This is a genomic window from Mycobacterium hainanense, from assembly GCF_041890355.1.
Taxonomy (GTDB): domain Bacteria; phylum Actinomycetota; class Actinomycetes; order Mycobacteriales; family Mycobacteriaceae; genus Mycobacterium; species Mycobacterium hainanense.
On sequence record NZ_CP169059.1, the window covers coordinates 1,135,449 to 1,250,133 of the forward strand.

A 114,685-nucleotide genomic window follows, 5' to 3' on the forward strand; every position below is an offset into this window, starting at 1 on the left:
ACCTCGGTGAGTACGCGGCGTGGCTGGATGCGGAGCGGGCCGTCGTCAACGTCTATCAGCGGTATCGCGAACTGGACCCCCAGACGCCGCGGCTCGAGGCCATGGCCCTCCTGGTGATGCAGGCCGAGTGGCTGGCCAAAAGATCTCGCGGTTAAACCCGCACGGCCGCGACGGTTTTCGGGCCGGCTAGACCCGCACGGCCCGAACGAATTTGATTGTGGTGGCCGGAACATGTTGCGCAGCCTCCCCCAGCTCCGGCAGGCCGGCCGCGGAGAACAGGTCGGTGAGCCGGGATACCGTGGTTTCCCAACCGTTCTCGTGCAGCAGCGCGGCGACGTCGGTGTGCTCGCCTGGGTACGTCAAGCCGGTGAGATCCATCTCGAGTCCCCACCGTCGCCAGCCCTCGGCCGTCAGTCGGGCTTGCTCCCGGTCCTGCGGCGAACTTCCCGTCACGGTCCCGAAGTCGGCGGCGAACCGGCTGCCCTCGGCGGATAGCGGGATGATCGAATCCAGCAGCCGAACCTCGGCCTCCGGTGGAAGCCATCCGATAAGGACACCTTCGGCGAGCCATGCCGTGGGATGGGTCGGATCGAAGCCCGCTTCCTGCAGTGCCGCAGGCCAGTCCTCCCGGAGATCGATGCCCACGGTCCGGAGCTGGGCAGCGGGGGCCGCCCCGATCTCCGCCATCGTCGCCATCTTGAACGCGATCACCTCGGGCTGATCGATCTCGTACACCGTCGTGCCGATCGGCCAGCGTAGCCGGTAGGCGCGGGAATCCAGCCCCGACGCCACGATCACCACCTGCAGCAGGCCGGCCTGGCCGGCCGCGGCCAAATAGTCGTCGAAATAGCGGGCGCGGGCGGCGAACGTGTCGACCATCCGGAGAAACCCGACGTCCCGTTCGAGGTCGCCGGGATCCAGTTCACCGTTGGCCAGCTTGGTGAACACGTCCAGCCCCACGGCACGCACCAGCGGTTCGGCGAATTCGTCCGTGACCACCGGCTGCGGATGCCTGCTCGCGGCGGCCCGGGCGGCGGCGACCATGGTGGCCGTCGCTCCCACGCTGTTGGCGAGGTCCCAGCTGTCACCCTCGGTTCGTGCCATGCTTTCTCCTTCGATGTGGCGGCCAAACCACCGTATGCCCCGCCGGTGAACACCGGCGTCGCCTACGGTTCCCCCTATGCCCGCAGTGGAATTCGAAACCCTCGAAGACGACATTGCCAGGATCACACTGAACCGCCCCGAGCGCCTCAACGCCATCGACGGATCGCTGATCGACGGTGTGCACCGCGCCCTGGACCGGCTCGGTGGCGGCGAGTTCAGGGCCGCCGTCCTGACCGGCGCCGGACGCGGATTCTGTGCCGGGGCCGACCTGAGCGGAACCGGTGAACCGTGGACCAAACCCAAGCCGACGACCCCGTCGTTCAAGGTCAACTACGACTCCCAGGTTCGCCTGGCAGACCTGTTCACCCGCATCTACGAGCTGCCCATCCCGGTGATCGCGGCCGTCAACGGCGTGGCCGTCGGGGGAGGACTGGCGTTCACCCTGGTGTCCGACGTCCGGGTCGCGTCCGAGCACGCCCGGTTCGGATCTGTGTTCATCAAGGCCGGCTTCTCGTCGATGGACATGGGCACCAGCTACTTGCTACCGAAAATCGTCGGTGCCGGCGTGGCGCGTGAACTGATGCTTTCCGGCCGCATCATCGACGCGGCCGAGGCATACCGCATTCACCTGGTGCACGAGGTGGTGGCCCCCGACGACCTGATGCCGGCCGCGCTGCGGGTGGCCCGCTCGATCACCGAGAACAACGCCTACGGCGTGTGGCAAACCAAGATCGGGCTCAACGCGGCGCTGGACGCGCCCAGCCTGCGGCACGCCATCGAGATCGAGAACCGCACCCAGATCCTCAGCGGCTTCACCAACAACCCGGTCGAGGCGGCCACCGCCCACATGGAGAAGCGGGCTCCGAAGTGGGATCCGCTGTGACCGCTGCCTGATGGTGGCGGCCGCCGCTGGCTGGTGGCGGCGGCCCGCGGCGCCCGGCTTCGCCGCGCTTGCGACCGCCGCTAGACCTTCGCGATGACGTTCTCCGCGAACATCTCGAGGTTGCGAATCTTGTTCTCCAGCGGCTCGGTGTCGTTGCCCTTGACGTAGGGGATGCGGAAGCCGACGATGGCGTCGGTGACGCCCTTGTCCTCTAGGCGTTTGATCCCGTCGACGGTGTAGGCGTCGGCCGAGATGACGTGAATCTGAAACGGCCCTGTCTTGCCCGCCTCTTCGCGGTACCGCTTGAGCTTGGCGATCAGCCCGTCGAGTTCCTCCGGGTCGCCGCCCCCGTGCATCCAGCCGTCCAGGCGGGCCGCGCGGCGCAGCGCCGCGTCGGCATGCCCGCCGATCAGGATCGGGATCGGCTGGGTGGGAGCGGGCGTCATTTTCGTCTTCGGGATGTCATAGAACTCGCCGTGGAACTCGAAGTAGTCGCCGGTGGTGAGGCCCTGGATGATCTCGATGCATTCGTCCATGCGCTTGCCGCGCTTGGCGAAGGGGACGCCCAGCAGTTCGTAGTCCTCCGGCCACGGGCTGGTGCCGACACCGAAGCCCACCCGATTGTTGGTCAGCGCGGCCAGCGAACCGATCTGCTTGGCCACCAGCGCCGGCGGCCGGATGGGCAGCTTGAGCACGAAGAAGTTGAAGTGCAGTTTCGTCGTCACCGCGCCCAAAGCGGCTGTCAGCACGAAGGTTTCGATGAACTCCTTGCCGTCCAGGAACTCGCGATCGCCGTCGGGGGTGTACGGGTACTTCGAGTCGGACTCGAAGGGGTAGGCAATGCTGTCGGCGATCGTCATCGCGTGGTATCCGGCCGCCTCGGCTGCCTGGGCCAGCGGGATGTAGTACCTGTGGTCGGTCATCGCCTCCGCGTAGGTGAACCGCACGTCATCTGCCTTCCTGAGAACCGGTCGTCACACGAGATTAGAACGTGTTCTAGTTCTACCCGTGCCCGGTTCCCGGCACAATAAGGCGTCAGAGCTGGTTTTCGGGGCCGATGACCGCCCAGACCGTCTTGCCGCTTGCCGTGGGCGTGCTGCCCCACGTGCGTGACAGCGCGTCGACGATCGCCAGGCCCGAGACGTCGATGCCGGTCGTTGGTGACGGCAACCGCACGGCCGGCGCGTAGCTGGTGTCGGACACCGCGATGGTCGCCGTCGCGCCGTGGCTCTCGAGCCGCATGACGGGAACACTCGGGGTGTGCTCGAGGACGTTCTCGACGAACACGTTGACCACCACGAGGGCGACGGGGATCAGCGTGGATTGCGACCAGGCGGTGAGCCACTCGCGGACCAGGCGGCGCGACTCGCGCAGGCTGGTCAGGTCGGCGGGCAGCTGAGCGTCGGCGCGGCGCACGGCACGCCGGCTCTGCTGGCTGAGCGCCTTGAGCGCCGCCTTCTCGGTCGAATAGACCGGCATGAAGTAGGCGACGCCGCTGCGGGATATGGCCTCGCGCGTCCCGCGGTGCGCGCAGACCAACACGATCGGAACGTTCGGATTGCCGCGGACCTGCCAGTGCGCGCCGATGAAAGTGGACCACGCCAATTCGGCGAGCACCTTGAGCGCGGAGATGTTGACGATGACGGCGGCCGGCTCGTCCAGCGTGGCGTGCAGGATGTGGTCGCGCAGCCTCGCGGAGTTGGTGGCGTCGAGAACACCGTCCACGGTCAGGACGGTCGCGGACTCTTCCGTCCGCGTCGCGACGGCCAGCGAGCTGGAGGACTCAGCTACCGAGCTCACCACAGCAACCCCTTTCCCTGCGGCGGCCTCCGGTGTCGAAGCACCAGGACGCCCGGCTGCCTCCGCCGTCCGGTTCCATCCGTGCTCCTCGAATCACACCCGGGCCAACTGCTTGAGTATCCGCCCTCGGGGGCAAAAGTCGAATTTGGGGAGAGCCGCCTGGACGCCACCGAAATGTCCAATCCACGGGCGTGACATCGAGAGCGCGCAACAGGCAGCGCGGTGCGAGTGAGGCGCGTGCCCGTCCCCACCCGTGCGAGGCCCCCGCCTCTACCGCGCCGAACACATTGTTCGTCTCCGCCGCGCAGCACGCGCATCCCCCGGGACTACCACCTTCAGCGCGGCCCCAAACGCCCCGACGGCGCCGGAAAACCGCGGATCCAGCAGGGAAGCGGGCGGGTCAGCTCGACGCGTACGGCGGGGCGCCCACCCCGGCGACCGAGTGTGTGCCCCACGGCGTCCTTTCCACGATGCGGGCGGGCGCGCTGCGGCGGCCCACGGTCAACGTCGCGGTCCGAGCTTGCCCGAGCGCCTCGTCGGCCAGCGGCTGCGACGGCGAAGCGAACACCGTCCCCTGCCAGTGGTAGCGGCCGTCGATCGGGTCGAGGTGTCCGGTGAGCCGGACCCGCACCGGGTGGCGGGCGCCGGCGATCTCCAGCGTCGCGGCCCCGTCATAGGTGTCGTCGCGTTCGGGTGCGCTGGCCGACAGGTCGAAGGCGGAGGACACCGGCGGGGCCTGGTCGGGAGACAGCTGCGCGCGCTCGTTGAAAACCCGCTGGCTACTGGCGCGCACTTCGATGCGGCTGCTGGCCGTGCGCTCCATCATTCGGAGGCACTCAGCGATGTAGCGCGCCCGCGCGCCGGTGTCTGGCCCGGTGATGAAGAAGTAGTTGGGAAAGCCGCGAGCCGCCACACCGTAGAACGGCTCCATGCCGTCGTGCCAGGACTGCCGAATGGTCAGCCCGGCGGCGCCGACGAGCGTTTCATCGGCCAGCTCCTCGCGGACCGAGAATCCGGTGCCGTAGATGATGGCGTCGACGCGGTGGTCGGCACCGTCGTGGGTGCGGATGCCCGACGCCGTCACCGCCGCTATCGGCGACCCGGCGACCGAGGGGCGATGCGCGTCGGCCGGTCGGAAGGGGTGCCGCAGCCGGCGTTTGGCGCGGGTGGACCACAGCGGCACCTCGGTGACCACGCGGCGCGGCGAGTGGGCGAAGACGGTGACCGACGCCGCGATCCCGATCAGCCGGCCGATGTGGTGGCCGGCGCTGGAGTCCGTGCCGACGACCGCGATGTGCTTGCCGGACGGATCGAACCCGGGTGCCCAGGCGGCCGCGTGAAACGACGGGCCCGGGAAGTCGTCGCGGCCCGCGATGTCCGGCAGCCAGGGGACGAACGGCGGCTCGGCGGTGATGACGGCGCGCGCTCGGACAACCTCCCCGCCGCTCGTCGTCAACAGCCAGGTGTCTGTCGCGTCGTCGAACGCCGACTGGACCCGCCCGCCGGGCTCCACAAAGTCGGTGACTCCGGCCGCCACCAACGCCGAGCGAGCGCCCGCACGCGCGCCGAGGACGGCTACGGGGTGGCGGGAGTCAGCGAGGCCGCTCGGCCGCGTCACAGAAACCTGCTGCGCTTCCAGCTCCGGCGCGCGATCGGGCCCAAGAGACCCACCTCGGTCAGGAAGGCCGCCAGCGGTGCGAAGCCGGCGACCTGCACCTCGCGGCGGTGCGGGCTGGTGCGCGCGACGTGTCGCGCCCGCTTCGGGTCCAGACCCGTGCGCGCGTATGGGATCGGATTGCTGAACAGGTAGTTGAAGAAGTAACCGCCTAGCCCGTTGATGTTGGCCATGAACCAGCGGTTGACCCGGGGCATTTCGGCCACGCGTTTACGGGCGCCGTCGCGGGCGAATTGGATGTGGCGCGCCTCCTCGGTGACGTGAATCCGCATGAGGCGCTGGATGATTGGCTGCAACTCCGGGTCGTCCATCATCTGCCGCTGCAGCGAATCGAAGATCTCTTCGCCGATCAGTGCGGCCACCCACAACATCGAGCCCCGCTGAAACGCCAGCGGCAGCGCGTTGATGATCATCCGGTGAAACAGTCGGGGACGCACCGGTTTTGCGCCGATGCGCTCGATGGCCTTGCCGAACATGACCATGTGCCGTGTTTCGTCGCCCAGCTCGGTCAGTTTGTAGTGGGTCGACTTGCTCGTGGGGTCCTCGTGCAGGATCGTGCGCAGCAACGATTGATTGAGCATGTTCTCGAACCAGATCCCGGCCGAGAGCGTGTTGACCAGTTCCTGGCGCGAGAGCTCGATCTGTTGCTCGCGGGTCATCTCGTCCCACATCGGGGTGCCGTACAGCGACACCAGGCGCGGCGGCAGGAAGAACTTGTCCGGATCCAGCGGGGCGTCCCAGTCGATGTCGACCACCGGTTCATAGGACTTCTTGACCGAGCCCCTGAGCAGGCGCTCTGAGAACTCTTCACGACTCGGCCCGCCTGGCTTCACCGCAGTTGTCATGCGCTGGCGTCCCTTCATTGGGTGCTTCAGACGGTACCCATGGTACTGGGTACTTTGGGGCCCGACTAGGCCCTTCGGATTTCGATTCGGCAATCTGATGCAAGCGACGAGGAGGGTTTCTTTGGGCCGGCATATCCACGTCATCGGCATCGGCGCCGGCGACCCCGACTACGTGACGGTTCAGGCGATCGAGGCGCTCAACCACACCCAGGTGTTCTTCGCGATGGACAAGGGCGAGGCGAAAAGCGACCTGGTGACGCTGCGGCGGGAGGTCTGCTCCCGGTTCATCCGCGAGCCCGGCTACCGCTTCGTCGAGCTGCCCGACCCCAAGCGGTCCGGCTCCGACTATCGCGAGGCCGTCTCGGACTGGCACGCCGCACGGGCGCGGATCTGGGCGGATGCGATCGCCGCCGAGCTGGGGCCCGATGGCGTCGGCGCTTTCCTGGCTTGGGGTGACCCGTCGCTGTACGACAGCACCCTGCGGATCCTGGAGGCCGTCAAGGCCGAGCTCGCGTTCACCTTCGACGTGATTCCGGGCATCACCGCGGTGCAGGCGCTGACCGCCCGGCACCGCATCCCGCTCAACGAGATCGGGGAACCGGTGCTGATCACGACCGGGCGACAGCTACGCCGCCAGGGCTTGTCCGGGTCCGCCGTCGTGATGCTCGACGCCGAATGCTCCTTCCGGACGTGCCCGCCCGACACCCGCATCTGGTGGGGCGCCTACCTGGGCACCGCCGACGAGCTGCTGGTGGCCGGCACCGTCGGGGAGGTCGGGAGCCGCATCGCGGCGCTGCGGGCGGAGGCCCGTGCGCGGCACGGCTGGATCATGGACACCTATTTGCTCAGGGCCGGTGAACGCTCGCCCTAGCCAATCCGCCCGAGCGCGCGGAAGGCCCGCCACACCTTGGCGATGCCGAACTCGGCGAGCAGCAGAAGCACGGCGCGGACTTGCGCCATCCCGGCGCCGTGGTCCAGCGCCAGGTCGACATGCAGACGGAATGACTCGTCGAGGGTGCCGTTGAGGACGTCCGTGGCAATCGTGCACAGGGCTCGCTCGCGAACCGTCAGGTCCGGACGCCCCCAACGCTGAACGAACTGGTCATGGAGAAACCGTGCGAAGTCTTCGTCGAGCCCCGAGATGCGCCGAAGGGGGGCGGCATCAACGTCGGAACTCGCAGCGCGTCGACTGTCGGGCGGCTGCTCCGATGCATCATCGAGCTCAGCGAGTCGCATCAGCGCTTCAGCGGCGGTCGGATACCCCACATACGGCGCAAGGTGGCGCACTGCCTCCCTGATCGAGTCCAGCGAAACGCCTTGCGACATACCCATTTTGACGTGCGTCATGAGCGGAAACCCGAGCCCGTGTGTGGACAGGTCGGCGGCGACGAACACGAACGCCTTCTCCCGCATCGTCAGGTCGGGAATTCCCCAGGCATGCTGGCCGACCAGGATCGCCATCTCCGAGAAGTCGGCATCGAGGGCAGCTACCGTCTCCTGATTTGTCAGCTTCATCGCAGTGCTCCCACCATGGGGCTGCCTGCGGCGACCGCGCTGCCGAACCTTTCCGGGAGGCCAAAGAGCCTGATGCGGATGCGGTCGAAGAGCCGGTCGGGAACCCACCGGGCCAAGAACGCCAGAAGGCGTCCATGTTTGCCGACGATGTACCGCGTTCGGGGCCGTCCGGCGGTCAGTGCCCGTAACACCGTTCGAGCGACCACGTCCGGGTGGCTCCCACCGCTTTCCCTGGCCAGTGCGCGTTCGGTCATCGACTGGTATGCGGCGGCATAGCGCCGCCGATCCTCCTGCTTCATCTCGCCCAGCACACGCTTGGCGTCGGCCTCGACCTTGTCGACGGCGTCGGTGTGGATGGACGCCGGTTCGATCAAGACGACGTGAATCCCCCACGGTCGCAACTCCATCCGCAGCGACTCGGTGATCGACGCGAATGCCCACTTCGACGACACGAGCGGTGCGCCGAACGGCAGGCTGAGCCGGTCGCCGATCGAACCGATGTTGATGACCCGACCTGCACCGCTGCGCAGCAGCGGAAGGAAGGCCTGAATAACTGCGACCTGGCCGAAGACATTCACCTCAAAAATGCGCCGCAACTCCGCTAGGGGAATGGCTTCAACAGGCCACGTCATGCCGATGCCGGCGTTGTTGACCAATCCGGCCAGTCCGCCGCCGCCGACGGCGTCCGACACCGCCGTCACCGCTCGGGCGATCGATGCCGCGTCCGTGACATCAATGCTCACCGGGACTATCCGGCCTGGACATTGCCGAGCGCTGTTCACCAGCGCCTCGCCATCTGTGCGGCGGCGCACTCCGGCGAACACCTGAAAGCCCTCGGCCGCCAAGGCCAAGGCGGTAGCCCGTCCGATGCCGCTCGAAGTGCCGGTCACCAAAACACTCGAAGTATTCATGCCAACGACTGTAGGCCAACAGTTGTTGGCAATCAAGCAGCGATTTGGTCTGGTGTGCCAACGGTGTTGGCCTACGCTGGTTGGCGTGGCGTTCACCGAGCGATCCGAGGCGACTAGGACGGCAATCCTGAAGGCGGCCCGTAACCTGCTGGCCAGCAGGGGCTACGAGGCGACCACCATCCGTGCCGTGGCGGGCGAGGCCGGTATCGATCCCTCGATGGTGATGCGGTACTACGGCAGCAAGGAAGGATTGTTCGCCGCGGCCGTCGACGTGGACCTGCATCTGCCGCAACCGTCGGAGTTGCCAACGGATCGCATTGGAGAAGTGCTTGCCGGTCACCTGATTTCGCGCTGGGAAGGGGACCTCTCCGACGAATTCATCAGGTTGCTGATGCGCTCGGCGGGTACGAACAGAGGTGCCGCAGAACAGTTTCGGGAAATATTCGAACGTCAGCTGCTGAAGTTTGTCTGCGAATTGACCGGTTTCGCGTCGGACGCTCGGCGGCGGGCCGCGATGGTCAGTACCCAGGTACTGGGCCTGGCGTACTGCCGTTACATCGTCGAACTGCCCGCCGTCGTGGAGATCGATGCTCAAACCCTGACAAAAATCCTCGCTCCGGTGCTGCAGCACTACCTCACCGGTGATTTGAGCGCCCCCGTAGCGCCGGGCCATTGATCTGCCAACACATGTTGGCCTACATTCGTTGGCATGAGGTTCGGAGTCGAGCTGCCAACGTGTACCGCGGGAATGATGCATCCAGTGCCGTTTGCCACGGCGGGTGAGATCGTCGACACCGCGGTCGAAGCCGAGCAACTCGGGTACTACGACGTCGGTGGAAACGACCACCTCAGCACTATGGATTTCGTCCGAAAGGCATGGCCTAGACCACCGGACTATTTCGAGCCGCTGATCACCCTGGCTACCGTCGCGGCGCGGACCTCGGTGCTGCGGCTGACGACGGGGATCATGGTTTTGCCGATGCGGGATCCCGTGTTGTTGGCCAAGCAGATCGCCACACTGGACCAGTTGAGTAATGGCCGGGTTACGTTGGGAACAGCGGTCGGTGGGTACCGTGACGAGTTCGAGGCGGTGAAACCGGATAAGTCCCGCGACAACCGCGCCGAAATCACTCGTGAAACGATCGAGGCTATCCGGGCAATCTGGGATCAACGGCGCGCGAGCTACTCCGGACGACATGTGCATTTCGAGGACGTCGAGAGCTATCCCAAGCCGGTCCAGCATCCGCTGCCCATTTACTCGGGGGGCAACGCCGACGGATCGCTGCGCAGAGCCGCCGAGTTTTGCCAAGGCTGGTTGCCGGCCAAGATAGGCCCCGAGGCTATCGCCGAGGGCCGAAAGAAGATCGCGGCCTACGCCGAGTCGTTCGGCCGGAGCCCACGCGACATTGTCATCGCGTTGCAGTCCGTGGTCTGCCTTGGCAAGTCAGCGGAAGACGCGCGCGAAATCTTTCTCAACTCGTCTTTCGACTTGTTCCGTAAATCGCTGCAGCACAGCATGACCAAGGGCATCGACCTGGACACATATCTGGCGACGAATCTCGTCGGTTCACCGGATGAGGTGTGCGAGAAGGTGGCGGCCTACCAACGGGCCGGGCTTGATCACATGGCGGCCCTGCTGTTCGTCGGTAACACCGTCGACGAAATGCGAGAACAAATACGGCGGTTCGCTTGCGAAGTGTTACCCAACTTTCCTGACAATGCGGCGAATTGACATCTGGCCGTGAGGCGGCGAGGGCGACGACGGCGGACCCTTAGCGGGCAACGGCAGCAGGCAATGCCGGCTGTGCACGGTGATCGGAAACGGCGGACACGGCAGATCAGGCATCCCTGCTCGGTCCCGCTCGGTCCAGGTTTCGGAAGGATGGACACTTGGCTGAGGCGGTCGGATACCCCACATGCGGCGCGAGGTGGCGCACTGCTTACCGATTCCAACGAAACGTCCTGCGGCATACCTATTTTGGCGTGCTTCATGAGCGCAAACCCGAGCCATGAAGTTTCGCAGTCATCAATCCTTGCACTGGCTCTCGGCCAGCTGAGCGAGTGCCTTGGCCCTGTACTCGCTGGGAGACAAGCCCCACGTGGACTTAAATAGCCGCGAGAAATAGGCCGCATCTAACAAACCCCAATCAGCCGCGATCGAAGTGACTGGCGTCTCGGCGAGAGCGGGGTTCGACAAGTCCTTGCGGCAGTGCTCTAGTCGGCGGCTACGAATCCATCCAGTTACCGTTTGGTCCTGCTTTGCGAACAGCTTCTGCAGCCAACGAACCGATACATGATGAGCGGCAGCAATGCTGGCTACGTCAAGTTCTGGGTCAGCGAGCCGACGCTCAATATATGTGCGAACGCGAAGCAGCAAGCCGGGGTCGCCATTGCCAAGGTCGCCGGTCTGACCTAACTGTTCAAGAAATGCGGCCATGAGCAGATCCAGAGTTGCGTCGGCTAAATGGAACGATTCAGGACCTACGGTGTGGAGCTGCCGTGGAAGCCCGGCCAGGTATTTCGCCACAAAGCGGCCCAAGCCCGCCCGGCCACTTATCGGGCGAGTTGTGAGGCGGTCCAACTGTGACGAGGACAGTTGAAGCGAGTCACGCGAAAACATCAGCGTTTGCATACGAAACGAGGCGCCGCCGCTGACCTGATACGGACGGGCAGTGTCGGACAGGATGAAATCCCCGGGCCGGAGTGTGATGCTGCAGCCGCCCTGCAAGACCGCAGACACACCGGACAACTGCACAGCCACCTTCAGATAATCCGCATCGGCCCTCGCGATGAGCTTGGGGGTCCTGCGGACTAGGAACGCATTCCCGGCCCATACTTCATTGACGCGGACAAGACCGAGGCTAGCCGAGCGCACCCTCGCTTGAAAGGCCGCAATATCGGCCCACGACACTTGCAGCGGGATGAGTCGCTCTGATACGCAGTGGCTGAACGCTTCGAATTGCGTTGCACCGGTGAAGTTGTGGACGTTAGCACACGAAGCTATCGCGCTGGCGTGGGTTCGCGAACGTTGCCAAACGGCGTTGGGCGGCAGTGACCTTACGGATCCTGAGCAGCGTGCATCGGCAGCCTGATCACGGCGGGGTCCACACACCGCTAGCCCTCCTCCGCACCGACTCATCTCGGATGCCGGCGGATACCCTGAATACGGGAATAAGCGAGCCTACCACCTGAAGGTTCGGAGACCTCGAGAACAGCGTTCCGCCTCAGGTGGTGTATGCGGCAGCAGGGACGCGGTCGATCAGTCTGTTCGAGCAGGTAGTCGCCTGCTTACTGGGTAGCTGCCGTGTTCGACAATCAGCACCTGACCACCGAAGACCAGTGATCTCCACCTGCCGAGCACTGGGCGTAGGAGTTGAACGCGGAAGAGCGCGTGTATTCAAATTGTGGACGCGCACGTCCAAGCGCAGTAGCCCGGCTACAGGTGACAGTTGTAGCGATAGTTCACCACAGCGAGAAACTAGCTGAGCAATTCTCGAGGGGGCGGCTGGTGCGTCACAGTGAGATTGTCTCGCAAGCCTTCTCGAGAGACAGACACTGATGACAGCCGCTCAGCTGCCCGCTGGCATCACCAAACCCGTTGGTGTCCTGGGGTGTCGCATCGACGAAGAAAGGCACACGCGCGCATGCAACTTACCCAGGGTTTGCACCGATCACTTCAGATTACGCCGGATCGGACAGCCACTGTCCACGGCGCACGCATCCGGACATTTCATCAGCAGGCAGACCGCGTTGCGCGCCTAGCCAGCGGCTTACACGCTCTGGGCGTGGGGGTCGGCGACCGCGTCGGGATCCTGGCCTTAAATAGCGATCGCTACGCGGAGTATCTACTGGCCGTCCCGTGGGCGGGTGCTGTCCTAAATCCGGTCAACGTCCGCTGGAGCGTTGCCGAAGTCGCCTACGCCATCAACGATTCGGCCACCTGCTGTTTACTCGTCGACGATGCGTTCGTGCCGATTGCCGAAGAGCTGCGGCAACGTTGTCCGGACTTGCGATCGTTGGTCTACTGCGGCGAAGAGTTGCTGCCCGACGGGATGGTCGACTACGAGGAACTGGTCGCGGCGCACCGGCCAATCTCCGACGCGTGCCGTGGCGGCGATGACCTGGCAGGGTTGTTTTATACCGGCGGCACGACGGGCTTCCCTAAAGGTGTGATGCTCTCGCATCGCAATCTTGTGACCTCGTCGCTGGGATTCCTCGCGACACGACAGGGACTGCAAGAGGAATCGGTCTTGCTGCACGCGGCGCCGATGTTCCACCTCGCCGGTTTGTCCGGGTGGGCGACTCAGGTCCTGCTCGGCGGGACGCACGTGATGATTCCGGCGTTTAAGGCCGACGCCGTTTGGGCGGCGGTTCACGATTACCAAGTCACCGATTTGTTGCTGGTTCCCACAATGATTCAGATGCTCATCGACGCGGCCGAGCGCCCTGATTACGACGTGAGTTCGCTTCAGAACATCCTCTACGGCGGCTCGCCAATTTCGGAAGCGCTGGTTTCCCGCGTCATGCGGTTGCTTCCCAATGTAAAGCTGACCCAGGTATACGGCATGACCGAAGCCGCTCCAGTGGTCAGTGTGCTGGCGCATAGAGACCACCGCGGTCATCGCCTGAAATCCGCGGGCCGCGGTGCACCCCACACGCAGATCATGATCATCGATCAATCCGGCGACGTGGCACCAGTCGGAACCGTTGGTGAAATCTGCGTACGTGGAGATCATGTCATGGGCGGCTACTGGAACCGGCCCGATGAAACCGCCTCGGTCCTCGTCGACAGTTGGTACCGCACGGGAGATGCGGGATATCTCGACGCCGAAGGGTTCCTTTACGTTGTTGACCGCATCAAAGACATGATCATTACCGGCGGTGAGAACGTGTACAGCGCCGAGGTCGAAAACGCCCTGAGCACACACCCTTCCGTCGCTGCCGCGGCTGTGATCGGCTTGCCCAGCGACCAATGGGGCGAAAGGGTGCACGCCGTCGTGGTGGCCGCGCCTAATACACAGATCGATCTAGCCGAGTTGCAGACACACGTCAGGGCCCGGCTAGCCAACTACAAGGTTCCGCGCAGCGTGGAGGTCATAGACCAGTTACCGCTTTCCGGCGCCGGAAAAGTACTCAAACGTCAACTGCGCGAAGAAATTTTATCGCGTCTCGCCAAGCCCGGCTCGCAGCATTCCATGGGTGCGCTGCCGCCAGATTACGTGCACAAATGAGTGGCCCTGCTGCGCGCCGTTAAGCGCATACGGGCGTCGGAGAGTTAGTGCAAGGCAAAGAGATCCAGTGCTGTCGGCGCTTCGCCACGGCCCGAACCCTCCGGTGGCGAGGGTTTGGTCGTTTCCGCGGCGATCGTTCCGTTGCGTACGGCAAAGGTCGTTTCTGCCCCCGTACCTTCGCAATCCCTCAGTCTGCAGACTGATTGCGAGAGCGCGAAAGTTCAACGATCAGTACAACAAATTCCCACAATGACGCCGGTATCGCTGAATCCATCAGTGGACATGCGTCACGGAATTCGATAACCGGACCCGAGAACGGCCTCCGGAAAAGTTGAGTCCACACGGACCAGTGCTGGGGGCGCCAAGCGGCCGCATCTCAGCTCAGTGTGCGTACCGAGACATTTCTTGTTCGCTTCGCTACAAGCGTTGTGGCGGTATAGGACCCACTCTGGATGACGTCAAGAGTTCACGTTGCGAAGGAGATAAAGATGCGCAACTCCCCAGGCGCCGAAGACGTCAGGCCAGGACGCCTAAAGTCCTTGTGGGGCAACCTCCGTGGAAATCGACAACCAGACCACGACACGGAGGGTGGTTTCGCCGGGGAGTTGGATAGCTACGTGCTGGTAACGGTTTGGTCGTTGCTTTCCACCGTCGCGCTGCTGGCCACCTATGTGCTGGTCTGCATTTATTCGCTTGCAGGCGCACCGATTAACTAATCGTAGCGGGATGTTTTGCGCGATGCGGATGTTCATCCCCGAGACGGGCAATCCGCCCGACCAATAATCTGATCCGAGGAGATCGCATGACACGTAGAAATCTGAGCTCGCTTGTCGCTGGGGGGCTCAACTGGGAGAGCCTGCCGTTGCGGCTATTCGCTGGGGGGAATGCGAGGTCCTGGGACCCCGCCGGTATCGACTTCTCGCGCGACCAGGACGACTGGGAACGTCTGTCGGACGACGAGCGTGATTTCGCCACCCGACTGTGTGCCGAGTTCGCTGCCGGGGAGGAAGCGGTGACTGAGGACATTCAGCCGTTCATGTCGGCGATGCGAGCCGAAGGCAGGCTGGGCGACGAAATGTATCTGACGCAGTTCGCCTTCGAAGAAGCCAAGCACACCCAGGCATTTCGGCTGTGGCTCGACGCCGTTGGGATGACTGACGACCTGCATAGCTACCTGGAGCCGCTGCCCGCCTACCGGCACATCTTCTATGAAGAGTTGCCGGAGTGCCTCCACGCGCTGGTGATCGATCCTTCACCGGCCGCGCAGGTCCGGGCTGCGGTCACCTACAATTACATCGTTGAGGGGATGTTGGCGCTCACGGGCTACTACACCTGGCACCGGATCTGCGTCCACCGAAACATTCTTCCTGGTATGCAGGAGTTGATCCGGCATATCAGTGACGACGAGCGGCGTCACATGGCGTGGGGGACCTTCACCTGCCGGCGTCATGTTGCCGCCGATGAAGCGAATTGGGCCGTGTTTGAAAGCCGGATGAACGAGCTTATCCCCTTGGCGCTTCAGCTCACCCAGGAAGGCTACTCCCTGTACGGGAACCAGATTCCCTTCGATCTTGTGGTCGACGAGGTCGTGCAGTACTCGAGCGAAAAGGGGATGCGACGGTTCGGCACGATCTCGAGCGCGCGCGGTCGACCGATCGGCGAGATCGATCTTGACTACTCGCCGTTGCAGCTGGAGGATGCATTCGCCGACGAGGATCGGCAGGCCCTGGCGGCCTCCACCTAGCATGTCGGATACCGGGCTGTTCCACATATCTCGGCTGAACTCAGCACCAAATTCGTCCGAGACCTGCAGCCGCTCGGCCTGGCCACGATGCCGTATGCATCGCTGGAACTGACAGCTGAAACACGTCAAGGCTGCGGCGAAACCGCTGCGATTTGCAGTCAATCTGAACCAATAAGCAATTGGGCGTCTCGAGCAGATCCAAAAAGAAAGAGGACGTCACATGGGACGCGTTGAGGGAAAGACCGCTCTCGTGACCGGCGCCGCGCGGGGCCAGGGGCGATCACATGCTCTGCGGCTCGCCGAAGAAGGTGCACAAATCGTCGCGGTCGACAACTGTTCCTCGTTGGACACCGTTGCCTACCCGGGCGCCACAACCCAGGACCTGGCTGAGACGGTACGACTAGTGACCGCCGCTGGCGGACGAATACTTGCACGGCAAGCGGACGTATGTGACACCGTCGCACTAGAAAGCGTGGTCGACGAGGCCGTCGCCAAATTCGGCGGCATCGACATCGTTTGTGCCAACGCAGGAATCATCAGTTACGGACGCTCTTGGGAGCTGCCCGACAGGGTCTGGCAAGAAATGCTCGACGTCAATCTGACCGGTGTGTTCAAAACAGCGCGGGCGGTAATCCCAGCGATGCTCAAAGGCGGCTCCGGCGGATCCATAGTGATCACAAGTTCAACCGCGGGATTGGCCGGTCTGGGCAATGCCGCGCACTACAGCGCCGCCAAGCACGGAGTGACCGGGCTGATGAGAACACTAGCGGTGGAGCTGGCCCAGCACCATATCCGGGTCAACACCGTAAACCCCAGCGTCGTGTACACCCCAATGATCGACAATGAAGCAACCCGTTCAATGTTCGTTCCCGGCAATGTTCCACTGTCCGACGAGGAATTCCGCCAACGGCTACAACCTCTCCATGCGATGCCCATCCCCTGGTTGGAATCAGCTGACGTTAGCAATGCAGTGCTTTTTCTGGCATCCGACGAGTCACGTCACATCACGGGGGTCCAGTTGCCCGTGGACGCCGGCGGTACGATGCCCTTCCGATACCCGAACACATGAGTGGACATAAGTGCGGAGAGCTTCAGATCGCGGACGTCACGAGTGTCACTCACCGCGCTCGACGAAGCCGATAGGTACACCACGCGTCATAGCTGTCGCGTTACAGTCCGTGGCCTGCCGCGGCACGTCAGCGGAAGACGCGTGCGAGATCTTCCTCAACTCGTCTTTCGGCTTGTTCCGCGAATCGCTGCAGCACAGGATGACCAAGGGCATCGACCGGCAGACATTCCCATGCGGTGGTGTCGGTCCGGTCGGCTGAGCGGCACACTGGACGCATGCCCGAACTGCCCGAGGTGGAAGCCCTGGCCGACCATCTGCGCCGCCATGCCGTCGGCCTGACGATCGGCCGTGTCGATGTCGGCGCGCTGTCCGTGTTGAAAACGTTCGACCCGCCGCTCAGCGCACTGCACGGCCAGGTCGTGACCGGGGCCCATCGCTGGGGCAAGTACCTCGGGCTGCAAGCGGGCGACCTGTCCTTGATCACCCACCTGTCGCGGGCGGGATGGTTGCGATGGTCGGACAAGCTGGCCGCGGCGCCGCTGCGGCCCGGCAAGGGCCCGATCGCCTTGCGTGTGCACCTGGGCACGCCCGGCGAGGCGCCCGGCTTCGACCTCACCGAGGCAGGCACCCAGAAGCGGTTGGCCGTCTGGCTCGTCGACGACCCGCAATCGGTTCCCGGCATCGCAGCCCTCGGACCCGACGCGCTGGAGCTCTCCGTCGACGATCTTGCCGGCCTGTTGGCCGGCAACACCGGTCGGATCAAGACGGTGATCACCGACCAGAAGGTGATCGCCGGCATCGGCAACGCCTACAGCGACGAAATTCTGCACGTTGCCAAGATCTCCCCGTTCGCCACCGCCGGCAAGCTGACCGATGAGCAGCTCAGCACCCTGCACGACGCGATGGTGTCGGTCCTGCGCGACGCGGTGAGCCGGTCGGTGGGCCAGGGGGCGGCCACGCTCAAGGGCGAGAAGCGCTCCGGACTGCGGGTGCATGCCCGCACCGGCCTGCCGTGCCCGGTGTGCGGGGACACTGTGCGCGAAGTCTCCTTCGCGGACAAGTCTTTTCAATACTGTCCGACCTGCCAGACCGGCGGCAAGGTACTGGCCGACCGGCGGATGTCGCGGCTGCTCAAGTAGGCGGCGAACGTCGACTTGCGCCGAAAACCCCGATTCGGGCCCGACAGCCCGGCGTTGGGCGGGCACTGGCTATGCTGCGCGGATGACTCGTCAGAAGATCCTCATCACCGGTGCCAGCTCCGGCTTGGGCGCAGGCATGGCGCGCGCGTTCGCCGCCAAGGGCCGCGACCTGGCGTTGTGCGCGCGGCGCACCGACCGGCTCGACGAGCTGAAAGCCGAACTATCCCAACAACATCCGGGCATCAAGATCGCCGTGGCGGCGCTGGACGTCAACGACCACGAGCAGGTGCCCAAGGTGTTCGGCGAACTCGGCGACGAGCTCGGCGGCATCGATCGGGTCATCGTCAACGCCGGCATCGGCAAGGGCGCGAAGCTCGGCTCGGGCAAGCTGTGGGCCAACAAGGCGACCATCGAGACCAACCTCGTTGCCGCGCTCGTGCAGATCGAGACGGCGCTGGAGATTTTCAACAACGCCGGTTCGGGCCATCTGGTGCTCATCTCCTCGGTGCTGGGCAACAAGGGCGTGCCGGGCGTCAAGGCCGCCTACGCCGCGAGCAAGGCCGGGTTGAGCTCGCTGGGTGAATCCCTGCGCGCCGAATACGCCAAGGGCCCCATCAAGGTTTCGGTCATCGAGCCCGGTTACATCGAGTCGGAGATGACGGCCAAGTCGAACAGCACGATGTTGATGGTGGACAACGAGACTGGCGTGAACGCGCTCGTCGCCGCCATGGAACGCGAACCCGGCAGGGCGACGGTGCCGTGGTGGCCGTGGGCGCCGCTGGTGCAGGTGATGCGGGTGCTGCCGCCCCCGCTCACAAAGTGGTTTGCCTGAATCAGTGTGAAACCGGCGTGTACTGCGCGGCGTCGCTGGCCCAATCGCAGGCGTGTCAGCTGGTGCGCCCGCGCTCGGCCCGGTAGCGGCGCACCAGCGCGTCCGTCGAGCTGTCGGACTGCGGCTCCGGCGAGCTGTCCGACGTGATCACCGGGAGCAGCGCCTTCGCCTGCGTCTTGCCCAGCTCCACGCCCCACTGGTCGAACGAATCGATGCCCCAGACGACGCCCTCGGTGAAGACCTGATGCTCGTAGAGCGCGATCAGCTGGCCCAGCACCGACGGCGTGAGCCGGTCGGCCAGGATCGAGGTCGACGGCCGGTTGCCGGGCATCACCTTGTGCGGCACGATGTCGGCCGGCGTGCCCTCGGCGGCGATCTCCTGGGCGGTCTTGCCGAACGCCAGCACCTGGGTCTGAGCGAAGAAGTTGCTCATCAGCAAGTCGTGCATGCTGCCGGTGCCCTCGACCGTGGGCAGGTCGTCGAGGGGCTGGCTGAAGCCGACGAAGTCGGCCGGCACCAGCCGGGTGCCCTGATGCAGTAACTGGTAGAAGGCGTGCTGTCCGTTGGTTCCCGGCTCACCCCAAAAGATTTCGCCGGTGTCGGTGGTGACCCGGGTGCCGTCGGCGCGCGTCGACTTGCCGTTCGATTCCATGGTCAGCTGTTGCAGATAGGCGGGGAAGCGGGAGAGGTCGTTGGAATAGGGCAGCACCGCGCGCGTCTGGGCGCCCATGAAGTTGGAGTACCACAGCCCGATCAGTCCCAGTAGCGCGGGCGCGTTGGATTCCAGCGGGGCGGTCTGGAAATGCCGGTCCACAATGTGGAATCCGGACAGGAAGTCGGCGAAGGCATCCTTGCCGATCGCCGCCATCACCGAGAGGCCGATCGCGGAATCGACCGAGTAGCGTCCGCCGACCCAATCCCAGAAGCCGAACATGTTGTCGGTGTTGATGCCGAAGTCGTCGACCAGGCGTTTGTTGGTGGAGACCGCCACGAAATGTTTGGCCACCGCGGCGTCGCCGAGCGCGTCGGTCAGCCAGCGGCGCGCGGCGGTCGCATTGGTGAGGGTCTCCAGCGTGGAGAACGTTTTCGATGCGACGATGAAAAGCGTTGTGGCAGGGTCCAAGTCGGCCAGCTTGGCGACGAGGTCGGCCGGGTCGACGTTGGAGACGAACCGGGCCGAGATCCCCGCGTCGACGTAATGGCGCAGCGCCTGATACACCATCACCGGCCCCAGGTCCGACCCGCCGATGCCGATGTTGACCACGGTGCTGATTCTTTTCCCGGTGGCCCCGGTCCATTCACCGCTGCGTAACCGGTCGGTGAAGTCGCCCATCCGGTCCAGCACGGCGTGGACGTCCTCGACGACGTTGTGGCCGTCGACGATCAGCTCGGCGTCGCGTGGCAGTCGCAACGCGGTGTGCAAGACCGCCCGGTCCTCTGAGACGTTGATGTGCACGCCCCCGAACATCTGGTCGCGACGCTCCTCGAGGTTAGCCGTGCGCGCCAGATCGATGAGTAGCCGCAGCGTTTCTCGGGTGATGCGGTGCTTGCTGTAGTCGATGTAGAGGTCGCCGACCGAAAGGGTGAGTTCGCGGCCGCGGTCGGGATCCTCTTCGAAGAACTGGCGCAGGTGCTTTGCGCCGATTTGTTCGTGATGCCTGCGCAGGGCGTCCCACGCTGGGGTGGCGGTGATGTCGGGGAGGCTTTGCACGAAGGTCATGCTTCGACCCTAGTGACGGTCGCAAGTGCGGCGTAGCCGGGCGCGGCGGGCCGTCACCATGTTTTGGTGACGGTCGCAAGTGCGGCGTAGCCGGGCGCGGCGGGCCGTCACCATGTTTTGGTGACGGTCGCAAGTGCGGCGTAGCCGGGCGCGGCGGGCCGTCACCATCTACCTAGTGACGGTCGCAAGTGCGGCGTAGCCGGGCGCGGCGGGCCGTCACCATGTCGCCGAAGCGGATGCGCAGCGACCCAGCCAGGCGTGGCTGGCGACCTCAGTGGCCGAGCCGGCCCCTGCCCAACCGCAGCAGCAGAATCGCGAGGTCCTTGCCGTCGGGACCGAGCTCGCTGTAGCGCTCGATGACCTTCATCTCGCGGCTGTGCACCAGCCGTGTGCCGCCGGATGCCATTCGCACCTTGCCGATCGCCTGGGATACCTCGGTGCGGCGCTTCACCGCGGCCAGGATCTCGGCGTCTAACCGGTCGATCTCGTGGCGCAAGTCGTCGATGCTCAACTCTTCGGCGTCGGCCGTCTGTGGGGTTTCCACCGTCTCAACCTTCATCTCTGCTAACTCCGCGTTCTCGGGATGTGGGGGTTGTGGTCTCATCCGGTTTCGGGCCTCACAAAAGAGACGAGCCCCGGTCTTGAGGAAGCGGACCACGGGGCTCTGACGAAAGCAGCTAGACCACGGGGACCGCGAACCGGTACCCGTAGAAAAATCGGCGGCAGTTCGGGGTGGTCGGCTGCCGACGGCACTGCGCGTTGAGCACCAAACGAGTGTGCCACTAAAATCGGCTCCCGCGCAAAAACGTGGGCGTGTACTGGCCATTAAGAGTCGGGTGGCCGAGCGGGACTCGGTTGAGGCGGTGCCCGGGCGGGGTTGCTTACGGGTGTGCATTGCATTATTGCCTGGCGAAATTGAGCGCCGTGGCGATTTAGCGGCATTGACTCGAAGCCAATTCCGGTCCGATTATTGGCAGCTTTTAGACGTGGGTGTAATTGTTCTCCATCGCGAATGTGGTCGCCTCTTGGATTGCGAAACACCGTTTATGGCGGCGCGGAGTTGGCCGGCTCGGGGCATCCGGGGCACTAGCCTGGTCTGACGCCTTGACGCGTTGCGTCGGTGGGCGGCGGTAAGTTTGGACCAACATGAGTGTGTATGTAACCGATGCCAATCTGGCCTCCGAGGCGGATCAGCTGCTCGAGGGCCTCAACCCGCAACAGCGCCAGGCGGTGGTGCACGAGGGCTCGCCGCTGCTGATCGTCGCGGGGGCGGGCTCGGGCAAGACCGCGGTGTTGACGCGCCGCATCGCCTACCTGATCGCGGCGCGCGGTGTCGGGGTGGGCCAGATCCTGGCCATCACTTTCACCAACAAGGCGGCGGCCGAGATGCGCGAACGCGTGGTGCGGCTGGTGGGCAACCGGGCCCGCGCCATGTGGGTGTCCACCTTCCACTCGACGTGCGTGCGCATCCTGCGCAACCAGGCGTCGTTGATTGACGGCCTCAACTCCAACTTCTCGATTTACGACGCCGACGACTCGCGCCGTCTGCTGCAGATGATCGGGCGCGACATGGGGCTCGACATCAAGCGCTACTCGCCCCGGCTGCTGGCCAACGCCATCTCCAATTTGAAGAACGAGCTGATCGACCCCGCCGAGGCGGTGGCCAAGCTGACGGATGACTCCGACGATCTGGTTCGCACCGTGGCCTCCGTATATGGCGAATACCAGCGGCGGCTGCGCGCGGCCAACGCCCTGGACTTCGACGACCTGATCGGCGAGACCGTCGCAGTGCTGCGGGCCTTCCCACAGATCGCCCAGCATTACCGTCGGCGGTTCCGTCATGTCCTGGTCGACGAGTATCAGGACACCAACCACGCCCAGTACGTGTTGGTTCGAGAGCTGGTCGGCCACGACGCCCCGGAATCGCCCGACGACGTGCCACCGGCGGAACTGTGCGTAGTGGGTGATGCCGACCAGTCGATCTACGCCTTCCGCGGCGCCACCATCCGCAACATCGAGGACTTCGAACGCGACTACCCGGACGCAACAACCATTCTGCTGGAACAGAATTACCGCTCGACACAGAACATCCTGTCGGCGGCCAACTCGGTGATCGCCCGCAACTCCGGCCGGCGCGAGAAACGGCTGTGGACCGACGCCGGTGCCGGCGAGCTGATCGTCGGCTACGTCGCAGACAACGAGCACGACGAGGCTAGGTTTGTCGCCGAGGAAATCGATGCGCTCGCCGACCGCGGCGAAATCACCTACAACGACGTGGCCGTGTTCTATCGCACCAACAACTCCTCGCGCTCGTTCGAAGAGGTGTTCATTCGCGCGGGCATTCCGTACAAAGTCGTTGGGGGAGTGCGCTTTTACGAGCGCAAAGAGATCCGCGACATCGTCGCCTATCTGCGGGTGCTGGACAACCCTGGCGATGCGGTCAGCATGCGGCGCATCCTCAACACCCCGCGCCGGGGAATCGGTGATCGCGCCGAGGCATGCGTGGCTGTCTACGCCGAGAACACCGGCGCGAGTTTCAACGATGCGTTGGTGGCCGCCGCCGAGGGCAAAGTGCCGATGCTCAATTCGCGCGCGGAGAAGGCGATCGCGGGCTTCGTCGAACTGCTCGACGACCTCAGGGGTCGCCTCGACGATGATCTCGGCGATCTGGTCGAGTCCGTCCTGGAGCGCACCGGTTATCGCCGCGAGCTCGAATCCTCCACCGACCCGCAGGATCTGGCCCGGTTGGACAACCTCAACGAACTGGTCAGCGTGGCACACGAATTCAGCACCGACCGGGCCAACGCCGCCGCGCTGGACGAGTCGTTGCAAGCCCCGGACGACGAAGACGTGCCCGACACCGGTGTGCTGGCGGAGTTTCTGGAACGGGTCTCCCTGGTTTCCGACAGCGACGAAATTCCCGACGACGGCGCCGGCATGGTCACCCTGATGACGTTGCATACGGCCAAGGGACTGGAGTTCCCGGTGGTGTTCGTCACCGGCTGGGAGGACGGCATGTTCCCGCACATGCGGGCGCTGGACGACCCGACCGAGCTGTCCGAGGAGCGGCGGCTGGCCTACGTCGGTATCACCCGCGCGCGTCAGCGCCTGTATCTGAGCAGGGCCATCGTGCGGTCATCCTGGGGGCAGCCGATGCTAAACCCGGAATCACGCTTCCTCCGCGAGATTCCGCAGGAACTCATTGAGTGGCGGCGCACCGCGCCGGCGCCGTCGTTCAGCGCGCCGGTGAGCGGCGCCGGCAGGTTCGGTACGCCGCGTGCGGCCCCGACCCGCTCGGGCGCGGCCAAGCGGCCGTTGCTGGTGCTCGAGCCCGGCGATCGGGTGACCCACGACAAGTACGGGCTCGGCCGCGTCGAGGAAGTGTCCGGCGTCGGCGAATCGGCCATGTCGCTGATCGACTTCGGCAGCGCGGGGCGGGTCAAGCTTATGCACAACCACGCGCCGATCAGCAAGCTTTAGCCCGCGGATGGCGCGACGTCAGGCGGCCAGCCAGCGTTTGGTGCGCGGGTGCATGGCCAGCACCACGCTGGCGATCGGCAGCACCGGCAGGAGGTGCACGATCCACGCGACACGGGCGCCGGCGATGAACACTCCCAGGTACGTCAGCACGGCGACCACGGCGCCGACCACGATGAGGTAGCGCCCAAACGGCCGGTGCTGCAGCAGCATGATCACGCCCGAAATCGTGGTCACGGCGAACACCAGAGCCAGGAACGCGACCGCGATGCAGAAGAGCCGGTCGGACCGCCACCAACCGGTGACCAGGTCGGTCGCCACCACCGACGTGGCCCACCCGCTGACGATGCTGACGGCGCAGGCGGCGACGGCCGTCCGGTTGCTCGGCGCGCCTGGAGTTCCTCGCAGCTCTGCGCGAGACGCGCCCTGGTAGGGCGGCGGCTGTGCGGGGATGTGGGTGGTCGGGGTCTCCGGCGCTATGGGGACGGGTCCGGTGGGCGCCCGGCGGATGATCCTGGTCTTCGAGTCCGACGGGGACGCGGATTCGGGCGGTTGCGGACCGGGTGATGGTTGGTTAGGCGCGGTCACCTCAACCAGCGTAGTTACCGACCATAAGACCCCGCTTAGCCAGCCATGGGACGGGATCGATTCGTTCGGTGCCCCCCTGGAGCACCTCGAAGTGCAGGTGAGGGCCTGTGGAGTTACCCCGGTTGCCCATGGTGGCGATCTGATCGCCGGCCATCACACGCTGGCCAACGCTGACCAACGCGGTGTTGATGTGGCCGTACAGCGTGACCGTGCCGTCGGCATGGCGCAGTTTGACCAGCATGCCGTAGCCCGCGGCGGGGCCCGAGTCGATGACCACGCCGTCGGACACCGCGTAGATCGGTGTCCCGATCGAGTTGGCCAAATCGATGCCGGCGTGCAGCACCCCCCAGCGGTATCCGAAGTTGGATGTGAAGATGCCCTTCGTCGGCATCACGTACAGCGGCTGTTGCAAGCGCGCCTCACGCTGAGCGCGGTCGTTGGCGAACGCGACCCCCTTGGCGAGCTCCTCGTTGTGGACCGCGGCGGTCGCCGCCGGCTGGAGCGCGACCACCTGGGCGCCGCGAATGGTGTTGCTTGCCGAACCGCCGGTGAGCGCCGAAGCGTTCGCGGTCAGCACGGCCTCGGTCTTTGGCGTATCGGCATGGCTGGTCGCGGTGTGCGCCGCCGCTGCGGCCGCGCCGGCGGCCATCGCCGAGATCAATAGGCGACCCCTGGCCGCGCTCGTAGGCTCCTTGCGGTGCGCTCCGCCGTGCCGGGCGACGGCGACGACGTCGGTGGTGTGCACGCGACGGGGACGGGGCTCGGCGGCGGGCTCGATGACCACCCGCGGCAGCACCTCGGTTGCGGGGGCGGCGAGCCACAGCGGCGTCGGGTCGTCGGCCTCGTTCAGGTCGTCGAGCTCGGGGGCCAGCAACACCTGCGCCTCGTTGTCGAAGGTGGAGTCGTTGCTGTAGTCGAGGTCGCCCAGATCGCTGGCCTCGTCGCGCCAATCGAGGTCATCGAAATTGAAGCCGTCGAGCGGGAGGATCTCGGTGACTTCGTTGCGGTGAGGCTCGGTACCCCGGCCGCCGGCCGCGCGACCAACCCTCACCACACCTGCTGTTTCAGCAGTAGAAGGAGCCAAACGGTGCTGGGTCAAGCTGAAATGTCCTCGTATCGTGACCATAACGTTATCTGGACCCTGAGACGGTATCCGCTAACTCGCGGAACTGGCAACCTGGTCGAGCAATCCCGGGCGAAATTGTGATTTGGGTCACGAACCGGGTATGCCGCTGGGCCGTGAGCTGTGCCACATCGCCGGACGCGCCCGAAAGGGGCGGTTGGCCAGTGGATACAGTTCGTCCGTGCGAGTTGCCGATCGCGGCACCGCCCACCAAGAGGCCTAGCAGTTGAGTCGAGCGAAGACAGAGAGTCCATGGACCTTTTCGAGTATCAAGCCAAAGAATTGTTCGTCAAGCACAACGTACCGACCACGCCGGGGCGGGTGACGGACACCGCCGAGGGCGCGAAGGAAATCGCCACCGAGGTCGGCGCCCCGGTGATGGTCAAGGCGCAGGTGAAGGTCGGCGGCCGCGGCAAGGCGGGCGGCGTCAAGTACGCGGCCACCCCCGACGACGCCTACGAACACGCCAAGAACATCCTCGGCCTCGACATCAAGGGCCACGTCGTCAAGAAGCTGCTGGTCGCGGAGGCCAGCGACATCGCCGAGGAGTACTACATCTCCTTCCTGCTCGACCGGGCCAACCGCACATACCTCGCCATGTGCTCCGTCGAGGGCGGCATGGAAATCGAGGAGGTGGCCGCCACCAAGCCCGAGCGGCTGGCCAAGGTGCCGGTGAACGCCGTCAAGGGTGTCGACCTGGCGACCGCGCGTTCCATCGCCGAGAAGGGCCACCTGCCGGCCGAGGTGCTCGACGCCGCCGCGATAACCATCCAGAAGCTCTGGGAGTTGTTCGTCGCCGAGGACGCCACTCTGGTCGAGGTCAACCCGCTGGTGCGCACTCCGGACGACCGGATCCTGGCCCTGGACGGCAAGGTCACCCTGGACGCCAACGCCGACTTTCGGCAGCCTGGCCATGCCGAGTTCGAGGACCGCGACGCGACCGACCCGCTCGAGCTCAAGGCCAAGGAGCACGACCTCAACTACGTCAAGCTCGACGGCGCGGTCGGCATCATCGGCAACGGCGCGGGCCTGGTCATGTCCACCCTCGACGTCGTCGCTTACGCCGGCGAGAAGCACGGCGGGGTCAAGCCGGCGAACTTCCTCGACATCGGTGGTGGCGCCTCGGCCGAGGTGATGGCCGCCGGCCTCGACGTCATCCTGAACGACAAGCAGGTCAAGAGCGTGTTCGTCAACGTGTTCGGCGGCATCACCTCCTGCGACGCCGTCGCCAACGGCATCGTCACCGCACTCAACATGCTCGGCGACGAGGCCAACAAGCCGCTCGTGGTGCGGTTGGACGGCAACAACGTCGACGAAGGCCGGCGCATCCTGGCCCAGGCCAACCACCCGCTGGTGATCCAGGCGGACACGATGGACGCCGGAGCCGATAAAGCCGCCGAGCTGGCGAACAAGTAAGGGAGCCAAGACATGTCGATCTTCCTGAACAAGGATTCCAAGGTCATCGTCCAAGGCATTACCGGCGGCGAGGGCACCAAGCACACCGCACTCATGCTGAAAGCGGGCACCCAGGTGGTGGGCGGGGTGAACGCCCGCAAGGCGGGCACCACCGTGTCGCACGTCGACCCCGTCGGGAAGGACGTGGAGCTGCCGGTGTTCGCCACCGTCGAGGAAGCGATGAAGGAGACCGGCGCTGACGTGTCCGTCGTCTTCGTGCCGCCGAAGTTCGCCAAGGACGCGATCATCGAGGCCATCGACGCCGAAATCCCGCTGCTGGTCGTCATCACCGAGGGAATTCCGGTGCAGGACACCGCTTACGCGTGGGCCTACAACGTCGACAAAGGCCAGAAGACCCGCATCATCGGGCCGAACTGTCCGGGCATCATCACGCCGGGCGAGGCGCTGGCGGGTATCACCCCGGCCAACATCACCGGCCCGGGACCGGTCGGTCTGGTGTCCAAGTCGGGCACGCTGACCTACCAGATGATGTACGAGCTGCGCGATTTCGGGTTCACCACCTCCATCGGCATCGGCGGCGACCCGGTGATCGGGACGACGCACATCGATGCCATCGAGGCGTTTGAGAAGGACCCCGACACCAAGGTCATCGTGATGATCGGTGAGATCGGTGGTGACGCCGAGGAGCGCGCCGCCGAGTACATCAAGGCCAACGTCTCCAAGCCGGTCGTCGGCTACGTCGCGGGATTCACCGCGCCGGAAGGCAAGACGATGGGCCACGCGGGTGCCATCGTGTCCGGCTCGTCGGGCACCGCCGCCGCCAAGAAGGAAGCCCTGGAGGCGGCCGGCGTCAAGGTGGGCAAGACGCCGTCGGAGACGGCGGCCCTGGCGCGGGAAATCCTGCAGAGCCTGTAGCCGGGCCAAGCGGATCGGCGCCCGCTTGCGGGCGACCCCGATTAGGTGTTGAGCCGGACCTGCGGTAGATAGTTGGTCTATGAATCTCGACCCGAATACCCCGGTCGTCGTCGGCGTGGGGCAGGCCGCCGAGCGCATAGGCGACCCGAACTACCGCGGGATGTCGCCCGTGGAGCTGGCCGCCGCGGCGGCCCGGGCCGCCGTCGACGACTGCGGAGCCGAAGAGGCCGCCGCGGCCATCGACACCGTGGCGGGTGTCCGGCAGTTCGAGATCTCCGGCGTGATCAACGCCCCGCTGGGCCGGTCCAACAACTACCCGCGATCGGTAGCCAACCGGATCGGTGCCTCACCCGCGCGCGCGATCCTCGAGATCGTCGGCGGCCAGGGCCCGCAGCACCTGATCAGCGAGCTCGCCGGCGATATCGCGGCGGGCCGCTCCCAGGTCGCGATGGTGTTCGGTTCGGACGCGACGTCGACGCTGCGCTACTTCGCGAAAGCCGAAGCCAAACCCGACTTCACCGAGACGGTCGACGGTGACCTGGAGGACCGCGGACAGGGCATCGAAAAACTGGTCTCGCGCTACACCGTCATCCACGGGCTGACCAGCGCGCCGATCCAGTATGCGCTGCTGGAAAATGCGCGACGGGCCGGAACCGGCCTCGGACCGGCGGAGTATCGCCGCCGGATGGGTGAGCTGTTCGCGCCCTTCACCAAGTTAGCCGCCAGCAACCCGTTCGCCGCCGCGCCGGTGGAGCGTACGGTCGATGAGCTGATCACCGTGACCGACCGCAACCGGATGATCGCGGAGCCCTACCCGCGGCTGATGGTCGCCCGCGACCAGGTGAACCAGGGCGCGGCCGCGCTACTGATGTCGGTCGACGCGGCCCGCAGGCTCGGGGTGCCCGAGGAGAACTGGGTGTACCTGCACGGCCACGCCGACCTCGAGGAGCAGGCGCTGCTGCAGCGCCCCGATCTCGGGCACGCGCCGTCGCACGTGCTGGCCGTGCGGGAGGCGCTAGCGATGGCCGGCATCGGCATCGATGACGTCGCCACGTTCGATCTGTACAGCTGCTTTCCGGTGCCGGTGTTCAACATCTGCGACGGCATGGGGATCGCGCCCGACGATCCGCGCGGCCTGACCCTGACCGGCGGCCTGCCGTACTTCGGCGGGGCGGGCAACAACTATTCGATGCACGCCGTCGCCGAGACCGTCGCGCAGATGCGAAGGATGCCGGGCGAATTCGGCCTCGTCGGTGCCAACGGCGGAATCCTGAGCAAGTACTCCGTCGGGGTCTACTCCACCAGCCCGGTGGAATGGCGGTCCGACCGCAGCGCGCAGGCGCAGCGGCAGGTCGCCGACTGGCCGACCGAGAAGGTGACCGAGCAGGCCGACGGCGTCGGCACCGTCGAGACCTACACGGTGAGGCGCGACGACGGGCGCCCGACCGGGATCATCATCGGCCGGCTGGACGACGGCAGCCGGTTCCTGTCCACCACCGAAGACGACGAATTGGTGGCGCTGCTGATCGACGGCGACCCGCTGGGGCGCCGGGTGCGGGTGCGCTCCTTCGACTACGGCAACCGCTGCACGTTGGCCTGAGTTCGCCCCCGGCGGCTCCGCTACACGTAAACCGTTGCGACGACACGCCGGGACGGTCGACGTGGTTTATGTCTCGCGGATGTGAAGGGGATTCAGACCAGGGCGGCCAGCTTGCCGGCCAGCCGTTCGACGTAGGCGGCGACCTCGTCCTCGGACTTGTCCGGCAGGCCGAACAACACCTCGGTTACGCCCAGTTCGGCCCACTTGGCGAGCTTCTCGGGGATCGGCTTGAAGTCCAGCGCCACGATCTGCGGGGCGCCGTCGCGGCCGGCGGCGGCCCACGTGTCCTGCAGCAACTTGACCGGTTCGTCGATGTCGATGTCGCGCGGGGTGGTGATCCAGCCGTCGGCGCTGCGGGCGATCCACTTGAAGTTCTTTTCGGTTCCGGCCGCGCCCACCAGCACGGGGATGTGTGGTTGCGCGGGCTTTGGCCACGCCCAGCTCGGCCCGAACTTCACGAACTCGCCGTCGTAGGCGGCTTCCTCCTTGGTCCACAGCTCGCGCATGGCTTCGATGTATTCGCGCAGCATGGTGCGGCGCCGCGCGGGCGGCACGCCGTGGTCGGCGAGCTCGTCGGTGTTCCAGCCGAACCCGACGCCGAGGCTGACCCGCCCGCCCGACAGGTGGTCGAGGGTAGCAATGCTTTTCGCCAACGTGATCGGGTCGTGTTCGACGGGCAGCGCGACCGCCGTGGACAGCCGCACCCGCGAGGTGACGGCGCACGCCGCCCCCAGGCTCACCCACGGGTCTAGCGTCCGCATGTAGCGGTCGTCGGGCAGCGACGCGTCGCCCGTCGTCGGGTGGGCCGCCGCACGCTTGATCGGGATGTGCGTGTGTTCCGGCACGTAGAAGGTCGTGAAGCCGTGTTCGTCGGCAAGCTTCGCGGCCGACGCCGGAGAAATGCCGCGATCGCTGGTAAAAAGCACAAGCCCGTAATCCATGGGGAGAATTAGAACGTGTTCTACCTCCGCTGGGCAAGCTGTCGCCGCGCCGGCGGTCCCGGGCGAGACCGCCGGCACCGATCGCGGTCCAAGCCGGTGGCCACGGCACGGGTGTTCCGACGTGCGCTAGCGTGGTTGGTCGATCGCGTCGCAACGCAACCGCCGGGGACGGCGTTTATGGAACGGCGCGCCCGCAAGCACAGCGTCGCAACCCAACCGTGGCGCCCGCAAAGGCACTTCACAGGCAAAGCAACAGGAGGAGCCAATGACCTACTCGCCCGGTAGCCCCGGATACCAACCTTCGCCCCAGGGCGGCTCCTACGCGGGCGCCACTCCGTCGTTCACCAAGGACGACGACGGCGCCACCAAGCTTCCGCTCTACCTGAACATCGCGGTGGTCGTGCTCGGCCTGGCGGTGTACCTGCTGAACTTCGGGCCGACGTTCACCATCGGCGCCGACCTCGGCCCGGGCGTCGGTGGACGCGCCGGCGATGCGGGCACCGCGGTCATCGTCGCGCTCTTGGCCGCACTGTTGGCCGGCCTGAGCCTGGTGCCCAAGGCCAAGAACTACGCCGGCATCGTCGCGGTCATCGCGGTCCTCGGCGCGTTGCTGGCCATCACCGAGACCATCAACCTGCCCAACGGCGTCTCGATCGGTTGGGCGATGTGGCCCCTCGTGGCGTGCGCCGTGCTCCAGGCGATCGCCGCCGTCGTCGTCGTCCTGCTGGAGGCCGGCGTGATCACGGCGCCTGCGCCGCGGCCGAAGTACGACCCCTACGCTCAGTACGGCCAATACGGGCAGTACGGCCAATACGGACAGCAGCCCTACTACGGTCAGCCGGGCCAGCAGCAGTCGCCGCAGCACCCCGGCTACGGGTCGCAGTACGGCGGCTACCCCAGCCAGGCACCGACCCAAAGCGCCGTTCCGACCGGCGGTTTCGGCGCCCAGCCCGCGCCGCAATCGGGGCCCCAGCAGGCCGCGCAGCATGGGCCGTCCACGCCGCCCACCGGCTTCCCCAGCTTCAGCCCGCCGCCGGCGGCCGGTTCGGGCTCCGAGGGTTCGGCTCCCAATTACTCGAACCAAGGCGGGGGCCAGCAGTCCTACGGCCAGGAGCAGCAGCCGCCCTCGTCGCCGTCTGGTCCAGCACCGGCATAACCGTGGGCCCTCGCGCCTGAGTCGGGACGTGCGCCGAGAGTGACACGCGTGGAAAACAACCGGCCGGCGGGCGCTCGCCAGGCGCGTGACCTTGTCCGGGTCGCGTTCGGTCCCGCGGTGGTGGCCTTGGTCGTCATCGCCGCGGTCACGCTGCTGCAGTTGTTGATCGCCAACAGCGACATGACCGGCGCGCTGGGCGCGATCGCGAGCATGTGGCTCGGCGTCCACCAGGTGCCGGTCTCGATCGGCGGCCGTGAACTGGGCGTGATGCCGCTGTTGCCCGTGCTGTTGATGGTCTGGGCTACCGCGCGCAGCACGGCCCGCGCCATCTCGCCGTATTCCTCGTGGCTGGTGATCCGCTGGGTTGTCGCGTCGGCGCTCGGCGGGCCGCTGCTGATCGCCGCGATCGCCCTGGCGGTCATCCACGACGCGTCGTCGGTGATCACCGAGCTGCAAACGCCCAGCGCCCTGCGCGCGTTCGCCAGCGTGCTGGTGGTGCACACCATCGGCGCCGCGTTCGGCGTGTGGTCGCGGGTGGGTCGACGGGCGTTGGCGTCGTCGCCCCTTCCGTTGTGGCTGGGCGATGCGCTGCGCGCTGCGTCCGCCGGGGTGCTGGCGTTGTTCGGGCTCTCCGGCTTGGTCACCGCGGCGTCGCTGGTGGTGCATTGGGCGACGATGCAGGATCTCTACGGGATCACCGAGTCGATATTCGGCCAGTTCAGCCTCACCGTGCTGTCGATGTTGTACGCGCCGAACGTCATCGTCGGCACCTCGGCGATGGCGGTCGGGTCCAGCGCTCACCTCGGCTTCGCGACCTTCAGTTCGTTCACCGTCTTCGGTGGGGACATCCCGACGCTGCCGATCCTGGCCGCGGCGCCCAGGCCGCCGCTCGGGCCGGTGTGGGTCGCCCTGCTCATCATTGGCGCCTCGTCCGGCGTGGCTGTCGGACAACAATGCGCCCGACGCGCGTTGCCGCTGATCCCGGCGCTGGGCAAGCTCCTGGTTGCGTCGGTCGCCGGCGCGTTGGCGATGTGCCTGCTGGCGTACGGCGGCAGCGGGCGGCTGGGCAATTTTGGCGATGTGGGCGTCGACCAGGGCGCACTGTTGATCGGGGTGTTCTTCTGGTTCTCGGTCGTGGGCGGCATCACGCTGGTGATGAGCGGCGGCATCAGGGCCCGGCCCCCGCGGCGCAAACCCGTGCCGGCCCCCGCGGAGGAACCGGCGGACTTTGCGGAGGTCTTCGAAGAGCCGGCAGCCGGGCCGGACGACGAGTCGCCGGCCGACGACGACTTCGACGCGGATGGCGCGCCGGTCAGCGACGACGCATCGGTCGGCGACGACGACGCGCCGGTCGGCGACGACGACGGCGCGGCGCCGAGCGCGACCAACCGCGAGTCCGACGAGTAGCTGCCACTAGGCTCTCTGCTTGTGGCCGAACCGCTCCAAGTGCCCCCGAGTGCGCCGGCACGGGTGGTGGTACTGGCATCGGGAACCGGGTCGCTGCTGAGCTCCCTGCTCGACGCGGCCGTCGGCGAGTACCCGGCCCGCGTGGTTGCCGTCGGCGCCGACCGCGACTGCCTGGCCACCGAGATCGCCGCGCGGGCGGCGCTGCCGACGTTCACCGCCCGGCTCGGCGACCACCCCGACCGCGCCGCCTGGGACACGGCCATCACCGAAGCCACCGCCGCGCACACACCTGATCTGGTGGTGTCCGCCGGTTTCATGAAAATACTTGGGCCACAATTCCTTTCGCGGTTCTACGGACGGATCATCAACACCCATCCGGCGTTGTTGCCGGCGTTCCCGGGCGCGCACGGAGTTGCCGACGCGTTGGCCTACGGCGTCAAGGTCACAGGCTGTACGGTGCATCTGGTGGACGCCGGGACGGACACCGGGCCGATCTTGGCCCAGCAATCGGTGCCGGTGCTCGACGGCGACAACGAAGAAACCCTGCATGAACGCATCAAGGTCACCGAACGCAAGCTCCTGGTGGACGTGGTGGCCGAGATCGCGACCGGAGGCCTGACCCTGGTCGGAAGAACAGCGACGATCGGACGAAAGGCGACCAAGCGATGAGCACCGACGACTGGCCGGAGACGGCGAAGCGGCCGATCCGCCGCGCATTGATCAGCGTCTACGACAAGACTGGCCTCGTCGACCTCGCCCGGGGCCTGACGGACGCGGGCGTCGAGATCGTCTCAACCGGATCGACGGCGAAGACCATTGCCGATAAAGGCATTCCGGTCACCCGGGTGGAGGAGCTGACCGGCTTTCCCGAGGTGCTCGACGGACGGGTCAAGACGCTGCACCCGCGGGTGCACGCCGGTCTGCTCGCCGACCTCCGCAAGCCCGAACACGCCGCGGCGCTCGAGGAACTCGGTGTCCCCGCCTTCGAACTCGTCGTCGTCAATCTCTATCCGTTCAGCGAGACGGTCGACTCGGGCGCCAGCATCGACGAGTGCGTCGAGCAGATCGACATCGGCGGCCCGTCGATGGTCCGTGCGGCCGCGAAAAACCATCCCAGCGTGGCGGTGGTCGTCGACCCGCGCGGCTATGACGGCGTGCTCGCCGCGGTGCGGCGCGGCGGTTTCACCCTCGCCGAGCGAAAGAAGCTGGCGGCGCTCGCGTTTCAGCACACCGCGGAGTACGACATCGCCGTGGCGGGCTGGATGGAGTCGACGCTGGCACCCGAGCATCCGCCGACGGCGTTCCCCAAGTGGTTGGGGCGCAGCTGGCAGCGATCGGCGATGCTGCGCTACGGCGAGAACCCGCACCAGCAGGCGGCGCTTTACAGCGACCCCGGCGCGTGGCCGGGACTGGCGCAGGCGGAGCAGCTGCACGGAAAAGAGATGTCCTACAACAACTTCACCGACGCGGACGCGGCCTGGCGGGCCGCCTTCGACCACGAACAGACCTGCGTGGCGATCATCAAGCACGCCAACCCCTGTGGAATCGCGATCTCGGCGGAATCGGTGGCCGACGCGCACCGCAAGGCCCACGAATGCGATCCGCTGAGCGCCTTCGGCGGGGTCATCGCGGCCAACACCGAAGTCAGCCTCGAGATGGCCGAGTACGTGAGCACCATCTTCACCGAGGTCATCGTCGCGCCGGCTTACGCGCCGGAGGCGTTGGAAGCCCTGACGCGCAAGAAGAACATCCGGGTGCTGGTGGCCTCCGAGCCGCTGACCGGCGGCACGGAGCTGCGGCCGATCAGCGGTGGACTGTTGGTCCAGCAACGTGACGAGCTCGACGCGCACGGCGACAACCCCGCCAACTGGACCCTGGCGACGGGATCGCCGGCCGACCCGGCCGCGCTTTCCGACCTGGTCTTCGCCTGGCGGGCGTGCCGCGCGGTCAAGTCGAACGCCATCGTGATCGCCGGCGGGGGCGCCACCATCGGCGTCGGTATGGGACAGGTGAACCGGGTCGACGCCGCCCGGCTGGCCGTCGAGCGGGGCGGCGACCGGGTCCGGGGCGCGGTCGCGGCCTCGGATGCCTTCTTCCCGTTCCCCGACGGCCTCGAAACGCTGACCGCGGCCGGGGTCAAGGCGATAGTGCACCCCGGCGGCTCGGTCCGCGACGACGAGGTGACCGCGGCGGCAGCCAACGCCGGCATCACGTTGTACCTCACCGGCGCCCGCCACTTCGCCCACTGAGCGCTCAGCGCGTGAGGCATTCACGCAACGCGTAGCGTGGAGTGGTGCCATCACCCAGCAATCTGCCCCGCACCGTTGGTGAGCTGCGTGCCGCCGGCCATCGTGAACGGGGCGTCAAACAGGAAATTCGGGAAAACCTGCTGACCGCGTTGGCCGAGGGTGACGAGGTCTGGCCGGGCATCCTGGGTTTCGACGACACCGTACTGCCCCAGCTGGAGCGCGCGCTCATCGCCGGGCACGACTTCGTCCTGCTCGGCGAACGCGGTCAGGGCAAGACGCGGCTGCTGCGCGCCCTGGTCGGCCTGCTCGACGAGTGGACGCCGGTGATCGCCGGGGCCGAACTGGGCGAGCATCCCTACTCGCCGATCACCCCGGAGTCGATCCGCAAGGCTGCCACCCTGGGCGACGACCTGCCGATCGAGTGGAGGCACCGCAGCGAGCGCTACACCGAGAAGCTGGCAACCCCGGACACCAGCGTCGCCGACCTGGTCGGTGACATCGATCCGATCAAGGTCGCCGAGGGCCGCAGCCTAGGCGACCCCGAGACCATCGCCTACGGCCTGATCCCGCGCGCGCACCGCGGCATCGTCGCGGTCAACGAGCTGCCCGACCTCGCCGAGCGCATCCAGGTGTCGATGCTCAACGTCATGGAGGAGCGCGACATCCAGGTGCGCGGCTACACCCTGCGCCTGCCGCTGGACGTGTTGGTGGTCGCCAGCGCCAACCCCGAGGACTACACCAACCGCGGCCGCATCATCACCCCGCTCAAGGACCGGTTCGGCGCGGAGATCCGCACCCACTACCCGCTGGAGCTCGACGCCGAGGTCGGCGTCATCGTCCAGGAGGCGCACCTGTCCGCGCAGGTCCCCGACTACCTCATGCAGGTGATCGCCCGGTTCGCCCGGTATCTGCGGGAATCCAATTCCGTCGACCAACGCTCCGGGGTGTCGGCGCGGTTCGCGATCGCCGCGGCCGAAACCGTGGCGGCCGCCGCCCGGCACCGCGGCGCGGTGCTCGGCGAGACGGATCCGGTGGCCCGGGTGGTCGACCTCGGCACGGTGATCGACGTCCTGCGCGGCAAGCTGGAATTCGAGTCCGGTGAGGAGGGCCGCGAGCAGGCCGTGCTCGAGCACCTGCTGCGCCGGGCCACGGCAGACACCGCCTCCCGGGTGCTCGGCGGCATCGACGTCGGATCCTTGGTGTCCGCGGTCGAGGGCGGTTCGGCGGTCACGACGGGCGAACGGGTCTCGGCCAAGGACGTGCTGGCCGCGGTTCCCACGCTGCCGGTGGTCGACAAGATCGCCGCGAAGGTCAATGCCCAGTCGGAGGGTGAGCGCGCCGCGGCGCTGGAACTCGCTCTGGAGGCGTTGTATCTGGCCAAACGGATCGACAAGGTGTCCGGGGAGGGCCAAACCGTCTATGGCTAAGTCTGGTGGTGACGACCCGCGGCGCCCGGCTTCGCGGCGCTCGCGATCGTCACCGGGGCACTCGTCGCGGTACTCGGCGTACACCGGCGGGCCGGACCCGCTGGCCCCGCCGGTGGATCTGCGCGAGGCTCTCGAGCAGATCGGGCAGGACGTGATGGCGGGCACCTCGCCGCGCCGCGCGCTGTCCGAGCTGTTACGCCGCGGCACCAAGAACACGCCCGGCGCCGATCGGCTCGCCGCGGAGGCGAACCGGCGCCGACGGGAGCTGTTGCGCCGCAACAACTTGGACGGCACCCTGCAGGAGATCAAGAAGCTGCTCGACGAGGCGGTGCTGGCTGAGCGCAAGGAACTGGCGCGGGCGCTCGACGATGACGCCCGCTTCGGTGAACTGCAGCTCGACGCTCTGCCGTCGTCTCCCGCCAAGGCCGTGCAGGAGCTCTCCGACTACAACTGGCGCAGCAACGAGGCGCGCGAAAAGTACGACCAGATCAAGGATTTGCTTGGCCGCGAAATGCTGGATCAGCGTTTCGCCGGCATGAAGGAGGCCCTCGAGGGCGCCACCGACGAGGACCGTCAGCGGGTCAACGACATGCTGAACGACCTCAACGACCTCCTGGACAAGCATGCCCGCGGTGAGGACACCCAGCAGGACTTCCAGGACTTCATGGACAAACACGGCGAGTTCTTCCCGGAGAACCCCCGCAATGTCGACGAGCTGCTGGACTCGCTGGCCAAGCGTGCCGCCGCCGCGCAACGCTTCCGCAACAGCCTGAGCCCGGACCAGCGGGCCGAGCTGGATGCATTGGCGCAACAGGCATTCGGATCGCCATCGCTGATGCAGGCGTTGAACCGGCTCGACGCGCATCTGCAGGCCGCCCGGCCGGGGGAGGACTGGACGGGGTCCGAAGAGTTCTCCGGCGACAACCCGTTCGGCATGGGCGAAGGCACCCAGGCGATTTCGGACATCGCCGAGCTGGAGCAGCTGGCCGAGCAGCTGTCGCAGAGCTATCCCGGCGCCACCATGGACGACGTCGACCTCGACGCGCTGGCACGACAACTCGGTGACCAGGCCGCCGTCGACGCCCGCACGCTCGCCGAATTGGAACGCGCACTGGTCAATCAGGGCTTTTTGGACCGGGGTTCCGACGGGCAGTGGCGGCTCTCGCCGAAGGCCATGCGCAGGCTCGGCGAGACGGCGTTACGCGATGTGGCGCAACACCTTTCCGGCCGCCGCGGGGAGCGGGACCATCGGCGCGCGGGCGCGGCCGGTGAACTCACCGGCGCCACCCGGCCCTGGCAGTTCGGTGACACCGAGCCGTGGAACATCTCGCGCACGCTGACCAACGCGGTGCTGCGGCAGGCGGGAACGGCCAGCCTGGACACCGCCGGATCGCTGAAGATCACCGTCGACGACGTCGAGGTCTCCGAGACGGAGACGCGCACTCAGGCGGCGGTGGCACTGCTGGTCGACACCTCGTTCTCGATGGTGATGGAGAATCGCTGGCTGCCCATGAAGCAGACCGCGCTGGCGCTAAACCACCTGGTGTGCACTCGATTTCGCTCGGACGCGTTGCAGATCATCGCGTTCGGCCGGTACGCGCGCACGGTGAGCGCGGCCGAGCTGACGGGTCTCGAGGGCGTCTACGAACAGGGCACTAACCTGCATCACGCGCTGGCGTTGGCCGGTCGGCACCTGCGCCGGCATCCCAACGCGCAGCCCGTCGTGCTGGTGGTAACCGACGGCGAGCCCACCGCCCACCTGGAGGACTTCGACGGTGACGGCACGACCGTGTTTTTCGATTACCCACCGCACCCGCGGACCATCGCCCACACCGTGCGCGGGTTCGACGACATGGCGCGACTCGGCGCGCAGATCACCATCTTCCGGTTGGGCAGCGACCCCGGCCTGGCGCGCTTCATCGACCAGGTCGCCCGGCGCGTCGAGGGACGTGTCGTGGTGCCCGATCTCGACGGCCTGGGCGCGGCCGTGGTGGGCGACTACCTCCGGTCTCGCCGCCGTTAGCCCGTCGTCGATCAAGGGATAGGTGCCCGCTTCAGCGGGTACATGGACCCAGAAGGAGGAGATGCATGAGCAACGTTCCAACGATCGAACTGAATGACGGGGTGCGCATTCCGCAGCTGGGCTTCGGCGTTTTCCAGATCAAGCCCGACGAGACCGCGGCGGCGGTCAAGACCGCGCTGGGGATCGGTTACCGGCACATCGACACCGCCGAGATGTACGGCAACGAAAAGCAAGTCGCACAAGGCATCCGCGACGCCGGGCTGGACCGCGCCGACGTCTTCGTCACCAGCAAGCTGAACAACGGCTTCCACAAGCCCGACGACGCGCGCCGCGCCTTCGACCAGACGCTGAAGGCCCTGGACTCCGACTACGTCGACCTGTTCCTCATTCACTGGCCGCTGCCCACGCTCTACGACGGCGACTTCGTCTCGACCTGGAGGGTCTTCGAAGAGTTCGCCCGCGACGGGCGCGCCCGCAGCATCGGCGTCTCGAATTTCCAAGTTGCACACCTGGAGCGGCTCGCCAAGGAAACCGACACCGTCCCGTCGGTCAACCAGATCGAGCTTCATCCGTACTTTCAGAACACGGAGGTTAGGTCGTACGGACGCGAGCATGGCATCGCCACCGAGGCGTGGGCCCCGATCGCACAGGGCAAGGTGCTCAACGATCCGGTGATCAACCGCATCGCCGATGCGCGGGGCAAATCGGCGGCGCAGGTGGTGTTGCGCTGGCACATCCAGCGCGGCAACATCGTGTTCCCCAAGTCCGTCACCCCGGAGCGGGTCAAAGAGAACTTCGAGATTTTCGACTTCGAGTTGGACGACTCCGACATGGCCGCGATCTCGGCCCTGGACAAGGGTGAAGCGGGCAGGAACGGGCCCAACCCCGACAAGTTCGACTACGTGCCGGGCTGACGCTAGCCCCGCGGCCGGCGGGCCTTACGGATGATGCCGACGGCGCCCCACAGCGAAAAGCCGCGGATCTTGACCTTGGGTGCGCCCGGGGTGCCCTCGCCCAAGACGCTGCGGTCGAAGTTGCCCATCACGCCGCGACCGTGAATCTCGACGTTCACTTCGGGCGGCAGCAAAAACTTCGTTGCCCCCATGATCGACATCGCATGGATGTCGACCTCGGTCGAGGTGAAGTCGGCGTAGCGCAGATCCACCACACCGTTGCCCCAGAAGGCGAAGGTGGTGAGCTTCTTGGGCACATTCCACCGGCCGCGCCGTTCGAAGCCGCTCAACAGCGCCAGCAGCAGCGTGGACGGCGCCGGGTTCGGCTTGGCGCCGCGGCGGAGGTTGATCTGTGAGCCCGGCAGGTCGGCGCGCAGCTGATCCAGCTCCTCGTACGTTGTCGCCGCGTAGGCCCTAGTCAAGCGGTCTTCGTAGTCCTTCATCTGCAGCCGGCCCTGCTCGGCCGCGTAGGCCAGCAACTGCGCTAGCTGGATGCGATCAGTGTCGGCCGCACGCGACGATTCGTCGCGCGTGTCCTTCGCGTCCCGTTGCGCAGAGTTGCTCATTACCCACGAGCCTACGACGTCCGGGTCTTGGTGCAAGACGATTGGTCAAACTGCAACCTTGCGCCCCGCCGGCGGGGTTGACCGGCGGCTTTTGTTTGACACCTGGCTAACTTGCCCAGCTCGGTGGGCGCTTCTGCAGGAATGCCAGCATGCCCTCGCGCGCTTCGTCGGACACGAAGAGCCGGGCCGATTCTTCGGCGAGGCGTTCGGCCTCGCGATCGAATCCGTCCAGCACCGCCGCCGTGGTCAACGCCTTGGAGGCGGCAAGCCCCTGGGGCGAACCGCGGCCCACGCCGGCGAGCAGCGCCCCCACCGCCGCGTCGACGTCGTCGGCGGCCATCGTGATGAGCCCGATGTGCGCCGCCGTTTGCGCGTCGAATGTCTCGCCGGTCAGGTAGTAGCGCGCCGCGGCGCGCGGCGACAGCTTCGGCAGCAGCGTCAGCGAGATGATCGCCGGCGCGACGCCGATCCGGGCCTCGGTCAGGGCGAAGCTGCTGCGCGGACCGGCGACGGCGATATCGCAGGCTCCGACGAGTCCGAACCCGCCCGCGCGGACGTGCCCGTCGATGGCCGCGACCACCGGCAGCGGCGAGGAGACGATGGCCCGCATCACCGCGGTCATCTCGCGGGCCCGGGCGAGCGCCATGTCGTACGCCGATGGTGGCGACCCGCGCTCGCGATCGCCACCCGGGTCACCGCCGCGCGCCTCGCTCAGGTCCGCCCCGGCGCAGAAGGTGTTGCCGGTGTGCCCCAGCACCACCGCGCGCACGCCCGCGTCCGCCGCGGCGTCGCGCAGACCCTGATGCAGCTGGTCGACGAGCGCGGTCGACAACGCGTTGCGGTTGTGCGGCGAGTTCAGCGTCAGCCGCGCGAACGGCCCGGCGGTGTCGGCGGGACCGGCGTACTCGACCAGCGTCTCCATCAGTACGACCGGGGCAGGCCCAGCGACGTCTGCGCCACGAAGTTGAGCACCATCTCGCGGCTGACGGGGGCGATCCGCCCGAGCCTGGCCGAAGTCAGCATGGCGGCCACGCCGTACTCCTTGGTCAGCCCATTGCCGCCCATCGATTGCACGGCCTGGTCGACCGAGCGGGTCGCCGCCTCAGCGGCAGCGTATTTCGCCATGTTGGCGGCCTCGGCCGCGCCCGCGTCGTCGCCGCTGTCGTAGAGCGTGGCGGCCTTTTGCATCATCAGCTTGGCCAGCTGCACCTCGATGTGGCACTGCGCCAACGGATGCGACAGTCCCTGGTGCGCGCCGATCGGCGTGCCCCAGACCTGGCGGGTCTTGACGTAGTCGGCGGCCTTCTGTAGGGCGAACCGTCCCATCCCGACCGAGCTGGCCGCGCCCATGATCCGCTCGGGGTTCAGCCCCGCGAACAGCTGCGCGATCGCGGCGTCTTCCGAACCCACGAGCGCGTCGGCAGGCAGCCGGACATCGTCGAGGAAGACCTGGAACTGCCGTTCGGGGCTGATGAGCTCCATTTCGATTGGCGTGTAAGTGAATCCGGGGGCATCCGTGGGCACCACGAACAGCGCGGGGCGCAGTTTGCCGGTCTTAGCCTCCTCCGTGCGGCCCACCACCAGGACGGCCTGCGCCTGGTCGATGCCGGAGATGTAGACCTTCTGGCCCTTGAGGATCCAGTCGCTGCCGTCGCGCCGGGCGGTGGTGGTGATCTTGTGCGAGTTGGAGCCCGCGTCGGGCTCGGTGATCGCGAAGGCCATCGTCAGGGTGCCGTCGGCGATGCCCGGGATCCAGCGCTTCTTCTGCTCGTCGGTGCCGAACTTGCTGATGATGGTGCCGTTGATCGCCGGCGAGACCACCATGAGCAGCAGCGCGCTGCCCGCCGCCGCCATCTCCTCCATCACCAGCGACAGCTCGTACATGCCTGCGCCGCCGCCGCCGTACTCCTCGGGCAGATTCACCCCGAGGAACCCGAGCTTGCCCGCCTCCGACCACAATTCGTCGGTGTGCTCCTGCGCGCGCGCCTTTTTCAGGTAGTACTCGCTGCCGTAGTTGGCGGCCCAGGCGGCCACCGACTTCCGCAGAGCCTGCCGCTCCTCACTCTCGATGAAGCTGGTGTCGGTCATGCTGGATCTCCTTCTGCTTGCGGCGCCTCGACGCGCGCCAGGTTCGGATGGTCGTGACCCGCTGCGCCCGGCTGCGCCGCGCTTGCGATCACTCCTAAAACGGCGCCCACTTCGACTTGCTGGCCGGTCTTGACGTTGAGTTCGACGAGCACGCCCTGGGTCGGCGCGGTGATGGTGTGTTCCATCTTCATGGCCTCGAGCCAGATCAACGGCTGGCCGGCGTCCACGGCGTCGCCGACGGCGGCCCCGACCCGGATCACGTTGCCGGGCATGGGCGCCACCAGCGAACCCTGCTCGACGGCCGAGCCCGGCTCCGGGAAGCGGGGCAGCGCGACCAGATGGACGGGTCCGCGCGCCGAGTCGATGTAGACGTCGTCGCCGTACCGCGCGACCGCGAAGGCGCACGCCACCCCGGAGCCGTCGGCCAGCACGACCTCGCCCGGCGTGGCCGAGACGAGCGCGACCGGCTCGCCGTCGGCCAACAGCAATCCCGTTCTGCCGAACCGGTATTCGACCCGGTGCTCGGTGCCGTCGGCGTCGCGGTAGCTCTTGACCTGGTAGCCGGAGGCCAGGTTGCGCCAGCCGCTGGGCAGCGATCCCAGGACGGGAGCGGACGCGCGGTTGTGCGCGGCGTCGGCAAGCGCGGCGGCGATCGCCGACAACCGGACGGTGGTGCCGTCGGCCAGGGGGGCCGACAGGTGCCGCAGGCCGTGCGTGTCGAAAAACGCGGTGTCGGTGGCGCCGTCGAGAAATGCCGGGTGGCGCAGCACGTTGACCAGCAGCTCGCGGTTGGTGCGCAGGCCATGCAGCCGGGTCCGGGCGAGCGCGTCGGCGAGCACCAACGCCGCCTGGCGGCGCGTCGGCGCGTACGAGATGACTTTGGCCAGCATCGGGTCGTAGTGGATGGACACCGTGGATCCGGAGACGATGCCGGAATCGAGCCGGATGCCGGTCCGGCGTCCCAGCGTTCGGAATTGCGACTGGACGGCCGGGACATCGACGCGGTGCACGTGGCCGGCCTGCGGCTGCCAGCCCTGGGCGGGATCCTCCGCGTAGAGGCGGGCCTCGATCGAATGCCCTTGCGCGGCAGGTGGTTCAGGGTCGAGACGGTCACCGTCGGCGACGCCGATCTGTAGTTCGACGAGGTCGAGCCCGGTGGTCTCCTCGGTCACCGGGTGCTCGACCTGCAGCCGGGTGTTCATTTCCAGGAAGTAGAACTCGCCCTGATCGTCGGCGAGGAATTCGACGGTCCCGGCGCCCGTGTAGCCGATCGCCCCGGCGGCCAGCCGGGCGGCATCGAACAGCTTGGCCCGCATGCCCGGTGTGCGCTCGACCAAGGGGGAGGGGGCCTCCTCGATGATCTTCTGATGCCGACGCTGAATGGAGCATTCCCGTTCCCCGACGGCCCAGACCGTGCCGTGCGTGTCGGCCATGACCTGGACCTCGATGTGGTGCCCCGTGGGCAGGTAGCGCTCGCAGAACACGGTCGGGTCGCCGAACGCGGACTGCGCCTCACGCCGGGCCGCTTCCACTTCGCCGGCCAGCGCGGACAATTCGCGCACCACCCGCATGCCCCGGCCGCCGCCGCCGGAGGAGGCCTTGACCAGCACCGGCAGCTGCGCCTGGGTCACCGTCTCGGGGTCGAGCTCGTCGAGCACCGGAACACCGGCGGCGGCCATCAGCTTCTTGGACTCGATCTTCGAACCCATCGCGCGCACCGCGTCCACCGGCGGTCCGATCCACGTCAGGCCCGCGCCCTGCACGGCCGCCGCGAAATCGGCGTTCTCCGAGAGGAACCCGTATCCGGGATGGACCGCGTCCGCGCCTGAGACGCGGGCGGCGGCGATGATCGCCTCGGCGTTGAGGTAGTCGTTGGTGTTGGGCAGCCGCACCCGGGCGTCGGCCTCCGCGACATGGGGCGCGTGGGCGTCCGGGTCGGTGTGGACGGCGACGGTGCCCAGGCCCAGCCGCCGGCAGGTGGCGAAGACCCGTCGGGCGATCTCGCCGCGGTTGGCGACCAGCACTCGAGTAACCATGGGGCTCACATCCGGAAGACGCCGAAGTTCGACGTCCCCTTGATCGGGCCATTGGCGATGGCGGACAGACACATTCCCAACACGGTGCGGGTGTCGCGCGGATCGATCACCCCGTCGTCGTAGAGCATTCCGGACAGGACCAGCGGCAGCGACTCGGCCTCGATCTGGCCCTCGACGGCGGCCCGCATCGCGGCGTCGGCCTCCTCGTCGACCTGCTGTCCCCGCGCTTCGGCGGCGGCGCGCGCCACGATCGACAAGACACCCGCCAGCTGAGCGCCGCCCATCACCGCGGATTTGGCGCTGGGCCAGGCGAACAGGAACCGGGGGTCGTAGGCGCGGCCGCACATGCCGTAGTGCCCGGCTCCGTACGAGGCGCCGATCAAGAGCGAGATGTGCGGGACGGTCGAGTTGGAGACGGCGTTGATCATCATCGAGCCGTGCTTGATCATCCCGCCCTCCTCGTAGTCCTTGCCCACCATGTAGCCGGTGGTGTTGTGCAAGAACAACAGCGGGGTGTCGGAGCGGTTGGCCAGCTGGATGAATTGGGTCGCCTTCTGCGACTCCTCGCTGAACAGCACGCCGCGCGCGTTGGCCAGGATGCCCAGCGGGTAGCCGTGCAGGCGGGCCCACCCGGTCACCAGCGACGACCCATACATGGCCTTGAATTCGTCGAACTCGGAGCCGTCGACGATGCGGGCGATCACCTCTCGCGGGTCGAACGGGACACGAAGGTCCGCGGGCACGATGCCGATCAGCTCCTCGGCGTCGAACAACGGATCGACGACCGGCCCGGGCGCGGGGCCCCCTTTGCGCCAGTTCAGCCGGGCGACGATGCGCCGCCCGATGCGGATGGCGTCGAGCTCGTCGACGGCGAAGTAGTCACCCAAACCGGAGACGCGCGAATGCATTTCGGCGCCGCCCAGGGACTCGTCGTCGGACTCCTCGCCGGTGGCCATCTTGACCAGCGGAGGACCGGCCAGGAACACCTTCGAACGTTCCTTGATCATCACCACGTGGTCGGACATGCCGGGAATGTAGGCACCGCCCGCGGTGGAGTTGCCGAAGACCAGGGCGATGGTGGGGATGCCGGCCGCCGACAGGCGGGTGAGGTCGCGGAACATCCGCCCGCCGGGAATGAAGATCTCTTTCTGGGTGGGCAGGTCCGCCCCGCCCGATTCCACCAGCGAGATGACCGGCAGCCGGTTCTCGAAGGCGATCTGATTGGCCCGCAAGATTTTTTTCAGCGTCCAGGGGTTGCTGGTGCCGCCCTTGACGGTCGGGTCATTGGCGACGATCAGGCATTCCACCCCGGACACCACTCCGATGCCGGCGACAGTGCTGGCGCCGACGGTGAACGCGCTGCCGTAGGCCGCAAGCGGGCTGAGCTCGAGGAACGGGGAGTCGGGGTCGACGAGCAGTTCGATGCGTTCCCGGGCGGTCAGCTTGCCGCGGCCGTGGTGGCGCTCGACGTACTTGGGGCCGCCGCCGGCAAGCGCTTTGGCGAGTTCGGCGTCTATCTCCTCGAGCCGGGAGGTCGCCGTCGACGCCGCGTCGGTGTAGGCGGCCGACTGCGGGTCCAGCGTGGACTGCAGGACGGTCATAGCCACCGCCGGCGATGCAGTGGGGGTACCTCCCGCGTGCGGGGGACGGGGCGATGAGGGGGCGGTGCGATCATGACTGATATCCAAGCGTTTTCGCGGCCAATGAGGTCAGGATTTCGGTGGTGCCGCCACCGATGCCGAGGATCCGCATGTCGCGGTATTGGCGTTCGACTTCGGATTCGGCCATGTAGCCCATGCCCCCGAACAACTGGACGGCCTGGTTGGCTACCCATTCGCCCGCCTCGACGGCGGTGTTCTTGGCGAAACACACCTCGGCGATCAGGTTCGTCTCGCCGGCCAGCTGTCGTTCCACCACGTGGCGGGAGTAGACCCGGGCGACGTCGATGCGCCGGGCCATCTCGGCCAGCGTGTTCTGTACCGACTGCCGCGAGATCAGCGGCCGGCCGAAAGTCTCCCGGTCACGGCACCACTGCACGGTCAGGTCCAGGCACCGCTGGGCGCTCGAATATGCCTGCGCGGCAAGGCCGATCCGCTCCGCGACGAAGGCCTGCGCGATCTGCACGAAGCCGCTGTTCTCGGCGCCGACGAGGTTGGCCGCCGGTACTCGGACGTCGACGAAGGACAGCTCGGCGGTGTCCGAGGACCGCCAGCCCATCTTGGCCAGCTTGCGGCTCACCTCGAAACCCGGTGTGCCCTTCTCGATCACCAGCAGCGAAACGCCCGCCGCCCCGGGGCCGCCCGTGCGCACCGCGGTGACGACGTAGTCAGCGCGGACGCCGGAGGTGATGTAGGTCTTGGCGCCGTTGACCACGTAGTGATCCCCGTCCAGCACCGCCGTGGTTCGCAGGTGCCCGACGTCCGAACCGCCGCAGGGCTCGGTGATCGCCAGCGCCCCGATCTTGTCGCCGGCCAGTGTCGGGCGGACGAACTCCTCGATCAGCCGCTGGTCCCCGGAGGCGATCATGTGTGGCACCGCGATGCCGCAGGTGAACAGGGACGCGAAAACCCCTCCGGGGGCGCCGGTCTGGTGCACCTCTTCGCAGATGATCACCGCGTCGGCACCGTCGCCGCCGCCTCCGCCGACCGCCTCGGGGAAGTTCGCGCCCAGCAGCCCGGCCTCCCCGGCGCGCCGGTGCAGCTCGCGCGGCAGCTCGCCGACGCGCTCCCATTCGTCGGCGTGGGGCAGGATTTCGCGTTCGGTGAAGGAGCGCACCGTTTTTCGCAGCGCTTCGCGCTCGGGCGTCGTCCAAAGATTCATAACAACCTTTCGGGGATGTCGACATGCCGGCCGCGCAGCCATTCGCCCAAACCCTTGGCCTGCGGATCGAACCGGGCCTGGTAGGCGACGCCCTCGCCCAGGATGCCGTCGATGACGAAGTTGACCGCGCGCAGGTTTGGCAGCACGTGGCGGGTGACGTCGAACTCCGCGGCTTCGGGCAGCAGCTCCTTGAGCAGCTCGATGGTCAGCGTGTTGGCGAGCCAGCGCCATTGCTCGTCGGTGCGGACCCAGACTCCGACGTTGGCCGAGCCGCCCTTGTCGCCGCTACGGGCCCCGGCGATGCGGCCCAGCGGCACGCGGCGCGCCGGGCCGTCGGGCAGCGGCTCCGGCAGCGGCGCGGGCTCGACGGGCACCAGTTCTAAAGTATCCGCGGCGCAAGGGATTGCGACCCGGGTGCCGTCGGCGTGCACCGCGACGTGGGGTACGTCCTTGGCATCGACGTAGCCGGCGGTGAAGACGCCGTAGACCTGACCGTCGCCCGGCGGGGCGGTCACATGAAAGCCGGGATAGCTGGCGAGGGCCAATTCCACTGCGGCCGAGGAGAATTGGCGCCCGACGTTGGCCGGGTCGGGGTCGCGGACCACGCAGTGCAACAGAGCGCTGGCGGCTTCCTCGGTGCCGGCGTCGGGGTGGTCGGTGCGGGCGAGTGACCACTGCAGCTCGGCGGGCTTGACGGTCAGGGCGGCCTCGAGCTGGCGGCGCACCAGATCGGCTTTGGCCTCGATGTCGAGACCGGTCAGCACGAACGTCATGGAGTTGCGGAATCCGCCGATGCTGTTCAGCGACACCTTGTAAGTGGCTGGCGGCGCCTCGCCTCGCGCGCCTGCGACGCGCACGCGGTCGGGGCCGTCGAGGCACAACTCGACGCTGTCCATCCGGGCGGTGACGTCGGGGTTGGCGTAGCGGGCGCCGGTGATCTCGTAGAGCAGCTGCGCGGTGACGGTGTCGACGCTCACGGCGCCGCCGGTGCCGGCGTGCTTGGTGATCACCGATGAGCCGTCGGCGTGCACCTCGGCCAGCGGGAAGCCGGCGTGGGTCAGGTCGGGGATCTCGGTAAAGAAGGAGTAGTTGCCGCCGGTGGCCTGCACGCCGCATTCGATGATGTGGCCGGCTACCACGGCGCCTGCCAGCTGGTCGTAGTCGGTGGGGCCCCAGCCGAAGTGCGCGGCGGCGGCTCCGACGATCACCGAGGCGTCGGTGACCCGCCCGGTGACGACCACGTCGGCGCCGTCGGCCAGGCAGTCGACGATGCCCCAGGCGCCCAGGTAGGCGTTCGCGGTCAGCGGGCTGCCCAGCCCGAGCTCGGCGGCGCGGGGCAGCAGGTCGTCGCCTTCGACGTGGGCGACCCGGGCCGGGATGCCGAGGCGCTCGGCCAGGGCGCGTATAGCGTCGGCCAGCCCCGCCGGGTTGAGGCCGCCGGCGTTGGCGACGATGCGCACGCCCCGATCGTTGGCCTCACCGAGACAGTCCTCGAGCTGGGTCAGAAACGTCCTGGCGTATCCGCGTTCCGGATGCTTCATGCGGTCGCGGCCCAGGATCAGCATGGTCAGTTCGGCCAGGTAGTCGCCGGTGAGGTAGTCGACGTCGCCGCCGGTGAGCATCTCGCGCATCGCCGACAGCCGGTCGCCATAGAACCCGGAGCAGTTCGCTATCCGGACCGCGTCGCGACCAGGAACTGAGGCCATGCGGTCCTCCAATCTGCGTTTCACCGGTGAGCGCAAACCAACCAACCAACCGGTAGGTTAGCGGGTACCGCCGGTGTCACGTCAAGGACGCCCCTCGGCGCGGGCGTCGAGATCGCCGCCACGTGCGTCGACAGCGCCGGATCACGGCCGCCACGGCAATCGCGGCGCCCACAGGGCTTCGTTTTGGTGCCCGGCAGGCCACCGACTATCCTGGTAGCAATCGTCGCACGTTCGGCCGCACCGGCCATGCCGCGCGGCAGCCCACCGACACGAGGAGTTAGGCCCGACCATGGCCGTACCCAAGCGCAGGATGTCGCGCGCGAACACCCGTAGCCGTCGCGCGCAGTGGAAGGCCACCAAGACCGAGCTCGTCGGTGTGACGGTCGCCGGACAGAAGCACAAGGTGCCCCGCCGGCTGCTCAAGGCGGCCCGCCTCGGTCTGATCGACCTGGACCGGCGTTAGTTAATCTCGGCAAATAACCGGCGCGCCTCTCAGCCCCCTCTCAGGCGTCGGGACGACACTAGGCCCGTGCGGATACTGGTCGTCGACGACGATCGCGCAGTGCGTGAGTCGCTGCGCCGATCGCTTTCCTTCAATGGCTACTCGGTCGAGTTGGCCCATGACGGGCTGGAGGCGCTCGAGATGATCGCCAGCGACCGGCCCGACGCGCTCGTGCTCGATGTGATGATGCCGCGCCTGGACGGGCTCGAGGTCTGCCGTCAGCTGCGCAGCACCGGCGACGATCTGCCGATCCTGGTGCTGACCGCCCGTGATTCGGTGTCCGAGCGCGTCGCCGGGCTGGACGCGGGTGCGGACGACTATCTGCCGAAGCCCTTCGCGTTAGAGGAACTGTTGGCCCGGATGCGGGCGCTGCTGCGCCGCACCAAGCCCGACGACGATGACGCCGAATCGGTGGCCATGAAGTTCTCCGATCTGACGCTGGACCCGGTAACCCGCGAAGTCACCCGCGGGCAGCGACAAATCAGCCTCACCCGCACGGAATTCGCCTTGCTGGAGATGTTGATCGCCAATCCGCGCCGCGTGCTCACCCGCAGCCGGATCCTGGAAGAGGTGTGGGGCTTCGACTTTCCCACTTCGGGCAACGCGCTGGAGGTTTACGTCGGCTATCTGCGCCGCAAGACCGAGGCCGACGGTGAGCCGCGGCTGATCCACACGGTGCGCGGCGTGGGCTATGTCCTTCGGGAGACGCCGCCGTGACGAGTCACATCCCGCGATGATCCGGTACCAACGGCCCCAGCGCGTGCCGCTGCGCGCCACCAGCTCGTTGTCCCTGCGGTGGCGCGTCATGCTGCTGGCGATGTCGATGGTGGCCATGGTCGTCGTGCTGATGGCGTTCGCCGTCTACGCGGTGATTTCGGCTGCGCTGTATAGCGATATCGACAACCAGCTGCAGAGCCGGGCGCAACTGCTGATCGCCAGCGGCTCGCTGGCCGCCGATCCCGGGAAGGCCATCGAAGGCACCGCCTATTCGGACGTCAATGCGATGCTGGTCAACCCCGGCCACTCGATCTACACGGCGCAACAGCCGGGTCAGACGCTGCCGGTCGGCGCGCCGGAAAAGGCGGTGATCCACGGCGACCTGTTCATGTCGCGGCGCACCGCATCCGATCAACGAGTCCTGGCCATTCACTTGCCCAACGGCTGCTCGCTGTTGATCTCCAAGAGCCTCAAGCCGACCGAGGCCGTGATGACCAAGCTGCGCTGGGTGCTGCTGATCGTCGGCGGCATCGGTGTCGCGGTCGCCGCGGTGGCGGGCGGCATGGTCACCAGGGCGGGGCTGCGCCCGGTGGCTCGCCTGACCGAGGCGACCGAACGGGTCGCGCGCACCGACGACCTGCGGCCCATCCCGGTGTTCGGTAGCGACGAATTGGCCAGGCTCACTGAGGCTTTCAACTTGATGCTGCGGGCACTGGCCGAATCCCGCGAGCGCCAGGCGCGGCTGGTCACCGACGCGGGGCACGAATTGCGCACCCCGCTGACGTCGTTGCGCACCAACGTCGAACTGCTGATGGCCTCCATGGAGCCGGGTGCGCCACGGCTGCCCGACCAGGAGATGGTCGAGCTTCGCGCCGACGTGCTGGCGCAGATCGAGGAATTGTCCACGCTGGTGGGTGATCTCGTTGATCTCACCCGCGATGACGCCGGCCAGGTGGTGCACGAACCGGTCGACATGTCCGAGGTAATCGACCGCTGCCTGGAGCGAGTCAGGCGGCGGCGCAACGACATTCACTTCGACGTCGCCGTGACCCCCTGGCAGATGTACGGCGACGCGGCGGGTCTGTCGCGCGCCGTGCTGAACCTGATGGACAACGCGGCCAAGTGGAGCCCGCCGGGCGGTCGCGTCGGCATCACCATGCGGCAACTCGACCCGTCGCACGCCGAGTTGGTGGTTTCCGATCAAGGCCCGGGCATTCCGCCGCACGAACGCCGGCTCGTGTTCGAGCGGTTCTACCGTTCGACGACAGCGCGCGCCATGCCGGGTTCGGGGCTCGGGCTGGCGATCGTCAAGAAGGTGGTGCTCAATCACGGTGGATTGCTGCGTGTCGAGGACACGGTGCCGGGCGGACAGCCGCCGGGGACTTCGTTCTACGTGCTGCTGCCCGGCCGGCCGATGCCGCCGTCGGCGTATCCGGCACCGTCGAGCGGCAACGGCGGGGAAGAATCCGCCACGGAACCCACGGTTCCAGTGACCGGCCAGTCGAACTCTCGGGAACCCGCGAACGTTATCTCAGTGGACTCTCAGTCCGGCCGGGCAACGTAGGTCTGCAGCTACTACTGTTGAAGAGCCCTGTCGAACTGACGAGCCGAATACTGAGATAGAGGAAGAGCGACCTAGCGCTATGACGAATGACCCGAGGTATTCGCCACCGCCGCAGCAGCCGGGATACCACCCCGCGCCGAATCAGCCTGCGCCCACCCCGAGTCACCCGGGGACCTCTGCCTACGGCCAGGGGCATCAGCAACCGTATGGCCAGCAGTTTGACTGGCGGCATCATTCGCAGACGAGCCAATTCCGCCAGCCGTACGACCCGTTCAGCGGCACCGGTCCCGGCCGGATCCCCGGCGGAACCGGGGTAGGCCCGATTCCCGGGGCCACCGGCACCGGACCGATTCCCGGCATGATGCCTCCGATGCCTCCGGGCCCTCAAAAGCGTTCTCGCGCCGGGCTTTTGGCGGTCGGCGCGCTGACCATCGCGGTGGTTTCGGCCGGCATCGGCGGGGCTGCGGCGACGGCGGTCGAGCTGGGTACGCATTCGACCAACAGCAATGGACACACCGTCATCGGCGCGCCGAGCGTTCCGGCGGCCAACATGCCGCCGGGCAGCGTCGAACAGGTCGCCTCCAAGGTGGTGCCCAGCGTCGTCATGCTGGAGACGGATCTGGGCCGCCAGTCCGAGGAGGGCTCCGGCATCATTCTTTCTGCCGACGGGCTCATCCTGACCAACAATCACGTGGTCGCGGCGGCCGCGGGGCCACCGAAGGCGCCGGTGGTTCCCGGTGCGCCTCCCGGTGCGCCTTCCGGCGGTCCAGCCGGGCCGGCTCCTAAGACAACGGTGACGTTCGCCGATGGCCGCACCGCACCGTTCACGGTCGTCGGCGCCGACCCCACCAGCGACATCGCGGTGATCCGCGTGCAGGGCATGTCCGGGTTGACGCCCATCTCCCTGGGCTCCTCGTCGGACCTGCGCGTCGGCCAACCGGTGGTGGCCATCGGGTCGCCGCTCGGCCTGTCCGGCACCGTGACCACCGGGATCGTCAGCGCGCTGAACCGGCCGGTGTCGACCACCGGTGAGTCGGGCAACCAGAACACCGTGCTGGACGCGATCCAGACCGACGCCGCGATCAACCCGGGTAACTCCGGTGGCGCGTTGGTCAACATGAATGGCCAGCTGGTCGGCGTGAACTCGGCGATCGCCACCTTGGGTGCGGACTCGCCGGATGCTCAGAGCGGCTCGATCGGCCTCGGTTTCGCCATTCCGGTCGATCAGGCCAAGCGCATCGCCGACGAGCTGATCAGCAGCGGTAAGGCGTCCCACGCCTCGCTCGGCGTTCAGGTGACCAACGACAAGGGCTCCCCGGGCGCCAAGGTCGTCGACGTGGTGCCGGGCGGTGCGGCCTCGACCGCCGGAGTGCCCAAGAACGTGATCGTCACCAAGGTGGACGACCGGCCGATCAACAGCGCCGACGCCTTGGTCGCCGCGGTGCGGTCCAAGGCGCCCGGTGACAAGATTTCGCTGACCTTCCAGGATCCCGCTGGTGGTGGCAGCCGTACCGTGCCGGTGACTCTGGGGAAGGCGGATCAGTAATGCGAGTCGAAGAACCCTCGGCGGCCGGATTGTCCGAGCTCGGTTATACGGTGGCTCCCATGGAAACGGGTGCGGAGTTGGTGGTCGGCCGGGCCCTGGTCGTGGTGGTCGACGATCGCACCGCGCACGGGGATGAGGACCACAGCGGGCCGCTGGTCACCGAATTGCTGACCGAGGCGGGCTTCGTCGTCGACGGCGTGGTCGCGGTCGCGGCCGACGAGGTGGAGATCCGCAATGCGCTCAACACCGCGGTGATCGGCGGGGTGGATCTGGTGGTCTCCGTCGGCGGGACGGGCGTCACCCCGCGCGACGTCACCCCCGAGGCCACCCGCGAAATCCTGGACCGCGAAATCCTCGGCATCGCCGAAGCCATTCGCGCCTCGGGGCTGTCCGCAGGCATCACCGATGCCGGACTATCGCGCGGCCTGGCCGGGGTGTCCGGAAGCACGTTGGTGGTGAACCTGGCAGGGTCCCGTTACGCGGTGCGCGACGGCATGGCGACGCTGAATCCGCTCGCCGCCCAGATCATCGGGCAGCTGTCGAGCCTGGAGATTTAACCGGCCCTACGCCTCGGCGTCGGCGCGCGGTCCGTGCTCCGGCGGCGGCGTCGTCGTGGTGCCAGCGCCGCCGTGTCTACCGGACGAGTCGCCGTTGGTCTGCGCGAGCAGGTCGCGGATTTCGGTGAGCAGGACCACCTGGGCGTCATCCGCCTGCTCGACCTCACCCCGCTTGCGCAGCGTGTTGTAGGGGAGCACGACGAAGAAATACACCACGGCGGCGATCAGGACGAAGTTGATCGCGGCCGACAGCAGGATGTTCAAGTCGATGGTCTGGCCGCCGCCGATGCCGATCTTCAGGATGCCGACGTTCGACTGTTGCTTGACGCCGATCCGGTTGATCAGCGGCGTGATGATGCTTTCGGTGAATTTCGTGACCAATGCGGTGAAGGCGGTACCGATGACCACCGCGACGGCCAGGTCGACGATGTTGCCCCGCGAGAGAAACTCCTTGAACCCTTTGAACATTCAGATGTCCTTCCTGGGATTGGACAGAGTTTGCTGCCACCTGCGAGGCGAACAGCGGCGAGGCACTCAGTGCAGGGTGAGGGTCACCGCTTGACCCAGCGCCGAGCCCGCCACCGTGTTCGCCACGCGAGCCGGCAGCGCAACCAACACTACGCGGTCGCCGTCCCCGGCCTGGACCTTTGGCCTGGCCGACACGAGCACCACGACGGCGTCGGTGGCCACCACCTTCGGCACGGCCTGGGGCGGTTCGGCCCCCGCGGTCGCCGGTGCGGCCAGCACGTCGACGACGTCGCCGACGCGGACAACGTCGATCAGCGCGCTGTCGGCCAGGCGCAGCGGCACGATGCGGGCCCCGGGTCCCGCCGTCGACTCGGCCAGCCGGCTGCCCAGCACCCGGACATCGGTGAGCACCTCGCCGCGGCGCGCCGGACCGGCCAGTGTGGAACCGGCCACCGCCCCCACGTCGGCCAGTGATCCATCGGGAATGGTTGCAGCCAAACGCTTTTCGAGGCGGACATCCGCGGGCGTCAACGCGGCGCCGGGCCGCAGGTCGTGATCGGCGACCACCACCTCGGCATAGTCACCGGCCGGGTCGGACCGCAGCGCCGCCACGCCGGCCAACACGACAAGTCCGCCCGCGCCGACCCGTCGCGCCAGCACCGTGCGCGTCCAATCCGGACGCAGCAGCAGAAGGCGGCCGAACAGGTTTGGGTTCAGCGATGACTCGCCCACGCCGCAACGGTAGGCGCATGGGGGTCAGCGCCGAATGTCGTCGGGCGCGGCCTTTGTGGATAACCCGTCAGCTCGAGGCGGCCGCGGCGGGCGCCGTGGAGCTGCTGGTCGACTTCTCGCTCGATCCGGACTTCTCGCTCGACGCGCCGTTCGATCCGGAGTCGCCCGAGGACGACCCGTTGGTCGAGCTCGCGGACTTCTTGCCGGATTCGCGGCTGTCAGTGCGGTAGAAGCCGCTGCCCTTGAACACCACGCCGACGGAGTTGAAGCGCTTGCGCAGCCGCCCGGAGCAGCGCTTGCAGGTGGTCAGCGCGTCGTCGGTGAAGGCCTGCACGATGTCGAAGCGATCGTCGCACTCGGTGCACTGATAGCTGTAAGTCGGCACGAAAACCTCCGGATGATTGCAAAGTCTGTTTAGCACTCTAGCGTCTCAAGTGCTAGAACCGCCACGTGACGTCACTCATTCCCCAACTGTTACCCCAGATTGAGGGCGACTAGTCCCCGTCGGGGCGTAAGGGCGTCGGTCATCGGAATGTCGTGCGGCTCGGCGGGCAAGTGGTCCACCAATTCCGCGTCGCGCACGACCGCTACCAGCCGCGCGTGCGGGTCCCGGTCGCCCAGCGAGCGATCGTAGAACCCGCGACCGCGGCCCAACCGGATGCCGGAGCGGTCGACTGCCAACGCCGGCACCAGGATCAGTCTGGCTTCCGCGATGGCCGAAGCGGATAGCCATGGTTCCGGCGGCTCCAGCAACCCCCACCGCGCGGACGTCAGTGTGCCGGGCCGATATTCGCCCCAGCGCAACGGCAGCGCCGCGCCGTCGGCGGCGGTACGTGCAACCGGCAGCAGCACTCGTCCGCACCGCCGCAGCAACACGTCGAGCATGTCTATCGACCCGGGTTCGGCGCCCACCGGCACGTACGCGCACACGGTGTCACCGCTGCTCACGATGCTTTCTGCAGCTTCCAATCGCCCGCTGAGCATCCGGGCCTCTTCGGCGCGCACCTGATCGGCAACGCGGCGGCGGGCCGCCTGCAGCTGGGCCCGCAACGCGGCCTTACCGGTGGTCGCCATGCCTCAACCATTGCAGCCGGGTCTTTGGCCGCGCCACATCGACTCGGCAAAGCGCTGTCGGGTTATCGTGTGAATAATGTCAAGCCCAAAAGTGGTGGTCCCACACACGGCGATCGTGCCCGCCGCCGGTCTTGGTACCCGCTTCTTGCCCGCGACGAAAACGGTGCCCAAGGAGCTGCTGCCGGTCGTCGACACCCCCGGCATCGAGCTGGTGGCCGCCGAGGCGGCCGAGGCGGGCGCCGACCGCCTGGTGATCATCACCTCCGAGGGCAAGGACGGCGTCGTCGCGCACTTCGTCGAGGACCTGGTCCTCGAGGGAACGCTGGAGGCGCGCGGAAAGAAGGCGATGCTCGACAAGGTGCGCCGCGCGCCGCAGCTGATCAAGGTCGAGTCGGTCGTGCAAGCCGAACCGCTCGGCCTGGGACATGCCATCGGCTGCGTGGAACCCACGCTGACGTCCGACGACGACGCCGTGATGGTGCTGCTGCCCGACGACCTGGTGCTGCCGACCGGCGTCCTCGAGACGATGTCGAAGGTGCGGGCGCAGTACGGCGGCACGGTGTTGTGCGCCATCGAGGTGGCGCCCGAAGAGGTCAGCGCCTATGGGGTTTTCGACGTGGAGCCGGTGCCGGGCGACGGCAGCCCGGACGTGCTGAAGGTCAACGGCATGGTGGAGAAGCCCAAGCGTGAGGACGCCCCGTCGCTGTTCGCCGCGGCGGGCCGCTACGTGCTCGACCGCGCCATCTTCGACGCGTTGCGCCGAGTCCACCGCGGCGTGGGCGGCGAAGTCCAGCTCACCGATGCGATCGCCTTGCTCATCGCGGAGGACCACCCGGTGCACGTCGTCGTGCACCGCGGATCTCGACACGACTTGGGAAATCCCGGCGGCTACCTCAAGGCTGCGGTTGACTTTGCATTGGATCGTGACGACTACGGCCCGGATTTGCGGCGATGGTTGGTGGCGCGGTTAGGCCTGGCCGAGAAGTAGCCGGCCGATACGCCCGGCCCGACGGCGCCCGTCAGGGCATAGAGAGGGCAGGGCCCGCCAGGGCAGAGAGGCGCGCGCTGTGCGTTCTGTTGAAGAGCAGCAGGCCCGGATAACCGCTGCCGCGGTGGCCCCGCGGCCCATCCGGGTGGCCATCGCCGAGGCGCAAGGACTGATGTGTGCCGAGGAAGTGGTCACCGAACGGCCCATGCCCGGCTTCGATCAGGCCGCGATCGACGGCTACGCGGTGCGCAGCGTCGACGTGCTGGGCATCGGTGAAGTGGGTGCCGACAGCCTGCCCGAGCCTCCGGGGGACGCCGAGCTGGACGAAGACCGGCGCGAGGGTCTGGTCCTGCCGGTGATGGGAACCGTGGAGGCCGGCGCGCGCACACCCAGCCGCCTGCAACCCCGCCAGGCCGCCCGCGTGCACACGGGCGCCCCGCTACCCACGCTGGCCGACGCTGTGATCCCGTTGCGCTGGACCGACGGCGGGAGCAAGCGGGTGCGGATCCTGCGTGGCGCGCCGTCGGGCGCCTACGTGCGCCGCACCGGCGACGACGTCCAGCCCGGTGATGTCGCGGTGCGTGCCGGCACCGTGATCGGCGCGGCCCAGGTCGGGCTGCTCGCGGCGGTCGGTCGCGAGCGGGTGCTGGTGCATCCGCGGCCCCGGGTGACGGTATTGGCCGTCGGTGGTGAACTGGTCGACATTTCGCGCACCCCGGGCAACGGCCAGGTATACGACGTCAACTCCTATGCGCTGGCGGCCGCGGCCCGCGATGCCGGCGCGGAGGTCAACCGCCTCGGCATCGTCAGCAATGACCCCAAGGAGTTCCGCGACACCATCGAGGGCCAGATCAACCGCGCCGAGGTGATGGTGATCGCCGGCGGGGTGGGCGGCGCCGCGGCCGAGTCGGTGCGCTCCGTCCTTTCCGAGCTGGGGGAGATGGAAGTCGTCCGCGTCGCGATGCACCCCGGCTCCGTCCAGGGCTTCGGGCAGCTGGGCCGCGACGGCGTCCCGACGTTTCTGCTGCCCGCCAACCCGGTCAGCGCGCTCGTGGTCTTCGAGGTGATGGTGCGGCCGCTGATCCGGCTCTCGCTGGGCAAGCGTCAGCCGATGCGCCGCGTCGTGCAGGCCCGCACGCTGTCGCCGATCACGTCGGTCGCCGGGCGCAAGGGTTACCTGCGCGGCCAGCTGATGCGCGACCAGGAGACCGGTGAATATCTGGTGCAGGCACTCGGCGGGCCGCCCGGGGCGTCCTCGCACCTACTGGCCACCCTCGCCGAAGCGAACTGCCTCGTGGTGGTGCCCAGCGGGGCCGAACAGATCCGCACCGGCGAAATCGTCGATGTCGCCTTCCTGGCTCAGCGCGGTTAAGTGCAACGACTCCGCCAGCTCGTGAACCTGTTGCGCACCAACGCCCGTCACCCGGGTTGGCCGCTGGACGTCGGGCCGTTGCGGGTTCCGGCGGGCGTCGTCCGGCTGCGGGCGGTGCGGATGCGCGACGGCGCCCAGTGGAGCCGCATCCGGTTGGCCGACCGCGCGCACCTCGAGCCGTGGGAGCCCAGCGCGGACACCGATTGGACGACCCGGCACGCGGTCGCCGCGTGGCCGGCGCTGTGCTCCGGCCTGCGTGCCGAGGCGCGGGCGGGCCGCATGTTGCCCTACGTCATCGAGCTCGACGGGCGGTTCTGTGGCCAGCTGACCATCGGCAACGTCACCCACGGGGCGTTGCGGTCGGCGTGGATCGGCTACTGGGTGCCGCGCTCGGCGACCGGTGGCGGGGTGGCCACGGCCGCATTGGCGCTCGGCCTGGACCACTGCTTCGGTCCGGTGATGTTGCACCGCGTGGAGGCCACCGTGCGGCCCGAGAACGCTGCCAGCCGGGCCGTGTTGGCGAAAGTCGGCTTCCGGCAAGAGGGGCTGTTGCAGCGCTACCTCGAGGTCGATAAGGCGTGGCGGGACCACCTGTTGATGGCCATCACGGCCGAAGAGGTGTCCGGATCGGTGGCATCGACCCTGGTCCGAGGCGGGCACGCCAGCTGGGCGTGACCGCGCCGCCCTCGGCGGGTCCCAACCCCCTGGCCCGCTGTGGCTACCGCGACACGAGTGACTCATGGTACTTGTGAGAGGCAAATTACAGGTGTGTAATTGTCCTGGTCACCAAGACCCGGCCGCGCTGGCCTCCGAGGGGCTTCGCGGAATGGGAACCGAAGAGAGCAGGTCGTCATGCCAAGCATTCCGCAGTCACTGTTGTGGATCTCGCTCGTAGTGCTCTGGCTGTTCGTCTTGGTGCCCATGCTCGTCAGCAAGCGCGACGCCGTGCGCCGCACCAGCGACGTGGCCCTGGCGACGCGGGTGCTCAACGGCGGCGCGAACTCTCGCCTGATCAAGCGCAGCGGTCCCGCGGCGGGTCATCGCAGCGACCCCAACTGGACGCCACCCGAAGAATCGGCCGAGAGCGAGCTCGACCTCGCCGAGGGCGAGGAAGACGAAGAGCACGACACCGAGGAGCTACGGGCCGCGCGCCCCGTCGTCATGAAGTTCGCGACGCCCGAGCGCACCGAGCCCGACTACCTCGACGTCGATGTCGTCGAGGATTCGCAGGCCCTGCCGGCCGGCGTCGAGGCCGTCGTCGAGGAAGAACCCGAGGTCGACGAGGACGACGAGGACTCCGACACCGACGTGGTCGCCCACGCCGGTGACGAAGACGACGAAGGCGACGAGTCCGACGAGGGCTTCGAATACGTCGAGGACTCGTCGGGTCTGGAGCCGGAGGCCGAAGACGGCGACGAGGAGATGCCGCCGCCGGTCCCGCGGAACGCCTCGCGGCGCCGCCGGTTCGACACCAAGACCGCTGCCGCGGTCAGTGCCCGCAAGTACGCATTCCGCAAGCGCGTGTTGATGGTGATGGCCGTCGTGCTGGTCGGCACGGCCACGGCCGCGTTCAAGATTTCGCCTACCGCCTGGTGGGCCTGCGGCAGCGCAACCGCCGTGACGTTGTTGTACCTGGCTTACCTGCGCCGCCAGACCCGTATCGAGGAGAAGGTCCGTCGCCGCCGGATGCAGCGGATGGAGCGGGCGCGCATGGGCGTGCAGAACGCCTACGACCGCGACTACGACGTGGTCCCGTCGCGGCTGAGGCGCCCGGGCGCGGTGGTCCTGGAGATCGACGACGAGGACCCGATCTTCGAGCACCTGGAGTACGCGATGCCGATGCGCAACTACGGCTGGCCCAGGGACTTGCCGCGGGCCGTCGGCGAGTAGCGATCGCATTTCGGCGGTTCGGCCCACGGCTGGTAGCCTGCTAGCGATCAGGGGCTATGGCGCAGTTGGTAGCGCGACTCGTTCGCATCGAGTAGGTCAGGGGTTCGAATCCCCTTAGCTCCACAGAATTTGAGCAGGTCAGGACATTTGCTGTCGGGCCTTGCGGCGCGGTTCGGGTGACCGGCAGGCGCACCATCACCTACCTACACTTACCCCGTGTCCCAAACATTGCGTGTGGATACGGGCGCCATGCAGGCGATGGCGACCCGTTGGAGCGCTTTGGCCGGCGACCTTGCTGACGCGGCCACGCCGCCCAGGCCGGGTTTGTCCTGTCAGCCCAGCGCGGGCGCGGTCACCGCGGCCCATGGCGACGTCGCGCTGTTCACGAGCGGGCTGTCCGCCCGGGTCGACGCACGGGCCACCGCGGTCGCTGCAGCGGATCAACGCTATGCGTCCACCGAAGCCGCGTCGGTAGCCGAATTCGATGGGCTGGCCCCGTCGCGTATCGCCGTGTAGCCATGGCGGGGGTCGCGGGGGTTCCCGGTTTGTCAGCGCTGTTGGCCTGGCCGACCGACCACCTGACCGAGGCGGCCGATTACTGGGAGATCGTCAGCGAGCGCAGTTATGGCGTCGCCCACCAGGTGTGGCGGGACGCGCTCTCGGTCGATTGGCACGGCGACGCCGCTGTCGCGATGCGCGGCGCGGCGTACGCCGATATGACCAGCACGACCGCGGTTGTCGACCAACTCCGAGCGGCGGCCGCCGTCGCGCGCCGCGCGGCGTCGGATCTCACTGCGGCACGCTCCCGTGTGCGTTACGCCGTCGAAGACGGTCGCAACGCGGGATTCGTTGTCGGCGAAGACCTTTCAGTTCGCGACCGGATGGTTGGCGGCTCGGCCGCGCAGCGGGCCGCTCGGCAAGCCCAGGCGCAGGCCTTGGCCGGTGATATCCGTCAGCGGGCCGCGCAACTCGTGAGCGTCGACCAAGCTGCCGCAGGCAAAATCCGCGCCGCGGTCGCCGGCATCCGCGATACCTTCCCGGCTGGCAGCCACGTTCGTGGCGTCGACAACCACGCCTTCAAAGATGCGCCGCAGCCGGCGATGTCACGCGAGCAAGCCAAGGCGGTCCTGCGAGATGTCAACAGGAAGATTTGGGAGCACAACAATATCGATAAGCCGGTCATTGATCGGCTGCCGCCCAATGATCCGCGACGAGCCGATTTCAACTTCGAGGCTGAGCAGCTGAACGCGGAAAAGCGGCAATATCTCGACGTCTTATTCCATCAGCATCCGCCGGAATCCGTCGTCGGTCCGCATGGGGAGCAGCTGCCAGGTGTACCTGCCGGCGAGAGCGCAACGGGGCCAGCGGATTCCGGGAAGGGTTGGCTGTTCCCCATCCAGCCGGGGCAGGGGGCCTGTGACCCGCGGGTGGCGACTATCCGCGTCATGGAGCCGACGCCCCAATATCCAAATGGTTATGTAGTGTACATGAATGGCATGGGACAAACGGTGAACCCTTTCACCGGGCGGACAATTCCACCATCGGACGACTTCGCGCACATACCGTTGCCGGAGTGAGGAGAAACCACTTCCAATGAGTGTTTATCCGGTCAGTCAGCTTTACGAATTCACGCCGGAGGTGCAACCTACGACGTCACCGCGACGGAACCCCCTGGTTTATGTGGGCGCGCTGGACGAGGCCGAGTTCATCGATATGCGCCTGTCTCCCCAACGCTCCCGCGTCGGCGTGCTGTGCGCCATTCAATGGTGCCGTGGCTTCGAGGGTTCCAATGCGGCTCTTGTCGTGCTGACCGGCGTGGGTGGTGTCAGCTGGTCGAACGACGACGAGCTGAGTCGGCGTCCTTGGCACGCTCAATACGGCGATTGGGAGCCGAAGCGCCCCGAGAGCGCCGGAGCACCGTTTCCGGCGTGGAACGCCGGCGATGATGATTCGTGGGCGGTTGGTGCGTCTTCGCCGGCAGAGGCGGTCGGCTCGTCACCGGACTACATTTTGCAATTCGGCCGATTGTCGGTATCGGGTCAATCCGCTCGAATTTATATCGGGCGTATCGAGGGATTGGCTGAGGCTCCGCCGGATATGGGTGAACTTCCCGACGCTGAAATTATCGCGGGATTCCCGCAATGGTCATCATTACTGGAAGTCCGCGAGTATTACTCGTATCCCTGATCACGCGGCGCGTTTTTGCAGCGGCAAGCGGCGGGTGAAACGTTGCACGGCTTCGGCAGGAGGGGAGGGGCTGAACTGGGGGGACGCCTCGCGTGACAACCCTCTTCTTGAGCAGTACGGTCCGGCATCGGGTTGTTCCTACGGGACACGGTTCAGCCCCTCCTGCGTCGAGTGTGCTCCGCCGGGAGCCACTAGGCGTAGCCGGAGACCCAAGACCGTTCAGATTCTGAACTAATTTTTCGCTTATTGGCTCGGTACATGCGCATCACGGGTGCGCGACGAGGTACGTTTCGTTGCCCAGGCCGGCGGTGAGCTCCTCGACGTCGAAGGGCCGGTCGAGCCGGGCGTGCAATGCCTTCGGGTCGATCAGCAAGCTGATTTCGGCCGTTTGGCGGGCGAGCAGGCGCCCGATGAGCGGATAGATGCGGCGCATGATCGCGCGCTCGCCGGCGGTGCAACGCGACGCGCAGTAACCGACGTGGCCTATCTCGTCGGTGAGGATGTCGCTGTAGAGCAGTTCGATTCGCTCGGCGACGTCCGGTTCGTCGGCGAACAGTTCCCTTCCGGCGCGGCGCAATTCATCGAACATGATGCAGCCCGCCATCTCTGCGGCCCCGACGAACAGAAAGCCCAACCGCGCGGGCATGAACACCCCGGTTTTGACGAACTGTCGCATCACGAAAGGCGGGGGAACCACTTGGAATGTCAGATCGAAGATGTCGAGCGCATACGCGAGTAGGCGGGTGTGGTAGTGCTCTTCGAGTTCGAGGTAGACGTTTTCGGGCGGCAGGTTCTCATCGCTGTTTCGCCCGTAGGTTTCGCCGAGCCCGACGCCGAATCGTTCCGCCTGATTGAGTTTGGCCGTCGCCAGTAGGAAGAGCATCTTTCGGTCCAGCCCGGCCTCCGGGCGACGGCGGCGCAGGTTGCGGTGGAATGTCTGTTGATCGACGGGGTGCGCCGACCGGACGGGATTGGCCTCGAGTTGAGCGAAGAACTGCTCGCGATTGGCCAGCCGCCTGTTGAGCAGGTCTGCCTCGCCGTCGCGCCTGGCCAGGAAATCCCGATAACCCTGGATGCCGGTGTTGTTCATCGCTTCTCCATCCCGTTGACACTCGTTGACACATAACGACTTAACAGCGCAGGGTCGTGTGATCCGATAGCGAGCAGCGCAAAGAGCCCGGTGAGAAAGAACATCGCCAGTTCCGTGGCGTCCGCGTCGGACGAGACTTGTCCCGCATCCTGCGCCCGGCGGATCACGCCCGCCAGGAACTGTGCGATTGGGTGCTGCGCCAGCTCTTCTTCAACGGGACGCGATGGCGAGAAATGCAGACCGAGCATGTCACGGAAAACAGCTGTACCCAAACGCTTTTCGGCATCCAGGATCCGCGATACGACGTCCGACAGGATTGTGGCCAAATCGCCCTTGGCGTCGCCGAGTTCGCCGACGATCCGCCTCTCCTCGTCGCGCTCCAGCTCGGCGAGCACGTGCTCCTTCGTCGGGAAGTGGAAATAAAACGTTCCCCGCACCACGCCCGCCGCGGCGGCGATGGCACTCACGTCTGCCGCGGCCAACCCGCGCCGCCCGATCTCGCTTAACGCGGCGTCGAACAGGCGCGCCCGAGTTTCCAGGCGCCGAACCTCCCGCACGCCCGTTGAACCGGAAGAAGCCTGTAGAGGCTGCACGAGGGCAGCCTACGACTTGTCGCTGACGGTCGTCAATGACGGGCGTCAGCCAACCGGTGATGGTTCGGCAAATCCGGGCGCCGGGAACCGCTGCAAGACCGCCCTCGCAACCGCCCGCGCCTCCGGCGATCTGGATGACATCGCGGCGCTTGCGACGATGATCACGCTGTTCAGCGCGGGAGGTGAGTCCACCGCTTCCCTGATCGGTTCCGCCGCTTGGGTTTTAGGGAAGCGGCCGGATATCCAACGGCAGGTGCGCGAGCAGCCGGACCTGCTCGGGCCGTTCTTTGAAGAGGTGCTGCGCGACGAGGCGCCCTTCCGGGGTCACTACCGTCATGTCGTCAACGACACGGAACTCTGCGGCGCCGAACTGGAGGCGGGTTCACGGCTAGTTCTGTTGGGGGGAGCGGCCAATCGCAGTTCGACGACCCCGGCGAGCTTCGCCGTGACCGCCCGGCGGCCCAGGGCCAGATCAGTTCGGCAAGGGAATCCACTTCTGCGTCGGAGCGGCACTGGCACGGTTGGAGGCCAACATCGTTGTGGGCCAACTCCTCGAGCGGACATCGAACGTCACGGCCGCCGAAGTGGGGCGGTGGCTGCCGAGCCTGCTGGTGCGGCGACTTGAACGCCTGGAACTCGCGTACGCGTAAGCGCGATTGCCCGCAACACGACGCGGGTACTGATCCTTGCGACAAGCCACGAACCGAAAGGACCGAATGGCGCCGCGCGAGGACAATGCCACCGACGAGCTGTTGCAGGAACTGCTGTGGGCCTACGGGCCGTGCGGCCAGGAAGCCGACGTCCGTGCTGTGTGTGCCCGCGAACTGCGGCCCGTCGTTGACGACATGTGGGTCGACGACGCCGGCAATCTGATCGGGTACATCGGCGCCCAGCCCCCGACCGAGGGCTCCCGAGGGCACCGTCATCGGGTGTCCTCTGCGGCCGAACCCGGCGTCGCGACACGGGTCATGGCGCACATGGACGAGCTCTCCATGCTGGTCAAGCGGGTGGAGTCCGACGGCACGCTGCACCTGACGCAGCTCGGGACGATGTATCCAGGCAACTTCGGTCTCGGGCCGGTCGCCGTGCTCGGCGAGAACGAGACGCTGACCGCGGTCCTCACCCTGGGCTCAGAGCACACCACCCAGGAGAGCCAACGGATCTGGCAGACCAAGCCCGACCGGGGCGACAAGGCGCTGGACTGGGACCACGTCTACGTCTTCACCGGCCTGAGCCCCGACGAGTTAGAAGCCGCCGGGGTGCGGCCGGGCACCCGCGTGTGCGTCGACCGCAGCAAACGGACGCTGGTCGAGATCGGCGACTACCTGGGCTGTTACTTCCTCGACGACCGCGCCGCGGTGACCGCCCTACTGCGCGCCGCGCGCGTGCTGCGCGACCGCGGCCAACGACCCGTCGATGACGTCTACCTCGTGTTCACCACCAACGAGGAGATCGGCGGGGTCGGGGGCACCTACGCCAGCGGATCACTGCCCGGCACGCTCACCCTCGCGCTGGAGGTCGGCCCCACCGAGCGTGAGTACGACACCAAAGTCAGCGGCGGGCCGATCGTCGGTTACAGCGATGCGCTTTGCGTCTACGACAAGGACGTCGCCGACCGGCTGATGGGCATCGCCACCGATTTGGGCCTGTCGCCGCAGGCGGCCGTGCTGGGTGCCTTCGAGTCGGACGCGTCGCACTCCAAGGCCAGCGGCCTGACGCCGCGCGCGGGCCTGCTGTGCGTGCCGACGTTGAGCACCCACGGTTACGAGGTGATGCCGCGCCGCGCGATCGACGACATGGCGGCGATCATCGTCGAGTTCGTGATGCAACCCGGTGCGCACGCGCGCGGCGAACCCTGATGGCGTCCCAAAATTTGCCTGAACATTGCCTAAGAGCCGCGTGGCGGCACGCGGCGCGCCGTGCTGAGGGTCCTACGGTCGACGGATGAACGTTGACTACTACCTGCAGAAGGTGCCGGTTGAGTCTGTGCGGCCCGGGTTTTCGCTCGCCATCGATCGGGGCGGCGACTACCGCCTATTCCGGGTCGAATGCACGCAGATGACGCAGCGCAGCGGTCGGCCGGTGATGTTCACGCTCACCTCGGAACCCGTCGATGGCGGCGAACCGTGGGTGTTGGAGTGCGAGGCGGGGACGCCGGTCGTCCGGGTGCTCGGCGTAGGCAAGGTGGCCTCCTAGCCGGTCAGGCGGGTTTCGCGGCGACGACGAACTGCAACGCGCGCTGGGTCTGCTGCTCGATGTCGACCAGGCCGGCCGACGAGAACATCTCGACGAAAGCGTGCCGGTCGAACATGGTCAGCCCGATGACGCGCGCGCCATTGGTCATCACAGATCGGATCGGGGGCAGGTCGGGGGTGTAGCTGGTCAGTATCGCAATCCGGCCTCCTGGCCGCAGCACCCGCACCATTTCGAGTGCCACCCCGAACGGCTCGGGCATCAGGTACAGCGCGCCGAAGCAGCAGACCGCGTGGAAGGTCTCGTCGGCGAACGGCAACGCGCGGGCGTCACCGCGGACATAACAGGTGCGCGGGGTGCTGTTGTCCAGGACGGCGCGCGTCAGCATCGGCTCGGAGATGTCGAAGCCGACGGCCAGGCCGCCCTTCGACAGTTGCGCGGCCAGGGCACCCGTGAAATTGCCTGGGCCACAAGCGACGTCGAGCAGCCTGGGCGCGCCGGACAACTTCAGCGCCGACGCCGCCCGCCGCTGTTCGGCGCCGGTCGTGACGCCGCTGGCGATATAGAAGGCGGCGGGGCGCCACAGCCGTTCGTAGACCGTCGCGACGAAAGGGCTGTTCATGGCGCGCTGGGCGAATGTCGGGACCGGAGAACTCGTCGACTCGCCCAGCACGTCGAGGAAACCGTGCCGCAGCGTGGCGGTTTCGGTCAACAGGCCTCGGGTCAGTTCGACTGCGTCGTGGGTCATTTCATCGCTTCCGTGGAAGTTTGGTTAGCGCGGCGGCACTGCACGTTTGCGCCGGCGACCTGCTGCCAGGCTAATGGGCCTCGCCGCCTGGTAGGCGGCAGTGCCTACTATTCATCCGGCTCCCGAGTCGTGAGCTCACATATCCTTGGCGGCCAGAGGGGTGAAGTGGCCAGTACTCGGCGGCGGGCCGCAGCGCCCCTTGAACTCAAGCCGTCGACATTTGAGACATCGGAGCGGTGATTGGCGATCGAGGCGCTGTTTCGTGGCCGGCGGGTGCCCACAACCTTGGTTCCGCTCGCGCTTGTTCTTGTCTTCACCTGGCTGGCGGTGAATGTGCACACCCACGGATGGGCCACGGCGTTCGACGCTCCGACCGCAGCCTGGGTCGAGAACAACGTCAACCGATCTCGAAGCATTGAGAAGGCGTTGCTGCTGACAGCGCTGGTCGGCAACCGCTTCACGGTGGCAACGGCCGCGATCTTCGGCGGGGTCCTGCTGAGTTGGCGCGCTAGTTCGGTGAGGCCAGGCCTCGTTGTGATTGGCACAGTCGCGGGGGCTGTGCTCACCAACACCGCGATCAGGGCGGTCATCTACCGGCCAGTGACCGAAGCGGAGATCCGAGCATTACCGAGCCTGAGTGCCGTACATCATTCGTTCCCATCCGGGCACGTAGCCGGGATCGGCGCACTGCTCGGCATCTTCGCTGCGAGCATTATGGTCGGCCGCAGCCGTGTTGCGCGGGCGCTGGCGGCGGCCTCGGTGGTTGCCGGCATGGTGGTCGTCGCCTTGAGCCGGCTGAGTCTTGGCGTCCACTGGTTCAGTGATGTGGTGGGTGGAGGCCTGTTGGCCGTGGTTTTCGTGAGCATTGGTAGCGCCGCCTTGGTGAGTCGTTCGAATCGCTCAGTAGGTGCCGGCGTCGGCGTGGGCCGTCCGCCCGCGACCATCGGACTCGGTGGCCAACGCGATACGTCGGCTCGGTGAGAGCGCAATAGCCCGGAGCCATTTGTCTTCGTGCAGGTCTTGCGCGAACAGCCGCCCCGGGGCCCTGCCGTCCGCCGGCTGTCTGCGCCCGCCGCCGCGGCTGTGAGACCGATAGTAGGGCTGACGGTTTACAATAAGACGAAAAGTATCTACTGTTTGACGAAAGTGAATCTTCGGTATGTTCGCGGATAGTCTCCCAGGTAGTCGGGGCTGCCACTTGCATCGGGCTTGTTAGGAGCAACATGGGGCGCATCGGCCTTTCCCCCTCGGGGGTGGCGCATCAATGAGTACAGGACGCATTGGGTCGCAAGCGCCGCTCCCGTCAACCCGACTGCTCGATATCAATGACCTTCCCGGTGATCTGATCGACATCGAACTGACTGCGCCGCCGACCAAACTCGTCGGCGACATTGCGGCGGTCCTCCTGCGCCCCGACGAGGGACCGCCCGCGGCGATTCTGAAGATCGCCCGTGGCCCGCTGACGGCCAGCGTACTGCGAACGCAACGGCGCGTGCTGGCGGAATTCGCCATCCACCAAGCAATAACGGAAGAATGGCGCGACCTGCTTCCGCGGGTCCTGGCCTGCGACGACCGCAGGGAAGCGACCGTGTCGGTCGAGTCTTATGTGCCGGGGATGGATTTGGCGGACGTGCTCGCGACGTGTCCGAGCCGTGCAGACGAACTGACCGCCGCGGCCCTGACCGCGATAGCACCGCTGCACCGGCAGACAGCTACATCCGTCATCGTCGACAACGTCTGCCTGTTACGGCGATGGGTCATCGAACCACTGGCAGACCTGACCCATATGTGCCAGCGGCTGGATCCTTCCCTCGTTCCCGTGCTGGAACGGCTGGGAAAGCTGGTGCGGCAGGCCCTCGTTGGCTGGCGCATGCCGGTGAGCTGGACGCATGGCGACTACACGCCGGGCAACGTCCGGGTGGCCGGCGCCGAGGGCCCGGTCACGGGCATCGTGAACTGGGGAGGGGCACGGCCGGGCCAGCCGGCGCTGATCGACGAATACCTGATGATCCTGACCGCGAGATCCCAAGTTGAGGGGACTGATCTCGGCGCGGTCGTCGCCGAGCGGATACGGGAAGGCGGCCTTACAGACCAAGAGCATCAACTGCTGCTTGCCGCACGCGGGCAACTGGATACGAGCATTGGTCACCATGCGTTCATTGACGACCGCGTTGCGGTCCTACTGGCCTGGCTGCACTACGTTGCATGCCTGTGGCGCAAGCACGCCACCCATCCGAACCACCACACGTGGTGGGCCACCATGGTCGCGCCAGTGCTTGACGCCGTAGCGCCACTGCAGGAATTCAGCGGGTCGCACGCGCGCGGCCGGGCCAGCCGGACGCCAAAAGCGTGAACCGATGACCAAGCCACCCTGCCCTGAGGTTGCCGCACCGGCCACTGAGAAGCGTGTCGATGGCTGACCATGAAAAACGCACGACGAACCCTCGCAGAGTGTGGTCGGGCTCCTGGCCTGGCAGCCGTTGGTTCGGACGTGGCCAAGGCTCACCGAGGAATACCCAGCACTTCCGCCGGGCTGAACTTCGAAACGCTTCAGGAATTCACCGAGGATGACCCGAGTGTTGCCGCCCGCCTGGCCTGGCTTAGCGCCCGCCTCACCATCCGGCCGGCCCTGGCCATTGGCAGCCACTTGGCGAACGCGCCGTGGCCGTGGGGTCTCGTCGATTTCGCCGCCCGGGCTCTAGCTCCGGCTCCAGGCAGCGTTCGGGCCACGATCCGGTTGCCCCACAGCACCGCGCGGTTGGTCCGCGCTGCGGGCGTCCTGCCTGCGGACGGCAGCCGCCGGATCGTGTTGTACATGCACGGCGGCGGCTTCCTGACCTGTGGCGTCAACACACATGACCGACTCGTCACCAAGTTGTCCGAGTACGCCGACGCTCCGGTGCTCGTAATGAACTACCGGATGCTGCCAAAGCATTCACTCGGCGAAGCGATCGAAGACTGCGATGACGGTTACCGGTGGCTTCGAGGCAGAGGCTACCGACCCGAGCAGATCGTTTTGGCCGGCGATTCCGCAGGAGGCTATCTGTCGCTGACGCTGGCCCAACGGCTCCTGAACGAAGGAGAGAAGGTTGCCGCGATCGTTTGTATGTCACCCCTGATGCAGATCGCGAAGGCGCCCAAGCAGGCTCATCCGAACATCCGGAGCGATGCCATGTTCTGCGCCAAGGCTTTTGACGCATTCGCAGAGTTGATCGCCAGGGCGGCGCGGCACCGGAGTTCGGTCGGGCGCGCCGAGGAGATTTACGAGCCGCTCGACCACGTCGAGGCCGGGCTGCCTCCCACCTTGATCCATGTATCCGGTTCCGAGGTATTGCTGCACGACGCCCGGTTGGCCGCGCGTAGGTTGGCCGGGGCCGAAGTGGCGGTCGAGGTGCGCGTATGGCCGGGGCAGATGCATGTCTTCCAGATCGCCGCGCCGATGGTGCCCGAGGCCAATCGCTCGTTGCGCCAGATCGGTAACTACATCCGCGAAGCGACCGACCCCTTGCAGGCTGTTCCCCGTTGTACCGCCCGCAGCGGCACATTGAGATCCCGAGGGGGAGTCATCGCCGACAACGCCTCAAAGCGGTTGCCGCCCTCCATAATTCACCTTCAAACAGGATGCTGATAGATGCGTACTCTGGTCACCGGCGCCGCCGGTTTCATCGGTTCCACCCTTGTCGACCGCCTGCTCGAGGAAGGGCACCAGGTTACGGGGGTCGACAACCTGAGCGCCGGTGCCCCCGCCACCAATCTGGAGTCTGCCCACCGACACGAACGTTCAGGTCGCTTCAATTTCGTCGCGGCCGACGTCCGGCACCCCGAGCTGTCTGACATCGTCGCGGGGTCCAACCCCGACGTGGTCTTCCATTTGGCGGCGCACATCGATGTATGCAGGTCCGTCGCCGATCCGCAATACGATGCCCGCAACAACGTGTTGGGCACCATCAACCTCCTGGAAGCGAGTCGGCGGGCGCGAGTGCCGAGAATCGTGTACGCGGCATCGGGCGGCTCTCGCTACGGTGCGTCGGCCACCTTGCCCGCAACCGAGGACGCTCCCGTGGACCCGCGCTGCCCGTACGCGGCGGCCAAGGTTGCCGGCGAGTTCTATATGCGCGCCTACGCCAATATGTACGGGCTCACGCCCATCTGTCTGGCGTTGGCCAACGTGTATGGGCCGCGCCAAGATCCTTTTGGGGAAGCGGGCGTGGTCACGCTCTTCGGCAGTGCGATGATCTCCGGACGTCCCACGACCATCTACGGGGATGGCAGCGCAACACGCGACTACGTTTACGTCGACGACGTTGCCACTGCTTTCCTGTGCGCCGCGGAAGCGCCGGCCGCGACGACCGGAATATTCAATATCGGAACCGGTCTGCAAACGACGGTCACCGAGCTGCACCGACTCATCGCCGCGGCAGTCGGCAGCCAGGACCTGCCCGATTACGCCGAGGCCCGTACCGGTGAGGTCCAGGCCAGCGCCTTGGATCCCACCCTGGCGGGACGGGTGTTGGGCTGGAAGCCCGACATCGACCTCAACGAAGGCATCAAACGAACGGTCGACTGGCTGCGGGGGATCGTCGATCTCTGCCCGGCCCGCCTCGCGACGGCTAGGGGCTAGCGGCTAGGACTTGCATAACTGCCTGTAGAGGCGTGCACCCGGTTACGGGACGAAGCAGCAGCAGTCCGGTATGCGGTTGCGGTGGTGAGCACCAATCAAGTGTGGCGTAGCCTACAGGCTCCGACTTTCGTAGTTTCGCTGCGTCGAGCCAGTTGGCTTGCTACTGTGCCGTCCATGTCCGATGCGCGGTTATTAGGCAACATCTCACACGGCCACGCGCGCGACCGAGCTGGCGCCGACGGGAGTCCGCTGGTCGAACGGCGGCGTAACGCGAGCCCCGGCGAATCCCCGACCGACGTCCTCACGCATTTGCCTGCGCTGGTTGTGCTGGAGCGAATCCCGGTCCCCACGCTCGCGATGGGGCGAGACGGCGTCATCTTGTTCGCCAATACGGCCTTTGCCGAGATGGTCGGTTACGAACAGGACTACTTGGCGGGCTCGGCGTTCCCAGAGGTCTTCAAAAGTGGGTCTAGCGTGGAAAGCGCGCTTTCTGCCGTCGACGCACTGGCGAATCTCGTCGTTGAGCTGCAGCACTGTGAGGGTTGGACGGTGCGCGCCAAAATGAGCAAATCGGCGCTGATGCGCAGGGACGACCCGGTTGTATTGGTGACGTTCGAGAATCTGACGGAGCGGCTCTGGGTTGACGAGCGGTAGTGCTCAGCCAGCCGAGTGGTGGCCCGGTGGTGGCGCAAGGACTCGCCGGGCAAAAATTCACTCGCTAGGTTGTTTCCGTCGTAGAGCTGGCAGTAGTGGGCTAATTGTCGGCGTTTGCCGAGGCTCCGGCGGTGGCGTGGAGATCCACTGAGAGTGGCTCGGCAGCAACCTTTTTCACAGCGAGCGAGTGGCGGCGCTTGATGAATTGGACAAAGTAGTCGATTCGGTCGCTACTGGTGAAACTCGGCAATGCCAGTATCCACGCTCTCTGGAGGTTATCGAGGTGTTGCTCGGGACGGTCGGCATCGCTGATCCGGCGGATACCCACCCACAGAGCGACCAACATTTTTGCAACGTCCGCGGGATCCAAGCGCTCGATCACGTCGCCCTCGGCGATAGCGTTTTTAACCAGTCTGGTGACAAAGTCAATCCATGATTGCCAGAGTGTCGCCGGCATGTCGGTGGCATTGTCGAGGGTCTCGAGCAACCGGACGCCGGCTCGGGCCACCTCGTTTTGCGTGTCCTGGACGGCGAGTAGGTACACCAGATCGATGAGTGTTTCCAACCCTGACATTTTGCGGGCAAGCAACTCGGCGACAGTGGCGTTGCTCATCTCAATGAGGTCGTCGATGATTGCGATGGCCAACGCTTGCTTGGACTGGAAGTGAAAGTACATCGCCCCTTTGGTCAGTTGCGCCTCGGCTAGGACGTCATCGAGGCTGACCACGCTGTACGGACGATGTGCGAACTGGCGCGCCGCGGCGACGATGAGCCGTTGGCGTGTATTGCCGGCTCGTCGTTCGTTGGCCTCGGTCATCGCCCGTCCTGTCTTGTGGCAGTCACCGCGAGACGGCGAGACGATTTCGCGCGAAGCCGATATGCCGCCGAGTCGGTGCCCTCCCTCGATGATAGGGGGGAATGGCCAGTTGGCGGCGCCGACCCGCCTGCGGCGAGGGTGCCGTGTTGATCGGAGTGTTCCGCTGCAGCCTCCCTGGCGCATGTCAATCCGCGCATACCCATGGTTAGCAGGGTTACCGAAAGACTACCAGTTTGTAAAGGCGTTTGCCAGATGCCGCAAAGTATGTATTCTGTGTCTCCAAGTACAATATCGGTTTCCAGACTTCGGATGGCATCCAGACGTGCACTAACGGAGGCTGTAGCCGCCTGCTTCCACCAGGAGGAGCACATGTCGGTCGTGACCACGCAGTCAGAAATGCTGACCCCCGTGCCCTCCCCGTCGGAAGTGTGGTTGCCTTCCGGCGGTCCTGACGAGGGCGCCCGCCTGGACGGGGGCCGCCTGATCGAACGCCGGCGCCAGGGCAGTCCCGACGATTCGCCAATGGACATTCTGACGCGTTTGCCTGCTCTCGTCGTGCTGGAGCGACTCCCGGTTCCGTCTCTCGCCATGACGCGGGACGGGATCATGGTGTTTGCGAATACAGCATTCGCCAACATGGTGGGCTATCGGCAGGACGCCCTCGCGGGGCTGACATTCCCGGATGTGTTCAGGACCGTCCCGGCCGCCGTATTCGGGCTCTTCGATGTCGACGCGCTGTCGAACTTGGTTGTGGAACTCAAACATTGCGACGGCTGGACGGTGCGGGCAAGGGTTAGCAAATCCGCGATGATGCGGCGCGACGACCAGTTTGTGCTGGTGACATTTCAAGATATGACCGAACTTCTGTGGATGGACGAGCGTTAGCACGCTCGATCTCCAGACGTCGTTGAGCCGATGGCTTGACGTCTGTACTCGCCGAAGCTCCGTGGTGTGCCGGCGACACACTGCGTGCAAAGCGTCGCGGTATTGGCGGCTTACCTCTGATGTGGTCGGTGCCGTCTGATCTCTTGCCGACCAGCTGGGCGCCAGCGCGTCTTGGGGGAACCGTCCGTGAACGCGGCGCCTCGATGGCATCAGACCCGAAACCTTGCCCTTCCGCCACTAATCAGACGAAAAGTTTGATTAATCCTTACAAGATGGTCGATAAGTATGTAATATGGCCACCTGGGTGCTTCATCGGTATATCGGAGGGCCCAACCGGGCGCCTCGGGTAAACCGACCCGTTGCGGCTCAGCTTGCTTCCGTGAGGAGGAGTACATGGCGTCGCCCATGACCACAGCCGCAGACGCTCCCGGTTGCGCCGGACGTCCAATTGACGACTGCTCCCTTCGACGCGGGCGCGGTTTCGCCCGGACTTCGGTTTGGTCGTTTCGTCGAGGCGCGTTAACCGGTTCAACTCAATACCGCCAATCCGCTAGATGACTGGGAACCCATGGCGCGCATAACTTTTCCCAAGGCCGACGCCTCCGTCGCCGCCGCAGACACGGGTGCCGTCGGGGACGTGGTCACGGATTTTTTCGCCGCCGCACAAGAGTGGCCGGGCCTTCCTGCCATCGTGCATAACGGGGCAGTCATCCCATATGCGGACCTCGCGGATAGAGTCCGGATCAACGCATCGCGCTACGGTGTGCGACGGCTCGGCCCTGATAGGCCGGCCGATCTGATCGGCGCGTTGGTTTCGCACACACCCGGCGTGGTCGAGTACTTGCTCGGCATACTCCACGCTCGGTCCACCTACTGCCCGATTGATGCCGCTCTGCCGATCGCCCGCAGACAGGCGCTCGTCGCGGCCCTGGGCGTGGACCGTCTTTTCGCGGTAGCCGCCGACGTCGGCGAGCCCGAAACCCACGGAATCGCGGCGTTTAACGAGAACCCGGGAAGCGTGGACGACCTGCCGCGGGCGCTACCGCAAGGTAGCGATCCGGCGTATGTGCTGTGCACCTCTGGTTCCACCGGAACGCCGAAGCCGGTGGTGATCTCGCGGCAGGCCCTGAGCGTCACGGTACGTGCGCTACGAGACCTCTTCGCCTTAACCCCCGACGACCGCGTCCTGCAATTCGCCTCGCTCGGCTGGGACACTTGCTTCGAAGAAATCCTGCCCACGCTGACCGCCGGTGCGGCACTCGTTTTCGACGACGCCGCCCATTCCGGCTCGTTCCCGCGCTTCGTCCGCATGTTGGCCGAACGCGAGGTCACCATGCTCGACCTACCCACGGCGTTCTGGCACGAACTGGTGCTTTTCCTCCACGAGGAGCGGGCGGCGCTGCCCGACAGTGTCCGGCTGGTAGTCATCGGCGGCGAACGGGTCGATCCGACCCGGTTACGGCAGTGGCGTGACCTCGACGTCGGGCACGTCAGGTTGCTCAACACCTACGGGTGCACCGAAACGACGATGGTGACCCACGCGGCGCAGTTGGCGGGGCCCGGCACCGAAGCCGAAGTCGCGAGCGGCGACGCCGAAGCGCCACTGGGTCGTCCACTGCCCCATGTGCGCGACCACGTCACCGAAGAGGGGGAGCTGCTGATCTCGGGCCCCTCGCTGGCTAACGGTTACCTCGGGTCGCCGGAACACACCGCCAAGGGATTCCCGGTTGCCGATCACGGTTGCGGCCGGACCCGCTGGTTCCGCACCGGCGATCTGGTTGTCCGCGGCGAACACGGCTTGCTCTATTCGCGCGGTCGCGCCGACGAACAGGTGAAAGTCCTCGGGGTGCGCATCCATCCGGCCGAGGTGGAGGCACAGTTGATCACCCATCCCGCCGTTGCCGGCGCCGTCGTGGTCGGCGAACGGCTCCTCGGGCGCACGTCGTTAACGGCGTATGTCACTACCACCGGGGAGACCACTCCGGCCGAGTTGAAGCGCTACCTGCGTGAGCGGCTGCCTAGTCAATTCGTCCCCAGCCGAGTGAAATTCGTTGCTGCGCTCGCTTATACACCAAGCGGCAAAGTTGATCGAGCGGCAACAGTCCGCGCCGCGGCGGACTACGACACAAGAGGAAAGAGCCTATGAGCGCAGAACAGATCGTTGCGATTTTCCGCCGGGTGCTCAACACACCCGAAGTGAACGTCGACTCCGACTTCTTCGAACTCGGCGGCGATTCGCTGCTGGCCACCCGGGTGCTCAGTGCGATCGCGCGGGAGTTCGGGACGGAGCTGCTGTACGAGGACTTCGTCGAAAACCCGTCGCCGGAAGGGCTGTTCGCCAGAGTAGTTGTTGCAGTGCCATGAACGCCGGGTCTATGCGAGTTGTCGTCGTCGGTGCCGGCCTAGCTGGACTGACCGCGGCGAATGAGCTGGCGGACGCCGGTGCAGAGGTCACGGTCCTAGAGGCGCGCGATCGGGTAGGCGGCCGTACGCACGGAATCCCGGTCTCGGCGACTGTGGTTGCCGATGGCGGTGCTGCCTATCTGGGCGCCCAGCACACCGAATTACTCGCCTTGCTGAGGAAGTACGGTCTTGATCTGGTGTCGACGGCAACGACCGGCGATAGCACGTTCTTGGTGAGTGACCAGCGGACGACATCTGCGAGTCGGATGCCACCGCTGCGCGGCGTTGCGCTCGGCGATCTCTTCGACCGGCTCGAGGAACTCGTCGAGCAGGTCGATCCAGAGGCCCCATGGGCGACTCGTCGGGCGGAAAGCCTGGATCGGCAGTCTGCCGCGGACTGGATTGCCGCCGAGCGCATGCATCCGGACGCGGAAACTTTCTTCCCGTTGTTTCTCGGCGAAATGATGGCTGCCGATCCGGCCGCGATCTCCGCTCTGCACATGGCCTTTTATCTGCGGTCGGGTGGAGGGATCCGGTATCTCAACGCCTTCGAGGGCGGAGCCCAGCAGTGGCGGATCGATGGCGGCTCGCATCTACTGTGCTCGGCCCTCGCTCAACGGCTCGGTGACCGGGTACGGACGCGCCATCCGGTGTCTGCGATCGATCAGGACGCCGACGGCGCCGTGGTGCATTGTGTTTCGGACGTGGATGGCACGCGCTCGCAGTTTCGCGCCGACCGGGTGGTGGTCGCCGTACCGCCGCTATTGGCGCAGGAGATCGAGTTCCGGCCTGTTCTGCGCGCACCGCGTGCGACGGCGCATACCAGCCGCGGACGCGCGGTGAAGGTCCATCTTGGCTATCCGGCTCCAATGTGGCGTGACCACGGCTTATCCGGATGGTCGCTGAGTACCCACGGCCCGCTGCTGTCCACGGTCGATGATTCACCGCCCGATGAATCAGCGGGCGTATTAACAGGTTTCGTCACCGGAGCTGCCGCCTTGGCGTTCAGCGCGCTGTCGTCGGACCGCCAGCGGGACGCGGCGCTCGCCCACTCGCACCGGCTCTTCCCGCAGTTACCTCCGCCGACGCGATACGCGGTAACCGACTGGTTGACCGAGGAATACAGCAGGGGAGGGTATGCGGCCCTGTTCGGACCCGGTGACTGGCTCAGGCTCGGCCCTTCACTGACTGCACCGCATGGTCGGGTTCACTGGGCGGGCACCGAAACCAGCTTGGAGTTCTTCGGCCTGATGGAGGGCGCAATCCGGTCGGGTCTGCGCGTCGCGGCCGACTTGATCCAGGGTGCGGAAGCCGCGGCGGCGTCGCGAGAGGTTGTGTCGCTATGACGGTGCTCAGCGACGCCACGCGCACTGGCTTCACCGCCGCCCTCGATCAGCCGTATATATACGTGCGCAAGGAGTTATCCGAGCCGGATTGGCGTCGCTACCCAGGTTGGTCGACGGTCACCGAGTCCGAGTGGCGAAACCCGCAGTGGCAGCGGGCACACACGGTCAAGAACATCGCTCAATTGCGTGCCGTGGTCGGCGACCTGCTCGACGAGCGGTTCTACACCGACCTCGCCGCCGACCAGCAGCAGCGGGCCACCATGTCGATGCTGCTGCCACCTCAGATGCTCAACACCATGGCTCCCAACTGCCGGCCGGAAAGCCGCGCGCTGACCGACGCCTTCTACTCTGATCCGATCCGGCGCTACATGCTGCCCTTGCTCAGTGACCGGGAGCCGGAATGGTGCTCACACCCGTACGCCGAGCGAGACTCGTTGCACGAGAGCGACATGTGGGTGGTCGAAGGGCTGACCCATCGATACCCGACCAAGGTACTCGCCGAGATGCTTTCGACCTGCCCGCAATACTGCGGGCACTGCACGCGAATGGATCTGATCGGCAATTCCACGCCGACCGTCAGAAAGACCAGATTATCCCTGCACCCCGCCGACCGCTACGAGCGGATGCTGGACTACCTGCGGGCGACCCCGATGGTGCGCGACGTCGTGGTATCCGGCGGGGACCTTGCCAACGTCCCCTGGCCGCGGGTGGAATCGTTCGTCATGCAGTTGCTCGCGATTGACAGTATTCGCGACATCCGCTTGGCGACAAAGGCATTGGTCGGGCTGCCGCAGCATTGGCTGCAACCCGACGTGGTGGAGGGCGTGAGCCGCGTGGCGCACATCGCCGGTGCCCGCGGCGTCAACCTCGCGATGCACACCCACACCAACCATGTGCAGTCGGTGACCCCGCTGGTCGCGTCGGCGGCACGCGGGCTGCTGGACGCAGGACTGCGCGACGTGCGCAACCAAGGGGTGTTGTTACGAGGCGTGAACGCCACCGCCGACGACCTACTTGACTTGTGCTTTGCGCTGCAGGGCGAAGCGAACATTTTGCCCTACTACTTCTACATGTGCGACATGATCCCCAACGCCGAACACTGGCGCACCCCGCTGTGGCAGGCACAGCAGCTGCAGTTGGCGATCATGGGCTATCTGCCCGGATTCGCGACGCCGCGAATCGTCTGTGATGTCCCGTACGTGGGCAAGCGCTGGGTTCACCAGGTGGTGCGTTACGACCGGGACCTCGGAATCTCCTACTGGACCAAGAATTACCGCACCGGGTTGGACGGGGCCGATGTGGACGCGTTGAACCGCGTCTACCCGTTTTACGACCCAATCGACACCCTGCCGACCGTTGGTCAGACCTGGTGGCGGAAGAACTCCGACCTGCCTTGTGACACAGCGCTTTCGGTTGGCCCCGAGTCCGTGACGCCTGCCCCAAATGGCGGCACCGCACCTGGCCCGTGCGGTGCCGCCACAGGGGCGGACGGAGGGACGGAACCGGTTTCCCGCACGGTGGAGACCTTTGGTGATTCCATCGGGGAGCGACTGCCGTCGCAAGCCACTATGGAGCACTCTCACGAGACCGTCAAAAGGCGCAAACGGGCGACAGCCGAGCCAGATTCGGCGCTCCAGCAGGCAGGCGTATCGCCGGCCGTCCATCCCGGGGCATGAGCTGGAACGGCACGCGCTGAGAAGGGGAGACAGGGGTATGGGCGCTGCGGGAAACATGTATGGCCGACGCCGGTCAGTGCAACACATCGGCTCCAAAAATCCTCTGCTGCAGGGAGTTCGACTCTATGGGTCGGTGAGTTGCGGATGACTGTCGTCGAGATCGCTCCGATCACGGATGCGGACAAAGCCGCAGTGGCGGAGTTCCTGCACACCAACCTCAACGACCGGGTTCCGTGGGAGGTTGCCTGCTTCGCGGCGCCATGGAAGGTGGAGGCGCCGAACCACGGCTTCATGGTTCGCGATGGGCAGCGCGTCGTTGGCACCCTACTGGCTCTTTACTCCGAGCGGTTAGTGGCAGGACGGGTGGAGCGGTTCTGCAACATGACATCATGGTGCGTGCTGCCCGAATATCGCTCCCGGAGCATCACATTGCTCAAGACACTGCTGGCGCAGGAGGGTTACCACTTCACGGTTTTCACGCCTGACGTGGGGCCGCAGGAAATCCTTAATTGGCTGGGGTTTCGTTACCTCGACACCGCCGCGGCGCTCATTCCGAACCTGCCGTGGCCCACCCTGCCGCGCTGGACAAGAATCAGTGCCGATCCAGCGGTCATCGAAAGGACGCTCGGAGGCACGGCGCTGCAGGTCTACCACGACCACGCGCGAGGGCTCGGAGCGCATCACCTTGTTTTAATTCGCGGCCGCAGCTCTTGCCACGTCATGTACCGGGAATTTCGCCACAAAGATGTGCCGCTGCTCGCGATAGTCATGCACGTCAGCGATCCTGACTTGTTTCACCGAGCGCTGCGTCCGCTGACCCGTTATCTGTTGATTCGTCATCGGCTCGTGGCAACCCTGGCCGAGTTACGGGTCATCGAGCACAAACCGCGCCTGTCGTTCGCGCTGGACTCCTGGCCCAAGATGTATCGCAGCGCCAGCCTGGAACCCGAGCAGATCGACGATCTCTACAGCGAGCTCATGTGCTTGCCCCTATAGCGGGGGAGGTTGGCCACTCCGCGGACCAGCCTTGATTTCTTCGCGAGACAGGTCCCGCCTGGTCCAGGCTACGGCTAACGGGCGAGAGGCGGGCCGCGCGGATAGTGCCGAGAGGAAAGGAATGTGTTGACGTGATCGCAACGCTGATCGGGGTATTGGTCCTACTCATAGCGGCAGCCATATGCGTATCGATATTTCTTATTGCCTTCAGTTTCGTGATAACTCACAAACTCCGATCGCATATCCCACAATCGCGGTGTTCCCACGCCGAGGACAATCTCGGCTGGGAGTAGGCGAACCGCAGCAGGGAAGACATCCCACGCAGGGGGTTCGTCGGCGCCGCTCGCGTCAGCCTGACCAAGGGCTCGCCAGCGGCCCGCACCGGCGACATCCAGCAGAAGCCGAAGCATCAGGGGAGCGACTCAGTTGCTCCGCTCTTTCTGTTCGAAGGCCGAACGCGATTGACCCTGAGCCGTGCGGACGAGGCGGTCGCGGCCAGGCCGGCGCTGAGACCAGAAGTACGATAACAGTTGCTCAAGATCTGATAAGTATGTAATCTTAGGGATCAAGTGCATATCGGTATATAAGCATCCACCCGAGCGTGGCCGTGGGGCGATCCGCCAAAGGGCCGGCCGGGTTTCCCGGTAGGAGGAGAGCATGTCTTTCGTAACCACGCAGCCGGCGCTTCTGGCGTCCGCTGCCGCGGAATTGGAAACCATTGGTGCGCAAATGGCCGCCGGCGACGCGGCCGCCGCAGCCCCGACGACGGGGGTGATTCCGGCTGCGGCTGACGAGGTATCGGCGCTGACGGCTGCGCAATTCGCCGCGCAGGCGCAACTCTTCCAGGCCGTGAGCGCCCAGGCGACGGCCATTCACGAAATGTTCGTGAACGCGCTGACCACTAGCGCCGAGTCGTACGCGGCCACCGAAGCCGCCTCGGCCGCGGCGCTGTAGAGATCACGCGGGTTCAGCGATGGACTACGGGGCTTTGCCGCCAGAGTTCAACTCCGGGCTGATGTATGCCGGCCCGGGGCCGGAGTCATTTCTGACCGCCGCCGCCGGGTGGAACTCGCTGGCGGCCGAGTGGACTTCCGTGGCCACCTCTTACCAGTCGGTGATTGCCGGGTTGATCAGCGACTGGACCGGGCCTTCGTCGGCGGCAATGGCGGCGGCGGTCGCACCCTACATAGCGTGGATCACCGCGACGGCCGGAGAGGCGGAATTGACGGGCGCGCAGGCGCAAGCCGCGGCGAGCGCGTTTGAGACGGCGTTCGCGATGATGGTGCCGCCACCGGTGATCGCGGCGAATCGCACCCAGCTGATGAATCTGGTCGCGACGAACCTTCTCGGTCAGAACACGCCGGCGATCGCGGTTAATGAAACCCAATACGGCGAAATGTGGGCCCAGGACGCGGCGGCGATGTACGGCTACGCTGCGGCTTCGGCCGTCATCGGCGCGAGGATCACGCCGTTCACGCCGGCGCCGGAGACCACAAACGCGGCCGGACTGGCCGCGCAAGGCGGCGCGACCGGCGGTTCGGCCGGCAATTCGGCCTCCACCTCGCTGTCGAAGTTGGTCTCGTCGGTTCCGACGACCCTGCAGAACCTGGCGTCACCGGGTTCCTCGACGCCCACATCGGGAGTATCGGCGCTCGCTGACGGCGCGTCGGGCGGTGCCTCCGGCGGAGGCACCACCACCGCGGCAGGCCCCCTCGGGGGACTGATCGACTCGAACGGCGTCGCGACCAGTCTGGTTTCGCAATATCTCGGTATGCCGGGGTGGGCTGGCATTTCCCTGATGAGCACGTTCATTTCGCCACTGCAGACGCTCATGACCACGCCGATTAACAACGCACTATCCGCCGCTCCGGCAGTCGCCGCAGACGGTGCGGCCGCAGGTGCGGCGGATGCGGCAGCGGGGGCGGCGGCCGCTGAGGGTGCGGTGGGATCCGGGTTGGGCGGAATCGCGGATGTTGGCGCTGCCGCGGGCGTCGGTGAGGCGGCCTCGGTCGGCGCGTTGTCGGTGCCGCCGAATTGGGGCTGGGCCGCTTCAGGCCTGTCGGGCGTCGGCAGCGTGCCATTGACGTTGCCGGGCATCAGTGTGGACGCGCCCGGCAGTCTGCCCATGGCGGCCGGGCTGCCCATGATGGCGGGCGGGCTACCGGGGCTAGCCGGAGCGGGCGCCATAGGGGCCGCCGCGGGTCTTGCTCGCGGCAAGTACCTGCCGCGCCTCAACGTTGTGGCGCGCTCGCCAGAGGCTGGCTACTCGGCTGCTTCGGCGGCCCCGCCCGCCGCGAAATACCCTGTGCCCGCCACGTTCCCGACAAACGGACACGCGCCCCCGGGTTACCAGCCGGCGATCGTGTACCTGCCGACCAATGGCGACGAAGCCGCCAAGACCTGACAGGTGCGCGCGGTTCATCGGACGGACTCGGGTTCTGTCCGAATTGCTCCCGCGCTGAACCGCGTGTGACCTCACCAGCGAACGATCCGATTCCGGATCGTTCGCTGGTGCAGCGATTGACCTGGCGAAGTCTCACCACGCCGCCAAGCGTGCGCCGGGCGATGAGCTATGCGGTGCGACAGTCGCCGGGCGCGGTGACCCAAGCCGGTGACGGGATGTGGGCAGCGCGCCGCAGTGCCTGAGCGGCTGTCTACGGACGTGACGTTTGGTCGGCTCCGTCCCACGCTGACCCGCGGCCGGTTGCCAAGGCAAGATACTGCAGGAATTAGAAACCCTTCCATTCGATCCCAATAGTATGTATAGTTGCGGGTATGGCGATAGTCGGTTTGTGCCGTCACCCCGCGGGGACTTCCCCGTCGATGAGAGCAGTGGTTGGCGGCTTCGCAACGAAGTCAGGCAACCGGAATGATGCCGCTTCCCATGCGGCACGTGTTCGGATGGGTCGACGGCCATGAAGGTCGTGCTGTTCTGCGGCGGCTACGGCATGCGAATGCGTAGCGCCGAAGGCGACCTGGTGCCGAAACCGTTGCAGATGGTCGGACCACGACCGGTGCTGTGGCACGTGATGCGCTACTACGCGCATTACGGCCACACGGAGTTCATTCTCTGCCTGGGTTACGGTGCGGCGAAGATCAAGGATTTCTTTCTCAGTTACCGCGAGGCGGAATCCAACGACTTCACCTTGCACGCCGGACAGGTCGAGTTGCTCAACTCCGACATCTCGGATTGGAGTGTGACGTTCGTAGACACCGGCTTGGAGTCGCCGATCGGTGAGAGGTTGCGACGAGTCCGCCAATACCTTGGTGACGACGAATACTTCTTGGCGAACTACGCCGATGTGCTGACCGACGCTCCGCTCGACGAGATGATCGAAAAGACCACGAGCAGTGGTCTACCCGCGTCGATGCTCCTCGTCCCGCCTTCGTCGTCGTTCCACTGTGTCGATGCCAGTGAGGACGGCGACATCAAGGAGATTGTCCCGCTGAGCAATTTTCCGATCTGGGTGAATGGCGGCTACTTCGTGCTCAACCGGGAGGTCATTGACCTGATCCCGGAGAACGGTGATCTCGTCGGGGACGCATGCATGGCCCTGGCCGGCACCGGTCGGTTGGTCGGCTATCGGCACGGCGGTTTCTGGAAGCCGGCCGACACCTTCAAAGAGCGCGCCGAACTTGACGCCGACTACCACAGAGGAATCCGTCCCTGGATGCTGTGGGACAAGGCCCAATGCGCAGCGCGGCCGGCATGATGCCGCTGAAGGTCGATGACATCAGCTCCATTGCCGTGATCGGGGCCCATTGTGACGACATCTTGATCGGCGCTGGGGCGACCTTGATGCAAATCGCCCGCCACCGACCGGATGTCGCCGTGCACGTGCTGGTACTGACCGGCGCCGGCACCGAGCGGGAGGTCGAGGAAAAGGGAGCGTTCGCGGCCGTATTTCCGCAGGCGGACGTCCGGTTGACCGTTGCCGACTTGCCCGATGGCCGCCTGCCCGAACACTGGGGAGTCGTGAAGCGCCATTTTGCGCAGTTCCGCCGTAGTTGCGAACCGGATCTGGTCCTCGGCCCCCAACGCCACGACTTTCATCAAGATCACCGGCTAGTAGCCGAGCTGATCCCGACCGAGTTCCGGGCCCACTTGGTGCTCGGCTACGAGATCCTCAAATGGGAGTCGGATCTGCCGAATCCGTCTGTCTACGTGGACATTCCAGACGATGTGGCGTACGAAAAGGCAAAACTACTCGCACGGTGCTATCCGTCCCAGTCAGGGCGCGACTGGTTTGACGACGAGGCATTCCTCGGCTTGATGCGAGTTCGCGGCGTGCAGTGCCGGGCTCACTACGCCGAAGCCTTCGTCTGCGAGAAAGCAGTCGTAAGCCCCTTGGGCCTTCAATCCCGTTGAGTGAGCTGAGAGTAGGGGACACCACATTGCGCGTTTTGGTTACGGGCACCGAGGGCTACTTGGGTTGCCTGCTCGCGCCGGCTCTTCTCGCCGACGGCCACGAGGTGGTCGGCCTGGATACCGGCTACTACCGGTCCGGTTGGCTGTGCCCCGGCTACATCGCTGACAGCACTTACCCGGCCACGCCCTTCACTCTTGTCAAGGACATCCGCCATGTAACGGACGCGGACCTCCGCGGATTCGACGCCATCGTGCACATGGCCGAGCTGAGCAACGACCCGATCGGCGACTTGATTGGTGATGTGACGTTCGAGGTAAACCACCGCGGCAGTGTGCACCTGGCTGAATGCGCCAAGCGGGCCGGTGTCAGCCGCTTCATCTACATGTCGTCGTGCAGCGTGTACGGAATTGCGGAAGGCACGGTCGACGAAACTAGCCCGGTCAGCCCACTGACCCCCTACGCCAAATGCAAGGCGCTGGTCGAACAAGACGTCGCGGCGATGGCCGATGACAACTTCTCGCCGACGTTCCTGCGCAACGCAACCGCGTTCGGTGCCTCACCACGGATGCGGTTCGACATTGTGCTGAACAATCTCGCCGGCCTCGCATGGACCGAACGCCGCATCGCGATGACCAGCGACGGCACGCCGTGGCGACCGTTGGTGCACGCGCTCGACATTGCGCAGGCGATTCGGTGCGCCCTGCGTGCCGACCGGCAGAGTGTTCATTCCCTGATCGTCAACGTAGGTAGCGATGAGAACAACTACACCGTTCGTGAAATCGCCGAGACGGTCAGTGCCGAATTTCCTGGCTGCGAACTGACTTTCGGTCCGCCCAGCGCCGACAACCGCAGCTACCGAGTGGCGTTCGCCAAGATCCGCGAGGTATTCAGCGATTTTCACGCTGCCTGGGACTTGGCAGCAGGTGCGGCCCAACTGCATCGCGTGTTCACCAGCATCGCAATGGATCCCGAGACCTTCCAAGGCCGCGGGCACACCCGGCTCAAGCAAATCGAGTACCTGCTCAAGACCGGACAGGTCGACGAGCGCCTGTTCTGGAAGGAAGTCCAGTGACTCAGTCGGCGTGGCGGGAGGCCCGGTGAAAATGGACGGGCCAGATAATGTCCGACGGCTCAACACGGCGCCCAGCGTGGCGTTGGCATCGGCCCAGTCGAATGGTCACTCCTCCCGAAGCGGGAGAATTCGATTGGCCGTAGTCGGCGCGGGAAAGATGGGCTTGTCGCACCTTGCGATCCTTCGCTCACATCCCGACCTCGACGTGGTCGGCGTCTGTGATTCGGTCGGCTATGTCCGGGACATCCTTACCAAGTACACCGGGTTGACGTGCTACGACGACTTCGACCGGATGCTGGTGGAGACGAACGCCGATGCGGTTGTCGTCGCCGTCCCGTCAAAGCTGCACGCGCCGATGGTCCAGAAGGCCCTGATGCGCGGGGCGCATGTCTTCTGCGAGAAGCCATTCGTTCTCGATGTGAGCGATGGCGAGCGCCTGGTCGCCCTGGCTGAGAGCAATCGGTTGGTAAATCAAGTCGGTTACCACTGCCGCTTCGTCGGCGCCTTTCAAGAGGCGGAGCGGATCGTCGCGTCGGGCGCGCTGGGTCGTGTGCACCATGTGCGTGCGGAGGCCTACGGCCCGGTCGTACTCCGCGAAAAAGGAAGCACGTGGCGCGGCGTGAAGGCGGAGGGCGGTGGCGCCCTGTACGACTACGCGTGCCACGCCATCGACCTCATGAACTTCATCGCGGGCGTCCCCGATTCGGTCGATGGAGTCGTCCGCCATAGCGTTTTCTCGCGTGACGTCGACGATGAAATCTACTGCGTGATGCGCTATGCCGATGGCGCGAGCGGCCAGCTATCGGTGAACTGGAGCGACGAGAGCTTCCGCAAGATGTCGACAAAGGTGTCGGTGTGGGGAACAAACGGTCGCATCGTCGCGGATCGGCAGGAGTGCCAAATCTATCTGCGCGAGACGCATCCCCAACTCCCCGAGTTCGGAAAGGGATGGACGATTCGTTACACCACAGATCTCACCGAGGAGGTCTGGTACTACCTTCGCGGTGAGGAGTACTCGGCACAGATCGACTATTTCGCCCAGAGCGTGAAGAAAAACCGACTGAACGGCGAGAACACATTTCGCTCCGCACTCGACGTCGATCGGGTGGTCAACATGATCGCCGGGGCAGCGCCCAGCGGACGTCCCGCAACGCCGTTGCGGCCGGCGACGAACGGGTCCCCACGCGGCTCGTTCCGTCGCCAAATCCATGCGCGGATCAGAAGACTCGCCACGTCGAGGGCATCGTGACCATGGACCGCGTGCTTTTCGGAGACAACCAATTCTTTGGCGTCAACCACATGTCCGAGGAGAAGGCCCGCGCACAGGCGATGCGGTTCCAACACCTTCCGCCCGTGCTGGCGACGCTGGACGACGCCTATCGGGAAGGCATTCGCACATTCGTCTGCACCACCCACGACCGGGTGGGTGAAATCTGCGATCATTTCCGGGCGAACGCGGCTCAATACCCCGATTACGTCTTCTACCCGTGCATGCCGTACGCGCACAAGTATGCGAATGCCGTAACCGAGTTCGGGATGCTCGAAGCGCTCCGGAAGTTCCTGCCGGACGACGGGGCCGTCAAGTCGATGTTCAAGGGGGGCGTCGCCTTCGCCAGCAAGGACATCGAGCCGGTGATGCAGCTGTTGGTCGATGCCGAGATGAAGATGTTCACCGGTCTCTCGACGCCCGTCATCTTCATCCAGAACGTCGTGACCGACTTGCTTCTCGGACTCGGAATGGTTGATGCCTTCCGGTTTTTTGCCGACCACGTGAAGCTCAGGTACGGTGCCGAGCCGGGCTTCATCACGATGAACCTCCCCCGACTCCTCGACGTTCTGAACAGCCAAGGGATCGACAACCCCATCGTCTGCGCCAATTTCAACAAGATCGGCTTCCGGATGTGCGGCGGGGTAGAGCTTTACGAGAAAACCATCCGGGAACGCCCAGTCAGGCTGATCGCGATGTCGGTGCTCGCTTCGGGAGCAATCCCGGCCCGCGAGGCGATCGATTACGTCTGCAGCCAGCCGCAGATCGAGTCGATCGTATTTGGCGCGTCCAGCCGGGCCAACATCCAGCAGACGAAATCGATAATCGACGAACTCTGGCGAGTGCCGGCCTGATCGCTCCGACGCGTCGGATCAGCGGGCGGCGTCGCCGCGGCCTCGCCGCCCATCACCCCGCCCGCAAGTAAGTTCCCGCCAGTAGGTTTCCAGCCACCCGGTGAGCTCGCGGGCCCGGCCCAGCGCATCGGCCGGAGCTGACCGAGACCGCGCCCCTGCGATCGCCGTCGGCAACTCCTCCATCTCTCGAACCACCGTTGCTAGCCCGGCCGCCTCCAGCTTCTCGGCGAACGGCAGCTGGTGCTCGTCGACGTGCTCTCCGTGTGACGAGCGACGAGGGACCATCACGGGGTGCTTGCCCTGCTCGATGCATACCAGCGTCGATCCGGCGCCGGCATGGGTGACGGCCACCGAGGCACCGCGGATCTGCTCGCAGACGTCCCCGAAGGACAAGAAGCGTTCGAACCGGGCGTAGCGCGGCTCGTACTTGCAGGATCCCAGCTGCACGAAGAAGTCTTCCTCCACCGCGCCCGTGCGGGCCAGCTCGTCGACCGCACGCGCCAGCCGGTCGAAGGGGTGCACCTCCATCCCCATGATCACGAAGATCACACGATCCTCCCGTGGTACTCCGTGCGAGGGATCCGGTCGACCAACTCGGGCCATTGCACAAGGAAGCGGGAGGCGAAGGGCTTCACCATTCGGGCGGTGAGCGAGAGCTCGCTGATGCGGGTGATGGACTCGACGAAGACGGTGGGAACCCGCAGCAGCCACGCCACCCAAAGGAACGGAGCGGCCACGCCCGAACCGGTGGTCAAGATCATGGCGGGCCGGTGGCGGATCAGGAGCCGGAGCGCCAGCACCAGGTTGCGCAGTAGGTTCGGGACGTTGCGGACTGTGGGGTGCGCCGCCCAGTAGATCTCCTTCTCCTCGCGTAGCAGATATCGGGCATCGGCGGTCCCGAAGCTCACCCAGTACCGGTCCTTGTCCTGCCAGAAGTCCCGGAGGCAAAACATTTCGTAGATGTGCCCGCCGGACGACGCAATTAGGAGCAGGCGGCCCATGTCTCCCCTCAGGCGCTTGTGACCAAGGTCTGCCGCACGAACTTACCGAATTTTGTCCCGACTCGGCGGGCGAATTTCGAGGCCAGGCCGCTCGTGGACGAAGTCGTTGGCTGCCCGACCGAGGCTGGGCGTGTCCGATCGGCGAGGCGCGGCGGGGCCAATGTTCCATCCGACTGTTGCGAGCCTGCGCCTCCGCAGAACCCGCGAGAGAGGAAAAGACCATAACCTTGACTTTTCCTTCCATACCGTCCAAAGAGTATGTATAGTTCCCAGCATGACGATTTTCGGTTTGCTTGGTCGCCGCGTTCGGCCCAGCTCTTTGACGAGCGCAGTCAGGGGCTGTTTCGGAGCATGACCACGACTACGCTCCGCAGCCGAAACGGGCATGTACATGTGCCTGTCGCGACGCGTTGGATGCCGCCGGCCGCGGAGAAGACCGCACGGCGCTGGCAACGTCAGTATTCGAGCCGCCTGCGCATCACGGACTCGATGATTGTCTGCGCTTCAGTATTCTTCGCGCAGTTCGTCCGCTTCGGTGAATCCCCAAGCACTTCCGGTTATCCCGGTCAGTTGATGACGTTGTTCTCGCTTCTGTTCGCCGCCCTATGGCTGTCGTCCATCGCCGTCTTCCGCACGAGATCACCTCGCATTATCGGAGCAGGCATCGATGAGTACCGACGCCTGACCAGTGCGTCTTTCTGGACTTTCGGCATCATCGCGATGGTAACCCTGCTTGCCAAAATCGAGTTGGCGCGAGGCTATTTGGCAGTCGCGCTCCCGGTGGGCACCGTCGGATTGCTGGCGAGCCGTGCCATGTGGCGTCACCGCATTGGCGCGATGCGCGCACGCGGCAAGTTTCAGACCACGGTGTTGGCGATCGGCGACCGCCGCGGGGTTTCACATCTGGCGCACGAGCTGACTCGCAATCCCCGAGACGGCTACGTCGTAGTCGGGTTGGGTATCCCCGGATACGGGTCATCCCGCGGCAAGACGCTTACGGTCCACGGCCGGGAGATCCCGATCCTCGGGGACGAAACTCAGGCGCTGGCCGCGATCGGTCGTTGCGGCGTGGACACCGTTGCGGTGACCGGCTCGGAGCGTTTCGGAGTGCAGGGCATCCGAAAGCTGATGTGGCAGTTGGAAACCATGGACGTCGACCTCGTGGTCGCTCCCGGGCTGATGGATGTCGCCGCGGCACGATTGGCCCTGCGCCCCGTCGCGGGTTTCTCTCTGCTGCACGTAGAGAAGCCGCAATATCAAGAGGCCAAATGCTTCCAGAAGCGGGCTTTCGACATCTGCTTCTCGCTGGCGGCGCTGATCGCAACGTCGCCACTCCTCATTGCGGCTGCCATCGCTATCAAACTCACGAGCAAGGGACCGGTGTTCTACGGATCCGAGCGGATCGGCCTGGACGGCAAGCCCTTCAAGATGTTGAAGTTCCGGACGATGGTCGACGGGGCCGACAAGCAGATCGACCACCTTATGGCAATCAATGAAGGCGCGGGCGGCATGCTGTTCAAGATCCGCGACGATCCGAGGGTCACGCCCGTAGGCAAAATCCTGCGGCGATTCAGCATTGATGAACTGCCGCAGTTCATCAATGTCCTGAAGCAGGAGATCAGCGTGGTTGGGCCGCGACCGCCGCTGCGAAGAGAAGTGGCGAAGTACGACGGCGAAGTGAAGCGACGGATGCTGATCAAGCCGGGCGTTACCGGATTGTGGCAAGTGAGCGGCCGTTCCGACCTTTCGTGGGAAGAATCGGTCCGGCTGGATCTGTCATACGTCGACAACTGGTCGATGGCCGGTGATCTCGTGATCATCGCTAAGACGTTGAAAGCGGTCTTGGCCAGCGAAGGAGCCTACTGAGTGAGGCGCGGCCATGACTGAGTCGGTCGCGGTTGCGCCGTCAGTGCCGCGTGAGCGGATTGTGCGCGCGTTCTCGACTCAGCTGATCTGCCGGGCACTGGGGATGCTGGCCTCGGTGGTTTCGGTGGCGATGACCGCCCGCTATCTGGGCCCCGGACGCTATGGCCAGCTCACCATCGCTGTCGTCTTCATCGGCATGTGGACCAGCCTGGTCGACCTCGGCATGGCCTCCGTTATTGTGCGCCGGGTCACCTCTGGTCGTGGCGACCTCGAGCGCCTGGTGCGGGTCAACAGCGGCCTTGCCTTGGTTTACTGTGTCCCGCTCGCGGCGCTCGCAGTCGTGACGGGGTTGCTCATCTATCGCGACCCCGACGTGCGAGTAATGCTCGTGATGCTGTCGGCGGGGCTGCTGATGACCTCCATGACAACACGATTCGACCCGGTGTTTCTTACCACCGTCCGATTCTCGGCAGTGGCCATCTCCGACCTCGCCGGCCGGCTGGCCACACTGATCATGATCGCGTGTCTCGTAGCGGAACGCGCGGACGTCATCTGGTTCGCTGTCGCGCAGCTCATTCCGCCTGCCCTCCAGTTACTGATCCAGGGCAGCGCAGCAGCGCAGCACATCTCGCTACGGCCGGTGTTCGCGTTGCGCGAGGCCGTCGATCTGCTACGAGAAAGCCTGCCGCTGATGGCTTTTGTGGTAATCGGGGTCGTGTACTGGCGCGCAGACGGCGTGATCCTGTCCTTGCTCAGCACCCACTCCGAGGTCGGCGTGTACGGGCTGGCCACGCTGATCACGTCCAACACCGCGGTGGTGGCGACGCTGTTTCTCCGGTCGACCCTGTCGACGGCTACCGAGCTTTTTTCGCGGGACGTCGCGGCGTTCGCGGGCTTTCTACGCCGCAGCGTCGAGCTGATGTACTTTGTGGCGGTACCGGTCGCGGTTGTGGGTGCGCTGCTGGCCGGACCGTTGATCGGGCTGTTCGGTGACAAGGCGTTCGTACCTCGCGGGGCGCCGACGCTGGCGTTGTTGTTCTTCGCAGCCGCTTTGCAATTCGTCGCCGCCACCCTCGGACAAGGCTTGTTCGCGTGCGGTCAGCAGCGGTTCCTGATGCAAGCGGGCATTTTCGAACTGGCGTTCAACATCGCGCTCAATCTCTTGCTGGTCAAGCGGTTCGGCGCCGTTGGCGCCGCCGTCGCGCTCGTGTGCACCGAGCTTCTCGGCGTCATCGTCTCCAGTTGGTGGCTGCACCGGCGATGCGGATACCGCACGCCGCTGATGTTCTTGCTGCGGGTACTGCTGCCTACCGCGGCAAGCGTGGGGACAGCTCTGGCGCTGTCAGGGCAGCACGTGATCGTGGCGGTGGCCGCTGCGGCGGTCACGTACCTGACGGTCAGCATGGTGATCGGCCCGGTCAAGTGGTCGACTCTGGTTGCGATGCGCGGAAAGCAGGTGATGGCGTGATTCGGCAGATGGATCGGGCTTATACGAGGTGTCCGGAGCGCGGGGTTACGCTGCCGCGGCCCGCGCGACCACTCGCGGTCCTGATCGTGACGTACAAGAGCCACGACCTGATCGAGAGGTGCCTCGCCAGCGTCGCTGAGCACCTTCCCGAGCTGCCCGTCTACGTGTACGAGAACAGTGGCGAAGGATATCCCGGTCGCGAAGAACTCGTTAAGCGGCACCCCGGGGTGAACTGGGTGTTGGGGGGACCGCTGAACGTCGGCTTCGCTGCGGCTTTCAACGCGTTGGTAGAGCACACGCCTCCCGGCACCGATCTGCTGCTGATGAACGCCGACACCCGGCTGCGCGGGCCGTTAACCCGCACCCGGGAGCTGTTGCAACGGCCCGGGATCGCGGCGGTCTCGCCGGCGGTTAGGGACGGCGCCGCACCCCCCGAGGTCACTTGGGACGTCGCGCGACGCCGCACAAGGCTGATCCGCGCGCTGGTGGCTGCAGGCGGCTACTCGGATTTGCTTCGCGGAACCCCGATCTCGCAGCTGTACGGCCGACAGCCCGCGGAATCGGAAGAGATCGATGGGTACATCGCCGGGGCCTGCCTGGCGATCAGCCGCGCGGCCTGGGACTCGGTTGGCTGTTTCGACGAGGAGTTCTTTCTCTATGGCGAGGACGTCGACTGGCAGACGCGTGCGCGTGCAGCTGGCTGGCGCATCGTGCTCGCTGACGAAGTTGGTGTCGACCACGGCAATCTGATTACCGCCGAGGGTGCGAATCGCGATGACTCACCGCATGGTGGCGAGGTTTCGGCCGACGAGCGACGCCGCAATAGTGACCTGCTGCGCGCCAATACTGCGCTAGTCCTCGAACGCCAAAGCACCGTTCATCACGCCGATATATACCTTGCCGGGATAACGCTCATGGACCGGTTGCAGCGGTCGAAGCGCTCCACGCGCCGAGAGGAGCGGAGAAAGAAGCGAACCGACCTGCCGGCAATCGTGATTACCACCAACCGCCTGGTTTACGGCGGCGCCGAGCGGCAAAAGTCGGTGATCGCAACCGAATTGGCTCGCCGCGGCTACCCCGTCACCATTGCATGCATGCAGCGGTTCGGCCCGCTGATCAAGGAGATTCCGCACAACGTGCGGGTGGTGCGCCAACCTTGGTGGGCGCCGCATGTCGACCTACCCAAGGGGCCGGCGGTCGTGATCAGCGGCGACACCAACACCGAGACGGGGTTCGCCACAGTGTGGCGGGCGGCGGGCACGGGCCGGCGATGGCTGGTTGCTCCGCATACTCATCCGGATATGCCGATCTACTCGCGGCCACTGGTCGCCGCCATGAACCGCTCGGACGGATTTATCGTTCTGGCGCAACGTCATTGGGATATGCTGGCCGAGCACCATCGCCTGACAAGGCGGCGATTCGTAGCACCTAATGGCGTCGTCGTACCGGGAACGCCCCGGCCGCGGACCCGCGCGGCCGACGATCCGGTGCACCTAGTTGTGCTCACGCGGATCGTCGAGTTCAAAAACCCGCACCTACTGGTCGACGCGCTCAGCGGCCTAACGGAATTACCCTGGAAGTTATCGATATTCGGTGACGGCCCCGACCGGGAGAAATTGGAAGCCCTTACCCCCGCCTCGGTGCGCGACCGCGTGCATTGGCGCGGATGGTCGGACGGTCCTGAACCCGCGCTTGCCGATGCCGACCTGCTCTGCATGCCAAGCCGCTGCGAGACCTTCCCGATGGTGATCCTCGAGGCGATGGCCAGAGGCGTGCCGGTGGTGTCGTCGGCGGTGTGCGCCGTCCCAGAAATGCTTGATTTCGGTAGGGCCGGCTTCCTCGTCGAAGACCTGTCGGTCGAAGGTTGGCGGGCACGGTTAGCCGAGATCTTGGCGGACCCCGCCGCGTTGCCATCGGTCGGCCAGCGTGGCTTCGAGCGCATGAGCAAGCACTACACCGTGGAAGCGATGGCTGACGCCTACGTCGATGCGATCAACCAGGTGTTGTGACGCCGGGATGTTCTAGCCGCGCCACGTCTCCTCCGAATGTACGTGGGCGCGGTTAGATGACGCGCTTTGAATCTTGCCGCCTACGAGGGCATGCGGATGACACCGATGCCCAGACCGACCTGCGACCAGCTGTAGACGAACTCCTCGTGCTGATAGTCGCGCTTCAATTCGTTCCAGAACCGGGCGACCCCATAGATAGGATCGGTGTGCGGCACGATGTCATGAAACGCGACGACACCGCCGGGACGAACCAGCGGGCTGTACATGGCGAAGTCCTGCGAAACTCCTTCGTAGGTGTGGTCGCCGTCAATGAAGAGAAAGTCAATTGGCTTGCCGCCCAACAGGGAACGCACCGCCTCCACAGTCGCGGGCTGATGGGAGTCCTGAGGCAGGAAGTCGAACTGCTGACCCTCCCGAAGCATCGTTCGGAACCCCTCAGCCTGCTCCTCGCTCGGGCCCCCGCCGAAGTCGCCACCGGGCAGATCGATCCCAATCAGCGTTGCGTTCGGAGCGGCAACTTGCGACCAGCAGTAGAGCGTGCCGCCGAAGAGCGAGCCGATCTCTACCACTGCTTCGGGACGGAGGCCGCGCGCGACAGCGACGAGTCGCATGAGCTCCCAGGTGTCCTGAACGGCGTTGCGCTTGTGGATAGCGTCGGCGGCAAAGCGGAACGAGGTCAGCCCATAAACAGGGATACTCGATGCGAGCCGAATCGCTTTCCTCGGTTTCTTAACAGCTAACTGCAACATGCTCATAGGAATCCGTCCGCGTTTTGGACCACTGGACAACGACCGATACGAGACCGAATGTAACGCATCGCGTTCGTCCACACAGTGGTTTCGCGTCGGCTAGGTTGTGCTGGGAAACCGCGAAGGAGGCCAAGGTAAATGTCGGTCGCAGTATCGCTGAAACGGCGTCTGGCGCCGCTGGCAAGGACTGTCGCGCCGGGCTGGTACTGGCGGCGCAAGTATCGCTTCCTGCGGCGCCTCGGCGAATCCTCCCCGGAGGTGCAGCTGGTTCGGTCGCTGTGCGATCCGGATCGCATCTCGCTGGACATCGGGGCCGCCGCCGGCGAATTCACGATTGCGATGCTGGCGGCGTCGCGGTCGGTGGTCGCGTTTGAACCCCAGCCCACGCAGGCGCGTGCGCTCGCGACGATGTTCGATGCGGCGGGCAGCAGGGTGCGAGTCGAAGCGGTGGCGTTATCGGATACGCCCGGCGTAACGAAGATGCGAGTGCTGGAGTCCGATCCTGGCCGTAGCACGATCGACAGCCACAATGCCCTGACCGACGAAGACGGCAGTCGAGTCGCAACGATTGACGTCCAGGTTCGGCGGCTGGATGATCTGCAGCTGGATGACGTTGGCTTCATCAAGATCGACGTCGAGGGCCACGAACTCGCCGTGCTGCGCGGCGCCGCCGATACGCTCCGGCGCAACCGGCCGACGCTCTTCATCGAGGCCGAAGAGCGGCATCACCCGCACGCCGTCGCGGCGACCGCCGAATTCTTGGCCGGACTCGGCTATACGGGATATTTCGAGGTCGACGGAATCCGGCGGCCCATCGACGAGTTCGACCCTGCTACCCACCAGAATCCGGCGAATATCGGCGGCTGGAAAGACGGCTGGGCGATCCGCGGCATCTACGTCAACAACTTCGTGTTTCTTCCCGCACCGGCTTGAGTTCTCCTCACCAGGCTCAACGAGAAGCTCTGACTCGCTCAACCCTCAGGAAATCGACTGCCAATAAGCCGTGGTCGTAGGAAAAGGTGTGCGTTCCAATCAGCTTCGGAGCGAAGCACGGCTCTATTTCGGTAACAACTTCCTCACGATAAAGTTGCGGGCTCAGCTCCGTGATCCGGGCGATTCCCATTGATTTCCCATATTGATCGAAACCCTGCTTTTGATACACCCGTAACAATGCCTCGCCCTCGTGAAGTAAACCGCCGCTTCTGGCTCGTTGGCTATCGAAAATCACAGGGTTATTGGGATGAGGCGTCCACTCGTCAGAGTCGAAAGCATCGGAGTAGAACACGTGCAGTTCGGAACACAGCTCCGCTGTTTCGGAGCTGTCAATAGTGGTCAGCAGCCACCACCTGTCTTTGAACCAAAATATGTTGGTATCGACCGCCGAGACATCCTTCAGCAAGATCTTGTGCAAAGACCACCTGAGCGGAAATTCGATGCACTTGTACAGCCGTATCTCCCTAATTTCGACGGTCTCCGGACACATGTAAAGTTCATCGTCGACTGTGAAGATAAAGGGATACGACAGGTGGAAGGGTTCGTCGAGGGCCGGCCCGAGCTCATGGTATTCGTTTCCATCAATTTTGAAAACAGTTATTTTGCCTCGTTCGGTTCTGAAATCATAATCCTCAACGAAACACAGGTCCAAACCTCCGCGCCTGAGAACAAAAGGATCGGCGAGGAACCGATAGGGTGGGTTGGCGATAAATGTGGACTTGGAGAGCTCCGCGGTTTGCATCCGGTCGGCGAACTGATACGCCACTCCCCAGCGTTGGCATCTGCCAGATACCCGGTTGAAACGCCGTCGAGTTATGGTGATCAAGGTCTTGAACTGGTATAAGACAACAACACGCAGTGAGAACGTCGTACCAACCCTGTGCGTGCGCGGCGACCCCGCGGCGAACTTCGGTAGAACCCTTGTTCTGCCTAGATTTTCGAGGAATCTATGCGTAAAGACAGTCGACTTCTTATGGATCTGCGCAATGTTTCTGGCATAAGGAGCTTGCGTGGCAATCGAGCCTCGAATGAACGTGTACCGGTCGACATTATCGCACGTCGTTTCCGCGTCGTCACCGGCTGACTCATCCGGCACGGCGCGTATCGCGAAGCTCGTCGATGGTTCTCGGTCGAATACCTCCCAGAAGCCCGGCGGTACATCCCGGCGCGAATGATTGCCGTGCTCGATAGAGACAACTCCGAATTTGCAGGCGCTCACGAGTTCGCCGCTCGGGGTTGCGCTCCCACTGTACAAAAGCACATCGATGTTCAGGCTTCTGATCGTTCGTATGTCGTCTTCACGGTAGCGATAGATCAGCCCGTTCTTAGATCGAAGTGGGCGGACGGATATTTTCGGGACATCGAGCGTATCGAGTGGACGTGTGTAGAAAACGCTCCTCAGTTCGGGGTCCCTGACGAACAATCTCCACTCCAAGGCGACGATAGCCTTGAAATATAAAATTGCGACCAGGCTCCGTATGCCATGCTGCCGAAATAGGTTCTGGCCACGCTGAAACCGGTTTTTACTGCTGGCAAATTTTTGCACGATCAAGTAGTCGACAGAGTAATGCTGTGCCGTCCGACTTTTTTCGATCAAGTCTACAACCAAATCCGGTTGGGACTCGTCGTCAACTAGATATCCAACGCTAAGCCTTCTCATGACGGGGCCCTCGTCAGAATATGCAAAACACTATTGCACCTTGGCGGTGAAAGGCCAGCTGCCGAGCCTGGAACGTGCTGCATTCCGTCCTTTCCTGCGACGAGACACTGCCGGCGTGGTGGACGGCTGACGGCTGCCGTTGGCGAAGGTGTGGACGGCTTCGGTTGAGGCGACGGGAGTGCTGTCGGTGTAGGCGACAGGAACCACGCCGCAGCAGGGGGCGCCGGTGCCTCGCCTACGGCGGTGTGCAGAGTCTTGGTGAGCCTCGTAGTCATCCTAAAGGTATGTAAAATGACGAACATGTCGGTTACCGGTATCTTAGAACCTGTTCGTCGAGAAAACCACGAAAAGGAGAGAATAGTGTTGCGCCGTGTCATGGGGCGTCGGTCGCGGTGATCCGGTGACCCTCAAGGACGTTCGCGGGCCGGGCCCGATGCAGACTAACGATCCGCAGCCGCTCGAGCATCAACACGGCACCCGCGCGGTGAATTCGCTTCGGGTGCTGTGGCTTTCGCCCTGGATGCGTACTTTCGCACGCGTTCGTGCCGAAGCGCTGCGCCGACGGGGTGTCGACGTTCTGTTGGTGACCACCGACAGTTATCACCACGAATCGGACGCGGCCCGTGATTACGAGTTGGTTCTCGATCCCCGATTCCGCAGAGCTGGGACCTGGCCCGCCCACTTCGCGGCCTGGCGCCGGATTCGCCAATACCGGCCGGATATCGTGATCGCGGAGGGGGTCACCGATCCGCGCTGGATGTTATTGGCCGGCTCGGCGCCGCGTGTTCAGTGCGTGCACGACGACGCTCCCAAGGACGCCACCGAAGAGGGGGAAGCATCCCGGCTTCCCCACCGGCTTGCCCTATCCGACCGCTGGGGCGCGCGTTCGACGGCCACCATTACCTACAGCGACTATGTCGCGGGCGCCGTCGCCACCCGGCGGGATGTACGCGGCACCCCGATACATGTGGTGCCGCTTACCAGTGACCTCGACGCGGGGCTGGTTCCTCCGCTGGTCGGCCCCGGAAGGCGGCGCGACTTCGTGATGATCGGCCGGCTCAACCAGTACAAAAACGTCGATGTGGTGCTTCAGGCCTGGCGGCGACACGTTGCCGGCGGGGGCTGGCGCGGTGACAATTTGGTATTCATCGGCGAGGGGGAGGCTATGCCCAGCACCCTGCCGAAGCACACCCAGTGGCGGCGCGGCAAGTACCGTTACCGCGACGTGGTCGCGACGCTGGCCTCCGCGAAGGGCACGATCGCTCACTGCAGGCGTGCCTCGCAAAGCGGCGTGCAGGTGTTGTCGCTGCAGTTGGGTGTCATGCCGATAGTTTCCACGGCGGGCGGGCTGCCCGAATACCAGCCGCCGGGGTGCCCGCCCGTCGGTGTCGACGACGTCGCCGGGCTTGCCGCCGCGTTTGACGACCTGGCCGACCCAGACACTGCGACAACGCGCGGAGCCGCGGCAGCGCGCCATTACGCGCAGCGCTTCGCCGTCGACGGGGCCACCGATAGTCTGCTCAACGTGCTCACCGAAGTGCTGGCCACGCACGCATCGGCGGCCCACCGACGCTAGGACGTCGTGGTTCTGTCAGAGCTCGTTCGGACTGGCGCTCCCGGGCTGTCAGCAACCGGCGCTGACCGGCCGATACGGCGGCGAGTTCGCGGCCCTGCGGCCCCCACAGGTCCCACTCAGCGAGGGGTGCTTGGAAAGCACGGCGTATTGAGAGTTAGCCGTGTCGATGTCCTCGGGCTGAAAGTCGTTGGCAGGGCTCAATATGGGGTCGCCGTGCGCATTTCGGAGTTCACCGTTTCCGCCGGCATGGACGAACACGGCGTTCGGTTCTGGGAGCCCTGGAGGTGAACCAGGGTAAATGTTGCGGTGGATCCCGCTAGCGGAAAAGTAGGTCACGGTCAGCATGGCGGCGTCTGCCCGGTCAAACCATTTGCTGCCCAGTGTGTTCCAGTGTTCAGCCTCGGCGGCGGCCTCGTTGGCCGGCACTCCGGACGCCAGCATCTCTTCATATGAGGGCCAGCCCACCTCGCCGATGGCCCCGTGCACGTGATAGCGACTCAGCCAGTCGACGAACTTATCGAGCCGGTGCAGGTTCCAGTCGTCGAAAGCTTGACCGCCTGTGGTGCCGTTTGCTTGGAAGGTATTGGCCCAGTAGGAATAACGAAGTTGTGGAGCCGTTTGCCCCGCAATGGTATAGACGCCGGTTTGGTCGAAATACTGGTGGGCCGAGTACACGACGTCATGTCGTGGGTCCTTGATCCAGGGCCGCGGGTGCTTATCGGAGAACGTGTCGACGTTCGACCAGCTGATACCCTCGATCATCAGCTGGTGGCGGTCTCCGGTCTGCCGCACCGCATCGACGGCGGCCTGGGAGAACTGCTCCCAGATGGCGGCGTCGGCGCGGCTTTCGGTGTTGTCTCCGGTGAGGTTGTTCGGCTCGTTCATCAGGTCGTACGCCACCACGCCGGGGGTGTCCTTGAATTTAGCCGCCAGTCTGGTCCACGCATTCGCGAACTGGTCGCTGGTGATTCCGCGAGAACACGTCACCACCGAACCGTCGAGCTGTTGGAAGGTGCAGCCGTTGTGCAGGTCGATGATCACATCGACGCCCGCGGCCCGCGCCCGGGAGATCTCCGTTTCCAGTCGGGCGACTTCCGCTGGGTTGAGTTCGCCCCCCAGGGATGGCTGGATGCGCTCCCATGGGATCGCCAGCCGCACCACCGCGACACCGTGCTGGGCCTCAAACTCATACGATGCCACCGACTGGTTGCCGGACTGGTCGCCATAACCCCCGAGCCAACTGAAAGTAGTGTCGTTGACGCCGCGGAGGTAGGGGAAGTAAGGGATGTAGGAACGTTCGTCGGCGCTCCTGACCGCGGTCAGGAGCGTAAGTGCCAGAACGATCACGGGTGCGAGAACCGCAACGCGGGCGATCCGCAAGCCGCGCCGGGCAGACGGTAACCGCGCCGACGGGTTCACTGCCGCACACTCCACACGAGACCGTGTCCCATCAATAGCTTTTCTTGGCCGCCCGGAGACGGATCTCTGTGACCTCAGCGTTGCTGGGAAGGGCAATTACGGACACTAGTACCTCTGCCACGTCTTCCGGCTGGACGAGCAACTCGGGCAAGTACGGTCGTCCCTCGTCAGCGTAAATCGCCTCCTGGCGTGGAGTCGCGGTGCGGCCCAAATGAATGCTGCACACCCGAATTCCGTCCGCGTTCACCTCCTGGCGCAGGCTGTCCGTGACCGCCCGCATCGCGTGCTGGGTGGCCGCGTATTGGCCGACACCTCCGGCCGCCTGGAGACCCTGTGTGGAGTTCAGCACGACGATGTCACCACCGCCTGCACGCAGCGCCGGCAGCAATTCCTGAGTGAGCGCATATGGTGCGCGCACGTTTGATTCGTATAGGGCGTCCAGGTCGCGAATAGGCGCGTCAACATGTTGCCCACGGTTGTAAACGCCCGCCGAGTGGATCAGCAGATTCACTCTGGGGCCGGCCGACAGGCTCGCGACAAGAGCCTTGCGGGCGCTGCAATCGGTCAGGTCCACCTGCGCAGGAATGATCCGCCCCGGTCCGCCCCCGGCCATCGCGGACGCCGACAGGTCTTCGAGCGCAACATCATTGCGGCCCACTGCGGTGACCGTCGCGCCTTCGGCCACCAGCCGCAAGGCGACGGCCCGGCCTATTCCGCTGGATGCACCAGTCACGACAGCGATCCGGCCTGCCAGCCGCATTGTCGCGGTCCCGACCCTCTCGGCCTCCGACGCTAACTCATTCACGCAGACGGTCCTTTCGGGTGACGGATCCCGGTGCGGCAGCGCGCGGGCGATCGTGCTCCGGACGGGGTTTCGTGCTTGGTCCGCACGCGTGCCGATCGACAGCGGCGGTGGGATGGGTGGCGAGTTGTGGCGTGAGGCAAAGACGCCAAAGAGTCCCGCTAGCGTTGATGTGCGTCAGTCCCGGGCCAACCACTGACCGTCCACTTTCCAGCGTCCGTCGAGCTCGGGAAATCGCGCGCTGATCTCGGGGAGAAGATCGGGAAGCGTCAGCAGCACCCAATCGGGTTTCGCGCTGAGGAGTTCATCAGGTGCCACGATCGGGATGTCGGTCCCGGGCATCCGCCTGCCTTGCTTGGCGGGGGAGGCGTCGGCGACCGCCGCCAGTAGCCGGGAATCGATTCCGGCGCCGCTGAACAGGGCGACTGCGCGCGACGCCGCGCCGTAAGCGAGGACGGTGTGGCCGGCCTGCGCCTCCTCCTGCAACCAGCACCGCAGTGATCCGATGTGCCGATCGGCGCTGTGTTGGAGTTCGCCGACCGCAGTCGGATCGGTCACGCCCAGCGCATGCTCGGCTGCGAGGATGCGCAGCACCGACTCGTCGGGCTCAGCGGCAGTACCGTGTACGGCTGCAAGCAGCACCGTTCCGCCATATAAGTCGAACTCCCACGCGGTGACAATCCGCATTCCCACCTGGTCCAGCAACCGCGTGAGCGTGGTCAGTGAGTAATAGGCAAAATGTCCGTGCCGCAAGGCATTCCACTGACCCTTCGCAACGATTGTGGCGAGCGAATGGTATTGCAGCAGGAGGACCCCACCAGCGCGCGTGAGTTCGGCTCGGCGCTCGAAGGCACTGCCCTGGTTGGGCTCGTGCATGATGCCGAAGCAGTCCAGCACCACGTCCGCGGGCGACGACGCGACGCTTGTGAATCCGCGCTCGGCGAGCAGCGGGACCCAGGTGCCCCCGTGTGGGCTACCGAACTCGAGCACCGTGTCCCCACGCAACCACCCATCCGCGGCAACTTGTGCTATCGCGGCTTCGGCCTGATCCTTCAGCGCTTGCGGCTCTACGCCGCGCGGCTCGTCGGTTGTCGTGTCGTCGTCGGCCAATTGCGCTAACCCGCAAGCGTGGCACAGGTCCATGGCCAACGCATGCGACGCCTCCTCCGTGCGCACGGGATCCGTAGCGGGAGGGAAGAAGTCGGCCGCGGGCATCCTTCCGAGATCAAGTACCCGGCTCATCTCGGATTTTCCACATGCCCGGCACCCGTTCATGACAGCATTGCCCGGTGCGCATCGAGAAGACCACCCTCACGGACGTCCTCGTCCTCGTCCCGCAGCCGTTCCGCGACGATCGAGGCCTGTTCACCCGCACGTTCGACGCGAACATCTTTGACGACTACCTCGGCCGCCCGGGCACCTCCGCATCGTTCGTTCAAGACTCCCAGTCCCGTTCGGTGCAGGGAGTCATCCGCGGCATGCATGGACGTTCGGGGCGCGGGGAGGCGAAGCTGGTCCGTTGTGCTCACGGTGCGGTGCATGATGTGCTGGTCGACATTCGAAAAGAGTCGCCGACTTTCGGTGTGCAGCAGGCATTTCTCCTCGACGACAATGACTTTCGGCATTTGTACGTACCGCCGGGCTTCCTGCACGGCTTCCAGGCGCTCACCGCCACCGCCGACGTCTGCTATCGAATCGATCGTCCGCACGATCCCGCCGAAGACCTGGCCGTCGCGTACAACGACCCCGATCTCGCGATCGACTGGCCGCTGCCTGTGTCGGTGATCTCGTCCCGCGACGCCAGTGCGGGAAGTTGGGCCGCGCTGCTCACGCGACTGGACTAACGGTTTGCGGCGACGCATCGAGAACCCCTGCAGCGTCCAGATTGCGGGTTTCGGAGTGAGGACTTTCGGCGGTATGAAGCGTCGGTAGCGGAAAGACCAGTTGGCCGCCCCACTCCTTGATGTAAGAAAGCTGTTCGGTCAGTTCGGTCTCGAGGTTCCAGGGCAGCGCGAGCACGATGTCGGGTCGGTCTTTGAGGATCTGTACCGGATCGTGGATCGGAATGCGTGTGCCCGGAGTGAAGCGACCATGCTTGTAGGGGTTGCGATCAACGGTGTATTCGACCAGATCGGCACGGATACCGCAGTAGTTGAGCAGCGTATTGCCCTTACCTGGGGCGCCATAGCCAACCACCCGCTTGCCCTCGGCGCGGCGGTCAAGCAGGAAGCGCAGCAGTTCCTGGCGGACCGCCTCGGTCCGCGGCCGGAGCTGCAAGTAGCCGTCCACCTGATGGAGCCCGGCTCTGTCCTCGATCTGCAGCACCTCGTCTACGCGTGCAGTGGGCCGTCCCGCGCATTCCTCGGGGCGTGCCCAGATCCGAATCGACCCGCCATGCGTGGGAATGAGCTCTGCGTCGACGACCGCCAAGCCGGCGGTGGCAAGCGCCCGCATTGCCGACAGCAACGTGTAGTACTGAAAGTGCTCGTGGTAGATGGTGTCGAACTGGCCGAGGCTGACCAGGTTCAGCGCATGATGCACCTCGATGCTCAACCACCCATCGTCGGCCAGCAGCCCGCGAAGTGACCTGGTGAAACCAAGAAGATCGGGGATGTGCGCGTAGACGTTGTTGGCGACCACCAGGTTCGCGGCACCGTGCTCGGCCTGCACGGCTGCGGCCAGGTGCTCGTCGAGGAAGGCCGTTTCGGTCGGGACCCCTCGGTCGCGTGCGGCGGCTCCGACATTCACGGAAGGCTCGATGCCGAGACAGGGTATGCCCGCGGACACCACGTGCTGTAGCAGATACCCGTCATTGCTGGCGATCTCCACCACAAACGAGTCCGAGCCGAGGCCTAGGCGCTGGACGGCCCCGTCGACGAACGCCTTCGCGTGCGCCACCCAGCTATCGGAATAGGACGAGAAATACGCGTACTCGGTGAACGTGTCTTCCGGGGTAATCAGCGCCGGGATCTGCAGCAAAAGGCAGTCTTCACAGAGCCGAAGGTGAAGCGGGAACGTGGGCTCGGGAAGATCGAGCTCGTCGGCGGTGAGGAACTTCTCGCACGGCGGGGTTGCGCCGAGGTCAAGGATGCTCAGGATGCGGTTCGAGTTACACAGTCGACAGCGCACTAGACCTCGATTCGTTGCGCGTCCCGGCCCGAGCGCCGGGGTACGGACGCGCGAGAGACATACCCAATATTGACACGATCCCATACTATACATACTCTTCGGATGATATACAGCCTAGAAGCAGGATCGAAGTTCCCGGTACCGTTATGATCAAGCCCATGCTCTCGGATGACCTCGCGCCTAACGAAGTGCTCCCCAATTTCGCCGAGCATGACGAGGACACCAAGAACCATGCCATTGAAACGCCGATCGTTCCGCAGGAATACGTCCAGCGGTACCTGGCTCAGCAGCTGCGGGACAGGGCAAGGGGTCCCGAGACTTTGCGCATTATCGACGTCGGTTGTGGCCGCGGTGACACAGTTGCGTGGTTATGCGCCCAGGGCTGGGACGCCTACGGAATCGACGTATCGCCAAAATACATACAACTTGGGCGTGAATACCTTGCCCGGCAAGGCGCCGATCCCGCCCGCCTTCAGCTGCTCAATGGCGACTTCACGTACCCCTTCCCGGACAATATGTTCGACGTGGTGCTGTCCGACCAGGTTATCGAGCACGTGGCGGATCTTGAATCGTTCGCCTCGGAAGTGGCCCGAATATCGGCGCCGGGAGCCTCCGGCTTGCATATCTTCCCCGCCAGATGGCATCCAATCGAAGCCCATCTCAGGTCACCATTCGTTCATTGGCTGCCCAAGGGGCCGCTGCGTCGTGCGGCCGTGACGGCAGCCCTGAGGGCTGGGCTGGCGGCACCCTACTTCCGGGAGTTCTCCTTCCGGGAACGAGCCGAAATCTTTTGCCGATTCAGCGAGGAGGAGACCTTTTATCGATCCCCGCGCAGCGCCACCGCGACTATGCAGCGGCATGGAATGCGGTGCGACGCGCGCCTGGCTTCCCGGGACAAGATCGCCTTTCGTCTCCCCACCGCCCCCCGCGCGGCGTTGCCGCTGCTTGGCTGGCTCTACCGGCAGGCGTTCAGCGTGACACTGCTGACACACAAACCGTAGGCTCCGCTGTTTACGAAGGCTGCGTGAGGATTCCTAAGACGGCGGCAACGGTGCCGCAATGCGAATGAGGCTCGCACTGCGATAAATTGCGGAGCTCGGCATTTCCGGCATCCAATAGCCGCACTGTATGGTCAGCCAAACCTTGGTGATATTGAAAGCTGGAGCAGCGCTGGAGATCGTGCTCCACTTGGTTCCGTCAGTGGATTTTTCCCAGTAGAGCAAACCCGTCCCCGACGAGTGTCTTATTCGAAGCCACAGTCCGGGCGCATAACCGCCTCCGTGAAAATATTCGGTGGTGTTCCAATTGATGGTTTGGGAGTTGATCAGTTCCCCGGCTTCCCACTCCATGTAGGCGCTCGCCGTCTCGACGTCTCCGGGATTGGCGGACGCTATCAATCCGGTCTCGGTGTGGCCTCCACCCACGGCGGGCGGCGTGATCAGTTGAGCGGTGAACGCCGAATCGGTGAGATCGTAGGGGACGGGCGTGACGATTTGACCGTGGTAGTCGCTCTCACACGCCAGCACCAGTTCGCCATTGCTGACCGAAGCACCGGCACCCCAAGTCCACAGGGAGGTGTTCTTGATGGCGAAGTTGTCGCTGAAAACCGTCAGATCGTCCGCGTAGGCGGTGACCGGGGCCATCACGGAAATGGCGAGCGCCATGGCCGTTGCTGCTGCGACATGACCGACACGCGTCGCTGGTGCATGTCGCTTCGCTATCCAAGCGCACATGGCCAACAGGCCCGAACCGCCAAACGGCGCCTTTTGCAAGGGTTTTCGCGGCTTGCCGCGCGACCTATCGCTGAGGTCCTGCGGCGGCTGGGGGCCAACGCATAAAGACGGGCCCGCGTCGCCCAACCCTGACGCGCGCTGAGGGCCGGTCACGACCGCCGCGAATCGCAACAGCTCGAACGCGGGATGATGTCGTCGACGTTCACGGCCAGCACGTCGGCTTGGCGGCACGTTACCCACAGGGCGCAGGCCCCCATGTTGGGTGCCGACCGCGACAGCGGCCCCGGTCAGGCGACTGGGCACCCCAGAGCGGGCTAGCCCGCAGCGGATGCACGACATCCGATCGGCTTTGCACCGCACTGAATGCTTTCGATTTGCAGTTGTAGGACGGCAACGGCTTGTGCAACTTCCGGCCCATGGCCCGGCACTGGCCGGACCTTGCGCAGTTCTCCGAATGCCCGGCGGGGCTGGCCTTTGTTGGTAAATTCGTCGCCATGTTGCTTCTCGTCCGGGCGTGGCGACGCTGAGCGACCGAGGCGACGTCATCGCCGACACCTGGTACGCGGAGGCGTTGGGCCTCCCATCGCTCGACACGGTGGCTGTCGGCTGGGTTGGGTGGCTTGCGCACCGTGGGCCGCTCGGCCGCGGGCTGGCGCTCTGGTGGTTGGGTCGGCGCAAGCGGGTGATCGTCACGACACCCGCGGGGGCATCGAACCGCGTGCTGCTGCTGATGGCGCGTCTCTCCCGCCGCCCGACGCCGCAACTCGTTCTGCTCGAATTCATCCCGGTGATCGGGGCGCAGGCGCGCGCCGCATGGCGGGGCGGCCCCGATTCCCGCACGCGTGCGCTTGCATCGGCCGCCTTCTGGCGGCTGGTCGCCCGGCCGGTGCTGCAGCGGCGGCTGCTCGCCGCTCATACGCCCACCGAGTGGGAGGCGGAGCGTTTCGCGCAGCTGTTCGGGCTGCCGGCCCAGCGTTTCCGGCACGTCCCGTGGCTCAGCACGGCCGTCCAGGGTCCGATGCCCTCGCAGGACGGTCGCCACGGGGTGCTCGCGTCCGGCCGCGCCGCCTGCGATTGGGAGGCGGTGTTCGCCGCGGCCGACGGCCAGCCGTGGCCGCTGACGGTCGTTTGCTCCCGGAGCGACGAGCCGACGGTGCGCCGTCTCAATCGGGATCACCGTGCGACGGTGCTCTGCGAGATCCCCCGCGAGGAACATGACCGCCTGATGCGAAGCGCCGCGGTGTACCTGCTCGCCCTGCGCGACGCGGCGGTGAGCACCGGCCAGGTGCGCCTGGCGGAGGCGGCCGCCGCTGGAACGCCGGTCGTGGCAAGCGACGTTCCGGGTTTGGCGGGTTATCTCGAGGACGGCCGGACCGCATTGGTGTACCGGCCGGGCGACGGTTCCGGCGCCCGGGAGGCGATCGCTCGGCTCTACGCGGATCCAGAGCTCCGCGCGTCGATCGCGCTGGCCGCATGGGAACGCTCCCAAACGTGGACTCGGGACCGGTATCTCGAGGCGATCGGCGAGTTCGTGGACAGCGCGATCGGTGCGCTCTCGGATTGATGCGCACCCACCGACGGGCCGACGGCGGCGACGAGAACGATGACGACTTCCGGAGGCCATGGTTTTCCACCTAACGCCGGCTGGACCCGAAGGTCACCCGTCTTGGCTCGCCAGCTCGGTCCAGAGCCGCGTCAGCCGCTCGTGCCAGCGGTCGATCTTGAAGTCTTCGGCTCGGCTGCGCGCGGCGGTCCCCAGTCGGACCCGCAAGTCCTCGTCCTTCACCAGTGCGGTCAGGGCCTGCGCGATCTGGCCGGGAGAGCCGGGCGCTACAACCAAGCCGCTTACCTGATCGCTGACCGCCTCGCCGATGCTGCCGACCATGGTCGTCACCGGCGCCAACCCGTACGCCATGGCCTCAAGCAGCGCCATCGGCAGACCCTCAGCCCGGCTGGCCAGCACGAAAACGTGTGCGCCGCACAATAATTCGTCTCGTGCCGCCGGGTCCAGCCACCCCGCCACGTGAATCGTCTCCTGCAGCTCCGCCGCGGTGACCGCTGCGCGTACCTCGTCGACTTCGCCGTCTCCGGCGAGTGTTACGCGCAAACGGTCACGAACTTCCTCAGGAAGTGCACCGACGGCGGCAATCAGGTCGTAGCTGCCCTTGCGCACCCCCAGCCGACCGAGCGCCACGGCATGTATCCGTGCGACGCCCGATTGGCTAACCGGGGTATCCGGAATCCGAACGGCGTTGTGCAGGACACTGATCCGGCTGCGGGTCAACTGCAGTCGGCTCGCATACTCCTCGACGTGGGGCTCGCCCAACACCACCCAGTGATCGGCCACCAGCAGACGCCGCACCGCTCGCTGGCGCGCGGGCGACAGCGCGTCAAACCAGCCGCCGAAATCGCAGCTGTGGCCATGCACTACGGCCGGCACACCGGCCAGCCGCGCCGCCCACAACGGCAGCGCCTTCCGGATCACACTGCCGCCGTGCGTCAGATGAACGTGCAGGACGTCGGTATGGCCACGCAGCACCAGCCACGTCGCGCGCAGCATTCCGTAGACGCCCACACCCAATCGCCGCCATACCGAGGCGTCGACGAACGTCGGCACCACCGTGATGTCGACGCGCTCACCGGGATGGGCGGACATCAAACTGGCCACCGTTGCGATGCCACCACGGCTGGTCGCCCCGGCGGGCGCCGGACCCACCACGAGCACCCGGAGCCGCTGATCTTTCGTGCGAGCGTGCATGAAACGACGCGCCGGCCGGCGCTTGGGTGTCGCGCCGGCATCGGTGCCGCGCGGGGTGGAACGCACGCTGGCAGTCACTGCGCCCCGCCCGTCAACGCCGGTGCCGGCTCGGCGACCGTCAAGGCCGGTGGCTGTTCGGCTCCCGGTCGCTCCTTGCGTCCGCGGCTGCCGAACCCCATCGCTGCCCCAAGGGCCAGACCCAGCGTCAGCGCGCCATACCCTTCCGGCATCGGATTGACGGTGCAACTCACCAGGAGGGCGACACTGACCGCCACACTGATCTTGGCCGGCGCCGACGCGCACCGCAGCGCCCGGATCAGCGGTATGAGCGCGAACAAAGCGAATGAGGCCATGCCCACCGCCCCGGCTTTGGCCAGCCACCACAGGTAGAAGTTGTGAGCGTAGGTGGTGCCCTCGCCCGCTGTGAACGAGCCCGGCTTCCCAAACGGGAGCTGATAGGCGTATCCCAACCCATTGCCGAACACGGGCGCTTGGGCGATCGCGCGATTGAGATTGGCGTCTTCGGCCAGTCTGTCCAGCACCGAGTGGTCGACGGCGAGCACCTTTGTCGAAACACCGCCGAGGACCCGGTTATTGAACGCGGTGTACTGATCGGCCAGCCAGTCCCCGGTCGGGGAATGCTGAAACAGGAACAGCGCACCGGGTACTGTCACCGCGAATACCGCCGCGACGGCGAGCACGAGGACGCCTGTCCGGCGCAGGCTCCACCAGCCCAAGCTGGCGACGATCGCAACGAGGGCGGAAACCCCGATCTCGATCAAGGAGATGCGCGCGAACGAGAGCAGCGTAATGATCGCCGCGGGTGGCCCCAACGCAAGATAGGTCCCGAGGCGGACACGGCCGACGATCGCCGCGGCGACCAGTGCGGTCAACACGGCGATGGCGGGATCGTCGGCCGCGGTAATCACGCGGGTGCTGGCTGCGGCGCCCGCGCACTGGGCCATCCCACTGCATCCTCCGCCCGTCCCCGCCAGGCTGAACTCGGCGCCGGCCAGGTGTATGACGTGCAACGAACCAGCCACGATCATGGGAGCCGAAAACCACAACGTGACGGCGACGGCGTGCAACGCTCCCTTGGCGTAGCCGCAATACACGATCAGCAGCCCCAGCATGAACCCGCCGATCACTTCGCACAGAAACTGCGCCTCGTGCACCACGACTTTGGCTTCATGTCCGGTCGCGAACCCCGCTATCGTCCCGCACACCACGACAAACAGGAACATGCCCGGTAACAGGTAGGCGGAGAGACGGGGCTTCACGATCGAGATCAGGTAACCGATCGCCAGTAGCACCGCGGCGTGGTAGGCCCAGATATCCACCGGGCCGAACACCATGCCCATGTGCCATTCCGCGGGAAGCGCCGCGAACGACAAGAAGAGCGCGACCCACACCATGAGCTCCGGCTTGATCCGGTACACCGCCACGCAGAACAGCAGGCCGAGCAGCGCGAGCCCACGAAAGTTGCGCACCGAAAGTGCGCCAAATACGAAGCATGCGAACAGAAAAGCCGCCATGATCGCCCCGGAGTAGACGAAGCGCCTTCGTCCACGCACGTAAAGGATCACGACACGCCAATGCGTTTCGCCCCGGTCGGCTGTCGCCAGTACGTCCGGATAGCAGCCTTGGTGTGGCGGGATACCTTCGCGTCGGTCAAGACGGTGCCGACGACGGCGGTCCCGGTTGAGCGAAGGGCATGCAATGCGTCCTGGACCTCGTCGATGGTGGTGCGACCGGCGCGCACAACCAACACGGTGGCTTCAACAGCGTCGGCCAGCAGGCCGGTGTCGGCGGTGGCCAGCACCGGCGGACCGTCGATTACGAGGCGGTTGAAGTGAGTGGACAAGTCCTCGAGCACATTCGGCAGGTCGGCACTGCGGGGCAGTGTCTCGTCGGCGCGGGCGGTCCGCGATGCCAGGACAAACAGGTTCTTGACGGACGTGCCGTGCACCGCTTCGCCAGGTACCGGGCAGTCGGTGAGGGCGCTGGCGAGCCCCAACCCCGACTTGACGCCCAGCAAGCCGGCGATTTTGGGTCGGCGAATATCGCCCTCGATGAGCAGCACCTTCTCGTCGAGTTCGATGAAGGACAGCGCCAGATTCAGCGCCGTGGTGGTGGAGCCTTCGCCGCCGAACGGCGCCGCCACCAATACTCGGTGGCCGTCGGGTCCCATCGCTCTGAGCAGTCGGTTCCGTAGGCCGCGCACGGCGTCGTCGAATGCGTTCTCGGTGCCGAAGCGCGGTGCGCTGCCTCGCCGCGCCGGCAGTTCAGCCAGAGTCGGCAAGACAGCCAGCTCTTCGAGCTGCTCGCGGGTGCGTACGGTGCGGTCAACCGCGTCGCGGCTCAGGGCCATCGCAATGCCGAGGAGCAGGCCACCGATGACGCCGAGGACCATATTGCGCGTGGGCGCCGGCGAAATCGGTTCAGCGGGTACGCCGGGCCGTTCCACCACCGTCGCCTTGGCTAGCGGCAAGGGGGGCTGACCCGGTGCCGGCTGCCAGGGAGTGGGAGCGGATGGGGTTGACGAAGGCTGTGAGGTGTCGGCGTCTTGGGCTGGGCGTGCACCGGGATCCATGCCGAGCGTGGGAACGATTGCGGTGAACTGGTCAGCCATCGCGCCGGCCAGGTCCGCCGCCCGCTGCGGGTCGGCGTCATTGACCGTGATGGTGAACAGCATCGAGTCCGGCGTATACGTCGCGTGGGTCTGGCCCGCAAGCGCATCCGCGCTCATGGGGATGTGGAGCTGGTCGACCGCGCGCTGAGCCACCGTGGACCCGCTGGCGACCGCGGCATACGAGGACAGGAGCCTCTGCGAGGACTCAGTGGCGTTGTACACATCGTTGAGAGACGTCACGCCGGAGAACGACATCATGATGGTCGCAGACGCCTGGTAATGCTTCGTCTGCAGCGCAGTTAGGGCCCCGGCACCCGCCACGCACGCCAGTAGCGCGCCCACCACGAGTTTCCAATGTTGGACCATAGTCCGGACAAAGGTACGGAAAGTCATCCAACACCTCACTAGAAGTACGTTAAGTCCACCATAGCGTCTATCTTGTTGGATGTGAACCGGAACTAACAAACCGGCCGCATGCTGCACGAGCTAATGTGTCAGAGATTTCCCGCGCCGCCCGCCGCAGTGTGTGCGCCTGAGCGGTGCGGGTCGTACCGAGCCGGAAGCGGAGTGTTCAGGTGGCAGATGGTGCAGAAGCTGGCTCATGAGAACGAAGCGCGGCCATTCGTCCGACCACGGGATCCCCCGACAGACGTTTCTTCGTGGCGCCGTTTCACTGTTGGCGACCGCGGGCATGTTGCCTAGCGCACGGGCAGCCGCAGACCGTGCGACCGACTGGAGCGGTCTGACCTCGTCCACCGAGGGCGCCATCACCACCGAGATGTCGGTCATCCCGTACAGCGCCCCGGACATCCCCAATCCAGGTCGCGGCATGTACGACTGGAACGGCGTGATCGATTTCCCGGTCGGGTCCGCAGCCAGCTGGCCGGTCGGCCCGGAATATTATCTGCGCTGCAATTGGTCGGACATCCAGACCCGCAACGGCACCTACGACTGGGCGTTCCTCGATCACCACGTTGAGACGGCGGCGTCAAACGGGCAGCGACTCGCGCTCTGCGTCATGCCGATAAACCCATGGCGCGCCAACGGCGTGCCCAACTACCTGCGGGGCACATCGGCCGTGACCGCTTACAGATACGGTGGCGCCACATGGTATGAGCCGAACTACAACGACCCGGAATACCTTGCCGCCGCTTGTGAATTCATCACCGCCCTTGGGACCCGCTACGACAAAGACGAACGGCTGGCATGGTTCGAAGTGTCGCTTTATGGTGATTGGTCGGAAGGCCACTGCAGCCAGAGCATCAACGACCTGGGATTAGCAGTTGCCTCCCCGGCGGAAAGCATGGCTGCGCTGGGTCATTGGGATGGGTACCGTCAACAACTCATAACTCTGGCGTCAATCACCCAGCTCGTCAACGCGCACATTTCCGCCTTCCCGAATACGCAGCTCATTTGTCCTGGCGGAGGAGCATGCTATCCAATCCCCAAACTGCTATATGCGGCGTACACGGCGGCGGAGATAGCCAAACCGCCGGGATTCCGATATGACGGTCTGAGCGCTCCCAGAACTTGGTTCCTGGCGCCGCTGCCAACGTGGGCTATCGACCCCGCCTCTTACTACGTCTCGATCAATGACCCCCTCGTCGCAGTGATGATGAGGCAGTGGCAGATCGCACCGATTCCAAGTGAGCAGGGCGACTACACCGATTATGATTCCTGCCTCGTCAACGTGGTCAACTACGGAGTCACGCTGGTGGCCAGTCAAAACGCGGGCGCCACGACGGACTCCCTTGGTCTCGCCATCAAGTACTCGGGCTACCGCTACGCCGTGTCATCGGTAACGGCCCCACCCAGCATCCCGCAGGGCGACGGCCTGCCGATCGAGGTCACCTGGACGAACTACAACGTGTGTCCCACCTACGACAATTGGCAGATCGTCTACCAGCTGCGAAACAACGCGGGCACGGTCGTTTCCAGCCTCGAGTCGTCGTTTAATCTCAGGACTCTTTTCAACCCGGCCCAGTGCAGCACTGATCCCGGGCAAGGTCTTCCCAGCGACCCGAGTGTGGGCCCGCCGCTCGGCGCAAGCTCCACCGACGCGATAACGATCCCCACGACGGGGCTGGCGCCTGGCGTCTACACCATCGCCGTCGTCGTGACGTGGAACGAACACAAAGCCGGCGCCACGTACACCTGGAATTATCCCCCGATGCGCTTGGCCCAAACGACGGGGCGGAATTCGGATGGGTCCTATCCTCTTGTCGATGTCGCGCTCACCTAGACCCTTTCGCCCGACGTATCTTCGATATTCAAACGACAATGATGCGGCCGTCGCCCTAGTCGAGTTGGGTTTCTTTCAAAGCGCCAATTTGTCGTTGATCACGGGGCCGGCGTCATCACACGTAGAGAACGCGGGATCCCAGATGTCCTCGGCGACCCTGGTCCCGGCTTACACACCCCAGTCCGACGTCGACGGTCCCCCTGGCGCCTCGCGCCGCCATCGTCCGAAGCGGAAGCCGGGAGCGGGAGGGGAAGCGGGTGCAATGCGGCGACGTAGGCGACGATCAGGGCGTTCCTGGATATGCCACTGGGCCTCGCTGAAGCGTCAGCGGCAGCCTGAGGTCTCACCTCGATCTGGCTTGGGTGGGGGTCCGCTGGTCCGGCTCGCCCTCGCCAGCCCATGCTAGAAACCAAAAGTCTGTGAAGGGATGGCAATCATCCCAATAGTATGTAGAATGGGCCCAAAGCTGAATTATCCGTCTGTAGCAGCCAGTGCAGGGCCATCGCC

The 114,685-nt window shown here is 65.7% G+C and carries 102 protein-coding genes, 1 tRNA gene and 4 pseudogenes (1 of these 107 running past the window's edge); 67 read left to right on the top strand and 40 right to left on the bottom strand.

Annotated features, from left to right (window positions below; genetic code table 11):
• Window positions 1-155: the 3' end of a fumarylacetoacetate hydrolase family protein gene (locus tag ACEL92_RS05485; protein WP_374024633.1), read on the top strand. The gene continues 1,789 nt to the left of window position 1, outside the view; only the last 155 of its 1,944 coding nucleotides appear in the window; its start codon lies beyond the left edge, outside the window; its stop codon occupies window positions 153-155.
• 31 nt (window positions 156-186) lie between these two features.
• On the opposite strand, the gene ACEL92_RS05490 is transcribed toward ACEL92_RS05485, so the two are convergent.
• The gene (locus tag ACEL92_RS05490) at window positions 187-1,104 is read right to left on the bottom strand and encodes an SAM-dependent methyltransferase (RefSeq protein ID WP_374024634.1); all 918 of its coding nucleotides are present in this window, start codon (window positions 1,102-1,104) and stop codon (window positions 187-189) included.
• A gap of 85 nt (window positions 1,105-1,189) precedes the next feature.
• On the opposite strand from ACEL92_RS05490, the gene ACEL92_RS05495 reads away from it, so the two are divergent.
• Window positions 1,190-1,987, top strand: coding sequence for an enoyl-CoA hydratase/isomerase family protein (locus tag ACEL92_RS05495; RefSeq protein WP_374026085.1), 798 nt, complete (start codon window positions 1,190-1,192; stop codon window positions 1,985-1,987).
• Between the two features lie 80 nt (window positions 1,988-2,067).
• Here ACEL92_RS05495 and ACEL92_RS05500 read toward each other — a convergent pair whose 3' ends face one another.
• From ACEL92_RS05500 to ACEL92_RS05510, 3 genes are all read right to left on the bottom strand, one after another.
• Entirely contained in the window at window positions 2,068-2,934 is an 867-nt protein-coding gene (locus ACEL92_RS05500; RefSeq protein ID WP_374024635.1) for an LLM class flavin-dependent oxidoreductase, read from the bottom strand.
• 88 nt (window positions 2,935-3,022) lie between these two features.
• Window positions 3,023-3,787 carry an STAS domain-containing protein gene (locus tag ACEL92_RS05505; protein WP_374024636.1) on the bottom strand — a complete coding sequence of 255 codons (765 nt, stop codon included), beginning with the start codon at window positions 3,785-3,787 and terminating at the stop codon, window positions 3,023-3,025.
• A gap of 400 nt (window positions 3,788-4,187) precedes the next feature.
• Window positions 4,188-5,405 (bottom strand): DUF4873 domain-containing protein, encoded by a 1,218-nt coding sequence (locus tag ACEL92_RS05510; RefSeq protein ID WP_374024638.1) that lies wholly within the window; start codon window positions 5,403-5,405, stop codon window positions 4,188-4,190.
• On the opposite strand from ACEL92_RS05510, the pseudogene ACEL92_RS05515 reads away from it, so the two are divergent.
• Window positions 5,370-5,462, top strand: a pseudogene (locus ACEL92_RS05515) (hypothetical protein); the annotation flags it as partial. The gene ACEL92_RS05510 and the pseudogene ACEL92_RS05515 sit on opposite strands and share 36 nt — an antisense overlap.
• 50 nt (window positions 5,463-5,512) lie before the next feature.
• Here the strand turns inward: ACEL92_RS05515 and ACEL92_RS05520 are convergent.
• Window positions 5,513-6,457, bottom strand: a pseudogene (locus ACEL92_RS05520) (diiron oxygenase); the annotation flags it as partial.
• Here ACEL92_RS05520 and cobF point away from each other — a divergent pair.
• The gene (cobF, locus tag ACEL92_RS05525; protein ID WP_374024639.1) at window positions 6,429-7,178 is read left to right on the top strand and encodes a precorrin-6A synthase (deacetylating); all 750 of its coding nucleotides are present in this window, start codon (window positions 6,429-6,431) and stop codon (window positions 7,176-7,178) included. The pseudogene ACEL92_RS05520 and the gene cobF overlap by 29 nt on opposite strands.
• Here the strand turns inward: cobF and ACEL92_RS05530 are convergent.
• Window positions 7,175-7,822 carry a carboxymuconolactone decarboxylase family protein gene (locus tag ACEL92_RS05530; RefSeq protein WP_374024640.1) on the bottom strand — a complete coding sequence of 216 codons (648 nt, stop codon included), beginning with the start codon at window positions 7,820-7,822 and terminating at the stop codon, window positions 7,175-7,177. The genes cobF and ACEL92_RS05530 overlap by 4 nt on opposite strands.
• Window positions 7,819-8,733 carry an SDR family oxidoreductase gene (locus tag ACEL92_RS05535; protein ID WP_374024641.1) on the bottom strand — a complete coding sequence of 305 codons (915 nt, stop codon included), beginning with the start codon at window positions 8,731-8,733 and terminating at the stop codon, window positions 7,819-7,821. The genes ACEL92_RS05530 and ACEL92_RS05535 overlap by 4 nt, the downstream gene beginning before the upstream one ends.
• Before the next feature lie 85 nt (window positions 8,734-8,818).
• Here ACEL92_RS05535 and ACEL92_RS05540 point away from each other — a divergent pair, with 85 nt between their 5' ends.
• Both ACEL92_RS05540 and ACEL92_RS05545 read left to right on the top strand, forming a co-directional pair.
• A complete protein-coding gene (locus tag ACEL92_RS05540; protein WP_374024642.1) occupies window positions 8,819-9,409 on the top strand; it encodes a TetR family transcriptional regulator in 591 nt (196 codons plus the stop codon).
• Between the two features lie 33 nt (window positions 9,410-9,442).
• Window positions 9,443-10,465 carry an LLM class flavin-dependent oxidoreductase gene (locus tag ACEL92_RS05545; RefSeq protein WP_374024643.1) on the top strand — a complete coding sequence of 341 codons (1,023 nt, stop codon included), beginning with the start codon at window positions 9,443-9,445 and terminating at the stop codon, window positions 10,463-10,465.
• Window positions 10,466-10,759: 294 nt separating this feature from the next.
• On the opposite strand, the gene ACEL92_RS05550 is transcribed toward ACEL92_RS05545, so the two are convergent.
• Complete coding sequence (locus ACEL92_RS05550; protein WP_374024644.1) at window positions 10,760-11,872, bottom strand: helix-turn-helix domain-containing protein; 1,113 nt, start codon at window positions 11,870-11,872, stop codon at window positions 10,760-10,762.
• Between the two features lie 505 nt (window positions 11,873-12,377).
• Between ACEL92_RS05550 and ACEL92_RS05555 the strand changes: the two genes are divergently transcribed.
• The 7 genes and pseudogenes from ACEL92_RS05555 (at window position 12,378) to ACEL92_RS05585 (ending at window position 18,748) form a co-directional block, all read left to right on the top strand.
• Window positions 12,378-13,964, top strand: a complete 1,587-nt coding sequence (locus ACEL92_RS05555; protein ID WP_374024645.1) for a long-chain fatty acid--CoA ligase — start codon at window positions 12,378-12,380, stop codon at window positions 13,962-13,964.
• 488 nt (window positions 13,965-14,452) lie between these two features.
• Window positions 14,453-14,680 carry a hypothetical protein gene (locus ACEL92_RS05560; RefSeq protein WP_374024647.1) on the top strand — a complete coding sequence of 76 codons (228 nt, stop codon included), beginning with the start codon at window positions 14,453-14,455 and terminating at the stop codon, window positions 14,678-14,680.
• 86 nt (window positions 14,681-14,766) lie between these two features.
• On the top strand, window positions 14,767-15,708 hold the full coding sequence (locus ACEL92_RS05565) for a R2-like ligand-binding oxidase (RefSeq protein ID WP_374024648.1): 942 nt from the start codon (window positions 14,767-14,769) through the stop codon (window positions 15,706-15,708).
• A gap of 220 nt (window positions 15,709-15,928) precedes the next feature.
• Complete coding sequence (locus ACEL92_RS05570; RefSeq protein ID WP_374024649.1) at window positions 15,929-16,777, top strand: mycofactocin-coupled SDR family oxidoreductase; 849 nt, start codon at window positions 15,929-15,931, stop codon at window positions 16,775-16,777.
• 275 nt (window positions 16,778-17,052) lie between these two features.
• Window positions 17,053-17,295 (top strand): annotated as a pseudogene (locus ACEL92_RS05575) (DNA-formamidopyrimidine glycosylase family protein); the annotation flags it as partial.
• A gap of 120 nt (window positions 17,296-17,415) precedes the next feature.
• Entirely contained in the window at window positions 17,416-17,916 is a 501-nt protein-coding gene (locus tag ACEL92_RS05580; protein ID WP_374026086.1) for a zinc finger domain-containing protein, read from the top strand.
• An 82-nt stretch (window positions 17,917-17,998) separates the two neighbouring features.
• Complete coding sequence (locus ACEL92_RS05585) at window positions 17,999-18,748, top strand: SDR family oxidoreductase (protein WP_374024650.1); 750 nt, start codon at window positions 17,999-18,001, stop codon at window positions 18,746-18,748.
• Window positions 18,749-18,803: 55 nt separating this feature from the next.
• Here ACEL92_RS05585 and pgi read toward each other — a convergent pair whose 3' ends face one another.
• Both pgi and ACEL92_RS05595 read right to left on the bottom strand, forming a co-directional pair.
• Window positions 18,804-20,468, bottom strand: a complete 1,665-nt coding sequence (gene pgi / locus ACEL92_RS05590) for a glucose-6-phosphate isomerase (protein ID WP_374024651.1) — start codon at window positions 20,466-20,468, stop codon at window positions 18,804-18,806.
• A 271-nt stretch (window positions 20,469-20,739) separates the two neighbouring features.
• Window positions 20,740-21,072 carry a chorismate mutase gene (locus ACEL92_RS05595; RefSeq protein ID WP_374024652.1) on the bottom strand — a complete coding sequence of 111 codons (333 nt, stop codon included), beginning with the start codon at window positions 21,070-21,072 and terminating at the stop codon, window positions 20,740-20,742.
• A 542-nt stretch (window positions 21,073-21,614) separates the two neighbouring features.
• Between ACEL92_RS05595 and pcrA the strand changes: the two genes are divergently transcribed.
• On the top strand, window positions 21,615-23,948 hold the full coding sequence (gene pcrA, locus ACEL92_RS05600; protein ID WP_374024653.1) for a DNA helicase PcrA: 2,334 nt from the start codon (window positions 21,615-21,617) through the stop codon (window positions 23,946-23,948).
• 18 nt (window positions 23,949-23,966) lie between these two features.
• Here pcrA and ACEL92_RS05605 read toward each other — a convergent pair whose 3' ends face one another.
• Window positions 23,967-24,533: a hypothetical protein gene (locus ACEL92_RS05605; protein ID WP_374024654.1), complete on the bottom strand. Its 567-nt coding sequence runs from the start codon at window positions 24,531-24,533 to the stop codon at window positions 23,967-23,969.
• 1 nt (window position 24,534) lies between these two features.
• Window positions 24,535-25,584, bottom strand: a complete 1,050-nt coding sequence (locus ACEL92_RS05610) for a M23 family metallopeptidase (protein ID WP_374024655.1) — start codon at window positions 25,582-25,584, stop codon at window positions 24,535-24,537.
• Between the two features lie 324 nt (window positions 25,585-25,908).
• Here ACEL92_RS05610 and sucC point away from each other — a divergent pair, with 324 nt between their 5' ends.
• The 3 genes from sucC (at window position 25,909) to ACEL92_RS05625 (ending at window position 29,587) form a co-directional block, all read left to right on the top strand.
• Window positions 25,909-27,072 (top strand): ADP-forming succinate--CoA ligase subunit beta, encoded by a 1,164-nt coding sequence (sucC, locus tag ACEL92_RS05615; RefSeq protein WP_374024656.1) that lies wholly within the window; start codon window positions 25,909-25,911, stop codon window positions 27,070-27,072.
• A gap of 12 nt (window positions 27,073-27,084) precedes the next feature.
• On the top strand, window positions 27,085-27,987 hold the full coding sequence (sucD, locus tag ACEL92_RS05620) for a succinate--CoA ligase subunit alpha (protein WP_374024657.1): 903 nt from the start codon (window positions 27,085-27,087) through the stop codon (window positions 27,985-27,987).
• A gap of 79 nt (window positions 27,988-28,066) precedes the next feature.
• Window positions 28,067-29,587 carry an acetyl-CoA acetyltransferase gene (locus tag ACEL92_RS05625; protein WP_374024658.1) on the top strand — a complete coding sequence of 507 codons (1,521 nt, stop codon included), beginning with the start codon at window positions 28,067-28,069 and terminating at the stop codon, window positions 29,585-29,587.
• Window positions 29,588-29,679: 92 nt separating this feature from the next.
• Here ACEL92_RS05625 and ACEL92_RS05630 read toward each other — a convergent pair whose 3' ends face one another.
• Window positions 29,680-30,528 (bottom strand): LLM class F420-dependent oxidoreductase, encoded by an 849-nt coding sequence (locus tag ACEL92_RS05630; protein ID WP_374024659.1) that lies wholly within the window; start codon window positions 30,526-30,528, stop codon window positions 29,680-29,682.
• 265 nt (window positions 30,529-30,793) lie between these two features.
• Here ACEL92_RS05630 and ACEL92_RS05635 point away from each other — a divergent pair, with 265 nt between their 5' ends.
• From ACEL92_RS05635 to ACEL92_RS05665, 7 genes are all read left to right on the top strand, one after another.
• Entirely contained in the window at window positions 30,794-31,684 is an 891-nt protein-coding gene (locus ACEL92_RS05635; RefSeq protein WP_374024660.1) for a DUF5336 domain-containing protein, read from the top strand.
• A 48-nt stretch (window positions 31,685-31,732) separates the two neighbouring features.
• Entirely contained in the window at window positions 31,733-33,091 is a 1,359-nt protein-coding gene (locus ACEL92_RS05640; RefSeq protein ID WP_374024661.1) for a DUF6350 family protein, read from the top strand.
• A gap of 21 nt (window positions 33,092-33,112) precedes the next feature.
• Window positions 33,113-33,760 (top strand): phosphoribosylglycinamide formyltransferase, encoded by a 648-nt coding sequence (purN, locus tag ACEL92_RS05645; protein ID WP_374024662.1) that lies wholly within the window; start codon window positions 33,113-33,115, stop codon window positions 33,758-33,760.
• The gene (purH, locus tag ACEL92_RS05650; RefSeq protein ID WP_374024663.1) at window positions 33,757-35,340 is read left to right on the top strand and encodes a bifunctional phosphoribosylaminoimidazolecarboxamide formyltransferase/IMP cyclohydrolase; all 1,584 of its coding nucleotides are present in this window, start codon (window positions 33,757-33,759) and stop codon (window positions 35,338-35,340) included. Before purN ends, purH begins: the two co-directional genes overlap by 4 nt.
• Before the next feature lie 41 nt (window positions 35,341-35,381).
• Window positions 35,382-36,767 (top strand): ATP-binding protein, encoded by a 1,386-nt coding sequence (locus tag ACEL92_RS05655; RefSeq protein ID WP_067306063.1) that lies wholly within the window; start codon window positions 35,382-35,384, stop codon window positions 36,765-36,767.
• Window positions 36,760-38,790, top strand: coding sequence for a VWA domain-containing protein (locus ACEL92_RS05660; protein ID WP_374024664.1), 2,031 nt, complete (start codon window positions 36,760-36,762; stop codon window positions 38,788-38,790). Before ACEL92_RS05655 ends, ACEL92_RS05660 begins: the two co-directional genes overlap by 8 nt.
• A 65-nt stretch (window positions 38,791-38,855) precedes the next feature.
• Entirely contained in the window at window positions 38,856-39,704 is an 849-nt protein-coding gene (locus ACEL92_RS05665) for an aldo/keto reductase (protein WP_374024665.1), read from the top strand.
• A gap of 2 nt (window positions 39,705-39,706) precedes the next feature.
• Here ACEL92_RS05665 and ACEL92_RS05670 read toward each other — a convergent pair whose 3' ends face one another.
• The 7 genes from ACEL92_RS05670 to ACEL92_RS05700 form a co-directional block, all read right to left on the bottom strand.
• Complete coding sequence (locus ACEL92_RS05670) at window positions 39,707-40,309, bottom strand: DUF1707 domain-containing protein (protein WP_374024666.1); 603 nt, start codon at window positions 40,307-40,309, stop codon at window positions 39,707-39,709.
• Window positions 40,310-40,415: 106 nt separating this feature from the next.
• Entirely contained in the window at window positions 40,416-41,231 is an 816-nt protein-coding gene (locus tag ACEL92_RS05675; RefSeq protein WP_374024667.1) for an enoyl-CoA hydratase family protein, read from the bottom strand.
• A complete protein-coding gene (locus tag ACEL92_RS05680; RefSeq protein ID WP_374024668.1) occupies window positions 41,231-42,397 on the bottom strand; it encodes an acyl-CoA dehydrogenase family protein in 1,167 nt (388 codons plus the stop codon). Before ACEL92_RS05680 ends, ACEL92_RS05675 begins: the two co-directional genes overlap by 1 nt.
• A complete protein-coding gene (locus ACEL92_RS05685) occupies window positions 42,394-44,433 on the bottom strand; it encodes a biotin carboxylase N-terminal domain-containing protein (RefSeq protein WP_374024669.1) in 2,040 nt (679 codons plus the stop codon). Before ACEL92_RS05685 ends, ACEL92_RS05680 begins: the two co-directional genes overlap by 4 nt.
• A 5-nt stretch (window positions 44,434-44,438) precedes the next feature.
• Window positions 44,439-46,034 carry an acyl-CoA carboxylase subunit beta gene (locus ACEL92_RS05690; RefSeq protein WP_374024670.1) on the bottom strand — a complete coding sequence of 532 codons (1,596 nt, stop codon included), beginning with the start codon at window positions 46,032-46,034 and terminating at the stop codon, window positions 44,439-44,441.
• A 70-nt stretch (window positions 46,035-46,104) separates the two neighbouring features.
• Complete coding sequence (locus tag ACEL92_RS05695) at window positions 46,105-47,253, bottom strand: acyl-CoA dehydrogenase family protein (RefSeq protein ID WP_374024671.1); 1,149 nt, start codon at window positions 47,251-47,253, stop codon at window positions 46,105-46,107.
• A complete protein-coding gene (locus ACEL92_RS05700; protein WP_374024672.1) occupies window positions 47,250-48,959 on the bottom strand; it encodes an acyclic terpene utilization AtuA family protein in 1,710 nt (569 codons plus the stop codon). Before ACEL92_RS05700 ends, ACEL92_RS05695 begins: the two co-directional genes overlap by 4 nt.
• A gap of 289 nt (window positions 48,960-49,248) precedes the next feature.
• On the opposite strand from ACEL92_RS05700, the gene rpmF reads away from it, so the two are divergent.
• The 5 genes from rpmF to ACEL92_RS05725 all read left to right on the top strand — a co-directional run bounded on the left by rpmF (window position 49,249) and on the right by ACEL92_RS05725 (window position 53,845).
• The gene (gene rpmF / locus ACEL92_RS05705) at window positions 49,249-49,422 is read left to right on the top strand and encodes a 50S ribosomal protein L32 (RefSeq protein WP_007168835.1); all 174 of its coding nucleotides are present in this window, start codon (window positions 49,249-49,251) and stop codon (window positions 49,420-49,422) included.
• A gap of 66 nt (window positions 49,423-49,488) precedes the next feature.
• Window positions 49,489-50,178, top strand: a complete 690-nt coding sequence (mprA, locus tag ACEL92_RS05710; RefSeq protein ID WP_374024674.1) for a two-component system response regulator MprA — start codon at window positions 49,489-49,491, stop codon at window positions 50,176-50,178.
• A 16-nt stretch (window positions 50,179-50,194) separates the two neighbouring features.
• Window positions 50,195-51,742 carry an ATP-binding protein gene (locus ACEL92_RS05715; protein WP_374024676.1) on the top strand — a complete coding sequence of 516 codons (1,548 nt, stop codon included), beginning with the start codon at window positions 50,195-50,197 and terminating at the stop codon, window positions 51,740-51,742.
• Between the two features lie 79 nt (window positions 51,743-51,821).
• Window positions 51,822-53,288: a S1C family serine protease gene (locus ACEL92_RS05720; RefSeq protein ID WP_374024678.1), complete on the top strand. Its 1,467-nt coding sequence runs from the start codon at window positions 51,822-51,824 to the stop codon at window positions 53,286-53,288.
• Entirely contained in the window at window positions 53,288-53,845 is a 558-nt protein-coding gene (locus ACEL92_RS05725) for a molybdenum cofactor biosynthesis protein B (RefSeq protein WP_055402749.1), read from the top strand. The genes ACEL92_RS05720 and ACEL92_RS05725 overlap by 1 nt, the downstream gene beginning before the upstream one ends.
• A 6-nt stretch (window positions 53,846-53,851) precedes the next feature.
• Here the strand turns inward: ACEL92_RS05725 and mscL are convergent, their stop codons facing one another.
• The 4 genes from mscL to ACEL92_RS05745 form a co-directional block, all read right to left on the bottom strand.
• Window positions 53,852-54,313, bottom strand: a complete 462-nt coding sequence (gene mscL / locus ACEL92_RS05730; protein ID WP_374024679.1) for a large-conductance mechanosensitive channel protein MscL — start codon at window positions 54,311-54,313, stop codon at window positions 53,852-53,854.
• Window positions 54,314-54,379: 66 nt separating this feature from the next.
• Entirely contained in the window at window positions 54,380-55,045 is a 666-nt protein-coding gene (locus tag ACEL92_RS05735; RefSeq protein WP_374024680.1) for an SAF domain-containing protein, read from the bottom strand.
• A 67-nt stretch (window positions 55,046-55,112) separates the two neighbouring features.
• Window positions 55,113-55,430 (bottom strand): FmdB family zinc ribbon protein, encoded by a 318-nt coding sequence (locus ACEL92_RS05740; RefSeq protein WP_374024681.1) that lies wholly within the window; start codon window positions 55,428-55,430, stop codon window positions 55,113-55,115.
• A gap of 89 nt (window positions 55,431-55,519) precedes the next feature.
• Window positions 55,520-56,119, bottom strand: coding sequence for a 5-formyltetrahydrofolate cyclo-ligase (locus tag ACEL92_RS05745; RefSeq protein WP_374024682.1), 600 nt, complete (start codon window positions 56,117-56,119; stop codon window positions 55,520-55,522).
• Between the two features lie 76 nt (window positions 56,120-56,195).
• Between ACEL92_RS05745 and ACEL92_RS05750 the strand changes: the two genes are divergently transcribed.
• From ACEL92_RS05750 to ACEL92_RS05785, 8 genes are all read left to right on the top strand, one after another.
• Window positions 56,196-57,107: a UTP--glucose-1-phosphate uridylyltransferase gene (locus ACEL92_RS05750; protein ID WP_374024683.1), complete on the top strand. Its 912-nt coding sequence runs from the start codon at window positions 56,196-56,198 to the stop codon at window positions 57,105-57,107.
• A gap of 79 nt (window positions 57,108-57,186) precedes the next feature.
• Entirely contained in the window at window positions 57,187-58,479 is a 1,293-nt protein-coding gene (glp, locus tag ACEL92_RS05755) for a gephyrin-like molybdotransferase Glp (protein WP_374024684.1), read from the top strand.
• Window positions 58,480-58,500: 21 nt separating this feature from the next.
• Window positions 58,501-59,154: a GNAT family N-acetyltransferase gene (locus ACEL92_RS05760; protein WP_374026087.1), complete on the top strand. Its 654-nt coding sequence runs from the start codon at window positions 58,501-58,503 to the stop codon at window positions 59,152-59,154.
• A gap of 177 nt (window positions 59,155-59,331) precedes the next feature.
• Complete coding sequence (gene glpR, locus ACEL92_RS05765; RefSeq protein ID WP_374024685.1) at window positions 59,332-60,369, top strand: gephyrin-like molybdotransferase receptor GlpR; 1,038 nt, start codon at window positions 59,332-59,334, stop codon at window positions 60,367-60,369.
• Between the two features lie 50 nt (window positions 60,370-60,419).
• A tRNA-Ala gene (locus ACEL92_RS05770) sits at window positions 60,420-60,492 on the top strand.
• A 93-nt stretch (window positions 60,493-60,585) separates the two neighbouring features.
• Window positions 60,586-60,885, top strand: coding sequence for a hypothetical protein (locus ACEL92_RS05775; protein ID WP_374024686.1), 300 nt, complete (start codon window positions 60,586-60,588; stop codon window positions 60,883-60,885).
• A gap of 2 nt (window positions 60,886-60,887) precedes the next feature.
• Window positions 60,888-61,946 (top strand): hypothetical protein, encoded by a 1,059-nt coding sequence (locus tag ACEL92_RS05780; RefSeq protein ID WP_374024687.1) that lies wholly within the window; start codon window positions 60,888-60,890, stop codon window positions 61,944-61,946.
• Between the two features lie 16 nt (window positions 61,947-61,962).
• Window positions 61,963-62,556: a hypothetical protein gene (locus ACEL92_RS05785; RefSeq protein ID WP_374024688.1), complete on the top strand. Its 594-nt coding sequence runs from the start codon at window positions 61,963-61,965 to the stop codon at window positions 62,554-62,556.
• Between the two features lie 265 nt (window positions 62,557-62,821).
• Here ACEL92_RS05785 and ACEL92_RS05790 read toward each other — a convergent pair whose 3' ends face one another.
• Both ACEL92_RS05790 and ACEL92_RS05795 read right to left on the bottom strand, forming a co-directional pair.
• The gene (locus ACEL92_RS05790) at window positions 62,822-63,646 is read right to left on the bottom strand and encodes a hypothetical protein (protein ID WP_374024689.1); all 825 of its coding nucleotides are present in this window, start codon (window positions 63,644-63,646) and stop codon (window positions 62,822-62,824) included.
• Window positions 63,643-64,239, bottom strand: coding sequence for a TetR/AcrR family transcriptional regulator (locus tag ACEL92_RS05795; RefSeq protein WP_374024690.1), 597 nt, complete (start codon window positions 64,237-64,239; stop codon window positions 63,643-63,645). The genes ACEL92_RS05790 and ACEL92_RS05795 overlap by 4 nt, the downstream gene beginning before the upstream one ends.
• Before the next feature lie 103 nt (window positions 64,240-64,342).
• On the opposite strand from ACEL92_RS05795, the pseudogene ACEL92_RS05800 reads away from it, so the two are divergent.
• From ACEL92_RS05800 to ACEL92_RS05810, 3 genes and pseudogenes are all read left to right on the top strand, one after another.
• A pseudogene (locus ACEL92_RS05800) lies at window positions 64,343-64,889 on the top strand (cytochrome P450); the annotation flags it as partial.
• A 66-nt stretch (window positions 64,890-64,955) separates the two neighbouring features.
• Window positions 64,956-66,098: a M42 family metallopeptidase gene (locus ACEL92_RS05805; RefSeq protein ID WP_374024691.1), complete on the top strand. Its 1,143-nt coding sequence runs from the start codon at window positions 64,956-64,958 to the stop codon at window positions 66,096-66,098.
• 85 nt (window positions 66,099-66,183) lie between these two features.
• Window positions 66,184-66,435 (top strand): hypothetical protein, encoded by a 252-nt coding sequence (locus ACEL92_RS05810; protein ID WP_067758071.1) that lies wholly within the window; start codon window positions 66,184-66,186, stop codon window positions 66,433-66,435.
• 4 nt (window positions 66,436-66,439) lie between these two features.
• Here the strand turns inward: ACEL92_RS05810 and ACEL92_RS05815 are convergent, their stop codons facing one another.
• Window positions 66,440-67,180 carry a class I SAM-dependent methyltransferase gene (locus tag ACEL92_RS05815; protein ID WP_374024692.1) on the bottom strand — a complete coding sequence of 247 codons (741 nt, stop codon included), beginning with the start codon at window positions 67,178-67,180 and terminating at the stop codon, window positions 66,440-66,442.
• A gap of 240 nt (window positions 67,181-67,420) precedes the next feature.
• On the opposite strand from ACEL92_RS05815, the gene ACEL92_RS05820 reads away from it, so the two are divergent.
• From ACEL92_RS05820 to ACEL92_RS05840, 5 genes are all read left to right on the top strand, one after another.
• The gene (locus ACEL92_RS05820) at window positions 67,421-68,161 is read left to right on the top strand and encodes a phosphatase PAP2 family protein (protein ID WP_374024693.1); all 741 of its coding nucleotides are present in this window, start codon (window positions 67,421-67,423) and stop codon (window positions 68,159-68,161) included.
• Window positions 68,162-68,444: 283 nt separating this feature from the next.
• The gene (locus ACEL92_RS05825; protein WP_374024694.1) at window positions 68,445-69,533 is read left to right on the top strand and encodes a phosphotransferase; all 1,089 of its coding nucleotides are present in this window, start codon (window positions 68,445-68,447) and stop codon (window positions 69,531-69,533) included.
• A gap of 69 nt (window positions 69,534-69,602) precedes the next feature.
• On the top strand, window positions 69,603-70,808 hold the full coding sequence (locus tag ACEL92_RS05830) for an alpha/beta hydrolase (RefSeq protein WP_374024696.1): 1,206 nt from the start codon (window positions 69,603-69,605) through the stop codon (window positions 70,806-70,808).
• Between the two features lie 3 nt (window positions 70,809-70,811).
• Window positions 70,812-71,801, top strand: coding sequence for an NAD-dependent epimerase/dehydratase family protein (locus ACEL92_RS05835; RefSeq protein WP_374024697.1), 990 nt, complete (start codon window positions 70,812-70,814; stop codon window positions 71,799-71,801).
• A 249-nt stretch (window positions 71,802-72,050) separates the two neighbouring features.
• The gene (locus tag ACEL92_RS05840) at window positions 72,051-72,455 is read left to right on the top strand and encodes a PAS domain S-box protein (RefSeq protein WP_374026088.1); all 405 of its coding nucleotides are present in this window, start codon (window positions 72,051-72,053) and stop codon (window positions 72,453-72,455) included.
• 100 nt (window positions 72,456-72,555) lie between these two features.
• On the opposite strand, the gene ACEL92_RS05845 is transcribed toward ACEL92_RS05840, so the two are convergent.
• The gene (locus ACEL92_RS05845; RefSeq protein ID WP_374024698.1) at window positions 72,556-73,272 is read right to left on the bottom strand and encodes a ScbR family autoregulator-binding transcription factor; all 717 of its coding nucleotides are present in this window, start codon (window positions 73,270-73,272) and stop codon (window positions 72,556-72,558) included.
• A gap of 522 nt (window positions 73,273-73,794) precedes the next feature.
• Between ACEL92_RS05845 and ACEL92_RS05850 the strand changes: the two genes are divergently transcribed.
• The 13 genes from ACEL92_RS05850 (at window position 73,795) to ACEL92_RS05910 (ending at window position 88,141) form a co-directional block, all read left to right on the top strand.
• Window positions 73,795-74,157: a PAS domain S-box protein gene (locus tag ACEL92_RS05850; protein WP_374026089.1), complete on the top strand. Its 363-nt coding sequence runs from the start codon at window positions 73,795-73,797 to the stop codon at window positions 74,155-74,157.
• 568 nt (window positions 74,158-74,725) lie between these two features.
• Window positions 74,726-76,303 (top strand): AMP-binding protein, encoded by a 1,578-nt coding sequence (locus tag ACEL92_RS05855; RefSeq protein WP_374024700.1) that lies wholly within the window; start codon window positions 74,726-74,728, stop codon window positions 76,301-76,303.
• A complete protein-coding gene (locus tag ACEL92_RS05860) occupies window positions 76,300-76,521 on the top strand; it encodes an acyl carrier protein (protein WP_374024702.1) in 222 nt (73 codons plus the stop codon). The genes ACEL92_RS05855 and ACEL92_RS05860 overlap by 4 nt, the downstream gene beginning before the upstream one ends.
• An 11-nt stretch (window positions 76,522-76,532) precedes the next feature.
• Complete coding sequence (locus tag ACEL92_RS05865; RefSeq protein ID WP_374024703.1) at window positions 76,533-77,906, top strand: flavin monoamine oxidase family protein; 1,374 nt, start codon at window positions 76,533-76,535, stop codon at window positions 77,904-77,906.
• On the top strand, window positions 77,903-79,582 hold the full coding sequence (locus ACEL92_RS05870) for a KamA family radical SAM protein (protein WP_374024704.1): 1,680 nt from the start codon (window positions 77,903-77,905) through the stop codon (window positions 79,580-79,582). Before ACEL92_RS05865 ends, ACEL92_RS05870 begins: the two co-directional genes overlap by 4 nt.
• A 144-nt stretch (window positions 79,583-79,726) precedes the next feature.
• Window positions 79,727-80,578: a hypothetical protein gene (locus ACEL92_RS05875; RefSeq protein WP_374024705.1), complete on the top strand. Its 852-nt coding sequence runs from the start codon at window positions 79,727-79,729 to the stop codon at window positions 80,576-80,578.
• A 657-nt stretch (window positions 80,579-81,235) separates the two neighbouring features.
• Window positions 81,236-81,532 (top strand): PE family protein, encoded by a 297-nt coding sequence (locus tag ACEL92_RS05880; protein ID WP_374024706.1) that lies wholly within the window; start codon window positions 81,236-81,238, stop codon window positions 81,530-81,532.
• A gap of 19 nt (window positions 81,533-81,551) precedes the next feature.
• Window positions 81,552-82,982, top strand: coding sequence for a PPE family protein (locus ACEL92_RS05885; protein ID WP_374024707.1), 1,431 nt, complete (start codon window positions 81,552-81,554; stop codon window positions 82,980-82,982).
• A gap of 511 nt (window positions 82,983-83,493) precedes the next feature.
• Window positions 83,494-84,291 (top strand): glucose-1-phosphate cytidylyltransferase, encoded by a 798-nt coding sequence (locus tag ACEL92_RS05890; protein ID WP_374024708.1) that lies wholly within the window; start codon window positions 83,494-83,496, stop codon window positions 84,289-84,291.
• The gene (locus ACEL92_RS05895; RefSeq protein ID WP_374026090.1) at window positions 84,288-84,947 is read left to right on the top strand and encodes a PIG-L deacetylase family protein; all 660 of its coding nucleotides are present in this window, start codon (window positions 84,288-84,290) and stop codon (window positions 84,945-84,947) included. Before ACEL92_RS05890 ends, ACEL92_RS05895 begins: the two co-directional genes overlap by 4 nt.
• The gene (locus tag ACEL92_RS05900) at window positions 84,872-86,020 is read left to right on the top strand and encodes an NAD-dependent epimerase/dehydratase family protein (protein WP_374024709.1); all 1,149 of its coding nucleotides are present in this window, start codon (window positions 84,872-84,874) and stop codon (window positions 86,018-86,020) included. Before ACEL92_RS05895 ends, ACEL92_RS05900 begins: the two co-directional genes overlap by 76 nt.
• Window positions 86,021-86,147: 127 nt before the next feature.
• The gene (locus ACEL92_RS05905) at window positions 86,148-87,269 is read left to right on the top strand and encodes a Gfo/Idh/MocA family protein (protein ID WP_374026091.1); all 1,122 of its coding nucleotides are present in this window, start codon (window positions 86,148-86,150) and stop codon (window positions 87,267-87,269) included.
• On the top strand, window positions 87,266-88,141 hold the full coding sequence (locus ACEL92_RS05910) for a hypothetical protein (RefSeq protein WP_374024710.1): 876 nt from the start codon (window positions 87,266-87,268) through the stop codon (window positions 88,139-88,141). The genes ACEL92_RS05905 and ACEL92_RS05910 overlap by 4 nt, the downstream gene beginning before the upstream one ends.
• A gap of 18 nt (window positions 88,142-88,159) precedes the next feature.
• Here the strand turns inward: ACEL92_RS05910 and ACEL92_RS05915 are convergent, their stop codons facing one another.
• Both ACEL92_RS05915 and ACEL92_RS05920 read right to left on the bottom strand, forming a co-directional pair.
• A complete protein-coding gene (locus ACEL92_RS05915; protein WP_374024711.1) occupies window positions 88,160-88,690 on the bottom strand; it encodes a glycosyltransferase in 531 nt (176 codons plus the stop codon).
• Window positions 88,687-89,142: a UDP-N-acetylglucosamine--LPS N-acetylglucosamine transferase gene (locus ACEL92_RS05920; RefSeq protein WP_374024712.1), complete on the bottom strand. Its 456-nt coding sequence runs from the start codon at window positions 89,140-89,142 to the stop codon at window positions 88,687-88,689. Before ACEL92_RS05920 ends, ACEL92_RS05915 begins: the two co-directional genes overlap by 4 nt.
• A gap of 414 nt (window positions 89,143-89,556) precedes the next feature.
• Here ACEL92_RS05920 and ACEL92_RS05925 point away from each other — a divergent pair, with 414 nt between their 5' ends.
• From ACEL92_RS05925 to ACEL92_RS05935, 3 genes are read left to right on the top strand one after another with little or no spacing between them, the layout of a single operon-like run.
• Complete coding sequence (locus tag ACEL92_RS05925; RefSeq protein WP_374026092.1) at window positions 89,557-91,008, top strand: sugar transferase; 1,452 nt, start codon at window positions 89,557-89,559, stop codon at window positions 91,006-91,008.
• Window positions 91,009-91,021: 13 nt separating this feature from the next.
• Entirely contained in the window at window positions 91,022-92,476 is a 1,455-nt protein-coding gene (locus ACEL92_RS05930) for an oligosaccharide flippase family protein (protein WP_374024713.1), read from the top strand.
• Window positions 92,473-94,485 carry a glycosyltransferase gene (locus tag ACEL92_RS05935; RefSeq protein WP_374026093.1) on the top strand — a complete coding sequence of 671 codons (2,013 nt, stop codon included), beginning with the start codon at window positions 92,473-92,475 and terminating at the stop codon, window positions 94,483-94,485. Before ACEL92_RS05930 ends, ACEL92_RS05935 begins: the two co-directional genes overlap by 4 nt.
• 80 nt (window positions 94,486-94,565) lie before the next feature.
• Here the strand turns inward: ACEL92_RS05935 and ACEL92_RS05940 are convergent, their stop codons facing one another.
• Entirely contained in the window at window positions 94,566-95,240 is a 675-nt protein-coding gene (locus ACEL92_RS05940) for an O-methyltransferase (RefSeq protein WP_374024714.1), read from the bottom strand.
• Between the two features lie 132 nt (window positions 95,241-95,372).
• Here ACEL92_RS05940 and ACEL92_RS05945 point away from each other — a divergent pair, with 132 nt between their 5' ends.
• A complete protein-coding gene (locus tag ACEL92_RS05945) occupies window positions 95,373-96,167 on the top strand; it encodes an FkbM family methyltransferase (protein WP_374024715.1) in 795 nt (264 codons plus the stop codon).
• Window positions 96,168-96,183: 16 nt separating this feature from the next.
• Here the strand turns inward: ACEL92_RS05945 and ACEL92_RS05950 are convergent, their stop codons facing one another.
• Window positions 96,184-97,824, bottom strand: coding sequence for a hypothetical protein (locus ACEL92_RS05950; protein ID WP_374024716.1), 1,641 nt, complete (start codon window positions 97,822-97,824; stop codon window positions 96,184-96,186).
• 562 nt (window positions 97,825-98,386) lie between these two features.
• Here ACEL92_RS05950 and ACEL92_RS05955 point away from each other — a divergent pair.
• Complete coding sequence (locus ACEL92_RS05955) at window positions 98,387-99,463, top strand: glycosyltransferase (RefSeq protein ID WP_374026094.1); 1,077 nt, start codon at window positions 98,387-98,389, stop codon at window positions 99,461-99,463.
• Between the two features lie 48 nt (window positions 99,464-99,511).
• On the opposite strand, the gene ACEL92_RS05960 is transcribed toward ACEL92_RS05955, so the two are convergent.
• From ACEL92_RS05960 to ACEL92_RS05970, 3 genes are all read right to left on the bottom strand, one after another.
• A complete protein-coding gene (locus tag ACEL92_RS05960; RefSeq protein WP_374024717.1) occupies window positions 99,512-100,882 on the bottom strand; it encodes a glycoside hydrolase family 5 protein in 1,371 nt (456 codons plus the stop codon).
• Window positions 100,883-100,913: 31 nt separating this feature from the next.
• Window positions 100,914-101,687, bottom strand: coding sequence for an SDR family oxidoreductase (locus tag ACEL92_RS05965; protein WP_374024718.1), 774 nt, complete (start codon window positions 101,685-101,687; stop codon window positions 100,914-100,916).
• A 174-nt stretch (window positions 101,688-101,861) separates the two neighbouring features.
• Window positions 101,862-102,959: a methyltransferase domain-containing protein gene (locus ACEL92_RS05970; RefSeq protein ID WP_374024719.1), complete on the bottom strand. Its 1,098-nt coding sequence runs from the start codon at window positions 102,957-102,959 to the stop codon at window positions 101,862-101,864.
• Between the two features lie 14 nt (window positions 102,960-102,973).
• Here ACEL92_RS05970 and rfbC point away from each other — a divergent pair, with 14 nt between their 5' ends.
• A complete protein-coding gene (gene rfbC / locus ACEL92_RS05975) occupies window positions 102,974-103,528 on the top strand; it encodes a dTDP-4-dehydrorhamnose 3,5-epimerase (RefSeq protein ID WP_374024720.1) in 555 nt (184 codons plus the stop codon).
• On the opposite strand, the gene ACEL92_RS05980 is transcribed toward rfbC, so the two are convergent.
• Entirely contained in the window at window positions 103,512-104,813 is a 1,302-nt protein-coding gene (locus ACEL92_RS05980; protein WP_374024721.1) for a methyltransferase domain-containing protein, read from the bottom strand. The two genes, rfbC and ACEL92_RS05980, sit on opposite strands and share 17 nt — an antisense overlap.
• 158 nt (window positions 104,814-104,971) lie before the next feature.
• On the opposite strand from ACEL92_RS05980, the gene ACEL92_RS05985 reads away from it, so the two are divergent.
• A complete protein-coding gene (locus ACEL92_RS05985) occupies window positions 104,972-105,814 on the top strand; it encodes a methyltransferase domain-containing protein (RefSeq protein ID WP_374024723.1) in 843 nt (280 codons plus the stop codon).
• 33 nt (window positions 105,815-105,847) lie between these two features.
• Here ACEL92_RS05985 and ACEL92_RS05990 read toward each other — a convergent pair whose 3' ends face one another.
• Window positions 105,848-106,477: a hypothetical protein gene (locus tag ACEL92_RS05990; protein WP_374024724.1), complete on the bottom strand. Its 630-nt coding sequence runs from the start codon at window positions 106,475-106,477 to the stop codon at window positions 105,848-105,850.
• 583 nt (window positions 106,478-107,060) lie between these two features.
• On the opposite strand from ACEL92_RS05990, the gene ACEL92_RS05995 reads away from it, so the two are divergent.
• Complete coding sequence (locus ACEL92_RS05995; protein WP_374024725.1) at window positions 107,061-108,110, top strand: glycosyltransferase; 1,050 nt, start codon at window positions 107,061-107,063, stop codon at window positions 108,108-108,110.
• A gap of 93 nt (window positions 108,111-108,203) precedes the next feature.
• Here the strand turns inward: ACEL92_RS05995 and ACEL92_RS06000 are convergent, their stop codons facing one another.
• The 3 genes from ACEL92_RS06000 to ACEL92_RS06010 all read right to left on the bottom strand — a co-directional run bounded on the left by ACEL92_RS06000 (window position 108,204) and on the right by ACEL92_RS06010 (window position 112,329).
• Window positions 108,204-109,304 (bottom strand): glycosyltransferase family 4 protein, encoded by a 1,101-nt coding sequence (locus tag ACEL92_RS06000; protein WP_374024726.1) that lies wholly within the window; start codon window positions 109,302-109,304, stop codon window positions 108,204-108,206.
• 74 nt (window positions 109,305-109,378) lie between these two features.
• Complete coding sequence (locus tag ACEL92_RS06005; RefSeq protein WP_374024727.1) at window positions 109,379-110,890, bottom strand: O-antigen ligase family protein; 1,512 nt, start codon at window positions 110,888-110,890, stop codon at window positions 109,379-109,381.
• Entirely contained in the window at window positions 110,887-112,329 is a 1,443-nt protein-coding gene (locus ACEL92_RS06010) for a P-loop NTPase (RefSeq protein ID WP_374024728.1), read from the bottom strand. Before ACEL92_RS06010 ends, ACEL92_RS06005 begins: the two co-directional genes overlap by 4 nt.
• Window positions 112,330-112,537: 208 nt before the next feature.
• Between ACEL92_RS06010 and ACEL92_RS06015 the strand changes: the two genes are divergently transcribed.
• Window positions 112,538-114,178 carry a beta-galactosidase gene (locus ACEL92_RS06015; protein WP_374024729.1) on the top strand — a complete coding sequence of 547 codons (1,641 nt, stop codon included), beginning with the start codon at window positions 112,538-112,540 and terminating at the stop codon, window positions 114,176-114,178.
• The last annotated feature ends 507 nt before the right edge of the window (window positions 114,179-114,685 follow it).

What these genes read in the sequence shown, in the direction of transcription:
- ACEL92_RS05810 (WP_067758071.1), top strand. Translation starts at nt 66,184, where the DNA reads ATGAACGTTGACTACTACCTGCAGAAGGTGCCGGTTGAGTCTGTGCGG.
- ACEL92_RS05890 (WP_374024708.1), top strand. Translation starts at nt 83,494, where the DNA reads ATGAAGGTCGTGCTGTTCTGCGGCGGCTACGGCATGCGAATGCGTAGC.
- glpR (WP_374024685.1), top strand. Translation starts at nt 59,332, where the DNA reads ATGCCAAGCATTCCGCAGTCACTGTTGTGGATCTCGCTCGTAGTGCTC.
- ACEL92_RS06000 (WP_374024726.1), bottom strand. Translation starts at nt 109,304, where the DNA reads ATGCACGCTCGCACGAAAGATCAGCGGCTCCGGGTGCTCGTGGTGGGT.
- ACEL92_RS05535 (WP_374024641.1), bottom strand. Translation starts at nt 8,733, where the DNA reads ATGAATACTTCGAGTGTTTTGGTGACCGGCACTTCGAGCGGCATCGGA.
- pgi (WP_374024651.1), bottom strand. Translation starts at nt 20,468, where the DNA reads ATGACCTTCGTGCAAAGCCTCCCCGACATCACCGCCACCCCAGCGTGG.
- ACEL92_RS05855 (WP_374024700.1), top strand. Translation starts at nt 74,726, where the DNA reads ATGGCGCGCATAACTTTTCCCAAGGCCGACGCCTCCGTCGCCGCCGCA.
- ACEL92_RS05885 (WP_374024707.1), top strand. Translation starts at nt 81,552, where the DNA reads ATGGACTACGGGGCTTTGCCGCCAGAGTTCAACTCCGGGCTGATGTAT.
- ACEL92_RS05490 (WP_374024634.1), bottom strand. Translation starts at nt 1,104, where the DNA reads ATGGCACGAACCGAGGGTGACAGCTGGGACCTCGCCAACAGCGTGGGA.
- ACEL92_RS05690 (WP_374024670.1), bottom strand. Translation starts at nt 46,034, where the DNA reads ATGACCGTCCTGCAGTCCACGCTGGACCCGCAGTCGGCCGCCTACACC.
- sucC (WP_374024656.1), top strand. Translation starts at nt 25,909, where the DNA reads ATGGACCTTTTCGAGTATCAAGCCAAAGAATTGTTCGTCAAGCACAAC.
- ACEL92_RS05555 (WP_374024645.1), top strand. Translation starts at nt 12,378, where the DNA reads ATGCAACTTACCCAGGGTTTGCACCGATCACTTCAGATTACGCCGGAT.
- ACEL92_RS05790 (WP_374024689.1), bottom strand. Translation starts at nt 63,646, where the DNA reads ATGAACAACACCGGCATCCAGGGTTATCGGGATTTCCTGGCCAGGCGC.
- ACEL92_RS05680 (WP_374024668.1), bottom strand. Translation starts at nt 42,397, where the DNA reads ATGACCGACACCAGCTTCATCGAGAGTGAGGAGCGGCAGGCTCTGCGG.
- ACEL92_RS05625 (WP_374024658.1), top strand. Translation starts at nt 28,067, where the DNA reads ATGAATCTCGACCCGAATACCCCGGTCGTCGTCGGCGTGGGGCAGGCC.
- ACEL92_RS06010 (WP_374024728.1), bottom strand. Translation starts at nt 112,329, where the DNA reads ATGACTTTCCGTACCTTTGTCCGGACTATGGTCCAACATTGGAAACTC.
- ACEL92_RS05870 (WP_374024704.1), top strand. Translation starts at nt 77,903, where the DNA reads ATGACGGTGCTCAGCGACGCCACGCGCACTGGCTTCACCGCCGCCCTC.
- ACEL92_RS05715 (WP_374024676.1), top strand. Translation starts at nt 50,195, where the DNA reads ATGATCCGGTACCAACGGCCCCAGCGCGTGCCGCTGCGCGCCACCAGC.
- ACEL92_RS05860 (WP_374024702.1), top strand. Translation starts at nt 76,300, where the DNA reads ATGAGCGCAGAACAGATCGTTGCGATTTTCCGCCGGGTGCTCAACACA.
- ACEL92_RS05695 (WP_374024671.1), bottom strand. Translation starts at nt 47,253, where the DNA reads ATGAATCTTTGGACGACGCCCGAGCGCGAAGCGCTGCGAAAAACGGTG.
- ACEL92_RS05940 (WP_374024714.1), bottom strand. Translation starts at nt 95,240, where the DNA reads ATGAGCATGTTGCAGTTAGCTGTTAAGAAACCGAGGAAAGCGATTCGG.
- ACEL92_RS05585 (WP_374024650.1), top strand. Translation starts at nt 17,999, where the DNA reads ATGACTCGTCAGAAGATCCTCATCACCGGTGCCAGCTCCGGCTTGGGC.
- ACEL92_RS05565 (WP_374024648.1), top strand. Translation starts at nt 14,767, where the DNA reads ATGACACGTAGAAATCTGAGCTCGCTTGTCGCTGGGGGGCTCAACTGG.
- ACEL92_RS05685 (WP_374024669.1), bottom strand. Translation starts at nt 44,433, where the DNA reads ATGGTTACTCGAGTGCTGGTCGCCAACCGCGGCGAGATCGCCCGACGG.
- ACEL92_RS05530 (WP_374024640.1), bottom strand. Translation starts at nt 7,822, where the DNA reads ATGAAGCTGACAAATCAGGAGACGGTAGCTGCCCTCGATGCCGACTTC.
- ACEL92_RS05780 (WP_374024687.1), top strand. Translation starts at nt 60,888, where the DNA reads ATGGCGGGGGTCGCGGGGGTTCCCGGTTTGTCAGCGCTGTTGGCCTGG.
- ACEL92_RS05675 (WP_374024667.1), bottom strand. Translation starts at nt 41,231, where the DNA reads ATGGAGACGCTGGTCGAGTACGCCGGTCCCGCCGACACCGCCGGGCCG.
- ACEL92_RS05880 (WP_374024706.1), top strand. Translation starts at nt 81,236, where the DNA reads ATGTCTTTCGTAACCACGCAGCCGGCGCTTCTGGCGTCCGCTGCCGCG.
- ACEL92_RS05630 (WP_374024659.1), bottom strand. Translation starts at nt 30,528, where the DNA reads ATGGATTACGGGCTTGTGCTTTTTACCAGCGATCGCGGCATTTCTCCG.
- ACEL92_RS05925 (WP_374026092.1), top strand. Translation starts at nt 89,557, where the DNA reads ATGCCGCCGGCCGCGGAGAAGACCGCACGGCGCTGGCAACGTCAGTAT.
- ACEL92_RS05635 (WP_374024660.1), top strand. Translation starts at nt 30,794, where the DNA reads ATGACCTACTCGCCCGGTAGCCCCGGATACCAACCTTCGCCCCAGGGC.
- rpmF (WP_007168835.1), top strand. Translation starts at nt 49,249, where the DNA reads ATGGCCGTACCCAAGCGCAGGATGTCGCGCGCGAACACCCGTAGCCGT.
- sucD (WP_374024657.1), top strand. Translation starts at nt 27,085, where the DNA reads ATGTCGATCTTCCTGAACAAGGATTCCAAGGTCATCGTCCAAGGCATT.
- ACEL92_RS05720 (WP_374024678.1), top strand. Translation starts at nt 51,822, where the DNA reads ATGACGAATGACCCGAGGTATTCGCCACCGCCGCAGCAGCCGGGATAC.
- ACEL92_RS05865 (WP_374024703.1), top strand. Translation starts at nt 76,533, where the DNA reads ATGCGAGTTGTCGTCGTCGGTGCCGGCCTAGCTGGACTGACCGCGGCG.
- mscL (WP_374024679.1), bottom strand. Translation starts at nt 54,313, where the DNA reads ATGTTCAAAGGGTTCAAGGAGTTTCTCTCGCGGGGCAACATCGTCGAC.
- ACEL92_RS05700 (WP_374024672.1), bottom strand. Translation starts at nt 48,959, where the DNA reads ATGGCCTCAGTTCCTGGTCGCGACGCGGTCCGGATAGCGAACTGCTCC.
- ACEL92_RS05670 (WP_374024666.1), bottom strand. Translation starts at nt 40,309, where the DNA reads ATGAGCAACTCTGCGCAACGGGACGCGAAGGACACGCGCGACGAATCG.
- ACEL92_RS05825 (WP_374024694.1), top strand. Translation starts at nt 68,445, where the DNA reads ATGAGTACAGGACGCATTGGGTCGCAAGCGCCGCTCCCGTCAACCCGA.
- ACEL92_RS05815 (WP_374024692.1), bottom strand. Translation starts at nt 67,180, where the DNA reads ATGACCCACGACGCAGTCGAACTGACCCGAGGCCTGTTGACCGAAACC.
- ACEL92_RS05805 (WP_374024691.1), top strand. Translation starts at nt 64,956, where the DNA reads ATGGCGCCGCGCGAGGACAATGCCACCGACGAGCTGTTGCAGGAACTG.
- ACEL92_RS05595 (WP_374024652.1), bottom strand. Translation starts at nt 21,072, where the DNA reads ATGAGACCACAACCCCCACATCCCGAGAACGCGGAGTTAGCAGAGATG.
- ACEL92_RS05945 (WP_374024715.1), top strand. Translation starts at nt 95,373, where the DNA reads ATGTCGGTCGCAGTATCGCTGAAACGGCGTCTGGCGCCGCTGGCAAGG.
- ACEL92_RS05845 (WP_374024698.1), bottom strand. Translation starts at nt 73,272, where the DNA reads ATGACCGAGGCCAACGAACGACGAGCCGGCAATACACGCCAACGGCTC.
- ACEL92_RS05550 (WP_374024644.1), bottom strand. Translation starts at nt 11,872, where the DNA reads ATGAGTCGGTGCGGAGGAGGGCTAGCGGTGTGTGGACCCCGCCGTGAT.
- ACEL92_RS05725 (WP_055402749.1), top strand. Translation starts at nt 53,288, where the DNA reads ATGCGAGTCGAAGAACCCTCGGCGGCCGGATTGTCCGAGCTCGGTTAT.
- ACEL92_RS05560 (WP_374024647.1), top strand. Translation starts at nt 14,453, where the DNA reads ATGCGCAACTCCCCAGGCGCCGAAGACGTCAGGCCAGGACGCCTAAAG.
- ACEL92_RS05545 (WP_374024643.1), top strand. Translation starts at nt 9,443, where the DNA reads ATGAGGTTCGGAGTCGAGCTGCCAACGTGTACCGCGGGAATGATGCAT.
- ACEL92_RS05570 (WP_374024649.1), top strand. Translation starts at nt 15,929, where the DNA reads ATGGGACGCGTTGAGGGAAAGACCGCTCTCGTGACCGGCGCCGCGCGG.
- ACEL92_RS05875 (WP_374024705.1), top strand. Translation starts at nt 79,727, where the DNA reads ATGACTGTCGTCGAGATCGCTCCGATCACGGATGCGGACAAAGCCGCA.
- ACEL92_RS05985 (WP_374024723.1), top strand. Translation starts at nt 104,972, where the DNA reads ATGCTCTCGGATGACCTCGCGCCTAACGAAGTGCTCCCCAATTTCGCC.
- ACEL92_RS05835 (WP_374024697.1), top strand. Translation starts at nt 70,812, where the DNA reads ATGCGTACTCTGGTCACCGGCGCCGCCGGTTTCATCGGTTCCACCCTT.
- ACEL92_RS05850 (WP_374026089.1), top strand. Translation starts at nt 73,795, where the DNA reads ATGGACATTCTGACGCGTTTGCCTGCTCTCGTCGTGCTGGAGCGACTC.
- ACEL92_RS05785 (WP_374024688.1), top strand. Translation starts at nt 61,963, where the DNA reads ATGAGTGTTTATCCGGTCAGTCAGCTTTACGAATTCACGCCGGAGGTG.
- ACEL92_RS05660 (WP_374024664.1), top strand. Translation starts at nt 36,760, where the DNA reads ATGGCTAAGTCTGGTGGTGACGACCCGCGGCGCCCGGCTTCGCGGCGC.
- ACEL92_RS05930 (WP_374024713.1), top strand. Translation starts at nt 91,022, where the DNA reads ATGACTGAGTCGGTCGCGGTTGCGCCGTCAGTGCCGCGTGAGCGGATT.
- ACEL92_RS05990 (WP_374024724.1), bottom strand. Translation starts at nt 106,477, where the DNA reads ATGGCGCTCGCCATTTCCGTGATGGCCCCGGTCACCGCCTACGCGGAC.
- ACEL92_RS05895 (WP_374026090.1), top strand. Translation starts at nt 84,288, where the DNA reads ATGATGCCGCTGAAGGTCGATGACATCAGCTCCATTGCCGTGATCGGG.
- ACEL92_RS05750 (WP_374024683.1), top strand. Translation starts at nt 56,196, where the DNA reads ATGTCAAGCCCAAAAGTGGTGGTCCCACACACGGCGATCGTGCCCGCC.
- ACEL92_RS05920 (WP_374024712.1), bottom strand. Translation starts at nt 89,142, where the DNA reads ATGGGCCGCCTGCTCCTAATTGCGTCGTCCGGCGGGCACATCTACGAA.
- ACEL92_RS05830 (WP_374024696.1), top strand. Translation starts at nt 69,603, where the DNA reads ATGAAAAACGCACGACGAACCCTCGCAGAGTGTGGTCGGGCTCCTGGC.
- purH (WP_374024663.1), top strand. Translation starts at nt 33,757, where the DNA reads ATGAGCACCGACGACTGGCCGGAGACGGCGAAGCGGCCGATCCGCCGC.
- ACEL92_RS05970 (WP_374024719.1), bottom strand. Translation starts at nt 102,959, where the DNA reads ATGAACGGGTGCCGGGCATGTGGAAAATCCGAGATGAGCCGGGTACTT.
- ACEL92_RS05745 (WP_374024682.1), bottom strand. Translation starts at nt 56,119, where the DNA reads ATGGCGACCACCGGTAAGGCCGCGTTGCGGGCCCAGCTGCAGGCGGCC.
- ACEL92_RS06015 (WP_374024729.1), top strand. Translation starts at nt 112,538, where the DNA reads ATGAGAACGAAGCGCGGCCATTCGTCCGACCACGGGATCCCCCGACAG.
- pcrA (WP_374024653.1), top strand. Translation starts at nt 21,615, where the DNA reads ATGAGTGTGTATGTAACCGATGCCAATCTGGCCTCCGAGGCGGATCAG.
- ACEL92_RS05665 (WP_374024665.1), top strand. Translation starts at nt 38,856, where the DNA reads ATGAGCAACGTTCCAACGATCGAACTGAATGACGGGGTGCGCATTCCG.